This window comes from Plantactinospora sp. B5E13 (assembly GCF_039871775.1).
Taxonomy (GTDB): domain Bacteria; phylum Actinomycetota; class Actinomycetes; order Mycobacteriales; family Micromonosporaceae; genus Plantactinospora.
Genome location: NZ_JBDPLT010000030.1, coordinates 1 through 87,821, shown reverse-complemented (window position 1 = coordinate 87,821; position 87,821 = coordinate 1). Strand labels below are relative to the sequence as shown.

The following is an 87,821-nucleotide window of genomic DNA, read 5'->3' as shown; positions in this document are numbered from 1 at the left end:
GGTCGGTCCGCTCACCCTCGATTCGCAGCAATTCGACGTCAGCGGCAAGTCCGACCAGCACCTCGTGGTGTTCACCGCCGAACCAGACAGCTCATCCCACGAGGCACTGAAGTTGCTCGCCCAGTGGGCGAACACGCCGGTGGCTTGAAATCCCCGTTCCGGAAGTGCCCTTCCTCCGATTCAGCATCGTGGTTGTAGCTGTCGCCGCTGATGACCAACGACGTCACGGACGAGGGTGAGCGGATTCTGGTGCCGGCCCGGGCTCCTGGAGAAATGGTGGCCTGTCCGGGCTGCGAGGGGTGACGGGTCGGGTGCACGGTTGTCACCGGCGGACCGTCGCGGACGTGTCGGTCGATGCTCGGCCGGTGGTGGTGCGGGTACGCGTACGCCGTCTGGTGTGCCCGACGCGGGGCTGCCGTCGCACGTTCCGGGAACAGCTTCCGGGCGTTCTGGAGCGTTACCAGCGCGTACGTCGCGGTTGGTCTCCCAGGTCGCTGCGGTGGTACGCCATCTGGCTGGCCGGGGCGGCGCACGGTTGTTGTCGGTCCCAACAGGTCCGCGTGCAGGTCGAGGGCCGTCACCGGCAGCCGACCGCCGCGCTGGTCGACTCCCAGTCGGTACGCGCCGCGGAGACCGTCGGCCGGGCCAGCCGCGGCTATGACGCGGGTAAGAAGACCAACGGCCGCAAGCGTCACATCGCCGTGGACACCTGCGGCCTGCTCCTCGCTGTCCTGGTCACCGGCGCCCACGTGCAGGACCGCGACGCCGCCCGACCCCTGCTCTGGGCGCTACACGCCTGCTTCCTCGGCGTCCGCTTGGTCTGGGCCGACAGCGCCTACGCCGGCAGAGTCGTCGACTGGGCCGCTGCCCACCTCGCCCTGGCCGTGCGGATCGTCGCGAAGCTCGCGGGGCAGACCACCTTCGTCGTCCTGCACCGGCGCTGGTGCGTCGAACGCACCTTCTCCTGGATCAACCGGTGCCGACGCACCGTCCGCGACTACGAACGGCTACCCGGGCGCCACGCCGCGATGGTCCAATTGGCCATGATCATTATCATGACCCGCCGCCTCGCCCGCCACCAAAACCCCTGATCCCCTTACTTACCAGGGTCTGAACGATCCGGGTTCTCTGCGAAGACCTGGGCCGCGACCTGGTAGCCGTCGAACGCGCGTGCTACGCCAGCGTAGGCCGCGACCTGAAGAAAGACTTCGGCGATCTCTTCCTTGGTGGCGCCGGCGTTGAGCGCGATGCGGAGCTGACCACGGAGGGGCTCCAGGACGCCGAGTGTCGTCGCGATGGTGACGGACACCAGTGCCCGCGTCCGTGTATCTAGGTGCTCGGTGCGCGGCCAGACGTCGCCGAAGGCGTGCATCGTCGCGATCCGTTTGAAGTCTGCGCCGTTAGCTGGCTCACCAGGGGTGGCGCCAAGAAAGCGCTCCAAGCGGAAGCCCAGCAGGCGCTCAGCCGTGTCGAGCGCGGCGGCGTACCCCGGGTCTGTCGCCGCAGATGCCGGATCGTTCATCGTCACGATGCTCACTCTTCCATGTGCAAGGACGAAGCAGGCGAGATCCGGCATTTCGAACGTGACTGAGGGTCGCACCTAGTCAAGCTGATCAAGGACGAGCGAGCCTGGCTCATCGGCCCCGACGTAGCTGGACTCGAACTCAGCCGTCAGCGGACCACCCATGTCGACAGCAGCACTTGCCCAGATGGTGGAACCAGCGCGGATCAGAATCCCGCTACCACGGGCGCCGCTGCCCTTTTGCCACGTCAACCCCGGCAATCGGCCCAGGTCGAGGTGGGGCTGTGGGTGCTCGGTGGGTGCTCGGACGTCGGGGACCTGACACGGACGCTTCGGGACGGGGCCGGACTTCTGGCCGCTCACGAGGCGGGTCAAACTATCGACCAACCTCCATGCGTGACGCTTCCGGGCCTTGGACCTGCACGGACGCGGTGGGATGCGGCCGGACTGAGGTGGTTGCCGTCGGACAGATCTTGCGACAGAGTCGAGCGTGGGAAAGTGGGCGCGTTCACTTCGGACTACGGAACCGGAGGGCCAAGCCCCGGAACCGGAGGGCCACCCGTCCGGCAGGCAGGGGCGGGCCTGATCGTGCCCCGGCCCGCCGCCGCAGCGCGCTCCGACGTCCGGTGGAACCAGCATGCCGTGCGCGGCCCGGGCTCAGCGGTGGGTGGGGCGGATCTGGAAGCGGGGCGGGGCGGTCCGGAGCAGGCCGGGGTCCCGGCGCAGGATCGCGGCGTGCAGCCGTTCGAGCTCGTGGTCCGGGTCGAGCCCGAGCGAGCTGCGCATCTCCTCGCGCCCGGCCCGGTACACGGCGAGGGCGCCCGCCACGTCGCCAAGCCGGTAGAGCGCGAGCATCAGTTGCCGGCGCGGGCGCTCCCGTAGCGGGAACTCCGCGATGTGCTGGCGCAGGTCGGCGATGAGTTCCGGACCTCCACCGTGTCCGGCGCCGAGCAGGTCGAGTCGTACCTCGAAGTGGTCCTCCGCCACGCCGGTCCGGCGCTCCGCGAGCACCATCGCGGCGGCCGCCAGGACCGGACCGGTGTGTAGGCCGGCCAGCGGCGGTCCACGCCACAGCCGCAACGCCGTCGTGTACGCGGACTCCGCCGCGACCAGATCGCAGTCGAGGTGTCGGTGGCGCGCTTCGGTGCACAGCCGGTCGAACTCGACCAGGTCGACCAGTTCGGCGCCGAGACGCAGCCGGTATCCGCCGGGCTCGGTCGCGAGCTGCCCGCTGTTGTGGAACACCGCCCGGCGCAGTTCGGTGATGTACGTGCGCAGGTTGGGGATCGCCGACCGGGGTGGCTGGCTGTGCCACAGCTCGTCAACCAGCCGGTGCCAGGGCGTGAGCTGGCCGGCGTGCAGCAGCAGCAGGGCCAGCAGCGTCCGGGGCTTGTGTGCGGTGAGCGGGACCGGCTGTTCCCCGTCGTGGAGCTCGAACGATCCCAGAAGCCGAAACTCCAGCACCACGTCAGTCCTCCCCCGAGCAGACGTCGATAGTCAAGTTACGGAAAGGTTCCGGAACTATCAATCGACCATGGTGCTCGGTTTCGGCGGTGGCGACGACGGTGGTGGTCGATCAGTCGAACTCCTCGACGTACTCTTCCGGCGGGCCCAGTTCGGGGCGGTCCCGCAGTTCCAGCAGACCGCCGGACCGGTCCAGTTCGAGGACCGTGACGGTGCTCCCACCGGTACGCAGCAGTGGCGCCGGGCAGTAGAGGGTGACCTGCGGCCCGATCTCCCAGTACCGGCCGAGCAGGAAGCCGTTGACCCAGACCAGGCCCCGACCCGACCCCGGCAGGGCGAGGAAGGTGTCGGCGGGCGACTCGACCGGCACCGTCGCGGTGGCGAACCCCGGGCCGTCCGGTGTCGACGGCCCACCGGCGCCCGACGCCGCGGTATCGCCACCGGCGCCCGACGACGCTACGTCGCTGCCGGCGGCGACGGCCAGGCCGAGTTCCTCGACCGACCAGTCCTGCAGGGCGATCGGGGTACTCGCCCAGCCGTGCACGATCCGCCGGTCGACCAGGACCGGACCGGGCAGCCCCTTGTGTCCGCCGACGCCCGGGCCGTAGTTCACCCGGCCGAGGTTCTCGACCAGGATCTCCAGGCGTACGACCGCGCCGGTGCCGCGTACCGGGAGCTCCGGTGTCGCGGGGGCGGCGACGCCGAGCGGTACGCCGTCGACGAAGACCAGGGCCCGGTCGCGTACGTCGGTCAGCACGATCCGGTGCTCGCCGACCGGGATGCGCGGGTGGGCCGGTTGCGGGTGGCGCTGACCGAGCAGTACAGCCCGACCCTGACCGAGATCGCGGTGTACCACACCGGATCGTAGGAACGTCGTTCCGCCCGCCCGACCCAACCGGACGCGGACGACGCCCAGGCGGCGGGTGGATGCCACGAGCATCCACCCGCCGTTCGTTGTCCGGGAACGTCGGCCGGCCGTCGTAGGCTGCGTGTCGCAGGCGACGGACGGGAGGCTGAGGTGGCCGAGACGACGCTGGCCGAGACGGCGCTGGCTGGGACGACGGGCGCCGGGGCGACGCTGGTCGAGGTGATGGCCGAGCTGCGCGCGCTCGAGGACCCGAAGGCCCGCGCCGTGAACGAGAGGCACGGTGACGACCACGGGGTGAACCTCGGCAAGCTGCGTGCGGTCGCGAAGCGGCTCAAGACGCAGCAGGACCTCGCCCGCCGGCTCTGGGCGACCGGTGACACCGCGGCACGACTGCTGGCGCTGCTGATCTGCCGCCCGAGGGCGTTCGACCGCGCCGAGCTGGATGCCATGTTGCGTGCGGCGCGTGCCCCCAAGGTGCACGACTGGCTGGTGAACTACGTGGTGAAGAAGAACCCGTACGCCGAGGAGCTGCGGGTGGCCTGGTTCGCCGACCCGGATCCGGTGGTCGCCAGCGCCGGCTGGGCGCTGACCACCGAACGGGTGGCGAAAAAGCCGGAGGGCCTCGACCTGCCCGGACTGCTCGACGTCATCGAGGCGGAGATGAAGGACGCCCCGGAGCGCCTGCAGTGGGCGATGAACCACTGCCTGGCCCAGATCGGGATCGAGCACGCCGAGCACCGCGCCCGCGCCCTCGACATCGGTGAGCGCCTGGCGGTGCTCAGGGACTATCCGACCTCGCCGGGCTGCACGTCGCCGTACGCGCCGACCTGGATCACCGAGATGGTGCGTCGACAGCACGGCGGCTGATACCGCAACGGCATCGAGCGTGTCGCGTGGCTGCCTGTCCTGTCCACATCGTCCGGGTGCCGGCAGTACGTTCCATCGTGATTGAATGACACTGCTGACGCGCGGCGGAGGGCACATCCGCGTCACGGAGAGCGGGGGGCTACATGGTGCGCCGAGGCTGGTGGTTCAAGGCCCTGGTGGGCCTGGTTGTCGGCGCTGCCGTGGGCGTGGCGGTCTACTACGCGAGTCTGCTCAAGGGGCAGAACCTGTTCATTCTCGCCGGAGCCACCGCGGGCGCCGTGGCAGCGGTGGTCGTGCACGCGTACAGCGTCAGCGGGATCCGGCTGACCGACGTCAAGGTGACCGTGCCTCAGCTCAGTGAGCTGAACTTCGTGCTCACCCGTGACACGCAGCAGGTCGCCTGGCGGCTGTTCAAGGAGATGACCAGCCGGGTGGCCGTACGACCGCTGGCTCCCGGTACCGGTCGGCTCCGGGAGGCGCTGTCCTCGCTGCACGCGCTTGTACTGCTGACGCGGCAGATTCTCGACGAGGTGAGGCCGAGCAAGATCGTCGGCGCGGCACCGTCGGTCGAGCACCTCGCGCTCGCCATGCTGAACAGGGAGCTCGCGCCGTTCCTCTCCCGCTGGCACCCCGAGCTGCACGCCTGGGAGCAGGAGTCGCCCGGTCGGCCCGACCAGGAGTGGCCGGGGAACGCCGAGTGCCGAACCGAGCTCGCGGCCATGCAGATGCGGCTCAGGGCCTACGTGCTGGGCTTCGGGAAGCTCGCCGGCATGAGTGACGACACGGTCCGGGCGCTGCTGGATGGAGAGCCCGGCTTCGACAACACAGCTGCGAAGGGCACCGGCTCGCTGCCGTACCAGCGCAACACCGCCTGACCGCATTGGACCCGGGGCACACATGTCGATCGGGTCACGGCTCGGCGGGCTGACGTCGTCCGTCGCCAGTCAGCACAATCTTCGGTTTTCCCACCACTGGGCACGGTGACGTGGAGGTGCGCTCATCAGGCGGGACGCGTTCATCTCGTACAGCCACCAGCGAGACAAGCAGTTGGCGAAGGCCCTCGAGCACGGGCTGAAAAACCTGGCCCGACCCTGGGCCCGCCGACCGGTCATCCGGGTGTTCCGGGACACCACAAGCCTGTCGGCCAACCACGACCTGTGGTCGTCGATTCTCGGTGAGCTCCAGGAAAGTCGATACTTCATCTACCTTGCCTCGCCGGAGGCGGCCGCCTCACGGTGGGTTCGCAGGGAAATCGACTTCTGGATCGCCAACCGACCCATGGAGCGCTTCCTGATCGCCGTCAGCGCCGGGACTCTCGTCTGGGCTCCCGAGGCCAACGACTTCGACTGGTCGCGTACGGATGCCCTGCCGCCCACGCTGCGCGGGAAGTTCCCGGCCGAACCGCTCTGGGTCGACCTGGCACCGGCTCGCCTCGGTGAGAAGTATTCGCTGCGGCAGGGCGAGTTCCGGGATGCGGTCGCCACGCTCGCCGCGCCGCTGCACGGTCGCACCAAGGATGACCTCGACAGCGACGACATCCGCCAACACCGCCAGTTCACGCTGGTGCGCCGCCTCGCCTTCGCCATTCTCGCGAGCCTCCTGGTCGTTGCCGTGGGCGCGTTCGTTGTCGCATGGCAGCAACGGAACGAGGCGTTGAACCGGGCACACGTCGCCGCCTCGCAGGCGATGGCGGCACGGTCGATCGAGGTAGCCGACCAGGACCCACGCACCGCCGCCCAACTGGCGCTGTACTCCCGCAGCGCCCAACAGACGAGCGAGTCCACGCGGGCCCTCGCCGCCGCGATGGAGGCCAACCGGTACGTCGCCCGGCACCTGCGGGGCGGCTCCAACACCGTCGCCGGCTACACGGGATCAGCGGGCGGTTACGACACCCAGGTGGCGATCAGCCGCGACGGTGGGACGCTGGCCTACTACTCGCACTACGACCCGGCCCAGACCGTCCACGTCCACGACATCCGGACCGGCACCGAGCGCCAGCTGGAGACCGGCGGATTTCCGATGGGTACCGGATTTCTCCAGCTCAGCGCCGACGGAGGGCTGCTGGCGCTCGAGGTCTGGCCCAACCAGATCGAACTCTGGGATGTCCGCCAGGCGACCCGGCTGCGCACCCTGGAGGCCGGGGATCCCTCGCAACTCGCCAACGCCGTCGACGGGATCTGGGCCGCCGCGTTCTCCCCGAGCGGACGGTGGTTGGCCGCCACGTACCACACCTCCGGCGTCGACGAGCGCCAACTGGCCGTCTGGGACGCGCGGACCGGCGCGGTGCTGAGTCAGGGCGCGAGCCGCGTCGAGGAACTCGCCTTCGACGAGGGCGAACGCCTGCTCGCCTGGGAGCCGGGTCGACTCCGGCGGTTCGCCACCGGGACCCGGGCGTGGACGGGCGTCGGCAAGCCCCGGGCGACCGGGGCGGAAGAGGAGGTGCAGGCACTCTTCCCCGACGGCCGTGCACTGATCAGTACAAACTCCGGCAGCACGACGGAGCTGTGGGACCTGCGCGCGGGGCGGCGGCAGGGAATCACCCGCGGTGGTGGCCTGCTGGCGACGCTACCCGCCGGCGACGCTTCGGCGGTGGTGGGAGCGCTCGGTGGTGAGATCGCGATCTACGACACGGCGCTCCGGTCGCAGGTCACCCTCGGTTCGTTTGCCTGGCCCGCCCGTAGTATCGCCGTCTCTGGCGACGGGCGTTGGATCGCCGCCGGGTCGACCGACGGTGCGGTGACGCTCTTCGACGCCGATCGGGCGCGCACCGGAGAGGCCCTGGCGAGCGATGTGCCGAAGGGAGGAGACCTCGTCTCGCACGGACGCCTGGCCCTGCGGGTGGTCGGATCGACCACCGAGGTGTGGGCCGGGACGGATGACGGCGGTGGCCCGCGTCGGCTGGGGATTCTGCCGGTGGAGTTCGAGCCGGGGGACGACGCTCTCACGGTCAGCCGCGACGGAAGCCGGGCGGTCTTCGTTGACGAGGGCGATCGGCAGTTCACCGCACAGATGTCGTTGTGGGACCTGCGTACCGGCGAGCAGATCGGAACGAGAGAAACCTATTACGGCCATGACGTGTCGTTCGAAACCGAGGACGGCGTCCATTTCCTGGCCGATGCAGTTCACGTCGTCGTGCTCGGGCGGGACGGCCCGCTGCTCATCGACACCCGGAGCTGGGCGCGCCGGCAGATCGGAGACGAGGGCAGCGGCATCGGCGCGGTGGCGGCCAGCGACGACGGCGGGACGTTGGTCCTCCTGAACATCACGACCAACACCATCGCGGTCTGGAGGTGGACCGGCGGCGAACTCGAGAAGGTCCGAGAGGTCCCGTACGAGTCACACGGCGCCGAGTTCGGCGCGGATCTGACGGTGAGCCCACACGGGGACAAGGTCGCCCTGATCGACGATGACGGCCGTCTGTTCATCGTCGACGTCGACAGCGGCGAAGTGGTCAACGGGCTGGCGGGGAACGGGGGCGATCACGCCGTCTTCAGCCGGGATGCCCGCCTGCTCGTGCAGCCCGGCCGGGTCGGGCCGGTCGTCGTACTCCGATTCTGGGACACCAGCAACGCGGAGGCCGCAGGGAGTTGGACGGTCCGGCAGAGCAGTGACGCGCGGATGACTCTGCCGGCCGGAGACCACCTCGTTGTCGTCGCCTCCGACGGATCGCTCACCGTGTCGGAGGTGGACATCGACGCATGGCGGCACTCGCTCTGCGGGCTCCTCGACAGTTCGAGACCAGCGGCGCCGTACGACCGCTACCTCAGCGGGCTGGACATCGACAATCCGTGTCGCAGCTGAGTCCACCGCTCCGGCGGCCGGCCAGATCCGAACTGATCCGCGCTCCCACCAGGACGGGGTCCGGGGTGCTGGACAGACCAGCACCGAGCGCCGGGTCGTCGGCGAGTACGGCCCGGCGCAACCCCCGCAGCTCCGCACCGGGACCGACGCCGAGTTGCGACACCAGCACCTCCCGCACCGACTGGTACGCCTGCAACGCCTCGGCCTGCCGGCCGGCCCGGTACAGCGCCACCATCAACCGGCACCACAGGGACTCCCGCAACGGCTGCCGGGCGGTCAGGTCCCGCAGCTGCGGCAGCAGGTCACCGTGCCGGCCGGCGTCGAGCAGCAGGTCGAGCCGGCGTTCGGTGGCCGCGTACCACTCCTCGGCCAGCCCCGGCGCGTACTCGGCGACGAGCCACTCGGAGCTGACGTCCTGCAGCGGCTCGCCACGCCAGCAGCCGAGCGCGCGGTCCAGAAGGTCCAGTTCGGCGCCGGCGTCGGTGCCGGCGGTCCGGGCCGCGCCGACCAGGGCCCGGAACCGGTACACGTCGACCGTCTGCGGTGGCGCGATCAACCGGTAACCGCCGGTCATCCCGGCGACCACGTCCGTGCCGAGGTCGTGGCGCAGCCGGGTGACGATGGTGGAGATCGCCCGACGGGCCAGCGCCGGGACCTCCTCACCCCAGAGGTAGCGGGCCAACGCCCCGGTGCTCACCGTCCGTCCGGGAGTGAGTGCGAGCGCGCTGAGCGCCACCTGTCGGCGGGGCGCGGCGATCGGCACCGGCCGGCCGTCCACGACCACCTGCGTCGGCCCGAGCAGATTGATTTCCAGGACACCGTGCACGATTCCCTCGGTTTCGTTCGGCTCCCGGACCCGGTCACCAGCAGGTGCCGCAGACCGGGCTCGGCATCGAGTCGCCGTGGCGGACCACCCGGACACAGCGGTCGACCAGCGGATCGTCGGTGGGCAGGTGTTCGACGGTGACCCCGGCCTCCGGGTCCCAGCCCACCCCGACACACCCGATCCGTACCGTGCGATCGGTGATCACGCAGATTCCGATCGCCCCCGGGGCGAGGGCGTTGGTCTCCTGGAACGGGGTCGGCGCGGTGGTGGCGTACGGGCGCAGCCGGATGTCGTACAGCACCCCCTGCGGCTCGTACTCGTGGTAGGTGGCGTACCCAAAGGTCGCGGTCTGCTTCGGATCCGCGCAGTCGAGGTGGCCGGCGAGGGTGAGGTAGTTGATTCCCTTCACCTCGTCCGTCTCGACATCCAGCAGGTCGATCGCACCCGACCCGCACGGGATCCGGTGCCACACCGGCTCACCGGCCAGCGCCGGTCCGGCGCCGCTGAGTGCGGTGAGTACGCTGACCGCCCCGGCGGCCAGCATCGCCAGCAGTCGTCTCATCGTTCGTCCCCCTCGGTTGGTTCACACTCGGATGTCCTCGACGGGGTCGTCGCCTTGGACGGGGTCGCCGCGTTCAGTGCGCCGAGGGCGAGTCCGAGCTGGAAGCGGTTCTCCACCCCGAGCCGGTCCATCAGCGCCCGCAGCGTGTACGTGACCGACCGCGTCGAGATGCCGAGCTGCTTCGCGGCACTGCTGTCGGTGTGCCCCTCGGCGAGCAGTCCGACCACCGCTCTCTCTCGTGGTGTGAGCACGACCTCGGGTACTCCGTTCCGGCGTGGGTCGGTCGCGTCCGTCCAGTGCCGGGCGAACAGCGAGAGGAGGGACTCGACCGCGGCGGGCTCGACGACCTCCCAGGTCCCGCGGTCCAGCCCGCCCGGGTCGACGGCGACCAGCGCGACGCGCCGGTCGAAGATCATCAGCTTGTGTGGCAGCCGCACCGCTTCCCGGTACTCCCCACCCAGCCGGGCGAACTCGGTCGCGTGCCGCGACGACCGGTCGCCGTCCGCCGGTGCCCGGCCGAGCGACCGCAGTCGGATCCGGCGCCGGAGCAGTGCGAGGTCCATCGGTGCGGCGATCGCCAACGCCTCGGTACTGAAGATCTCCTCCGGGTTCATCGCCAGGTGCTCGGCACGTTCGACCGCGACCAGTTCGGCTATGCGGCGTCGGGTGGCGGCCCGGTCCGGCAGGTGCCGGGCCGGAAACGCCTGACCGGACGGGGCCACGAACGGGGGACCGGACGAGGGCGCGAACGCGACGTGGGCCGGCATCGGCACCGACCCGGCACCGCCCGGCGCGGCGGCGCGCCGGAACGCGCGCCGCCGCAGGGTCGGCACCGCCGCGTCGACGGGCACCGCCCGCCAGCTCACCGCCCCCGCCCCGTAGGCGGTCGCCGGCCCGTTCACCCCCACCAGGTCGGCGTCGTCGAGCTCCTCCAGCGCGGCACGGACCCGCCGTACGGGGAGCCCGAGGCTCGCCGCCACGGCGCCGGCGTTCCGGGGGCCGAAGCTGACCAGGCAGCGGTACACCAGGTCGGCGTCGGCCGACAGCCCCCACCGGACCAGCAGCGGCACCGCGGTCCCGACGGCCAGCACCCCCGTGCTCCTGCCCGTCATGGGCAACCCCCCTCCCCCCGGAGTTCGGTACGCCGCGATACAAGCACAGGCCGGCGCCGATGTCTCGGGTCGACGAGATCACCTCGCTGATTTGTTGCGTGATCGCGCAACCCGCCCCGTCCGGGCCGGTCGGGCGTCGTGAACCGCTGCGCGGCGAACCGGGGCGCGGACCGGTGAAACCGGACTGGTGACGCGGTGAAGCCGCCCTGAAGACGGAGGCGTCCACCCTGGCGTCCGCTCGATCCGAGGGGAAGGGACGTGACGTGCGGGGGATCATGGGGGGACGGGCCGGACTCCGGTGGCGGGCCGGGGCGGCCGTCGTGGTGACGGTCCTGGCGGCGGTACCGCCGGCCGTGGCGGTGGTCGAACGGCAGGAACCGCGCGGCGCCGCCGACCGGGTACGGCTGTCCGAGGCGCCGGAGGCGACCACGGCGCTGGCGGCAGCCCGGAGACAGGGCAGCCGGGTGGAGGCGGTCGAGCTGCGGAGCGCGACCCGGACGGTGTACGCCGAGCCGGACGGGACGATGACCGCGGAGCTGGACAGCCGTCCGGTACGCGCCCAGCGGCCGGACGGCACGTGGACGTCGGTCGACCCGACGCTGGTACGCCGGCCGGACGGCACCGTCGGCCCGGCGGCGGCGACCGTGGAACTGTCCTTCTCCGGCGGCGGCGTCGACACCCCGTTGGTCCGGTACGGCAACCGGGGCGGCTGGCTCGAACTCTCCTGGCCCGGCCGGCTGCCCGCGCCGACACTCGACGGCGACACCGCCACCTACCCGGAGGTGCTGCCCGGCGTCGACCTGCGGCTGCGGGCCGACGTCGACGGCTACGCCCAGTACCTGGTGGTCAAGAACCGGGCCGCGGCGGCCAACCCGAAGGTCCGGCAGACCCGGCTCGGGCTGCGTACCTCCGGACTGACCGTCCGGGCCACCGGGTCGGGTGCGCTGGAGGCCCGGGACCGTACCGGCACCGTCCTGTTCGGCTCTCCGGCGTCCCGGATGTGGGACTCCGGCACGCCCCGACGGAACGCCGAGGTGGCCGTCACGGTCGGCAGGACAACGCTGACCCTGCGTCCGGACCCAACGCTGCTGGCCGACCCGGCCACCCGGTATCCGGTCACCGTGGACCCGCTGTGGCACACCGCCGACAAGCAGTCCTGGGCGTCGGTGCTCTCCGGCAACGCCGGCACGTCGTACTGGAACAGCAGCGGGGCGCCGCCGTGGGCGCAGGTCGGCCAGTGTTACGTCCCGTCCGGCGAGTGCAACGGGATCGGTGAGGCGTGGACGTACTGGCTCTTCGACACCAGCTTCCTTACCGGCCGGCTGATCATCTCGGCGGACCTGAACGCGACCGTGGTGGCCAGCCCGAACTGCACCAGCGGGACACACCAGCTCTACCGGGCGAACGCGGCGCTGACCCAGGCCAGGAGCAGCTGGAACACCCGGGCGGGCGGAACGCTGATCAGCGAGTTCTCCGCCCCGGGCGTGCACACCAACTGCGCCGGCTACAAGGAGGTCGGACTCTCCGTCGCCGGCCACGTCAACCTGGGCGGCAGTACCACCTTCTTCGTCAGGGCGAAGGATCCGGCCGACCAGTTGGCGTGGCGCCGGTACCAGAACAACGCCCAACTGCGGGTCAACTTCAACCGGGTGCCGGGTGTCCCGACCGACCTGCGGACCGACCCGCCGTTGCCGGAGCCGTGCCGCTGGTGCGCCGGGGTCCGGTACGTCGGCGACGCCGCCGTGCGGCTGACCGCGACGCTGGCCGACCCGGACGGCGACCAGGTGCAGTCGCTGTGGCGGGTGAACGTCGGCGGCACCTGGTACGAGTCCCGCAGCAGGTACGTCGACTCCGGCCTGGTGCACTCGTACACGGTCGACACCGACGGCCGGCACGGTCAGGCGGTGGAGTGGGCGGTGAAGGCCGAGGACACCGCCCGGCACGGCGGCGACTTCGCGTACGGCACCCGGTTTGTCGTCGACCGCCAGCCGCCCGCCGCGAAACCCGGGGTCCGGGGCACGTTGTACCAGGAGGACAACCGTTGGCACGGCGGGGTCGGCGTACCGGACCGGTTCGTCTTCGACTCCGGCGGAGTCGGCGACGTCGACCACTACCGGTGGGGGTGGACCCAGGACCCGACAAACGTGGTCCCCGCCGACGCGCTCGGTGGCGGCGCCACGGTGGAGCTGACCCCACCCGGCGACGGGCCACGTGACCTGTTCGTGCAGAGCGTGGACCGGGCCGGGCACCGCGGCCCGGTACGCCAGTACCACTTCTACGTCCGGGCCGGCAGCGGGCCGCTGGCCCAGTGGTCGCTCGACGGCGGTACGACCGACGACGCGTGGCTCGGCGACCGGGACGCGACCGCGGTCGGCGCCGTCACGTACGGCCCCGGCGCGGTCGGCCAGGCGGCCCGGCTCGACGGCACCGCGGCGTACCTGACCGCGCCGCCCGCGGTCCGGACCGACACCAGTTTTGCCGTCTCCGCCTGGGTCCGGCTCGACAGCGCCGGGTACGCCCGGGCCGTGCTGAGCCAGAGTGGCACCAACTTCGCCGGCTACGTGCTCTGGTACCGACCGGAGGACGGAGGCCGGTGGGCGTTCGGGATGCCCCGGTCGGACGCCGGCTACCAGGGCACCGACCTGGCCACCTCGGCCCAGCCGGCCCAGGTCGGGGTCTGGACCCAGCTGACCGGGGTGTACGACGCCCGCGCCCGGACCCTGCGGCTGTACGTCGACGGTGTGCTCGCCGGCAGCGCCGAGCGGACCGTCCCGGACTGGAACGCCACCGGCTGGACCCAGATCGGCCGGACGATGTGGAACGGCAGTGCCGGCGTCGACCACTGGCCGGGCCTGGTCGACGAGGTGCGGGTCTACGACCGGGCGCTCACCGCCGACGAGGTACGCGCCTCGGTCGGCACCGACAACGTGCAGGTCGGCCACTGGCGGTTCGACGAGCTGACCGGCGGCACCGGGCGGAACGCGGTGTCCGGCGGCGAGATGCTGACCCTGCACGGCGACGCCGCGTTCACCGGTGACGGCGACGGCGACGGGTTGGCCGACGGTGGCGCGGTCGGCGGCGCGGTACGCCTCGACGGCGACGACCACGCCGCGACCGCCGGCCCGGTGCTGCACACCGACCGGAGCTTCACCGTCGCCGGCTGGGTCCAGCTCGACGTGTCGCCGCCGGCCGGGCAGTCGGCCACCGCGCTGTCCCAGGACGGGGCCGCGACCAGCGGGTTCTTCCTCGGCTACCGGGACCGGCCGACCGGCGACGTGTGGGAGTTCGCCACCCCGGGCGCGGACGCCACGAACGCCCCGGGCGGCGCCGGGATCCAGTCGTCGACTCCGGCGCAGCCCGGGGTGCCGACGCACCTGGCCGCCGTACACGACGCCGACGGGCGGCAGATCCGGCTCTACGTCAACGGCGTGCTGGCCGGCAGCGCCGGGCGTACCGACGGGTTCGACGCCACCGGCCCGCTGGTGGTCGGGCGCGGCCTCGACGGCGGGCCGGCCGCGTACTGGACGGGCTGGGTGGACGAGGTACGGGCGTACAGCCGGGCGCTGTCCGAGGCGGAGATCCAGGCGGTGGTCAGCCGGGACGACGTCGCGCTCGGCGAGTGGCGGCTGGACGGTACCGCCGGGGGCGGCAGCGGCCACGGCGGCGACGGCACCTTGCACGGCACTCCGGCCTGGGGTGCGGGGCAGGGCGACGTACCGGACCCGACCGACCTGGCGGTGCTGCTCAGTGGTGACGACCATGTGACGGTGCCGCTGACGGTCGACGTCCGGCAGAGCTTCTCGGTCGCCGCCTGGGCCAGACTCGACGAGGCCGGCGGCACCGCGACCGTGGTGTCGCAGGACGGCAGCCGGGTCAGCGCCTTCCAGCTGATGTCCGGCTCGGACGGCCGGTGGGCGTTCCTGATGCCCGGCAGCGACGCGGACAACGGGGGTGTGCTGACCCGGGTGTCCGGTCCGACCGCCCAGGTCGGCGTCTGGACCCACCTGGTCGGCGGCTACGACGCCGGCGCCGGCAAGCTGTTCCTGTACGTCAACGGGGTACCGGCCGGCACCGCGCCGCACACCCAGAGCTGGCACCACCCGGCCGGCGGCCTGCAGGTCGGGGGCGGCTGGTGGAACGGCAACCGGCAGAACCGGCTGCGGGGCGCGATCGACGACGTGACCGTGTACGGCCGGGTGCTGTTCGCCGGGGAGATCCGCGAACTGGCCGGCCGGGACCTGACCCTGGCCCACAACTGGCGGCTGGACGAGGGCAGCGGCGGGCAGGCCGCGGACGCGGTCGGGCGGCGGGCCGCCACCGTGGCCGGCGGGGTCACCCGGACACCGGGGCGACTGGGCAACGCGGTCGCGCTGAACGGCACCGACGGCCGGCTCGGCACCGCCGGGGTCGACGTCCGGACCGACGCCGACTTCACCGTCGCCACCTGGGTGCAGCTGGACCGTACCTGCGTGCCGGCCGCCGACCAGTTCGAGTGCAAGCTGGTCGCGGTCAGCCTGGACGACCCGGCCGGCCCGGCCAGCAAGTTCCGGCTCGGCCACTGGCGGGACCGGGGACAGCACGCCGACGGCGTCTGGGTGTTCGAGATGCCGGAGCCGGACGGCACGATCACCAAGGCCGCCGTGCCGGTCCTGCCGTCCGACTTCGGTCGCTGGGTGCACCTGGCCGGCGTCTACGACCGGGCCACCGGCAAACTGTGGCTCTACGTCAACGGCACCCGCAAGGGCGACGGCACTCTCAACCAGCCCTGGCAGGCCACCGGCGGCCTGCAGATCGGCCGAGGCCGGGACGCGGCCGGCGACCCGGGCCAGTGGTTCCCGGGCCGGGTCGACGACGTACGGCTCTACACCGGTGCGTTGGACGACGGCCGGATCGGCGGCCTCTACCACTCGTACCCGGTGCAGTGCGGCACGATCGGTGCGCCGACGCCGTGCACCCTGCCGAGCGCCGGGGCCGGCCGGTGGCGCTTCGACGAGAACACCGGCAGCACCGCCGCCGACGCCTCCGGCCGGGGACTGGACGCCACCCTGGGCGGCGGCGCGGACTGGACGCCCGGGCGGATCGGCCACGCCGGACGGTTCAACGGGGTCGACGGGTACGCGCAGACCGCCGGCCCGGTGCTGGACACCGCACGCGGCTTCTCGGTCTCGGTCTGGGCGTACCCCGGCACCGAGACGTCCGCCGCCGACCAGGTGATCGTCGCCCAGAACGGCACCCAGTCCAGTGCGTTCTCCCTCTACCAGGACGCCGGCGGCCGGTGGGCGGCGGCGACCACCACCGGCGACACCGCCGCGCCGACCGTGCTCCCGGTCGTCTCCACCGAACGGGTCCGGGCCGGCCACTGGACCCATCTCGGCCTGGTCTACGACGCCACCCTGCGACAGCTCCGGCTGTACGTGAACGGCCGGCTCTCCGCCGCCCGGACCGGGGTCGTCACCTGGTCCGCCACCGGTCCGTTGACGATCGGCCGGGGCCGGTCCGGTGGCACCGACGGCCGGTACCTCACCGGGGCGGTCGACGACGTGCGGGCGTACCCGACCGCGCTGCGCGACGGCGAGCTGGCCGAGGTGTACGACGACACCAGCCCGGCCGCGTACGGGAACTGGACGTTCGACGACAACACCGTCACCGACTCGTCCTGGCGGGCGAACCCGACCAGCACCACCGGCGCGGTGAGCTACGTCGACGGGGTCCGGGGCCGGGCGCTGTCGCTGGACGGCGAGAGCGCCGCCACCACCGGGCAGCTGGGGGTGCCGACCCAGGCCAGTTTCACCGTCTCGGCCTGGGCGAGGCTGACCCACGAGCCGGCGGTGCAGACCGTGCTGGGCCAGGACGGCACCCGGACGGGCGGGTTCGCGTTGCGCTACGACCCGAGCCTGGACCGGTGGGTGTTCGGTGCCTGGACCCAGGACGCCGACGCCGCCGAGTTCCGGTACGCCCGGTCGGACGTGGCGGCGGTGGTCGGGGAGTGGACCCACCTGACCGGGGTCTACGACCACGCCGGCGGCCAACTGCGGCTGTACGTCAACGGGCAGCTCGCCGGCAGCGTCGACCGCGTCACGCTGTGGCCGGCGACCGGCGGACTCACCATCGGGCGCGGCTGGCGGCACGGCGCACCGGCCCACCACTTCACCGGCCAGATCGACGAGGTACGGACCGATCTCGGCGTGGTGCCGGACAGCGAGATCAACCAGCGGGCCGGTCGAGACTGAGCAGGAGGAGAAAGTCGTGACACACAGTCCCTTCCACCCGTACCTCCGTCGGCGGCTCGTCTGGCTGGCCACCGTCGTGGTGGCGGCCACGCTGCTGGTGGCCGTACCGGCCCCGGCGGCCGCGGCCGGCCCGTCGGTGGGGCTGCCGCAGATCCCGTCGGTGCCGGTGAGCGCCGAGACGATGGCGGGCCGGCCGGTCGACCCGGCGACCGGGGACGCGCTCGGCGGCGACCAGTCGGCCGGCGGGCAACTGGCCGGCGGAGGCGACCCCACCGCCAGCCCGCTCTCGCCGTCGGCGACCTGGTCCGTCTCGACCCAGTCCGGCGACTTCGAGTGGTCGTATCCGCTGCGGGTGCCGCCGGTCCCCGGTGACCTGGTGCCGGAACTCGCGCTGTCGTACCGGTCGTCGACGGTGGACGGCCGGACCAGCGCGTCCAACAACCAGCCGTCCTGGATCGGCGACGGCTGGGACCTCAACCCCGGGTTCGTGGAGCGGGCGTACGGCGCCTGCGCCTCGGACAGGGAGGGCGGCACCGTCCCGCCGACCACCGGTGACCTCTGCTGGCGCAGCGACAACGCCACCGCCGGCTATCCGGGCGGCGGCGGTCAGCTGGTCCGGGACGACACCAGCGGGCAGTGGCGGGAGCGCGCCGACAGCGGGGCCCGGGTCGAGCGGCTCGGCGGCGCCGGCAACGGGGACGACAACGGCGAGTACTGGAAGATCACCACGGTCGACGGGACCCAGTACTTCTTCGGCTCCCGGCCGGCGGCCCGGTCGACCTGGACGGTGCCGGTCTTCGGTGACGACACCGGCGAGCCGTGTCACGGCGCCAGCTTCACCGCGTCCCGCTGTGACCAGGCGTGGCGGTGGAACCTGGACAAGGTGGTGGACCCGAACGGCAACACGATGCTGCTCACCTACCAGACCGAAACCAACTCGTACGGGGTCAACCTGACCAACACCGCCGTCCCGTACGTCCGGGGCGGCTGGCTGGAGCGGATCGAGTACGGGCTGCACGACACGGCGGCGCAGACCCCGGCGGCCCGGGTGCTGTTCGGGGTCACCGACCGCTGCGTACCCGGCGCCACGTGTGCGCTGGACCGGCCGGAGAACTGGCCGGACACCCCGCTGGACCGGCGCTGCGTCACCGCGACCTGTGCCGACCAGTGGTCGCCGACGTTCTGGACGACCAAACGGCTGGCCACCGTCACCACCCAGGTACGCCGGGACGGCGGCTTCACCGACGTGGACCGTTGGACCCTGGAGCAGCAGTACCCGAGGCCGGGGGACGGGGAGGACTCGGCGGCGCTCTGGCTGCGGTCGATCACCCACACCGGGCTGGTCGGCGGCACGGAGGCACTGCCGCCGGTGACGTTCGAGGGCACCCCGCTGCCGAACCGGGTCTACCAGGAGGATCATCTGTCGCCGCTGTTGCGGTACCGGCTCACCGGCATCGTCGCCGAGTCCGGCGGGGTGATCTCGGTGCACTACGCCGAGCCGGACTGCGTACCGGGCCGGTCGATGCCGACGGACCCGCACAGCAACACCCAGCGCTGCTTCCCGGTGACCTGGAGCCGGCCCGGGCACGACGACCGCACCGACTGGTTCCACAAGTACGTGGTGTCGACGGTGACCCTCTCCGACCGGATCAGCAGCAGCACCGAGCAGGTGTACGCGTACGAGTACCTCGGCGGCGCGGCGTGGCACCACGACACCTCCGAGTTCACCCCGGCCGACAAACGGACCTGGAACGAGTTCCGGGGCTTCGCCCAGGTCCGGGTCCGGCAGGGTGTGCCGGACGACCCGGCGGGCCCGGTCAGCCGGGTCGAGCAGCGGTTCCACCGGGGCATGCACGGCGACCGACTGCCCGGCGGCGGCACCCGGTCGGTGACGGTGACCGACTCGGAGGGGGTGGGCTACCCGGACCACGACTGGCTGCAGGGCTTCGAGCGGGAGGCGGTCAGCCACCTCGGCGACAGTGCGACGGTGGTGGCGAAGACGCTGACCGAGCCGGTGTGGCGGGGGCCGACCGCCTCCCGGGGCGGCCTGCACGCCTACCAGGTGCTGGCCGGCACCGAACGGCAGATCACCACCCTGGAGCAGGGGCGGCGGGAGACCCGGGTGGTCACCGGGTACGACGACCGGGGGCTGCCCACCATCGTCGACGACCTGGGTGACGTCGGCACCGCCGACGACGACCTCTGTGTCCGGACCACGTACCTGCGGAACGCCTCGGCGTGGCTGCTGGACACCCCGTCGCGGGTGCAGACCGTCTCGGTCCGGTGCGCGGTCACCGCGCCCCTGCCCGAGCACGCGGTTTCCGACGAGCGGTACTCGTACGACGGCCGGGCCTGGGGTGAGGCCCCGACGACAGGCAACCGGACCCGGGTCGAGGTGCTGGACCGGTACGACGGCACCGAACCCCGGTACGCGCCGCGCTCCACCGCCCGGCACGACGTGCACGGGCGGCCGGTCGAGGTCGGTGACGGGCTGGGCCGGACGACCAGGACCGCGTACACGCCGGCGGTGGGCGGGCCGACGACCGGCACGACGGTGACCGACCCGTTGGGTTTCACCACGACCAGCGTGCTCGAACCGGCGCTCGGGCAGCCGGTGACGGTGACCGACGTCAACGGGAACAGCACCGACACGGCCTACGACCCGTTGGGTCGGGTCAGCGCGGTCTGGTCGCCGGACCGGCCACGGAAGTGGAACCATCCGCCGGTGCACCGGTTCTCGTACCTGGTTCGCCGGGACGCGCCGACCGTGGTGACCACCACCCGGATCGGGCCGAACGGCAACCCGGTCAGCCGCAACGAGTTGTACGACGGGCAGCTACGGCTGCGCCAGGTGCAGGTGCCGGCGGTCGGCGGCGGTCGGCTGATCACCGACACCCGGTACGACTCGCAGGGGCGGGCGTACAAGACGACCAGCCCGTACTTCAACGACCGGCCGGTGGACACCACCCTGTGGCGGGCTTCCGACGTGGAGGTGCCCGGGTTGACCGAGACGGTCTTCGACGGCGCCGGCCGACCGGTCGAGTCGGTGTTCAAGGCCGGCGCGGTGGTGCGGTGGCGCACCCTGACCCGGCACGGCGGGGACCGGACCCATGTCACCCCGCCGGCCGGCGGCACCCCGACCACCACCGTGCAGGACGGGCGCGGCCGGACCGTCGAACTGCACCAGTACCGGGGCGCCACGGCGGCCGGTCCGGCCGACGTGACCCGGTACGCCTACACCCCGTCCGGGCAGCTCGCCGCGGTCACCGACCCGGCCGGCAACCTCTGGAGCTACCGCTACGACCTGCGGGGCCGCCAGGTCCGGGCCGACCATCCGGACAAGGGCGAGACGCGGATGGGCTACGACGCCGCCGACCAGCTGACGACGGCCACCGACGCCCGTGGTCAGACGCTGGCCTACGACTACGACCGGCTGGGGCGGCTGCTCAGCCTCCGCTCCGGCGACCACGAGGGACGGCTGCTCGCGGAGTGGACGTACGACACCGTGCCGGACGGCTTCGACGGGGTGGTGAAGGGCCAGCCGGCGACCGCGACCAGTTACGACGCCGACGGCAACCCGTACACCCGGGCGGTGCTCGGCTACACCGCGCGCTACCAGCAGCGGCAGACCTCGGTCACGGTCCCGGCCGTCGAGGGTGTGCTGGCCGGCACCTACGTCTCGCACCTGCGGTACAACCCGGACGGCAGCCTGGCCGGGGAGGGCCACCCGGCGGTCGGCGGCCTGCCCGCCGAGGAGGTCTTCCACACCTACGACGACGCCGGCCGGCCGCTGACCACCCACGGCGGCCCGGAGGGCACGACCGTCCACTACGTGGCGGGCAGCGACTACACCCGGTACGGCGAGCTGCAGCGGTTGCAGCTCGGCACCGGGAGCCGACGGGTCTGGCTGTCCCGGTACTACGATCCGGCGACCCGCCGGCTGGACCGGGCCATCATCGACGCCGAACTGCCCCGACCGATGCAGTCCGACCTGCACTACCGGTACGACGAGATCGGCAACCTGACCGGGATCGCCGACACTCCGCTGGAGCAGCCGGCGGACCGGCAGTGTTTCCGGTACGACAGCCTGCGCCGGCTCACCGAGGCGTGGACACCGGCTGGCGACTGCGCCGCCGAACCGTCGACGGCCGGGTTGGCCGGCCCGGCGCCGTACTGGCACTCGTTCCGGTACGACCCGACCGGCAACCGGACCAGCCGGGTCGAGCACACCGCGACTGGGGACGTCAGCACCGGCTACCGGTATCCGGAGGCTGGCGCGGACCGCCCGCACACGGTCCTCGCCACGACCGGCCCGGAGGTCCGGACGTACGGGTACGACGCCGCCGGCAACACCGTCGCCCGGGGTGACCAGCGGCTGGACTGGGACGAGCAGGGCCGGCTGGCCGCGGTGACCGGAGACGGGTCCACCACCAGCTTTGTCCACGATGCGGCCGGGCAGCGGCTGGTCCGGCGTGAACCGGGTGCGGTCACCCTGTACCTGGGCAACCAGGAGGTCCGGTTGGACCGCTCGACTGGCGCGGTGACCGCCACCCGCTACTACCGGCACGGCGGCGAGACTGTGGCGGTGCGGACCGGAGCCGGGCTGACCTGGCTGGCCGCCGACCACCACGGGACCGCACAGGTGGCGGTCGACTCGGTCAGCCTGACGGTCACCCGGCGTCGGTTCGACCCGTTCGGCAACCCTCGCGGCGGCCCGCCGGCTGCCTGGCCGGACGACCGGGGCTTCGTCGGCGGGATCGTCGACGCCGGCACCGGCCTGACCCAGCTCGGCGCCCGCGCCTACGACCCGGGGCTCGGCCGGTTCGTCTCCGTCGACCCGGTGCTCGACCCGGGTGATCCGCAGCAGATGAACGGGTACGGGTACGCCAACAACAACCCGGTGTCGATGTCCGACCCGGCCGGTACGTACCACATCGTCGACCACGAGGGGCGGATCCGGGCCCCGGCCGCCCCGGGCTGGACGGAGAAGGCGAAGCAGCGGGTACGGGCCCAGGAACGCCGTTGGGCCTCGTACTACCGGTCGCAGCGGCTCCGGGAGCGGACGCAGCGGTCCTGCCCGCCCGACCGGGACTGCCGGTCGCCGCACGAGAAGGCCCGGGCCGCCGCCGAGGCGGCCCGGCGCCGGCAGGCCGCCCAGGCGTTCGCCACCCTGATGTCCCAGCTCGACGATCTCGATCCGACAAAACTGCTGGAGGATCCGAAACGGATCCGGAACCTCTACAACCTGGCGATGAAGGCGGCCGGGGGCCTGGAGTTGCCGATCGACCTGCAGTCGGTCTCGTTCTGTGGCCAGGTCGAGGGCGGGGCCGGGCTCGGGGTCGGTGAGGAGTTCTGCGTCAACGCCGACAGCAGGGGCGTGACCGCCAGCGTGTCGGTCGGTGCCGGCCTGGAGTTCGGCGCGGACATCGACGCCTCGATCGCGCTGAAGTTCAACAACCATCCCGCGGACCAGGTGCACGGCGAGGGGGTGACCCTGGACCTCGGGGTGGACGCCGGTGGTCTGCTGCACGGTGGGGCACGGGCCCAGTGGGCCGACCCCGGTTTCAGCAAGGAGGGGGCGACACCGGACTCGATCCTGGTCAAGTTCGGCGTCGGCGTCGGGTTCAGCGTCGGCAGCCTGCGGCGCTCGGCGTACGCGGAGAACACCGGCTATCTCGGCCACCTCTGCCGGGGGTACGGCTGCTGACCGTTTCCCCTGATCCGCCGGCGGCGGCCGTACCCTCCGACGGCCGCCGCCGGCCCGTCCGGTCACGGGTTAACTCGACCCGATCTCCACCACCTTCGCCCACTCCGGCGGCGAGTCCGGTACGTAGTCGGGGTCGTCCTCCGACCACGACTCCCGCTGCCTCGGGAACAGCCCGACCACGGTCCGGCACGCCGGCCGCTCCTGCGGCCAGCGCGTCTGCCCGTCGGTCAGCACCACCACCACGTCCGGTCGCGGTCGGGTCCGCAGCGCCCGGGCGAAGCCGGTACGCAGGTCCGTCCCGCCGCCGCCGACCAGTGGCACACCCTCGGCGCGGCACAGCCGGTGCACGGTGTGGGCGGCGGCGTCGCAGGGCAGCACACTGACCAGGTCGCGTCGACCGCCGACCGCGCGGGCGATCGCGGCGACCTCCAGCAGCGCGCTGCCCAGTTCGGCGTCGCTGACCGACCCGGAGGTGTCGACGACCACGCAGACCCGGGGCGGCCGGCGCCGCAGGCTCGGCAACACCACCCCGGGCAGGCTGCTGGAGCGTCGCGCCGGCCGGCCGTACGTGTAGTCCTCGCCCGCCCCCTGACCGGTGGCCGCCGAGCGGATCGCCGCCCCGAGCAGGTCCCGCCACGGCTGGGGCGGATGGAACGCCTCCTCGGCCCAGCGTTGCCACCCCTTCGGCACGTCGCCGGGTCGGGCGGAGATGCCCTGCGCGACCCGGAACCGCACCGCGTCCCGCTCCTGCGGGCTGAGCCCGTACGCGCCGTCCGGCCCGAGGTCCCACTCCCGGTCCAGTCCGTCGGCGCCGCTGCCGCAGTCCAGCCAGACCAACCCCTGGGTACGTGGCCCGAGCGTGAACTCGCGCAGGTACTCCTCCATCAGCAGGCCCTCGGCCAGGCCCAACAGCCCCGGTACGGCGGCGTCGCCGGGGCGGGGCAGGCCGTCCCCGTACACGTCGTCGTTGATCTCGAAGTCGGCGGCGATGTTCATCCGCAGCCGTTCCCCGGGGCCGTGCAGGTCGCGTTCGGCGGCGACCCGGTCACCACGGCCGTGGTGGTCGCGGAGCAGGTGCGAGACCTCGTGCACCCAGACCCCGGCCAGCTTCTCCACGCTGCTCCGGGCCACGAACGTCGGCGAGACGTAGCACCGCCAGTGCCGGTCCACCGCCATCGTCGGTACCCGTCGGGACTCCACCGGCCGCAGGGCGAACAGCGCGGCCGCCAGGTACGGCCGGACCCGGGCGGCATACAGTCGGGCGGCGAAGAGCTTCGGGAGATCCAACGCCGTCGGCGGTCCGACCGGTACTGTGTCAGCGGTCACCGGCCGCTTCCGACGACGGTCCTGACCCGGCCCGCGACCTGGTCCACCCGTGCCGTCAGCGACACCACGTCGGTGAGGCGTTCGATCGACGCCGGCACGTCCCAGTCGGCCCGGCGCAGGGTGGCGAGGGTGGTGGCGGGAACGACCACCAGATCCGGGGCCCCGGTCTCCAGGACCCGGGCCAGCAGGGTCCACGCCGCGTCCCAGCGGGACCGTTCCGGACGTTTCCGGACCGCCTCCACCACCCCGTCGAGTACGGCCTGCCGCAGGTCGCCGCGTTCCGGCAGTTCGACACCGGTCGGGTCGGCAAGGACCGTCTCCGGGTCCGGCAGGTCCAACCGGTCCAGGCTGGCCAGCAGCTCCAGTCCGGGACCGTCCCCGACGGTGCCCCGGACCAGCAGGGAGAGCACCTCCCGGGAGGTGCCGGCGGCGGTGGCGAAGGCGATCAGCCGCAGCGTCATCTCCCAGCTGCGCGGTGACGGCCAGGCGCCGCCCTTCTGCGTCTCGGTGCGGGGCAGCCGGTGGACGAAGGTGGGACGGGCGGTGAGGAAGGCACAGACCGCCCGCCGGGCGAAGGCGACGGCCTCGGCCAGCCGGTCCGGGTCGAGCCGGGGCAGCGTCGCCGCCGGCCAGGTGCCGCCGAGTCCGCGTACCACCACCTCGTGTTCGTACGTCCAGTGCAGGTGGACAAAACGGTTCGCCAGCGGGGCGCTCAGCTCCCAGCCGTCCGCCGCCGACGAGCGTGGGTTGGCGGCGGCGACGATCCGGACGCCGGGCGGCAGCCGCAGCGCGCCGACCCGTCGTTCGAGCACCAGGCGGAGCAGGGCGGCCTGCACGGCCGGCGGTGCGGTGGAGAGTTCGTCGAGGAAGAGCAGCCCCCGGCCGGCCCGGACCAGGCGTACGGCCCAGTCCGGCGGCGCCATCGGCACACCCTGTACGGCGGGGTCGTCGCCGACCACCGGCAGGCCGGCGAAGTCGGACGGTTCGTGCACGCTGGCGATCACCGTGGTCAGCGGCAGGTCGAGGGAGGCGGCGAGCTGGTTCAGGGCGGCGGTCTTGCCGATCCCCGGCTCGCCCCAGAGCAGGACCGGCAGGTCGGCGGCGACGGCCAGGGTCAGTGCCGTCAACTGGGTGTCCGGGCGTGGCTCGGTGGTGGTGTCGCCGAGCAGGGTGAGCAGCTCGGTGGCGATCCCGAGCTGGTCGGTCGGGTGGGGTGTGGCGGTCGCGGAAGCAAACAGAGTGGACATATGTGATCACCGTTGTGGGGTCGGGCCGGCCCGACCGGAGGCCGTGCCGGCTGCCGGGTGAGGAGACGCGCGGAGGTGGAGATGGCTACGGGTGCAGACGGAGCGGACGCTGGTCCGGGTCAGCCGGCCCGCGGGTGACCGAATGGCGTGCGTTGCGCGGGTGTCCCCGATGGTCGCGGGGACGGTGGGCGGGCCGGGTGTGGATGGAACGTGTGGTGTCGGCCAGACCGGCCCGGAACAGTCCGTACGAGACCTGCCGGAGTGCCGCCGTCGCCAGTTCGTCCCGCAGTACGCCGTCGGGCAGCGTCGCCTCGGGGCCGAGCAGGTTCTCGACGACGGTCAGCGCGCCGACCGTGTCGCCGTGGTCGAGCCGGGCCCGGATGTCGGCGAGCTGCTCCGGTTGCCGGTGCACCTCGTCGATCGCCCGCAGACAGGCCAGCGGGGTGCCGGTCAACGCGGCCAGCAGCTCCTCACGGCGGATCTCGGCCGGGTCGTGGTCGAGTGGTACGAGGACGCCGTCGACCAGGCCGATCCGGTGCTGGGCGCCGCGACACTCGACCAGGCGGGGGCCGGTCGGTGCCTCCACCGGCCCGGCCGTCGGGTGGTCCGGTGCCAGCGCCGCCGCGACCAGGGGATGCAGCCGGTCGGCTCCGATCAGCCCTTCCCGCAACAGGAGCACGTCGGGTGGCACCCAGGTCGCGGCGTCCGGCAGCAGCGGCAGCCCGGTGGTGTGGCGGGCGGCCGGGCCGGAGACGAGACGTACCCCGTCCGGCCCGCCGGTCAGCTCCAGCAGCAGCCGGCGCCGGCCGCCCAGTCGTACGGCGACAGCGCCGGCGTCGACCCGGTTCTCCGCCCGGAGCAGGAGGGCCGCCTCGTCCGCCCACCGGTCGACGGCGTAGCCGAGCTCACGCAGCCCGGCAAGCTCCGGGTCGAGTGTGCTCTCGCCGGCCGGAACGTCCAGGCCGGCCCGGGTCCGTAGTTCGGCGCTGCGCCGCGCGTCCCAGAGGTGACGGTGCAGGTCGAGCCGGAACCGGGGATTCGGGCGGCGGTGCGGGTGGGCGGCGGCGTGGTTTCCGGGAGCCGCCTCGTCCCACAGGGCGAGGCTGAACCGCTGGCCGCCGTCGGCCCAGCCCGGCGGGGTCCGGGCGACGAGGTGCACCGTGCCGCCGCCGTCCCGTTGGTACCGGGCCAGTGGCAGGGTCAGGCCGGGGCGGACAAGCCCGTCCGGTGTGACCCTCGGCAGGTGCCACCGCAGCAGGTCAGGGGCCAGATGTCGAAGGTCTGTCCGGAGTCGGGCGGCGAGTTCCCGCCCGTGGCTGCGAGCCACCGCGCGCAGGTCCAGGTCGACGTCGACCCGGGCGGCGGCACACGCGCCCGCCCAGTCGCCGACAGCACGGCGGGCGGTCGCTGATCTGATCATGGACTGCGGCACGGCGTACTCGCGTACGTGCCGCCAGAGGGAGAGACGGGGCTGTCCGTTCACAGTGGAGTGCATCAGCACTCACCTTCGGTGAACGAGACCCCCAATCCGTACGAAGAGGTGTTCATCGCCGGGGAGCATACCGTCCAACGGGCCGGCCAGCCAGAGCACGACCGACGGTGGACGGCCACCGCCGGCCCGGGCACCCGGGCCGGCGGCCTCCCACGGTCGGCTCAGAAGCCGGTCAGCCGCAGCTCAGAAGCTGGTCATCCCGGCGCCGTGCGGATAGAGCGGGTTGCCGTAATTCGTCGCCGGCGGCTGCCCGGCGTTGATGCTGGCCCGGATCTGTTCCCGTTGCGCCGTGGTGGCGCCCAGGTCGTACGGCAGGTCCCAGGCCTCGTTCGCGTCGGCCAGCACGTCCGCGCCACCCGGCCGGAGCACCTGGTCCAGACTGCGCGGCAGCTGCCAGGGCAGTTTGCCGCGCGGGCTGTAGTCGCCGAAGAGCAGGCTGGCCAGCGCCGGGCCCATCTCCTCGCCGCCCCGGTAGGTGACCACGATGGCGCTGGCCAGGTCGTGCCACTCCGTGATCACGTACGGCCGGGGGAGCACCAGCGCCACCACCACCGGGATGCCCCGGGCCCGGAAGTTCTGGATCACGGCGAGCTGGTCCGGCGGCAGGTACGGCTGCTCCTTCACCCAGCTGGTGGCGTGCGTGTAACTGGTCTCGCCGACCGCCACCACCGCCAGTTTCGGCGCTGGCCCGTCGTTGGTGTACACGTTGACCCCGGCCTGGGCGGCCCGGGCCTGGACCGCCTGCAGGATCGTCTTCGAGCCGTACTCGGCGTGGAAGAAGCTGGTCCAGACGCAGCAGGCGGCGGTGTCGTTCGCGCGCGGCCCGGCGACCACGATGTTGTCGCCCGGGTTCAGCCGGATCGGCAGTACGCCGCCGGTGTTCTTGAGCAGGGTCATCGCCTCCCGTGACGCCTGGTTTGCCAGCGCCGTGTAGGCCGGGGTGTGGAAGCGGTACGGACCGTTGACCGGGTCACCGTACGGGGCCTCGAAGATGCCGAGCTGGAACTTGATCCGCAGTACCCGCCGGACCGCGTCGTCGATCCGGGCGGCGGGCACGTTCGCGAGGAACGTACCGACGGAGAAGCCGGCCGCGCCCGGGTCGGCGCCGCCCATCACGTCGGAGCCGGCGTTCGCCGCGCCGACCCAGGAGCCGGACGGCAGCCAGTCGGTGGTGATCAGGCCCTGGAAGTCGAGGTTCTGCCGCAGGTAGGCGAGGATCGGCGCGCTGTCACCGGCACCCGGGCCGCCCGGGTCGAGGTACGAGCTGCCGGCGTATCCGGGCATGATGTTGACCGCGCCGGCCTCCATCGCGGCCCGGAACGGGATCATGTGGTACTTGATGGTGACCCCGTCGAAGACGATCAGCGCCTCGCCGCCGGCCCCCTCACCCGGCCAGTGCTTGACGGTGGCGAGCACCGACTGCGGGTTCAGTTCCGGACCGCCCTGCAGCCCGGCGACCAGGGCCCGGACCTGGGCGGCGGCGACCTGCGCGTCCTCGCCGTTGCCCTCCTGGATACGCGGGTAGAGGACCTTGGTGCCGACCTCGGCGAGCGGCCCGAGCACACCCCGGGTGCCGACCTCCAGCTGTTCCCGGCGCTGCAGGTCGCCGAGCCGGTAGTCCAGCGGGTAGTTCTTCGCGGCGGCCAGCGCGCTCTGCATCGGATAGCTGGTCTGGTAGCCGTGGATGGTGTCGCCGGCCGAGACCGGCGGGATGCCGAGCCGGGTACCGGCGGCGGTGAGCAGGATGTTGTGCATGTCCTGTGCCTGTGCCGGGCCGAAGTGCCAGCCCGAGCGCGGGAACGCCTGGGCGTTGTAGAACATCTGGTACGCCTTCTCCTCGGCCGTCATCCGGCCCAGCAGGTCGGTGACCCGGGTCTCGACCGGCAGCCGCCAGTTCTCGTACGGCTCGATCGTGCCGTTGCGGTTCAGGTCCCGGGCGCCGTCGACGATGTTGACGCCGTCGGCGACCGTCTCCAGCGTCGGCAGGTACACGCTGAACCGGCGGATGTTCGAGGTCAGCGGGGTTCCGCCGGCTGTGGTGACGTACCACTTGTACGTCCACCGGTCCGGCAGGTCCCAGCCCGGCGTGTACGACGTACCGGTGGTCTCGGCGACCCGGGTGTAGAGGTCGATCAGGTTGCCGGCGGCGGTGAAGTCGTAGTCGGTCCGGCTGACGTTGATCCACACCTGGTAGCGGTTGGCGCCGGCGACCGCGGCCCAGGAGAGGGTGGGCCGGCGGGTGGTGGTGACCATGGCGGCGTCGGCCGGGGCGGTCAGCGCGAACTGGTTGACCGTGTCGGGCGCCCGGGTCGGGCCGGAGAGCAGCGGCGGGGTCGTGGCGGCGGTGTCGACGGTGCCGTGGACCTGGAACTCCCAGAGTGAGTAGCCGTAGCCGGTTGCCCGGGCGGTGCCGTGGAACCGCAGGTAGCGGCCGGTGCCGGTGACGGTGAGCTGTTCGACGCCGCCCTGCCCGGTGGTGGTGGAGTAGATGGTGGTCCAGGTGGTCCCGTCGTTCGAGGTCTCCAACCGGTAGCCGGTCGCGTACGCGCCCTCCCAGTTGAGCACCACCCGGTCGACCGTGGCCACCCCGCCGAAGTCGACGCGCAGCCACTGCGGGTCACTGAACTCGCTCGACCAGCGGGTGGTGGTCCGGCCGTCGAGCGCGGCGGCGGGGGCGTTGCCGCCCTCCCAGGAGGAGGCGGAGACCTGCTTGAACTCGGAGATCGGCTGGCCGGTCGGCGGGTCCGGGTTGCCGCCGGTGGTGCCGTACACCCGGAACTCCCAGAGTGAGTAGCCCCAGCCGGTGGCCCGGGCGGTGCCGTTCATCCGGACGTAGCGGCCGGTGCCGCTGACGGTCAGTGTCTGGGTGCCGCCGGTCCCGGTGGCAGTGCTGTGGATGGTCTGCCAGGGGCCGTCGGGGCCGGCGGCGACCTGGATCTGGAAGGACCGGGCGTACGCGCCCTCCCAGACGAGTTCGACCTGGTCGACGGTGGCGGTGCTGCCGAGGTCGACTCGAATCCACTGCGGATCGCTGAACTGGCTGGACCAGCGGGTGCCGGGGTCGCCGTCGGTGGCGGCGGTGGCCGGGGTGCCGTCGTTCTCGACGGAGGAGGCGACGGTCGGCCGGCCCTGGGAGATCAGCGGTCCGGCGGCGGCCGCCTGCGGCGCGGGGCCGGCGAGGTGGCCGGCGAGCAGGGCGAGCAGCGCGATGACGGCGTACCCGAGGTGGCGGCGGTGACGGGCGGGGGACCGGGGTGGGGGTGTCGGGGTTGACGGCGGTACGGGTGTCGGCATGGACGGCTCCCGGGTGCGCGGTGGCGGGGGTGAGCGCGCCTGCGGTGGGGGACGGGGCAGAGAGCGCTCTCTTACAGAGTCATCGCACGCCGTCGATTGGTCAAGAGCCGTGTGAAGATGTGAGCCGAGCGCATCCCGCCCTCTGGGGCCGTACGGTGCCGGAAGTGCTGGCAGCCCGACGGACCCGGGTTCCGAGAGCGCTCTCTCGCTCGTGAACGGGCTCCCGAGGAGTGAAACTCAGCTGGACCGATCGCGCTTGAGAAGACGATCTGTACTGGCAGACCCAGGACCGCAAGACCCTCAAGCGCATCAACGCCCTGATCGCGGACATCAAGCGGGACCCTGACGGGCCGGGCATTGGTAAACCGGAGATCCTCCGGAACAACCTCGCCGGGCTTCGGTCACGTCGTATCGACGACGAGCATCGGCTCGTGTACGCCGTCGAACCGAATGAGACTACGATCATCTTGTGCCGCTACCACTGCGAATGAGGCTGGTCGCTGGCGTTCAGATCGGGTCGGGCAGGAGCAGCAGATGATCAGCGATGCAACGCTCGTCCGGATCAACGAGGGTGTGCAGCTGCACCACCAGCAGGGCCGGCGTGAGGCCGCTCGCGACCTGTTCGCGCAGGTCTGGGACGAGATCGGCGGGGAGCAGGGCGATCCGTTGCACATCTGCGTCCTCGCCCACTCGATGGCCGACGTGCAGGACGACGTACGCCAGGAACTGATCTGGGACCAGCGGGCGCTGGCGGCGGTCGACCGGCTCACCGACGAGCGGATCGCCGAGGCCGGGGTGCCGATGTCGGTGGCCGGCCTGTATCCGTCGTTGCACCTCAACCTGGGTGAGTGCTACCGCAGACTCGGCGACCTCGACCGTGCCCGGGAGCACCTCCGGCACGCGCAAGCGGGGATCGGCGCGCTCGGCGACGACGAGTACGGAACGTTGATCAGGGGCGGCCTGGAGCGGCTGGCCGGGCTGCTGGCCGCCGAGTAGGCGCGCCCTGCCGGTTATGCTTCCCGAATGCGGGTGCTCTTCGGATCGGCGCCGTTGCTCGGACACGTACTGCCGATGGTGCCGCTCGCCGAGGCGCTCCGCGACGCCGGGCACGAGGTGCTGATCGCCACCGGTGCCGAAGCGCTCGCCGTACGCCGGACCGGGCTGCCGGTCGAGGACGTCGCGCCCGGGTTCCGGTTCGAGCGGATCGCCCAGCGGACCATCCTGCGCCATCCGGGACTCGCGGTGGCCGAGCTGACCGGTCGGGCCGGCACCCGGGTGGTCGGACTGCTGTTCGGCGCGGTCAACGACCAGCTCACCGACGGGCTGGTCGCGCTGGCCGACCGCTGGCAGCCGGACCTCGTCGTCCACGAGCCGCTGGCCGTGGCCGGAGCGTTCGCTGCCGTACGCCGGGGTGTGCCGGCGGTGTTGCACGAGAACTCGCTCTACGACGGCCCCGCACTGGTCCGGGCGACGATGACCCGGCTGGACCGGGCCCGACGACGGGCCGGAATCGGTGACCTGCCGCCGAGCGCCCTGACCCTCACCATCGCGCCGCCGAGTGTGGTCGGCGCCCGGGACGGCGAACCGATGCGGGGTGTGCCGGCGCGGGGCTTCGGCGAGCTGCCGGACTGGTTGGCCGCACCGGGCGAGCGCCCCCGGATCCTGGTGAGCCGCAGCACGGTGGCGGGGCCGGGCGGCGGCAATCTGATGACCGCCGTGGTCCGGGCGGCGGCCACGATAGACGTCGAGGTCGTGCTGGTTCGCCCGGACCGCCGGGTGCTGCGCCGGGGCCGGCTGCCGGAGAACGTACGGACCGTCGACTGGATCCCGATCAACGCGGCGCTGCCGTACTGCGCCGGGGTGGTGCACCACGGCGGGGCTGGTTCGGTGCTCGGCGCGCTGGCCGCCGGCGTACCCCAGCTCGTGGTGCCCGGGCCGGGCGACCGTCGGCACAACGCCGACCTGGTCGCGGCCCGGGGTGCCGGGCTCGCCCCGCCCGAACGGGCGATCACGGCGGCGGCGCTGGACCGACTGGTCAGCGATCGGGCCCTGGCGACCGCCGCCCACGAGGTACGCCGGGAGATGGCCGCGATGCCGACCCCCGCCGACCTGGTACCCCGCCTCGAAACGTTGACCGGCTGATCGTCGGTTCGGGTGCCGGGCAGGTCCCGGCGGGCGAGCCCGAGCTGCTCGGGCGAGCTGCGAGCCAGGGCAGGGTTCAGGCGTCGGGCATGTCCGACGGGTCGACCGGGCGACGGGATCGGGCGGCTGCCTGACTCAGGCCCGGGTGGACGCCGGCCAGGTTGCCGCTGTGCTCGGCGAGCCGCTGCAGGACGGCGACGAGCTGTTCGCGTTCGGCGGCGTCGAGCGGGGCGAGGATTTCGTCCTCGTGCTGGTCGGCGACCCTGCTGGCCCGAGGTAGCAGCTCACGGGCCGCGTCGGTGAGGTGGACGGCGTGAGCGCGGCGGTCGTGCGGATGCCGCCGGCGTTCGACCAGACCGCGCTCCTCGAGATCGTCGAGCAGGCCGACCATGACCTTGCGGTGGATGCCCAGTACGTCCGCGAGCTGTTGCTGGGTGCTTCCCTCGCCGTGCCCGAGATGCATGAGCAGCCCGAAGTGGTTCGGTGCGATGCCCAGCGGCGCCAGCCGCGCGGCGAACGTCTGCGCGATGTGGAACCCGAGCTGGGAGAGCAGAAAGTTGGCCCGGCCGACCAACGGCCGGTGCGCGCCTGATGTGGAGTCGTCGGACACCCGAACATTGTACGGCCAAGTAATTGTCCTGTACGGTAACAATCACTGAGGTTCCGTATCTGGGGAGATGATGATGAGACTGACTGTCTTCGGCGCGACCGGTGGCGTCGGACGCCAGATCGTGCGCCAGGCGCTCGACCAGGGGCACGCGGTGACCGCGGTCGTCCGCGACCCGGCCCGTCTCGACGTGCGGCATCCCGAGCTGACGGTGGCCGTGGTGCCGGCCCTCGACAACGCCGACACGTTGGCTCCGACGCTGGGCGGTAGCGACGCCGTCCTGTCCGGAGTCGGCCCGCGCAAACGCAACGACGGGCCCGTCGCCTCCACCGCCACCCGGACGATCCTGAGCGCCATGCACACCGCAGGCGTCCGCCGCCTCGTCGCGGTCAGCGCCACGCCGGTCGGCCCGGTCCCCGACGGGGAGAGCTTCCTCAACCGCCGCGTTCTCCTGCCCGCCATCAGTGCCCTGCTCAGGGACGTCTACGCGGACCTGCGTGTCATGGAGCAGTTGATGGCGGACAGCCCGGCGGACTGGACGGTCGTCCGGCCGCCGAGGCTGGTGGACAAACCGCTGACCGCGCGGTACCGCACCGCGATCGACGGCAACGTCGCGCGGGGTTACACGATCTCGCGGGCCGACGTGGCCCACGCCATGCTCGCCGCCACGGGCGACCCCGCGACGATCCACCGGGCGATCGGCATCGCGTACTGACCGATCGCACCGGCGGTTGATGCCCCGCCCCGACCGGGGAGAGCCGACCTGTCCGCCGCACCCGTCGGCAGGTCGCCAAAACCATGATCACGTTGTCATGCGGCGGGTGCCGGCTCGGTGGGCTGCGGTGTGAAGAAGCGGACGATGTCGTCTGCCGCGGTGGGGGAGAGCATCATCGCCTGGACCCGGGCGGACATCTCGGCGATCGGGTGGATCCGGGCGAACATCGCCTCCTCGTACGCCCGGATCGCCGAGTCGGGGTCGGCGGGGTTGGTGGCCAGTGCGGTGGCGAGTTCGGCGCCGTCGAGCATGGCCTGGTTGGCGCCCTCGCCGACCGGCGGCATCAGGTGGGCGGCGTCACCGATGAGGGTGATGCCCGGCTGGTGCGTCCAGCGCGTACCGGTGGGCATCGCCTCGATCCTGCGCGGGGTCGGCGGGCTGTCCGCGGCTTCGATGAGTGCGGTGAGTCGGGGGTCCCAGCCGTCGAAGATTTCCCGCAGGGTGCGGGTGCTGCGGTAGGTGTCCAGGTGGCGGTCGTCGGCGGGTAGCGAGATCCCGACCCGGATGCCGCCGTCGCCGAGGCGTTGTGCCGCCAGGATCCGGCTCACGCCGACGCACCAGAGGTTTCCGGGGCCAACCAGCTCGGCGAGATCCGGATGGTGTCGGTCGGCGTCGCCGATGGTCAGCTCCACCAGGGTGGCGACGGGGGAGAGCGGCGCGTCGGTCAACAGCGACCGGACGACCGAGCGTGCGCCGTCCGCGCCGACGAGGAGGTCGCAGTCGGCGCGGTGGCCGCCCTCGAACGTCAGCCCGAAGCCTCCGTCGCTTCGTGGTGTCGCCGCGACGAGCCGGTGCTGCCAGGCCACCGTGTCGGCGGGGAGTGAATCGAGCAGCAGATCACGCAGTGCGGCGCGGTCGATCTCGGGGCGTCCGGAGAACGAGCCGGGTTCTGGTCTGTGGTGCACGAGGGTGCGTCCGGCCGGGTCGAGGATGCGGTGCTCCTCGCCCTCCGGCCGTGCCTCGGACCGGAACCGGTTGGCGAGGCCTGCCGCCGCCAAGGCCCGTTGCCCGGACTCCGGGTGCAGGTCGAGCGATCCGCCCTGTGGTCGCGTGGACCGGCTCGCCTCGTGCTCGTACACCACCGGGTTGATGCCGTGGAGGTGCAGGATTCGGGCCAGCGTCAGGCCGCCGAGGCCACCGCCGACGATCGCGATTCGTGTCATCATCTCCCTTACCGTACGCTGTACCTCATGGATACACCGTACGGTAGCGCACCGCTGCCCGTCTGGGAACGGCCCGAGCCCCGGCCCCGGGCGGCGCCGGTGCCGCTGAGCCGAGCGAAGATCGCTGCCACGGCGATCCGGATCGCCGACGCCGACGGCCTCGACGGGCTGTCGGTACGCAAGATCGCCAAAGAGCTGGGTGTCGGTCCGATGCGGCTCTACGACTACGTGCGCAACAGATCCGAACTGCTCGACCTGATGGTCGACGCCGTGTACGCCCAGATCGCCGAGGCCGGTCAGCACGCCGAGTGGCGGGCCACCGTGCTCGCCATCGCCCAGGCGACCCGCGAAGCCGCTCTTGAGCACGAGTGGTTCGCCGACCTGCTCGGGGCAAGGCCACACCTGGGACCACACGCGCTCGCCGTGGGTGAATCGACGGCGGCGGCGCTCAGCCAGGCCCCGGGCGTACGTAGCATCGACGACCTCCAGCGGGCGGTGGGCGCCCTCAACGCGTTCGTCGTCGGCGCGCTCCGCAGGGAGATCACCGAGCGACGTACCGCCCGGTCCACCGGCACCGACCTGTCCGCCTGGCAGGCCGCCCTCGGGCCCTACCTGTCACGCATGCTCGAAACAGGCCGCTACCCGACCGTCGCCCGGCTCGTCGTCGATGGCGCCCACCTCGACGCCGAGGAAACCTTCCACCACAACCTGAGCACCATCCTGGACGGTTTCACCGGCCCGCCCCGGAGGTGACCTACCGCTTGTTGACCTCAACCAGGCTTCAGATGCTTCGCTGTCGGCCATGAACCTCGACGGCCTGCGCGTCGCTGTCACCGGCGCCGCACGTGACACTGGGCGCCTACTGGCCGAAGCCTTCGCCGAGCGCGGTGCACAGATCTTCCTCTCGGCCCGCGACCTGGCTGCGGCCGAGCAGGTCGCGGACGCGATCAGCCGGCGGGGGCCAGGACGGGCTGATGCCTTCCACTGCGACCTCGCCGTACCGGAGTCGGCACGCGCGTTCAGCACAGCCGTGGCCGAGCGGACGAACCACCTGGATGTGCTGATCAACAATGGTGCCCCGTACCTCGACGGTGACGATCTGGGGGACGTCCCGGACGACAGGATCGAATCGGTCATGGCCGCGGGCGGGACCGGCACCGTGTTGCTGACCAAACATCTGCTGCCGCTGCTCCGGGCATCGGCGCGGCCCGACATCGTCAACATGATCTCCGCGTGTGGCGAGGTGGGGCACCGTCGTTCGGGCGCGCATCCCGCCTTCTACGCCGCCAAGCACGCCCACGCCGGACTCGCCGAGATCCTGTCGCACCGACTCAGGCCGGAAGGGATTCGGGTGATCTCACTCTTCCCGCCGGATTTTGTCCAGGAGGGGCCCCGACAGGCGGACCGCGACCTCACCGCGCGGTCGGTTGTCGACTGCGTGCTGTTCGCGGTCAGCCAACCACGGGACTGTTTCATCCGCGAGTTCCACTTCGAGCAGGTTCGGCAGGCGCCCACACGAACTCCCCCCGAGTAGTCCTAACCGCTCGACGGCGGACGGCGCGCCAGCTCGATGGCGAAGGTGTCGGTCGCGTCATGTCGGCAATCGCCCGCATAGCGGCCGCGTGCCCCTCCGCGGTCGCGAAGCAGACGCGCCAGAAGGTGCTGGGCGTACTTGTCACCGCCCTGGGCACGCTCACGTAGCTCACCGTCGCGGCCGTCCTCGTTCAGGAATCGGTCCAACCGGCGCCGCGCGTGCACGTCGGTCTCGGCTCGATCAACCAACTCGCGCAGCAGCCCGGCCTTGACCAGCAGATCCATGTGCCACAGGTGTGCGTTGTGCCGGTAATAGTCGTCGCTGTAACACTCGGCGAACCCGCCCACAACGGCGATCGCGGAAGCCCAGTCGCCGCGCGCTTCGGCCGCTTCCGCCGATGCCTGGTCGAACCACGCTGTCACCACACCAGTATGGCCTCCGGTCGCGGTCCACTCTCTGCCGCAGACCGGGCGACGTGACGATTTGGTACGACTCCGCGGGGATCCGGAACTCGTGGGAGGTGCGGGTCCGACGCACATCCCGAATCCGCCAGGTGACACGTCGTCGATCCGCCACAGGGGCGAGGCGGTGATCGGCCCTCGATCGTCGTCGTGTTCACTCTGACGGTGGATCGTCAACGGCTCAGCAGCATCGCGCACACGCACCACCCGATCGCGGCCCCGATCTTCGGTGTCAACGTCAATCGGCTGCTGCGCCGCGCGGACCGGCAACCGTCGGCACGTATCCTCGACCTCGGCTGTGGGGAGGGAGCCTGGGCACTGCAGGCCCTCGCCCACTACCCCGACGGCCACGCCGACGGCGTCGACGTCAGCCCGTACGCCCTCGAACGCGCCGAGGCCGCCGCTGTCGAACGTGGCCTCGCCGACCGGCTGACGCTGCACGAACGTGACGCCCGGACGTACGTGCCGGACGGTGACTACGACCTCGTACTGTGCGTCGGATCGACGCACGCGTTCGGCGGGTTTGCCCAGACGTTGGAACTGGCCGGTCGGCACGTGAATTCCGACGGCATCCTGATAGTGGGTGAGGGCTTCTGGCAGGCTCCGCCGACGCCGGAGGCTCTCGTCGCGCTGGATGCGACGCCGGAGGATTTCACCGATCTTGCCGGCCTGGTCGACGTCGCCGAACAGGCCGGGTGGACCCCGGTGTACGCCCACGTCAGTGACGGCGCCGAATGGGACGACTACGAATGGTCGTGGACCGGCTCCCTCACCGAGTGGGCGCTCGACAATCCCGGCCATCCTGGAGCTGCCGAGGCGCTCACCGTCGCCCGGGAACACCGTGACGGATGGCTGCGCGGGTACCGCAACGTGTTGGGTTTCGTGACGCTCGTACTGCGGCGTACCGGGTCCTCGACGGTTTCCTGAGCCGCACGTACCGAGCGGCTCGCCGCACACCCGACCGCGGGTTGGGCGCCAGCGCTGGCACGCCCTCTCGTCGGTGCGTCGTGGCATCGGGCTGGGCCATGGATCATCAGGGGACGTTCCGTGCTCTGGCTGTGAGGGCGCGCCTCCGCTCTCCAACACGCTGTCCAGGTGGCGTGCCACATGGAGGCTGGGCGTCTTGCGGCCGGTCTCCAGCTCATGGAGGTGGCCCTTCGATCGGTGGCTGATCCGCGCCAGGTCGCGCAACGAGAGTCCGCGCTGCCGCCGCAGGTCACGCAGGATCTCGGCAAACTGGGGGTCGACAAAACGCGGCATGGCGTACCTCCCAGGGACGGGCTGGGGGTGGTGGCAGGCCCAGGGCTGTCACCCTGGACCGCCATCTCGGACGGTACACCGCAGCGCCGACGTGCAGAGCAGCACCACTCGACAGAACGTGATCTTCCGGGTACGGGATTGCCAGGTGCGGGTCCCCCGATCGGGGGACGTACCGGTGCGCCGGACGCGGGTGCGGACCGGAGTAACGGCCGGTAGCCGGCCATCGGCGAACCTGGATACCGTGACGGTACGTCGATGTCGAGGAGCCGTCATGGGATACGAGGTCGGGCAGGCGGTCGTCTGTGGCGAGGACGGTGCCACCATCGTCCGGGCGATCACCACCAAGGAGGTCGCGGGGAAGACGTGGACGAGTCTTGTCCTCGGCTATCCGTTCGACAGTGACGAGCCGGAGATGATCGCGACACCCCTGATCGACAACGACAGCCTGGCGCCGTTGTCGGAGGTGCTCGGCCGCGGTGGCGTACCGGCGGTGCTGGAGGTGCTGGCCGCCCCGGTGCCGGACAAGGAGCCGACGACCTGGGGGTCGGTGTTCGACACGTACCTGACGATGATCGGCGGGATCACCGCGGACGCGGGCCGCGACGGCATGCCGGCGGTGCTGGAGGCCCGCCAGGTCGCGCAGGTGCTCCGGAACCTGACCGTGCGCAGCCAGCGTGAGCCGCTCGACCCCGGTATGAGCCAGCTGTTCGCGCGGGCCCGGGCGATCCTGGTGTCCGAGGTCGCGCTCGGCGCCGGCCTGAGCCGGCAGGAGGCGGAGGCGGCGATCGACGAGGCCCTGGCGATTCACCGACCGTAGTCGGAATCTGTCGGCGGGTTGCCGTCGATCGTCACCTTTGGAATGCTGCTGCAGACCCTCGTCGATGCCGTGGGTGTCGCGGACGAGGGGCCGCCCGGAGAGGCGGACGGGTACGAGTCTGCGGACGAGTAGGGGCGACGGGTGACCGATCCGGCGGAGCCGATGATCAACTTTTCGGTCCACCAGGCCCGGGCCGGCGCCGCCGGGGCGCCCGAGGACTTCGAGCAGATGCTCGCCCTGCTGGTCCAGGCCACCTCCGGCGAGGCGAACCTCGTCTTCGCCAACCCGGGCGACTGGGGCATCGACGTTCTGGTCGGCGACCTGCACGGCCAGGTGTCGATCTGGCAGGCGAAGTACTTCATCCGTGGGGTCGGCGAGAGCCAGCGGCGACAGATCGAACACTCGCTCAGGTCGGCGCTGAACGCAGCCTCCGCCAACGGGCACCGGATCGCCCGCTGGGTGCTCTGCATCCCGTCCAGCATGGACGCCCCCACCACCCGGTGGTGGCACCGGTGGCGGACCGAGCGCCAGCGAGACGTGCCGCGCATCGAACTGTGGGACGAGACCGAGCTGCGCCGGTTGCTGCTGCAGCCGGCAGCCGCTCACGTCCGGCGGCACTACTACAACCCGTACCGGCAGGACCGGGCGTCGGAGGAGAGTACCCCCGGGGTACGGCCACTTCCAGCTCCGGAGGAGGAGAGCGCCTGGCGGCCCGGGGCGGAACACCGGCTGGGCGGGGCTGTCCACCTGCTGCACGAGGGTACGACCGAACAAAGCGCCCCCGACCGGTCCTGGACCTGGCGGGAGACGACCGCGGACCGGATCGAACCGGACATCGGCCGGGTCCGGCTCCGGCAACTCCACGTCCACCGGCCGATGCCCGCTGCCGAGCAGCGGCGCGCCGCGTTGCGTGCCCAGGCCGCCCTGCTGGCCCGACTCGGTGGGCGGTGCGGCCTGCCGAGGCTGCTCGACGTCGTCGAGCGGGCGGAGAGCATCACCCTCGTTACCTCCCTGCCGCCCGGCCGGCCGTGGACCGAGGTCTTCGGCCCGGGTCCGATCCCCGTCGACCGGCTCACCACAGCCGATGTGCTCACCGCCGCCGTCGACCTCTGCACCGGCCTACGGGCACTGCACGAGCGTGGCCACAGTCATCGGGCGATCAGCCCGGAGGGCATCATGGTCGACCGTCAGCGCTGCTACCTGCGGGACGTCGGGTTGGCGGCCGTACCGGCCGGACCGGGGGAGGGCGACGGCCGGTACCGCGCACCGGAGCAGCACCGGCGACCGTACGCCGTCGACGGGCGTACCGACGTCTACCAACTCGCCGCGGTCGTCTACCACACTGTCACCGGCCACCCGCCGGCCGGGAACCTGACCCCGCCGGTACGCGCCACGCTGGCCGACTTCCCGGAGCCGCTCGACCAGGCGCTGCGCCGCGCACTCGACGAGGACCCCGAACGGCGTCCGGCCACCATCCAGGCCCTCGCGGACGCGCTGCGGTCCGGCCGCCGCGAACTGTCGCAGCCCCGACCGGACCAGCCCTGGCCGGACCTCCATCCGGGGCGGGCGGGATGACCGCCCGAACCGTGCCGCTGCCCGGCCCGGTGGCGGTGATCCCATCACCGAAGGCCGCGCAGAAACTGGCCGTCCAGCAGCGCCGGTCCGGTAACCGGGGCGGCGGGCCCGGCGACGTCGCCGGCCTCACCGACGTGGTGGCGGAGATCGACCGGCTGTCCCGGGCCGGTACCCTGCCCGCCCGGGTCGAGGGCGACGATCCGCAGCGACTGGTCGTCTACACGTCCCGGCACATGGTGTCGTTGTATCTGACCCGCCGGGGGGACGCGTACTCGCTCGGGCATCTGACGCCACTGAACTTCCGCGACCAGGAGCGGCTGCTCCGGGGCGCGCTGCTGTTGCACTGCCCGGCCGGCTGGTGGGCGTACCACCAGGTGCGGGACGTACCGCCGGGGTGGTCCGGGCACTGGCCGGCCATCGCCGGGGCGTGGCGGGCCGCGGCCGTGACGTCCCCGCCGCCGACCCTGGCGCCGCATCACCTGGCCTGGCTCGACCTGTTGACCGAGGTGGTCGGGGCGACCCGCGACATCGAGATCGAGCGGCAGCGCACCGGGCGACCGGTGCCCTACCGGCGGGTCACGACAGCCCGGGAGGAGCGGCACTCGGCGCGCGGCGTCTACGCCTTCCACCTCCCGCGTCCCGCGTCGGCGCTGGCGGTCGGTGCCGCCGTTTACCTGGTCGACGAACCGGAGTTACGCGGCCGGGTGCGGGACGTCCGGGACCGCCAAATTGTCGTACGGTTCGACACCGCCGTCGACTACCGGCGTATTCCGCCGCAGGGCGCGCTCCAGACCCAGCCCAGTGACCGCGTGTACCGGGCGCAGCTCGATGCCCTCGACGCGCTGCGCCGGCGCGAGATGGTGAACCCGTACCTGCTGGCGAACCTGGTGGACCGGTGGCTCCAGCCCTACCAGCCCGACCACACCGCGACGCCCCGGGAGCCGCTCGACGCGGGACAGTTGGCCGCTCTCCGGCGGGCCCTGACCGTGCCGGACCAACTGCTGGTGCTCGGACCACCGGGCACCGGCAAGACCCGGACCATCACGGAGATTGCCGCCGCCTGCGTCGCCCGCGGGCAGCGGGTGCTGGTCACCTCGCATACCAATCGGGCGGTTGACAACGTACTGGAACGGTTGCCGGCCGAGGTGCGGGCGGTGCGGGTCGGCAACGAGGACGCCATGACCAGCGAGGCCCGGGGCTTCATGGTGGAGAAACAGGTCGACGCGCTGCGCGCGGAGATTCTCGCGGCGACCGACGGCGCCGCGTCCCGGCTGGCCGCCTTCCGCGGCACCGACGCGCCGCTGGCTCGCTGGCAGGAGTTCCTGACGTCGCAGGTCGCGGCGGCGAACCAGCGAGACGCCGAGGTACGTGCGCACACGGCGTCGATCGACGCCCTGGTCGAGCGGCTGATGGCGCCGCTCGCGGCGGCGATGGCGGGGGCCGTGGCCACGGTGACCCGGACCGGGGCGGAGATCCACGCGATCACCGGACTGTTGGAGACCGCCCGCCGTCGGCACGCGGCGGCGGACGCGCGGTCCCGTACCGGATGGTTCGCCTTCTTCTTCAGCTGGCTGGCCCAGCGGCGGTGGCGGCGGGTACAGGAACTGGAGGAGGGGCGGTCGCGGCTGCGCGTGGCGCTCGCGGAGGCGGAGTCGACCCGGGCAGCCCTGCGGGCCCGGATCGACGACGCGGTCAACCGGGATCCGGAGGCGGCACGCCTGCTCGCCGCCCGCGACGGCGCCGCCGCGGCGGGCCAGCAGGCGATCCGCGAGGCGGAGCGGGCCGCCACCATGATCGGGAACGCCCTGCGGGCGGTCGTACCGCTGCCCGACGGACCACCCGCCGAGCCGGCCGGCTGGCAGCGCCACGCCGAGGCGCTCGGCCAGGCGGTGGATCTGGCCCGACGCCGGGCGGCCCTGCTCGACGAATGGCGGGCTCGGGTACGCGAACCCGGTGAGGATCTGCACCGGGAGACGGTCCGGTACGCCGACGTGGTCGCCGCTACCTGCATCGGCACCGCCACCACCCCGCTGCTCGCCGGCCTCGACTTCGACCTGGCGATCGTCGACGAGGCCGGGCAGATCTCCACCCCGAACCTGCTCGTGCCGCTGGTCCGGGCCCGGCGCAGCGTCCTCGTCGGCGACCACCACCAGCTGCCGCCGTTCCTGGACGACGAGGTCAAGGGATGGGCGGAGAATCTCGCCAGGTCGCCGGACGCAGCCGCCGGCAGGGCGGGGGAGATCGGTGACCTGTTGCGGCGCAGCGCCTTCGAGCGGCTGTACCTGGACGCCGGTGACGGGCACCGGGTGATGCTCACGACGCAGCGGCGGATGCCGGAGCCGGTGGCCCGCTTCGTGTCGGAGGCGTTCTACTCCAACGTGCTGGAGACCGAGCACGCCGGTGACCACCACGACCCGATCTTCGCCCAGCCGTTCGCGATGGTGGACACAAGTGACCAGGCCGCTGCCGTACGGGCCGAGCGGGCCGGCGGCAGCGAGGAGTGGGGCCGGCGGGGGTACGTCAACGACCTGGAGGCCAGAATCATCACCGACCTGGTCACCGGCTACGTCCACCACTACCCGGACTGGGCGGTGATCGTGCCGTACCGGGCCCAGGTCGACCTGGTCTCCGAACTGCTCGCCAAGTCGCTCGGCGACGCCGCCGCGGTCGCGGACCGGGTCGGCACCGTCGACTCCTTCCAGGGCGGCGAACGGGACCTCGTCGTCTACGGCTTCACCCGCAGCAACAGCAGGGGAGAGGTGGGCTTCCTGCGGGAGCTGCGCCGGATCAACGTCGCGCTCACCCGGGCCCGTCGGCAGCTTGTCGTGATCGGCGACGCCAGCACACTCCGGGCCGCCCGCGACGAACCGTTCGCCGAGCTGTTCCGGTTGCTGGCCGCCCACCTGGCGCACTCCGGCGACCTGCGGCGCTCGCGGGAGTTCACGGGTCGGCTGGCCGAACTCGCCCGGGAGCGCGGATGAGCCCGGCGGTCGCCCGGGGGCGGCAGGTCTATCCGGCGCGTCGCGCGGTGGAGCACGCCGTCGCCCTCGACGGCGTACGGCCGCTGCGGCTTTTTCCCGTGTTGTGGCCACTGTGGCAGGTCGAGACGACCGCGAACGTCTACGACGAGCAGGCGTACGAGGTGATCGACTGGTTTGTCGTCCGTGCGGTCCGGGAGGCCGGTTTCCACCGGGTCGACGACCTCGCCCGGTTCTTCGGCACACCGGTTCCGCTGGTTCGGCGCTGTCTGGCGTTCCTGGAGGTGATCGGGCACCTGCGGGTCGAGGCGGACGCCGTACGGTTGACCGACCTCGGCCACCGTGCCGCCGCCGCCGGCATCCGCTATGTGCCGAAGGAAAGCCGCCAGGACCTGTACGTCGAGCAGTACAGCGCCCAGCCGCTGCCCCGCCGTTACTACCAGGGCTCGGTGCCGATCTTCGCCACGCCGGAGGTGCCGGAGGACCGGCTCGGCGACCGGAGCCGGTTCCAACCACTGTTCGCCCCGACCGCGTTCCAGCCGTCGATCGTCGAGGAACTCGCCCGGCGTCCGGACCGGACCGAGTTCAACCTGCCCCGGCTGCTGCGCGAGCTGAGCGTGCTGCGCCACCACGACGCCTTCCTGCCGGCGTACGTGGTTGAGACCGCGGACCGGGGACTCCTCGTCTACACGGCGGTGGCGGCCGAGCGGGACAGCCTGTTCGAGGAGGTCTGCCGGCAGGTGCCGACCATCCGGAACATGATCAGCGCGGAGGAGCGCGGCGACCCCCGGGAGATCTGGACCGCCTGGCTCGCGGAGGGCCGGGCGGGCCGGGGCACGTTGCGTCAACTACCGAACGGCCCGAACCGCCGACATCGAGACCGGGGCGGAGTTCCGCCGGAGGATCGCGGGGCTGGCCCGGCAGTTGGAGGTTCCCGCGCCGACCCTGGACGAGCTGCGGCGGTACGGCCGGGAACACAAGCGGTACGCCCAGTTGGCCCGCCTGGACGTACTCGAATGATCGGAGCGGACGACGTGACCGATCGCGGCGGACGGGGAGGCCTGGCGGACGAGCAACGCCGCTGGGACGAGGAGGACGAGCAGCGCTGCTGTGCCGAAGATGCCTTCGGGGTCTACGACTGACCGACGTGGCGACGTACCGCCGGGGACGGACCGTGGTGGCGGGGTACCCCGCCGGTGGGAACCGAGGTTCCGCACCGGCGGCGGCACGGGGTAGCGGTGGTCAGCGGCGGGGCCTCGGCGCTGCGTCGGCGCGTCCTGCGTCCTGCCGGCGGGTTCAGCTACGGGAGCGCGGCAGGCAGCACTTCTTGTACTTGAGGCCCGAGCCGCACCAGCACGCCTCGTTCCGCTCCGGCGGCCAGGGGATCAGCGCGGCGGGTCGGGGCGCCACCTCCCGGGCGTAGCCGGCCCGGACCTCGGGGTCGGTCAGCTCGGCGCCGGTACGGCCGGCGTACCCGGTCAACCCGTCGACGGTGCCGGCCGGTACGGTCAGCCCGCCGCGCCCGGTGTTGGCCTGTCGAACGAGTTCCCGTTCCAGCCGGGCCCGGTGCTCGTCCCAGTCCGCCCCGTACGCCCCGGTCAGGTCCGGGTGGTCGGCGACCAGCCGGTCGAACTCGCCCTGGGGGAAGAAGAGCAGGTCGGTCCCGCCGGTCTGCTGCTGCTGTTCGGCCCGGCGGACGAGCTGGGTCTCCAGCCGGTCCGCGAGGTCGTCGTTGCGGTCGTGCGGCAGGTTGAGGTTGCGGCGTACCCGGTGCCGCTGCTGCAGCAGGAAGAAGAGGATGCCGGGCGCCTCCGGCGTGCCGGCCTCCACCGCCACGTCCTCGGCGGCGGTGGTGCCGGTGGCCGAGGCGCGTTCGCCGAGCAGCGTGTCGACCGCGTCGCTCAGCCACTCCTCGGCAGTGCCGCTACGCCCGCCCGCGTCCAGCGACGCGCTGAGGTACGCGGCGGCGTCGGGCTCGCGGGTGAGCAGCGGACGCAGCGCGGTCAGCTCCGCCATCGCCTCGTCGACCCGGTCGGGGGTGCGGAACAGGAGCCGGGCCCGCAGTGCCCGGGCGAAGCCGGCCCGGGGATCGTCCGGGTCCGGGTACGCCGAGACAGCCCGCTCCGCGTACCGGAGTGCGGCGTCCAGCTTCGCCCGGACCTCGGCGATCTCGGCGGCCAGGGTCAGCGCGTCCCCGGCGTCGTCCGGGTCGGCCAGCCGGCCCTGCTCGGCGGCCTCGGCCAGCTCGGCGGCGATCCCGAGCGGGTTCGCGGCGCCGAGCGCCGAGCGGCGGAATTCCTCGAGGTCAGCGCTGGTGATCACGTCTTTCGTCGGCACGGTCTCACGGTACGTCGGAGAACGGCCCGAACACCGGCTGATCACCTGTTACGCCCATCTCAAGGACCCAGGCGAGGGCCCGGCTCAGCCGGCGGTGTGGTGGCCGGCCTTGATGACGTCGTCGTACTCGCTGCGCCGGGCGTGGTAGGCGGCCCCCAGGTACGCCTCGGTGTCCGCGCCGACCGGCAGCCGCATCGGCGGCGACTCCAGCCGGCTGAGCCGCCACACCACCTCGGCGAAGAGCTTCGGCGAGTTGATCTCGGGGTTGGTGTTCATCCCACGCAGTGCGCCGAGCGTGCCGTCGCTGACACGGGTGTAGTCGTCGATCCGGGTCTCCGGCAGCACCATCTTGCTGCTGTACGCGGTGGCGAAGCCGCCCGGCTGCAGGATGGTCACCTTCACCCCGAGATGGCCGGCCTCGGCGGCCAGCGACTCCGCGGCCCCCTCCAGCGCGCACTTGCTCGCGTTGTACGCGGCGAGTCCCGGAAACGGCACCATGCCGGCCACCGAGCTGACGAAGAGCACGTGCCCGGACCGTTGGGCCCGCCACAGCGGCAGCACCGCCCGGGTCAGCCGCCACGGCCCGAAGACGTTGGTGGCGAACTGGTCGGCGAGTTCGGTGTCGGAGATCTCCTCCAGGGTGCCGAACTGGCCGTAGGCGGCGTTGTTGACCAGGATGTCGACGCCGCCGAAGGCGTCCACCGCCAGGTCGACGGCGGCCTGGCACTGCGCCGGGTCGCGTACGTCCAGCCCGGCCGCCCGGACCGTGCCCGGGTGGCGGGCGACCAGGTCCGCCAGGGTCTCTGGTCGGCGGGCCGTGGCCACCACCTGGTCTCCCTCGGCGGCGAGCCGCTCCACCAGCGTCCGACCGAGCCCACTCGAACACCCCGTGACCAACCAACGCCGTGTGTTCACCCTGACCGCCCCATCCAGAAAGTGAAATCTCGTCGCAGCGTGTCAGGGTGACGGGTGCGGGGGAAGTGACTCCGCTGTCGTCTATTGGATACGTCGGATCTCCTCGGTGCCGTGGTACGGGGGCGGCGGATCAGCTGTCCGATCCGCCGTGGCGTGGAACGGGGCGGCGTCAGCTGTCGGTGCCCAGGCCGGACTGGGCGGCGAGCAGCGCCAGCCGGATCCGGTTGCCGGCCCCCGTCTTCGCCAGCAGGCTCGTCACGTGGGTCTTGACCGTGGTCACCCCGACGTGCAGACGCTCGGCGATTTCCCGGTTGGACAGTCCCGCCCCGACCAGCGCGAGCACGTCCCGCTCCCGACCGGTCAGGCAGTCCGGCAGCGACCCCGCCGGTACCTCGCCGAGCCGGGCCCGGACCGCCTGGTCGACCAGTCGACGCAGCACGGTCGGGCTGAACGGCGTCTCGCCGGCTGCCGCCGTACGGACCGCGGTCAGCAGCTCCTCCGGGGTGGCGTCCTTGACCAGGAAACCGCAGGCGCCGGCGGCCAACGCCGGAAAGAGGTGCTCGTCGTCGTCGAAGGTGGTCAGCACCACCACCCGGACCGCCGGTCGGCTGGCGTGGATCCGGGCCGTCGCCGTCGTACCGTCGACCACCGGCATCCGCAGGTCCATCAGCACCACGTCCGGCGCCACCTGCTCGGTGAGCCGGATCGCCTGCTGGCCGTTCTCCGCCTCGCCGACCACGGTCATGTCCGGCGCGGAGTCGCAGAGCATCCGCAGCCCGGCCCGGACCAGCCGCTGGTCGTCGACGAGCAGGACCCGGATCACGGCCGGGCCCCCGCCGGCAGCACGGTCCGCAGCCGCCATCCGTCGCCGGCCGGCCCGGCGCTGAGGACGCCGCCGAGCAGTTCGACCCGTTCCCGCATGCCGGTCAGCCCGTGGCCCGTGCCGGTCAGGCTGTGACCGGGTTCGGCGGGTGGTCCGGGCGGCTCCGAGCGGCGCGCACTCCGCCCCGGACCGGCGCCGTCGTCGCTGATCTCCCAGTGCACGTCGCCGTCGACCATCCGTACGCTGACCCGGGCCCGGGCGCTCGGGCCGGCGTGTCTGGTCACGTTGGCCAGGCCCTCCTGGGTGAGCCGCAGCACGGCCAGCCCGCGTACGGTGTCCAGCGTCGACACCGCCGGGTCGATCGTGACGTCCACGGTCAGTCCGGTCTTCACCGCCCGGTCCACCGTCTCGGCCAGCGCCTGCGGCAAGGCGCCCGGCTCGATCGGGACGTATCCGGTCCCGCCGGGCGCCGTCGCGGGGTTCCGCAGCACCGTCACCAGCCGACGCAGGTCCGCCAGGGCGCTGCTGCCGCTGTGGTGCAGGTCGTCGAAGACCTCGGTGACCCGGGGGTCGGCGTCGCGCAGCACGTGCCGGGCGACGCCGACCCGGAGCACCATCGACGCGACGTGGTGGGCGACCAGGTCGTGCAGTTCCCGGGCGATGGCGGCGCGTTCGCTGGTCCGGGCCGCGGTCGCCTCCACCGCCACCCGCTCCTCGGCCTGTCGGGCGAGTTGCCGCCCGGAGCGGAGGTTCATCCCGATCAGCAGCGGCACCCCCACCGTGAGGGCGATGCCGTAGAGCCAGGTCGGCAACTCGCCGGGCAGGTTGTCGAGCGAGTCGACCAGATAGCCGGCGAGTACCGCCGCCGTTCCGACGGCCAGTTGTCGGCCCGGCACCCGCAGCGACAGCTCGAGGACCGCCCAGCTGGCGCCGACCTGGGGCACGACCGGTTCGGCCTGACCGAACCAGCCGGCGAGACCGAACACCAGCGCCGCGTAGAGCGCGCTGACCAGCGGCCACCGTACGCCGACCGGGCTGCAGGCGAGGGCGGCGGCGGCGAACGCCCAGTCGAGCGGGGTGTACGGCTCGGTGTCGTGTGGGCGCAGCAGCAGGTATCCGACGCCGCTCAGCCCGAGCAGGGTCAGCCGCAGCCAGGCGTACCGGTCGTCGAAGAGCCGCGACACCAGACGGGGGACCACGGTGTCAGCCTAGGTCGGCGGGCCGCGCCGAGGACAGCCCGCCGATCGGCGAACCCGGCCCGGCGGTGGCCGGGCGCGCCGTCCGACCGTCGGCCGGGCCCGCCGTCCGACCGTCGGCCGGAGCGGGCCGCAGGTGCCGGACGAGCAGGTAGCCGAGTACGCCGAGTGGCGCGAGCAGGATGGTCAGCACCAGCAGCGGCGCCGTCACCAGTGACGGGAGACCGCGTTCCCGGCTGTCGAGGTACATCCACCGGCCGAGGAAGAGGTCGAAGGCGATGAAGTGCGCCCAGCCGGCCGCCGCGACGGCCGGTACCGCCAGCGCGCCGGCCACTCCGTCCAGTGTGGGCCGGGTGACGACCGGCCACAGCACGTCCAGGTGCGGTACGGCGAGGACCGCGTAGACCACGATCGGTGGTGCGACGATCCACGGCGAGCTGACGATCCGGCGGGTCCACGACCAGCCCGGGGCCAGGACCATCAGCGCCCAGAACGGCGCGGCCAGCGCGAACACCAGGGTGAAGAGGAGTTCGGTCACGCGGGCACCTCGGTCCGGTCGTCCGGGGCCGCCGGCACCGCTGCCGGCGGCCGACGCAGCGCGAAGAGTACGCCGACGGCGGTGAGCGCCGCGAGCAGACCGGCTGCGGTCAGGGTGGCGCCGTCCGGGTGGATCAGCGGCTGGCCGCGCAGCGCCTGCCAGGTCACCAGCGCGACCAGACCGGCGTACGCGGTCGCGGCCACCAGGATCAGGCGTAGCCGTACCCGGTCGTCACGCAGCCGGCGGACACGTCGGCCGAGCAGCCCGAGTGTGATGGCGATCAGCGGTAGCAGTTGCAGGGCGTGCATTCCGATGAAGTGCGGAATCCGCAGGTCGCCGCCGGTGGTGCTCCAGCCGGTGAGCCACATGCCGGGGCCGCCGTCGGCCACGCCGACGCTGTGCGCACCCACCAGCGTGACCGGGTCGGCGGCCTCCTGCTCGGGGGTCGGCAGCACCATCAGGTACCCGAGTCCCATCCCGACCAGCGCGATGAGCAGGCCCAGCCGCAGCGTCCAGGCGATCGTCCGATCGGGCATCCGTTGGATCATAAGCAGTACGGCGAGCACCAGCGTGGCCGTGTAGACCACGATGATCATCAAGGCCATTGCCGCGAAGATCGTGATGTCCAGGGTGGTGGCGGCGTTGAAGTGGCTCTGTCGGCCCCGGGCGGCCTGTAGGAAGATCAGTAAGGTCTCCACCAGGCCGAGCGCGGCGACCATGGTGCCGGCCCACCAGGCGACCCGCCGGCCGCGCTGCATCAGCGAGATCATCCAGGCCAGCGTCACGGTGTAGATGACAAACGAGACGGCGAACTTGAACGGCTTGAGCCAGATCGGCGCGCCGACCAGGATCCGGTCGTCGACGACCAGCCCGACCAGGGCGAAGAACCCGAGTGCCGTCATCGTGGCGGCGACGTACATGAGTGGCGGATGCCAGCGGACGGCCTGTCGCAGGGAGGCGGTGGGAGAAGTCATGTCCTCACGATCGCGGGGGCGGCGCCCCGGCACACCCGTCCCGTGGTCCCGGACACCGGCCCTCGGAACGAACCCGCCTCCTCCTTCGGTAGGAGGCGCCGGCTCCGCCCTCGGGTTTTCGGGTGATTGGCGGCGCATTCCCCGTTCCGGTATTGATTCGCCTGTCGGTCGAGCCGTCGACTAGGTGGAATTTCCATCGCCTCGTCGGACGGGTGGAGCCGGTTCGCGCTGCTCCACAAGGGACACGATGTATCGACGGAGGATAGTTGATCAGATAGGCTCGTCGCGTTATCCGGAACAATTCCGGAAGGCGCGCGGCGGGCGTCGCGTTTCCCGGAACCGGCCCACTCTTCGGTGCACCGTCCCCGGTGCAGGAGGTGATGTGCCCGTGGTCGAGGGTCCCACCATCGGCGTGCTCACCATGTCCGTCGGCTGCGACTACTTCGGCAGCATCCTCGGTGGGATCGCCCGTACGGCGGCGGCGGTGGGCGGCCGGATGATCGCGATCCAGACGCTCGGCGCGGGCACCTTCGACTTCGATCCGCCGGAGCCGCCGGATTTCGGTTATCCGGTGGCCTGGGAGCACGTCTCCGCGTTTGTCGTCATCCTCAACTCCGCGTCGTTGTCATACCTCGAGGCGATCCGGCGTTCCGGCAGACCGGTTGTCATGATCAGTGAGGAGATGCCGGGTTTCCCCTGTCCGGTGGTCCTTCCCGACAACCGTACGGGTGTCCGGGAGGCCGTCCACCATCTTGTCGCGCACGGCCACCGGGACATCGCGTTTGCCGGATTCCTGGAACCGCCCGATCTGCGGGAGCGGTACGCCGCGTACCGGGACGCGCTCGTCGAATGCGGCATCACGCCCCGAGCCGATCTCCACTTCGACACCGGGGACAACCGGGAGAGCGGCGGGGAACACGCCGCCCGGGCGATGCTCGCCGCCGGCCTCCCGGCGACGGCGGTGGTGACCGGAAACGACCTCAACGCCATCGGTCTGCTCCGTACCCTGCACGAGGCCGGGGTCGACGTGCCACGCGAGCAGGCGGTGGTCGGTTTCGACGACATGGACGGGGTCGTGTATCTCACCCCGAGCCTCTCCACCGTCCGGCAGAGCTTCGACTCGCTGGGGCGGGTCGCGGCGGAACTGGCGCTGCGCGCGCTGGCCGGCGAGGAGGTCGAGTCCCGCGTCTACCGCGTCCCCACGTCCTTCCAACCGCGCGAGTCCTGCGGCTGCCCGGACACGTTGACGCCGGCCACCCTCCCGGCGGTTGTCACGTCCGAGGTCTCCGCCGCCTCCTGCGCTGCGGAGTTGGTGCTGGCGGTGCCACCCAGCCAGGATCCGGCGGACCGGGCCAGCCGGGCCACGATCGCCCGGGCAGGTGCCCTGATCGCTGCCGCGCTGACCGCCACGGCCGACGGCACGCCCGGTCCGGACCTGGTCGAACTCCGCCAGGCGCTGGTCGACCTGCAGACCCGGTACCGGCGTCACCCGGAGGACGTGGTGCAGCTGATGCGGCACATCCGGCGGTTCGGCGGGGAACTGGCCGCCCGGGTCGGGCGCGACGATCGGGACGCCGCCGGACGGGTTCGGGCCGGTACCGAGAACCTGCTGCTGACGCTGGCACAGAGTCGACCCCGGGCGCGTCGGATCGAAGAGAACGAGTTCCTGACCACGCTCAAGATGCTCTATACGGTCAGTAAGAGCCTGCTGCTCAGCCACGAGCGGGATCCCCGGGGACTGGCCTGGATCCAGGACACCGACGCCCGGGCCGGCTGCCTCGGGCTCTGGTCCGATCGGGACGACGACGCTGGCGCCGACCAGGGTGTCGAGCGGTCCCTGGACGTGGTCGCGATGTTCGAGCGGGACCGCGGGCCGGTGCCGACACCGGCGGAGCCGGTGTCGCCGCACGCCTTTCCGCCGGCCGAGCTGGTCGCACTGGCGGACCTGGACGCCGATCAGATGGTGTACGTGGCGCCGCTGAACATCGGCACGCGGGACTGGGGCATGCTCGCCATCGTCGGGCCCATCGAGGCCGACCGGGAGACCGGCCGGGAGATGATGAACCAGTGGGCGGCACTGCTGGCCATCGCGCTCGACCACGACGACGTGCTGAAGTCCCTGCGTAGGCAGGAGGAGCTGATGCGCCGGGCGGCGCTCTACGATCCGCTCACCGGGCTGGCCAACCGGACCCTCTTCCTCGACCGCCTGGAGCAGGCCATCGCCGGGCACATCCGGCAGCCGGACCGGCACTACTCGGTGCTGCTGCTGGACCTCGACGGCTTCAAGTGGGTCAACGACAGTCTCGGGCACCTCGCCGGTGACCGACTGCTCGTCCAGGTCGCGGACCGGATCCGGGCGAGCACCGGGGAGGCCGACGTGGCGGCCCGGTTCGGCGGGGACGAGTTCGCCATCCTGCTGCCCGATCCGCCCGGCGACCCCGGGCCGGTGGTGATGGCGGAACGGATCCGGGCCGCGCTGGACGTACCGTTCCGGCTGGGCGAGGAGGAGTTCGTCGTCTCGGCGAGCATCGGCATCTCCCGCAGCACCGGCGGCTACCGGTGCGCCGAGGACGTGATCCGGGACGCCGACACCGCGATGTACTCGGCGAAGTCGCAGCGTAAGGGCTCACACGCGGTCTTCGACGTCGCGATGCACGAGCGGGTCGTCGGGCGGCTGCGTACCGAGGCGGAACTGCACCGGGCCCTGGAGACCGGGGCCTTCGAACTGCACTACCAGCCGATCGTACGGCTGGACGACGGCCGTACCCACGCCTTCGAGGCGCTGGTGCGCTGGCGGCACCCGGTCCGGGGGCTGGTCGGGCCGGACGACTTCCTGCCGATCGCCGAGGAGAGCGGCCTGATGCCGTCGCTCGGACGGTGGACGCTGGCCGAGGCGTGCCGGCAGATCGCCGCCTGGCGGGCCTGCGGTCTCGCCCCGGACGGGCTGCGGATGAGCGTCAACGTCTCGAACCGGCAGTTCTGGCACACCCGGCTGCTGGCCGACGTCGAGGAGAGCCTGCGGGCGGTGAGCCTCGACCCGTCGGCGTTGATCATCGAGATCACCGAGGGGGTCATCGTGCACGATGTGCCGGCGGCCCGGACGAAGCTCGCCGCCCTGCACGAGATGGGTGTGCAGCTGCACATCGACGACTTCGGCACCGGCTACTCGTCGCTGCAGGCCCTGCACCACCTGACCATCGACGCCTTCAAGATCGACCGGTCGTTCGTGGCGCCGCTCGCCACCGACGGCCGGAGCCGGGAGCTGGTCCGCTCGATCGTCTCGATGGGGCTCAACCTCGGCCTGGAGCTGGTGGCGGAGGGGATCGAGACCCCGGCGCAGCGGGACCAGTTGCGGCGCCACGGCTGCCACCACGGCCAGGGCTACCTCTTCGCCGGGCCGCTCGTCGGGGCGGAGGCCGAGGCGCTCCTGCGGGACGGCGCGCCGGTCGGTACGACGCCACGACTGGCGGTACCCGCCGCCGGTTGACCCACCATCAGAGCCCGGCGGGGAACGCGTAGCTCGACGGCGGGTTCGCCTGCTGGTCGGGGGTGCCGTAGACCAGGGCGATCTCGTCGTGGGCGTGCAGCACGATCCCGGCCGGGTCACCGGTGTACGGCTTGCCGTTGACGTACGCCCGGAGGGTCTTGCCGTCGGCGGCGGTGAGTCCGCCGAGCTGGTTCTGCGAGAGCGCCACCTGCCACTCGGTGAAGAACTGTCCGAGGCTGAAGTCGGCCTTCACCGGCGACTCGACGTGCAGCACACCGGTGGTGTCGTGGGTGTGCAACGGGCTGATCCCGCCGCCGGCCTCGTCGATGCCGATCTCGGCCGGTACGGTGACCGGCTTCCCGTCGACGATCACGTCGAGGTGGGCGTGGATGTGCTCGACCGTTCCCTCGGTGCCGAGCATCGGCAGCCCGGCGGCCTGTACCCGGGCGGTCGGGTCGGCCGGTAGCGACCACGGCGGCTGGTCGGTACGTCCCTGGGCGGTACTGGGCGCAGTGGTGGGAATCGCCGGTTCGGCGGCGTTGTCCGCCGCGTGGCCCGGCCGGTTGAGGACCACCACCAGGGCGACGGCGACCAGGAGTACCGCGACCAGACCGCCGCCGACGCCCCAGAAGAGCCGGTGCGCCCGGCGTTCCCGGCGCCGGGCGTGCTCCATCGCCTTCCGTGCCGCCTCGGCACGGGCCTTCCGGCTCTGGTTCTGACTCGGCATGCTGGCTGCTCTCCTCGGCTGCGGATGCCCCGGGCTGCGGATGCCCCGACCTGCGGGTGCCCCGGATCGGGCGGTCGTCCCACGATGCGTCGCGCGGTTGGGAGTTCCCGGAGAGGCGGCTGAACGTTCGGTGGGACCCCCGCCGCAGGTGACGTAGGTCGCACCAGCAAGCCTGGCGAGCCGGCCGGGTCGGGGATCCAGCGGGTCGCGTGGTCTCCGTGCCTCACCCGGGTCGGCGGGTGAGGCGGCGGACGGCGGTGCGCAACCCGGCGGTGTCGAGGTCGGTGCCGGTGACCAGCGCCTGCAGCATCGCGCCGTCGAGCAGCGCGACGACCGCAGGGGCGTCGGCACCGTCGACGTACGCCTCCAGCAGGCCGCGGAGTCCGTGCAGCCAGGTTTCGGCGAGGGGTCGGAGGGTGAGGTCGCGGGCGGCGGCGAGGTAGAGCTCGTACTCGATGGTGGCCCGTTGTCGGTCGGCCAGATAGGCCGCGACGAGCTGGACCAGCGCGGCGGTCGGGTCCGGTGCGGTGGCGAGCCGGTCGGACCAGGAACGCAGCTCGGCGTCGAGTAGTTCGGTGGCGTGCCGCAGCCCGGCGGCGATCAGGTCGTCGAGGGTGGGGAAGTAGTAGGTGGTGGCGCCGAGCGGCAGGCCCGCCCGGGCGGCGACGGCGCGGTGGGTGGTCCGGCCGATGCCGACCTCGGCGACGACCTCCAGGACCGCGGTCGCGAGCGCCCGGCGGCGGGCCTGCGGGTCACGGGGGCGCTGCGGGCGTCCGGCGGCCACCGTGTCCGCCGGGCGTGGTTCGGACGGCCGGCGGTCCGGGGTCAATGGGAGGCTCCGCCCAGGTTGAGGGTGACCACGCCGGCGACGATCAGGCCGATCCCGGCGATCTTGACCGGGGTGATCGGTTCGTGGAGGAAGGCGGCGCCGATGGCGACGATGGCGGCGGTGCCGAGACCGGACCAGATGGCGTAGGCGACGCCGACCGGTACGGCCCTCACCGCCTGGGAGAGCGCGGCGAAGGAGACCGCGTAGCCGGTGAGGCAGACGACGGTCGGCCAGAGCCGACTGAACCCGTCGGTGCTCTTGATCATGCTGGTGGCGAAGACCTCGGCCCCGATCGCCACTGCCAGGAACAGATACGCCATGCCCGTCCCTCCGCTCTTGTACATCCGCACAGACACGAATCTTGTACAGATGTACAAGAGCGAGCGTACAAGAGACGGGTCGGCTCAGGTCTCGCCGTTCGCCGCCGCCAGCCAGCCGCGTATCCCGGCGAAGACGTCGACCTCGTAGTCGGCGCGCACGTCGTGGGCGAGGTCGGCGATGGTCACCGCGCGCAGCGCGGCGCGCCAGGCGGCGTCGGCGGCATGCATGGCGCGGGAGATCGCGCAGGGTACGAGGCAGGCCTCGGCCGGAGCGGCGAGTGGCCCCCGCTGCCGGATCTCGGTGCAGACGAAGGCGGGACGGGGGCCGTCGACGGCCTCCACGACGTCGAGCACGGTGATCTCGTCCGGGGGGCGGGTGAGCAGGTAACCGCCGGCCTGGCCCTGGACGGATTGGATCAGGCCGGCGCGGGAAAGCCCCTGTAGCTGCTTGGCGAGGTAGCTGGCGGAGACATCGTGCAGCGCGGCGAGCCGGGCGGCCGGCACCGGTCCCGGGGCCGCGGTCAGTACGACGCAGCAGTGCAACGCCCACTCGACCCCGCCTGACATCTTCATCACGCCACCCTACCTTGACTCGGACATCTCCTGTCCGAGTAGCATTCCGGACAAGAGGTATCCGAGTTGGGGCGATGGGCGGCTGACCGACAGCGGCCGGCGCCGCGACAACAGGACGAGAGGAACAGCCATGAAGATCGTGGTGATCGGCGGCAGCGGGCTGATCGGCGGCAAACTCGTGACCACACTGCGCGACCGGGGGCACGACGTACTGCCCGCCTCACCCTCCACCGGCGTGAACACCCTCACCGGCGAGGGACTCGCCGACGCCCTGGCCGGCGCCGACGTGGTCGTCGACGTGGCGAACTCGCCCTCCTTCGAGGACGCCGCCGTGCTCGACTTCTTCCGTACCTCCGGGGAGCACCTGCTGCCCGCCGAGGCCGCCGCCGGGGTGAAACACCACGTCGCCCTCTCCATCGTCGGCGTCGACCGGAACCCGGACAGCGGCTACATGCGGGCCAAGGTCGCGCAGGAGGAGCTGATCAGGAACGGCTCGGTCCCGTACACGATCGTCCGGGCGACACAGTTCATGGAGTTCATCAGGGCCATCGCCGAGGGCAGCGCCGACGGTGACAGCATCCGACTCACCTCGGCGCTGATGCAGCCGATCGCCGCCGACGACGTCGTCACGGCGGTCGCCGACGTCGCGCTCGCCGCCCCGGTGAACGGCGTCGTCGAGATCGCCGGTCCCGAGCCGCTGCCGCTCGACGACCTCGGCCGACGGGTGCTCGCCGCCAACGGCGACAGCCGGCCGGTGGTCACCGACCCCGAGGCCCGCTACTTCGGTTCCCGGCTCGACGACCGGTCCCTCGTTCCGGACGACGGCGCCCGCCTCGGCACCATCCACTTCGCCGACTGGCTGGCCCGCGCGGGTGCCGTGAAGTAGGCCGCCGTCAGCGGTGGCACGCACCGGTCACCGGCCGACCCGCCGGAACGTGACCACCAGACCCGCGTGGTCGGAGGGCCACAGGCCGGTCGGGGTGCGGTCCCGTACCGCCTCCCCGACCAGGTCGGCGTTGACCGCCCACAGCCGCCCCGGCTGGTGGAAGACGTGGTCGACCCGTTCGTCCAATTGGGACGGAAGATTCCGCAGATCGGGATCCTGGGTGGCGGTGAAACCCCCGCCTACGCCGTTCACCACCCGCCAGGCGTCCCGGTAGCCACCGGTGGCGAACGTCCCGTACGGGCCGGTCGGGTCGGTGGGCGGCGAGTTCAGGTCACCGGCGACGATCACCGGGTACGGTGAGCCGGCCAGTGCGGCGTACAGTTCCCGGCCCTGGGCGTCGCGGACGGCCGGCACCGAGGGTTCCAGGTGTGTGGTGGCCACCCGTACCCGGTCGTGTCGGGTGGCGCCGACGTCCACGGCGATCCAGCCGCTGGGGAGGTCGAAGGTGATCCCGGCCGGGGTGTCGACCACCACCGTCGCCTCGTACAGGTGTGACCGCGGGTTGCTCGCCTGGAGTCCGTCCCGGATCAGCAGCGCGTTCCGGTCGGAGAAACTCGCCTGCTCGGTGGCACTGATCGGCAGCGTTCCGGTGAACATCGTGACGGTCGCGGCGGTGCGGTAGTGGAGTCCGACACCGCGCAGCTCCCGGAGCAGGATGTCCAGGAAGTCGTAGCTGACCTGGAGCGGGCCGCCGAGCGGGCCCTTCTTCCACAGTGCGACCTCCTGCAGGCCGAGCACGTCCGGGCGGGTCTTCGCGAGCAGCCGCGCGATGGCCCGGGCCCGGGTCGGGAAGTCGGTGTCGACCATCCGCTGGTAGGTGAGCCCGGCCCGTTCGACGAGTTCCGGCAGTGTCGGGGCGGTGAGCAGGCCGGTCAGGTCCGCGCCCTGATAGAGGTTGTACGTCGCGACCGTGAGGCGCTGCGGACCGTGTGCCCGGACCGGGGTGGCCGGACCGAACAGGGTGGCGACCACCACCACGGCGGCGAGCAGGGTACGGAAACGTCGGATCATGGCTTCTCCTCGCGGCGGCTCCCGGGCGGTGTCGCCGCATCGCGATCACCGGCACAAGGCTGGCGGAACGTTGACCTGCGCAAACACTCCGGCAGAGCGCTGAGCAACGACGACCGTAACGTGGATCCCGGAGTTGGTTAGCCAGAAAGGCGACACCCGACGGTGCATTGTCCGGACCGGTCGCCCGGCCGTGTCGTTTGTCCGACGACCGTCACCCGACGGCATGTCGATCTGTCTATTCGGGCAGGTGTGAGTGCTGTTCCACGGTGGACGGCCGGTCGTACGATGGCGGAGTGGACGAGCCGCAGATCGACCGTACGACACTGCGCGTGCTCGACGTTCTGCTGGACGGCTTCGAGCGGAACATCGACGTCCACGGCTGGCTGATCATGAAGGCCCTGGGTCGCTCCGGCCCCGCCGTCTACCGCTCGCTGGACCGGCTCGAGGAGTGGGGCTGGATCGAGTCCCGCTGGGAAACCCTGGCCCCGGGCGAGGATCGGCCCCGGAAACGCTACTACCGGATCGTCGCGGACCGGGTGGAGGCGGCCCGTTCCCGGGTACGGGCACAGTCCCGTCCGGTGCCGTCCCGACTGCGGCCCCGGTTCGGCTTCATGAGCCGGCGGCTGGCGGCGCGCTGATGAGCGGCATCGAGATCGTTCTCGGGATTGTCCTCGGTCTTGTCGTCAACGAGACCACCGAACTGTCCCCCTGGCTGGCGCGCGCCTTCGTGGGCTGGTCGGCCCGGATCCAGTACAGCGGGACGGAGCAGGCGGAGATCCGCGCGGAGGAGCTCAAGGCGCTGATCAACGTCCGCCCGGGCAAGCTCTCGAAGCTCTTCACCGGGCTCGGTTTCGTCTCCTCGGCGGTGCTGTTCCGGATCCGGCGGTTCCTCCGCCCGGAGACGGCCGCCACCGGGGACCCGGTGCCCGAGATGCCGGTCGGCCCGTCCCGGAGCCTGGTGTTGGAGGACGAGCCGACGGCGCTGGTGGCGCGGTACCTCTTCCCCAGCGAACGCTACCGGGGCGAGTGGCGGCGGCACTGGATCAGTCTCGTCAAGTCCGGCGGAATCGTATTGATCTACGGCGTACTCGGCGTTTGGGCGGTGCAGGTCCGGATCAAGCCCCGGTACGTCGACGACCTGACGATCTGGATCGTCGTGATCACCGTTCTGCTGCTCCTGTGGCAGTTTCCCCGTTGGTACTTCAACCGCCTGATGCTGACCAACAAGCGCCTGATGACCACCCGTGGCGTGCTGCGTCGCCGGGTCGAGATGCTGCCGCTCATCCGGGTCACCGACCTCCAGTACGTCCAGTCGCCGCTCGGCCGGCTGCTGAACTACGGGACCTTCGAGAACCAGACGGAGCGCTGGCGCAAACCGCTGCGCCGGCTCCACGACCTGCCCAACCCGAACGAGCTCTACCTGCGGATCGTCGAGGAGATGTACGAGCCGGCGGCGGTCGAGGCCCGGCTCGGCTATGACAGCGGCGACCCCTCCGACGCTGACCACGATCTTTTGGCCCTCGACAACCTGTTCGAGACGTGGCCGCCAGCGGAGCACGACGGGGTCGCGCCGTCAGCGCCCGACGACAACCTGACGTCCGAGACACGGATCCCGGCACCCCGCCGGCCGGCGGGGCAGGGCAGCCCGATCGACGATCAACTGGTCCGGCACCTCGGCGCGCTCACCGAGAACGTACAGATCCTGGTCACCGCCGTGCAGGCGCTCACCACCGCGTTGCCGTCGCAGGCCGGGCCGCCACCGACCGCGCCCCCGGACGGCGGGGGCGACGGAGCACGCCCGTCGCGTCGACGGGTGCCGGTCGGGCGTCGACGGGACGCGGCGGCCCGGGAGGCGGCCCGGTGGCGGCGTACGCTCCGGCGGTCCCAGCCCTCTCTGCGGCAGGCGACCGCCGAATCCGCCAACGGCGCCGTGCCACCGGCCAGCTGACCGCGCCGGCGCGGCCGGCAGCAGGGGAAGGCTGCGGCGGGAGACGATAGCGTACGGTCGGTGGAAGCAGCCGACCGGAGCCCCGGAGGCGGTGCACTTCACCGTACGGGCGATCGAGGCGCACAGGTCGACGCTGCCGGCCGACGACCCGCTGGTCGCCCGATCCACCGCCGCCCTGGAACGGGTGACCCGTGCTCTGCCGCCGATCGGGTTGGCGCTGCGCGGCCTGACCCTCACCCCGTCCGGGGTGATGGCCTGCGCGTACCCGGTCGACTCGGCGGCGGACCGGTTCGCGGCCCGGCTCGGCGTCGAACTGGGCGACGACGCCTGGTTCGAGGCTGACTTCCACCGCAACATCTGGTACGCCACGCTTGTGCACTTCGCCGGACCGATCGCCGACCCGGCGGCGGTGGTCGAGTGGGTGGCGGCCCGGCGCCACCGGTCCCTGGGCACAGCCGAGGTGACCGCCGCCGAACTTGTCCGTTTCCGGTTCAACGACCGCCAGCCGGTACGGGTGCCGCTGGCCACCCGCCAGCTCGGCGCGCCGGCCCGGGGCGCCTGACGCCCTGACCGGTCGGCGACCGCCCGACCGCTGCCGGCCGGATCAGTCGAGTCGGGCGGCGATGGTCCGCGCACAGGCCATGGCCTCGCTGTTCGTGGTGTCCACCGTCAGGTCGTAGACGACGCCCTGGTGGACCGTTTCCGCCTCGGTCGCGGCCATCCCGTGGTACCGGTCGCCACGGGCGATCTCGCGGCCCACGGCGACCTCCAGATCGCACCGGACCCCGACCCACAGCACGTCGAGGCCGGCGAGGGCCTGCCGCCACCGCTGCTGGTCCGCCGCCCCGGCCAGGAAGAGGCCGTCGGTGATGATCCGGGCGCCGGCCCGGGCCATCGCAGCGATGCCCGCCATCCACGCCGTCTCGGCGGCCAGGAACTCCGGCCCGACCTGCACCCCAGCCTCCGGGTCCATCGTCACCCCCTCGGGGCGTGTCCGCATCGACGCCGGGATCACCTCGAGGACCAGGGTGTCGGTGCCGACCACGAGCCAGGGGTCGGGCAGGATCGCCTGCAGGCAGCGGGCGATTCCCGACTTACCCGCGCTCGAGCCGCCGTTCAACATAACCACCTGGACCGCCACCAGCCCAGGGTAAAGCCGCCGGACCTGCGGAAACGCGGGTTGTTGGCAGAAGGGCGCGGCGCTGTGCCGGGACGCGTCGCGGGCCCTGGTCCAGACGCCTGCCCAGGGATAGGCCGGCGTCGGTGAAGCCGTGCCGACGGTAGAAGCGCACCGCGTCGTCGTTGCGGTGGTGGATGCCGGCCGACAGGTACGTGATGCCCTGGTCGGTCGCCCACTGTTGGGCCGCCGCCAGCAACGCCGATCCGACCCCGAGTCCCCGGGCCTCGGGCAGCACCACCGTGTGCACCTGCGCCGAGGGCTCGGGACGCAGGATCTGGTGGTCCGGCGGGTCGGAGTGCCGTAACACCTCGACCATCCCGACCACGTGGCCGTCGGCAGCCTCGGCGACCAGAACGGCGTCCCGCCCCGCTGCGTCGGCCAGCACGGAGGTGAAGTGGCGCAGCACCGCCGCCTGCTGCGGAACGCGGTAGATCTCCGGGTCGAGGGCGAGGTGCGCCTCGGCGTTGGCGAGGCGCAACCGCACCAACGAGGGCACGTCCGCCACGGTCGCCGGGCGAATCGTCAGCCCCATCTTCCGCATCGTCCCGATCCTAGGGGTCGGCGCGGCAGCCCGGGGTCCTGGAACGGTCGGCAGGCTCAGCCCGTGGCCGTTACTGGCAGGAACGGGCTCGGCGTACCGCTCCAGGACAGGTGCAGCGCCTCCCGGGCCCGGGTGCAGGCGACGAAGAGCACGCAGCGCTCCCGGAGCAGGTCGCTGCCGTGCTGGATCGGGTCCACGTCGGCCGGGGTGACCTCCTTGCCGAACGGTACGGCGCTGGCGGTCACCCCGAGCACGGCGACGCAGCGGAACTCCAGCCCCTTCATCGCGTGCATGGTCGCCAGGCGTACCCCGTCGACGTCGGCGGCCGGTTGGTCGCGTACCCGGACGGCGGGGATGTCGGCGTCGGCGAGCGCCTCCCGGACCTTCTCCAGCAGCAGGTTGAACCGGGTGCAGACGGCGATCTCGCTGGGGCGTACCCCCTGGTCCAGCCATTGGCGGACCTGGGTGACCAGGGCCGCGACCTCGGCCTGCTCGCTGGGTTGGCCGCCGACGTGCGGCTGCCGGCCGCGCAGCAGGGACCGGTAGCCGGCCAGGCTGTCGGTGCCGTCGCCGCCGAGTTCCTCGACCCGGGTGTGGTCGAGCAACCGCGTGGACCAGGTGAGGATCTCCTCCGTACTCCGGTAGTTGATCCGGAGCCGGAAGCTGCGGCCGGCGGTGGGGACGCCGAGCGCGGCGAGGGAGACCCGGGAGTCGTAGATCCGCTGGTGCGGGTCGCCGGTGACGAAGAGGTCGTCGGGGCCGGCGGGTACGGCGGCGCGCAGCACCCGCCACTGCGCCGGGTGCAGGTCCTGTGCCTCGTCGACGACGACGTGGTCGAACCGGTGCGCCGTCGCCGGGGCGGCGTCGGCGAGCAGCCGGGCCGCGTCGGCGCAGAGCTGCAGGTGGGTGCTGGCGCCGGTGGCCCGCAGTTCGGACCGGAACGTCTCGACCGCCTGCCAGAGCCGTTCCCGCTGACGGGCGCCGAGGGTGTTGCCCCGGCCGCGTCGGACCACCTTCTGGTACGCGGCCAGGTCCTCGACCTGCTGGGCGAGGATGACGTGCCGGTATTCCTGGGCCAGGAACTGTTCGGTCCAGGGCAGGTCGAGCCGGTTTCGGACCCGACGCCAGAGTTGCCGTTCGTCGACGTCGCCGAGCAGTGCCGGCACCCGCCCGGCCAGGTCCCGGACGGCCCGCACCGCGTACGCGTTGACGGTGGTCACCTCGACCCGGTCGAGCCGTTTCGGGTCGTTGTCGAGCAGCAGCGCCAGGTTCTCCCGCAGGGTGTGGGCGAGCGCGTTGGTGTAGGTGGTGAGCAGCACCCGACGGTCGGGGGAGCGGGCGAGCAGGTGTTTGACCCGGTGCAGCGCCACCACCGTCTTGCCGGTGCCGGGCCCGCCGGTCACCTGCACCGGCCCGGTGTACGTCGCCCGGTAGGCGACCCGGCGCTGGGACGGGTGCAGGAAGACCCGCCAGGCGGCGAACGGCTTCTCCAGGATGTCGGCGAGGTCGTCGGCGCTGCTGACCAGGGTGATCCGGTTGCTGGTGTTGGCGATCGCGATCGCCAGGCTGTCGCTGCTCGGATCGCGTTCGTCGGCGTCGGCGGGACGGCGTTCGGCGACGATGTCCCGGTACACCTCGTCCGGGGTGTTGCCTTCGGCGAGGTACTGCAGGACCTCGAACTGGTCCTCGGGCAGCAGGGTGCCGAACGCTTCCAGTTGCGGCTTGTCGATGATCGTCCGGACCGCGCGGAGCACCTGGTCGTCGATGCCGAGCTGGCGCAGCGTCTTGTCGGAGTGGGTGGCGAAGAGCAGGCTCGGTGCCGTCTTCGCGGCCTTCTCCAGCGCCGGGGTGAGCTGTTCGAGGGCGACGACGTTGCGGACCTCCAGCGCCCGGGTGGCGCTGTTGACGGTGTAGAGGCGTTTCGCCGCCCAGCCGTACGCCTCGTCGTGCGGGACGACGTTGAGCAGCAGGAACGTGTCGCTGCCGTCGTCGGGGGCGAGGACCACGCCGCGCCAGAAGTCGCTGACCCGGATGGTCCGCATCCGGGGGTCGCGGGCGTTGTTCACCGACTCCAGGTGCAGGCCCTTGTCGGCGTGCAGTTCGGCGATGCTGAGCTGCTGGAACTTCGCCATCGCCTTGCGTACGCCGGCCCGGACCGGTTTTTCGAGCAGCTCCCAGCTCTCCCAGAAACTGTTGGCGAGGGCGAGGTGCGGCACGGCGGACCTCCAGAGTGGTCAGTCGATCGCGGCCTGCCACACCCTACCCGCCGCATCCGCGGAATGACGCTCCGGCGGCCGAGGGAGGTGCTCGGCGGCGATCTGGGCGATCTGCGCCGGGGTGCCGGCCATGATGGTGCGGGCGTGCTCGGTGACGAGGTCGACGGGCCAGTCCCACCAGGCGGCGCGGAGCAGCAGCTCGACGTCGTGGTCGTCGAACCGTTGCCGGATCGGGCGGGCGGGGTTGCCGCCGACGATGGTGTACGGCGGTACGTCGGTGGTGACCACCGCACCGGCGGCGATGATGGCGCCGTCGCCGATCTGTACGCCCGGCATGATGGTGGCCTGGTAGCCGCACCACACGTCGTTGCCGAGCACGGTGTCGCCCCGGCTCGGCAGGCCGGTGACGATGTCCAGCGTCCGGTCGGTCCAGACGCCGCCGAACATGGTGAACGGGAACGTGGAGACGCCGATCGTGGGGTGCTCGGCGCCGGCCATCAGGAACCGGGTGCCGGCGGCGATCGCGCAGTACCTGCCGATGACCAGCCGCTCCGGCCCGTAACCGTAGAGCACGTTGCGGTGCTCGAACGCTGTCGGGTCGTCCGGGTCGTCGTAGTAGGTGTACTCGCCCACCACGATCTTCGGCGAGGTGACCAACGGTTTGAGGAACACCACGCGGTCGTGGGCGGGCAGCGGGTGCAGGATCGTGGGGTCGGGGGTCACGGTATCTCCTCGCGGTGAGATGGTCGGTGCTTTTGAATGGGGGTGGCGGGTTACGCCAGGTCCGCCAGTACCCGGGCGCGGGTGGGGTGGCGCAATTTCCGCATCGCCGCGCTCTCGATCTGGCGGATGCGTTCCCGGGTCAGCCCGTGTCTCCGGCCGATCTCGTCCAGGGTGCGGGGATGGTCGTCGTCCAGGCCGTACCGCTGGCGGATCACGGCGGCCTCCCGCTCGGTGAGGGTGCCCAGCACATTGTCGAGGTACCGACGCCGCCAGCGGGTCGCGACCGTGATGGCCGGGTCGGGTGCGTCGTCCGGGATGAGGTCGCGCAACTCGGCCTCGCCGTCGGTGCCGACCGGAGTGTGCAGCGAGACCGGTTCGCGGTTGTGTCGCAGCAGCTGTTCCACCTTCTCCGGCGGTAGGTCGAGGTGGGCCGCGATCTCGGCGGGAGTGGGCTCCCGGTCGAGCTGTTGTGCCAGCGTACGGCGGGTGCGGATGACCCGGTTGAGTACCTCCACCAGGTGGACGGGGAGTCGGATGGTGCGGCTCTGGTCAGCCAGGGCGCGGCCGATCGCCTGCTTGATCCACCAGGTGGCGTAGGTGGAGAACTTCAGCCCGCGCCGGTGGTCGAACTTCTCCACGGCGCGCATCATCCCGATGGTGCCCTCCTGGATCAGGTCGAGCAGGGGTAGTCCGCCGGCGACGGCGTACCGCTTGGCGATCGAGACGACCAACCGGAGGTTGGCCTCGACCATCTGTTGTCTGGCGCGTCGGCCGTCCGCCGCGCGCCGCCGCAGTTCGGCGCGCTCGGCGGGGTCGAGCTGGTCGCCGTCCTCGTCCAGCCGCCGCTGGGCCAGGGCGCCGGCCTCGATGCGGGCGCCCAGGCGCACCTCCTGCTCGGCGGCGAGCAGCGGGGTGCGGCCGATCGCCCTGAGATAGTCGGCCACCGCGTCGGTGGTGGGACCGGCGGGCGTGGTGCGGGTGGTGACGGGCAAGCGCGGTGTCCTTCCGGGTTGACGCTGGGCGGTGCGGTGGTCGCGGCGGGCGGTCAGGGACGTCGGGCCTGTCCCATGCCGCGTTGGCGGGCGGCGGTGCGATTGCCTGGGTTGATCGCCATGCGGGGCTGCTCCTTCCGTGCCGGCCGCTCACCAGCACGGGTACAAACTTAGGTCGAGCCTAGAAGCATGTCAAGAAAAAACTTAGGCCCGACCCATGTATAGTGGCGGAATGACCGTGCAGAGCACCGGCCTCAGAGCCCTGAAGAAGCAGCTGACCAGGGAGAACATCTCCAACCAGGCCACCCGGCTGTTCCTCGAACGGGGCTTCGACAACGTGACGATCGCCGACGTGGCCGCCGCCGCCCAGGTCGCCAAGATGACCGTCACCAACTACTTCCCGCGCAAGGAAGACCTGGCCCTGGACATGCGCGAGGTGTTCGTGCAGCAGTTGGCCGCCGCCGTCCGCGAACGTGAACCGGGCGAGTCGGCGCTCGCCGCCCTGCGCCGGGCGTACCTCGCCGCCGTGGCCGGGCACGATCCGGTCGTCGGGTTCTCCGGCCCCGAGTTCGCCCGCATGATCATCGACAGTCCGGCGCTGGTGGCCCGCCTACGGGAGTTCCACGACGAGCGGGAGAGAGTCCTCGCCGCGACCCTGGCCGAGGAGACCGGCGCCCCGGACGGCGACCTCATGCCCCGGGTCGCCGCCACCCTGCTGGCCGGCGTTCACCGGCTGCTCTTCGAGGAGACGATGCGCCGTACCCTCGCCGGCGACGACAACAACTCGATCGCCGAGGCCATCACCCGCGAGGCCCGGGTCGCCTTCGAGGTCCTCGGGGCGTCACTCGCGGATTACGCGACCCGGCCGGCCGGATAGCCGGGTCGCGGCCGTCAACTCCCGAAGCGGTCGACCAGCCAGAGATGTGCCGGCGTTCGGCGGTTTCGGAACGGCGAGGCCGCCCGGCAAGCTCTGGGAGTTGCCGACAGACGACAACGGGGTGGTGTGGTCATGCGGGCGACGGGCGATCGTCGGTGGCGCCAACTGCCGGCGGACGTGCGGGCCGAGGTCCGGCGGCGGGCGGGACGCGGCGAAGGGTACCCGGATCCGGCGGTGGCAGGCGCGGCGGTGGCCTGGGCGGGGCGTGCGCGTCTGACGCGTGTGGCCCTGCTCCACGGTTGCTTCATCGCGTTGGTGGTCGCCGCTGGCGCGGCCGGCGGGTCCGGTCCGGTTGCCGCAGCCGGCGGCGCGGTCGAGTGGATGGTGCCGGTCGTTGTCCTGCTGTTATCTCTGGCACTGCTGTTCGTGGCCGCCCGCCGGCTGAGCCGGTCACCGGCCAGGGTGGAAGCCGCCAACCTCGGGTGGTTGGCCGATGAGGAACGCGTCACCCCTCCGCCGACGCCGGTGGCGATCCACCTTCGTAGGCCGCTGCTCTCGTGGGTCTGGCGGCCGTTCGTCTCCGCAGCGTGTTTCTGGAACTTCGCGCGCGGCCAGGATTTTCCGTTGCCCGGGTTCGGACCCTGGGTCTTTCTCTTGCTCGGGATCGTGATGGCCGTTGCCGCGGTGGCGGGGTACGTGCGGTCCCGGGAGCCGTTGGCGCTGCTCGGGCCGGACGGCGTACATCTGACCCGTTCCGAATCGTCGGCACCGGTCCCGTGGGCGGGGATCGGTCGTATCCGACCGCTGGCGGAAGCGGTCTGGAACCCGCCGCACACGTTCAAGGCGGCGTACCGCAGCTATCTGGCCTGGGAGTTGCTCTCGGGCGGAGACCTCGAACGTCGGCTTGGACTCGTTGGCGACAGCGAGTATCCGACACTGGCCCGGCAGCTACCGGGCTTTCTGTTCGACATCGCCCGGATCCGGCCCGACGCTTTGACGATCATCCGCGCGTCGCGTGCCTTCGCCGCCGCGGCAGGCGAGCCCCAGGAGACCGAGGCCAGCGGCGGAGACGGCACCCCGTCCGCCTCCGCCACCGCCTGACGCGCCGCATCCGAAAGCCGGAGCGGATCACGCCCACCTGGGCGGGGTGTCAGTCAGTTTCCTTGGGGTGACCAACGCCCGCGTAGGTGATCCAGACGGTCCGGGCGTTGTCGTCGACCAGATACCAGATCCGTTCGCCGGCGGTGACCTCGTACTGCCAGCGTTCAAGGTGCTGGCCCTTCCACGCGCCGCTGGCGAGCGAGCCCTTGAGGCGGTGGTGGCGCTCCGGCGCTGCTTTCGCCCTCGGATTGGCCCGGATGGCGTCGTACGCCCGCCGGAGGTTGCCGGCGGCCTGACGGGCCAGTTCCTCCCAGCCGACGGCTGCCGAGGAGTTGGCGAACCTGAGGTCGTATTCCGCGCCGATCGGCGGCGGTGCCGCCCGGTCGCCACGCTTCGGACTCATCGCTCCTCATCCGCGGGCGGCGGCACGGCACCGAAGTCGCCCTCGGGCTCACGGCTGAGGATCTCCAGCAGGGTGGGGTCGCTGTACACCTCGGCGGTGTGCCGCCACTGGGCCAGCAGCACCGCGATCGGGGTCAGGTTGTCCAACGAGGCGGCCCCCTGGGTTACCGCCACAAGTTCGGAGAGGAGCTGGTCGACGTCCGTTTCCGGGAGAAAGGTGACCCAGGGCAGCGCGTCGACCAGAACTCGGCGTACCACGTCCAGGGAGCCGGTGCGGACCAGGCCGGCCAGCAGGCGGGCGGTGAAGTCGACGACAACAGCTTCGCGTTCCATCTGGTCGGCCCGGATCAGGGCCAGATCGTCGGCGTCGCGGCGGCGGAGCCGCAGCGCGCGTACCACGTTCAGGCGCTCTGCGGCCGCACCGGGACGGTGCAGGAACTCGCTGAACGGCACCTCGTCATGGACCGCAACCATGACATCCACACTACCGTGGATATCCGTCTCTGCCAGCACCGTTCCTTGATCAGGATTGACGAGGCCGGCCGGCAGCGCCCGGTGATCAGTCCGCGAACGGGGGTCGTGGCAGCGGCGGCAGCGGAGGCGGCTGCCTCGTCTCGTCCAGGATGGTGCTCTGCCACCGGCAGACGACGGGGGCGGCGAGTTGACCAGCCAGCCAACCGAGCACGCCGGCCGCGACGACGATCGACACCAGCGCCGCTGCCAGCAAGCTGGGGCGCAGCGGTTTCCCGGGTACGGGGTTCCTGCTCCGATCGTGCGGGATCGGCGGGAGTGGTGGCGGCAGCATCATAGTTTCGCCAGCACCTCCTGCCCGACGGCGACCGCGGCCTCGACGATGGCCGCATCCCCGATGCCCGTCGCCGCGTACTCGACGGCCACCCGGTAGGTACCGGAGCAGGCGGTGAGGCGGAGCACACGGCCGGTGTCCGGGGACCCCTCGAGCCAGTAGACCGCGGCGTCGCCGAGCGCGACCGGATGGTTCTGGCGGTTGAGGGCCGGCCTGAGCCCGTCGCGGGCGAGACAGCTCGGTCCTCGCCCCCCGCTACGGCCGTAGCGGGTGACCCCGACAGCGAGTTCGCCACGTCGGCCGTCGGCCCCGGTCTCGCCCTCGGCGATGCAGTAGTTCCACCGCTCTCCGGGCGCCTGACCCTGTTCCGTGCGCAGCGGACCGTGGCCGGGTGCCAGGAGGGTGAATATCTCGGGCCGGACGAGCGGACACACCGGAGGCGGCGCGGGTGGCGCCACGGTGGCTGTCCGCCACCCCTGCCAGCCACCGAACACGCCGGCTGCCAGGACACAGACGGCCAGCACCGCCACCCGGGCGACGTCCACCGGTTTCATGGCTGTCACTGTGGAGGCGGCCGTCAAGGGGCCGCCCTGTTCACCCCGGCCCTCTAGGGCACCCCGAAATGGAGGCCCACTCGACCCCTGTGCTGGCGGCAGTACAGCCGGACGGGCGCACCCGTGACACCATCTGTCGATGCGACCGGAATCCCGCCACCTCAGCGTGTACATCGACCGGCCGGTGGCGGAGGTGTACTCGTTCGCCTCCGACCCGGCGAACCTGCCCCGGTGGGCGCCAGGGCTGGGCAGCTTGGTGGTGAAAGTCGACGACAAGTGGTTCGTCGAGACGCCCGAGGGGCGGGCCCGCGTGATGTTCGCCCCGGACAACCGGTACGGCGTGCTCGACTATGAGGTGCTGACGCCCTCCGGTGCGAAGGTGTACGTGCCACTACGCGCCATCGCCGACGGCGACGGCTGCGAGGTGGTCTTCACGCTGCGCCGTACGCCCGGGATGACCGACGCCGAGTTCGAGCGGGACACCGCGTTGGTCAGCGGCGATCTCGCCCTGTTGAAGAAGGTCCTGGAGAGCACCGGCACCTGAGAGCATGACCTGCTGGCCGCCCCGGTGCACCATTCCCGGCAGTCTCAGGCTGATTCCCGTTGACGATCCGGGTCGGCGGCTGACGGCGTCGGCAGCATACGTTGCTCGTGCACCCGGACCTCGGCACGGTACCGGTGGGCCGCCGGATGCCAGATCTCCTCGAACGGTCCCATGACGTCGCCGCCCGCGCCCCGGCGTCGTACCCGCAGGCCCAACCAGCTGAGCCCGGCCAGGATCGCGGCCAGCGTGACGGCGAGCACCAGGACCGGCAGGACGGCATCCATGAGCCGAGACTACGCCCGGCACGCCGGTCCTCCAGTCCGGCCAGCGTGCGGTGGGCGGGCAGCCCGAACGTGTACGGACCAGCCGGGCCGAGGCGCCACCCACAGTTCGCGATGTGCCTGAGAGTCACCACGGTGACTCTCAGGCACGTTGTCCAAACGACGAACCGCTGCCGCCGGGGCAGGCCGCTGCCGAACAGAGCTTGCCGAGCGGCCGGCGCAACCTTTCCGCGCATCCGACTCGTACGTCCTGCAGACACGAACGAAAGGTGGCCAATGCCGGAACCGGAAAGTTTTGACGACTTCGTCCGCGCCTGCTCCCATCGACTGTACCGGGTCGGATACCTGCTGACCGGCGGCAACCGGGCCCAGGCGGAGGATCTGGTCGCCGAGGTGCTCGCCCGGGTCTACCTGGCCTGGCACCGAATACGACCCGGAGACGGCTTCGGGTACGCCCGCCGAACCATGGTCAACCTGCACACCGACTGGTGGCGTGGGCTGCGACGCCAACGCGAGACGCTCAGCGCCGTCGTGCCGGACGTGACCGACGGTGTGGACCACGGCGGCCGGTTCGCGCAGCAGGACAGCGTGATGCGTGCGCTGCGCCAGCTCACCCGCCGGGAACGGGCCGTGGTGGTGCTGCGCTACTTCCTCGACCTCACCGAGCAGGACACCGCCGTCGAGCTGGGCGTCACGCGCGGCACGGTGAAGAGCACCAATGCCCGCGCGCTCGCCAAGCTGCGCGTCTCTCCTGACCTCGTCGAGCCTGACCTCGTCGAGCCGTCGAGGTCAACCGATCTGCCGTCGCGGGTGGGAGCCCCGACCCGACCCAGGGAGTCCTGATGCGAGACATCCACGATTTGCGTCACGCCCTCAACGCCGAAACCACGGACGTGGCCGTACACATCTCACCGGACCTGGTCCGGCGCCGCGCCCACCGGATCCGGACCTGGCGTCGGACCGTGGCCGCCGCCGCCGTGATCGCCGTCGCGGCCGGTACCGTCTCCACGGTCAGGCTGGTCAACGCCGCGACCCCGGGCTTCGACGTCGCCGGGCCGCCGTCGTCGGGGACGTCATCCTGCCCGAGCCCACCGGACGGTCCGACCAGCGGAACGAACGCCCTCGGGACGTTGGTCGACACCGGTGCCGTTCTCGACGTACCGAGCAGGAACCTCCGATACGACGTCCTCATCGGCCTCACCTGGACCATCGACGAGCCCGGCTTCGCAGTGGCCTTCCGCGATCAGCAGGCCGGCACGGTCGAGGTGTGGGACACGACGCTGGAGGTGCGCGACCCTAGCGGGGACCTGGCAGGGAAGCGGGCCGACGATCCGCCCCGTCAGTTCCTCAGCAGCCAACTCGAACTCGGGCCGAACACCGTCCTCGACGTCGGGCTCTACACCAGGACGGCGCACCGCATCACGGTCGCCTCCGAGGGAGCCGCGACAGACGCCGAGACCTCCCGGAACGCCGCCACCGGCTGGACCCTCTTCTGGGCCCAGCGCCGGGCCACTCCGCTGCCGCCGGAGCGGCACACGGTCTCGGGGTTCTACGAGGGCCCGGAACAGGTGACACTCACCGCGTACGACGCCGTCGGGCAGCCACAGCACACCGTCACCGGCGGCCTGGGCGTCGGCGGCAGCGTGCAGAACCCGAGAGACGGGTCCGCCAGGCCGGCCGATCCGACCAGCTCACCCACCACCCCGACGGCGACCTGCCCGTCCCCGGACGACGCCCCGAGATAGCAGCGGGCAGCCGTTCCGAGAGGCGGAGCCCCGGGCCAGCCGCAGAGGCGGCTCCCGGGGCTCCGACGCATCCTGTCGCTCACGCGCCGACCCATGCCCCAAGCCAGACGAGTGGTCGTGGCGGCGTCGCGAGGAGCAGGCGTCAGGAAACCGACGGCGGCCAGCGGTGGGTACGCCATTCGTCCCAGGTCGCGAATCCCGCCGGCGGGTCGTCGATCGGCTCGCTGCCGTCGAGTTCGCCTGGCGTGGGGATGTCGATGGTGGCCGCCCACTCAGCCAGTTCCTCGTCGGACATCGGCCACGTCGTGTGTGGCGCCTCGGCTTGGCGCTGGTCCAGGCGTCTACGCTGCTCGGCCCGGGTCACCTCGAAATAGCGTATCTGCACCGCTGCGCCGACGTCTGCTGCTGCCTGCCGTAGGGCGGAGCGTTCGTCTCGACTCCACAGTCCGTAGTCGATCACGACGTTGTTGCCGAGTTCGAGGGCGCGTAGCCCGATCTCGATGAGTCGTCCTTCGATCACGTCCTGAGCCGACGGCGGATTCTCGTGCCGGTAGAGAGCCTTCACCCACTCGTCCTTCGTGAGACGAAGCGCTTTCTGCTCGACCTCGATGCGCCGGGCGGCGGTGGTCTTCCCGGTACACGGAAGTCCCACGGTCAGGAACAGTGTCGGTTGCCGCATCATCCCTGGCTACCGCAGATGCCGGGCCAGGTCGAGCACCTCGGACAGCTGTTCGTGGTCAACCGCCGGGCCTCCCAGGCCGACCGGCCAGTCCCCGGGCACCCCGAGATAGCAGCAGGCAGCGTTCCGTAGCACGCAGCTCCGGGCGCCGGAGAGTCCCGAAGGTGACTCTCCGGCACAGCCGGTGATCAGAGGTCGGAATCGTCCGCCTGGGCCTGCTCGTAGAACCACCGGAGCTGCTCGATGAGCGCCTTGCGGGCCTCGGGGTCGACGAGCACCGTGAGCGGGAAGCCGGGCCGGAGCGCGAGCTTCGCGGCGGCGATCTCCACCCCCGGCACCGTGTTCAGCCGCTGCCGGAACTCCTCCCGCAGCCTGATGTCGTCGAACGGCGTACGGATGCTGAGGTGCTGGAACACGATCTCGAACTTGCCGCTGGGATAGATCGTCGCTGGCCAGATGTTGCCGAGCGGGTGGCCCTTGTCCCGGGCCAGCAGGAAGCAGGAGGTTTCCCCGCCGGTGCCGAAGCCGAAGACGCCGCCGAGGTCCGTCCAGGCCTCCAACACCTGCGCGGTGGCGTCGGCGACCTCCGGGCTCAGCAGCTCTGTCAGCTGCTCGGCGAACCGGACGTCCCGGTCGACGCGGGGACGGGGCAGGTCCTCCGGCGTCATCCCGATCAGCTGGGCCAGTTCCTCGGTGACGATCCGCTGCGCCGGGTTGGCCCGGTCGTACCTGTCGAACTGCACCCCTTCCGCCTTCAGCAGCTCGCGCGGGTCGTCGGTACGGCCCGGCTCCGGCCAGCGGAAGCTGGGCGAGATGGTGCCCTCGACCTGGAGCACCCGGTGCGCGTTCGGGGTGGGGTGACTGGCGATCCGTGCCCCGACCGGGACCGGATGGCTGCCGATGAGGGCGGCGACGTCGCCGTACGTCGTCCAGGAGCCGGCGGGCAGCTCGGCGAGCGCCCGGTTCATGATGTCCCAGGGCACCTCCGACCGGGTGTCCGCCGCTGCGGAGGTGGGTCCGGGCCAGTTGGTGATGATGCGTTCGGCGAGCGCGTCGGCCCGGTGTTGGATCTCCGGGCGTCCCCAACGCTCCCGGTCGGCGATCTCCCGGTTGAGGGCGAGTCCACTCTTCGCCAGCATTGCCCGCTTCACAGTGAACGAGCTGTTGCTCAACTCGGAGTTGTAGCCGGTGAGGGTGAGGTTTCCGAGCGTGTGGAGCAACCCTTCGTGCGCTTCGGCGAAGTTCTCGTCGGGATCGAGATCCTCGCTCAGCAGCTGCCGCCACTCCGGGGTGGGCGTCTGCGGCAGCACGTGCTCGATGGTCAGCCTGTCGGGCCTCACCGGCTCCTTGCCGCCGTACGACTCCTCCAGCCACTGCAGGACAAGTTTGCGCTGGTGGGGGCGGCCGTTGAGGTAGTACGGCATGGTCCGGACCGCGGCGCGGACACTGGCGTCGGTGGCGTAGTACTTGCGACCGGTCGACAGGTACGCCCGGACCGCCTCGTCGACCGGCAGGTCACGGCTCATCTCGGTGACGATCGAGAGCAGGATCCGGTTGATGTTCGCGGTGGCCCGGCCGATGACCAGCCGCCGGACGAAAAAGCTCTCGACGTGGAGCATCGCCGAGGCGATCTGCGCGGAGGTGGCGCTCTGCTGGTCCCGGCGGTCGAGCAGGTGCAGCAGGAGCGGGTAGACGGTGGTGGTTCCCCAGGCGCTGAGCCGGGCGAGACGATGCCGCACCTCCGGGTCGGCCTCGTCCTCGGGGTGCAGGATGACCCGGAGCAGCAGGCCGAGCCGGCCGAACCGGCGTACCTCGGCCTCGATCTCCTCCTCCGTGCGCATGCGGTGCAGCCGCACCTGCTGGGCCGAGTAGATGTCCGACTGCTTGACCCGGGGGTTGGCCTGCACCAGGTCGAGCCAGAAGAGCAGCTCCAACTCCTCGCGGCTGAGCCGGCTCTGCAGCGGCAGCCACAGCGACTCGTAGACGGCCTCACCCCGGGTCGGCAGCCGCATGAAGAGGTAGTTGCGCAGCAGGTCCGCCTGCTTGAGCTGCAACCCGGTGTTGTTCAGCGACTCGAAAATCCGATAGACGTTGTCGCCGGCCTGGGCGGTGACCGAGACCAGCGCCAGCCCGGAGATGACCGCGTCCTCGATACGCTCGATGTCCAGCGGATCGTCGGGGGCGTCGTACGCGGCGAGCTGGTCACCGAAGAACCGGTACGCCGCACCGACCGGATCGCTCCCGCCGGCCTGCGGAGTCGAGTCCAGACAGGCCAGGTACGCCGCCCGGTCGGCTTGGGTGGGTAGCAGTTTCGGCCGCTGCCGCTCCGACCGCCACTTGTTGATCAGGAACTGTTCGGTGATCCGTTCGCGGTGCTCGGGACCCTCGTGCTGGGCGCGGTGGTCGCGGATGGTGCAAAGCAGGATGGAGAGGGTGGTCAGCCGCTGCTGGCCGTCCACCACCAGAAACTCCGAGACACCGGCCGGGCCGATCGACGGGCTCGGCGCCAGCACGACCGAGCCGATGAAGTGCGTGGCGCTCCGGTCCTCGACCCGGTCCTCCGCCAGCTTGACGATGTCCTCCCACAGCCGCCTGAGCTGGTCAGACCCCCACGAGTAGGTCCGTTGGTACAACGGCACCTGGTACTGCTTCGCGCCCTCCAACAACTCCCGCAGTGTTGTCTCCTGCGCCGCGACCATGCCTGCTCCCGTCTCCACCCGTACCGCGCAACGGGGGCAAGACAATCAATCCGACGTACGACGGGACAACCTACGTCGGGCCGGAAACGTCGCCGAACGGTCGATGTCCGGTCGACGCCACGGACGCAGGATCGGCGGTACGGCAACGTGGAGCACCGCGACGCGGGGAGCGTCGCGGCGGCTGGTCACACCTCGAAGCGGTCGGTGAGGGAGTCGGTCAGCTCGGTGACCTGGGAGGCGTCGGGACGCTCGACGTCGAACGTGTCCATCCTGCTGTAGGTGTACCTGATCTCGTCGTACCCTGGCAGCACGCTCGGCAGCTCGACGGTGAATTCGTGCAGGCTACCGTCGCGGCTCGTGCGCGCCCGGAACGGAACCGCCTTGGCCTTCGGGCCGAGTTCGGTGAGCAGCTTCTGGGGGACGTTGCGCGAACGGGTGAGGTCCAGCAGGCCGGTGAAGTCGTGCCCGCCCTTCCGGTCCGCGCTGACGACGCAGTTGGCGAGGTCGGCGGCGCGACTGTGGTCGCTCTCGCGCAGCGCGCGAAGAGGGCTGTCCGGTGGAAAGTCTGCGGCACCGCCGTGCATCCAGCTGGTCTGACCGGGTACGTCGGGCAGCCGCAGGTACAGATCAGCGCCGATCTGGATCACTTCGACCTCGAAGAGGTCGCCCGCCACATCCTCCAAGAAGATGTTCGTCCGGGCTTTCCTGCCATCGGGATCCATTCTGGCTTCGGTCCTGATCCCGGGGACCCGCATGACGACGGTGATGAGTCCCTGGTTCGTTTTCGCAGCCGCGTCCACCAACTTCTCCACCGGGCTGAACTGGCTGGCGTCCGGCGTGGAGGTCGCACTGGGCGGGGCTGCTCTGCCGAGAGGCGTCCCGCTGATGCCGCAGCCAGCGACCGAGAGGCTCATCGCGGTGACGAGGACGAGGCCCGACGCCGCTGACCTACGAACACCTGTCTGCACGGTCTTCCTTCCCGCAGAGAATCACGCGGATGCTATCCGAACAGGGCTCGAATCCGACGGAGATTTTCGGCTCTCACCGTTGCCCGCGAACCACAGCACCGGGCGGGTCGCCGGCGCCGCGGGCGATGTCGGTGCACGCACCCGATCATGGCGCTTCGAGCAGGCATGTGCGCTGGCAAGATGAGCGGGGTGACGGTGCTGCTGCGCAGAAACCTCCTGGTCGCGGTCCTGGTGGTCGCCGTGCTGTGGGTGCCGTCCACCATCACGGCCGGTGGCTGGGCCCGGATCTGTGCCGGGATCGTGCTGGCCGCCCTGACCGGTGCCGCGCTTGTGCTCAACCGCCGGGCGCCCGTCGCGACGACCGCGGCGGTCGCGGCGACGACCCTGGTGGGTGCGGCCCTCGACGTCTGTCAGGATCCGATGTTGGCCACCGCCTGGTGTCTGTACCTGGTGGCGGTGGAACGCGGTCCGTACGTCCGGACGCTGGTGACCACGCTGGTCGGCATGCTCGCCGGATTCGTCCTGGTCATCGGAGTCTCGCCCGGCCTCGGCGCGCGGGTGGCCGTGGCCACGGCCGCGTTGTGCCTGGCGTGGCTGGTCGGCACCGCCGTGGGCCGGCGGATGCTCTCCGAGCGGGCGGCGGAGAGGGCGCGGCTACAGGTGGACCTGGCCCGTGAGGTGCACGACGTCGTGGGGCACACACTCGGGGTGATCGCCGCCGAGGCCGGTGTGGTCCGGGCACTGCCGGACGCGGGCGAGGCCGAACTGCGCGAGACGCTCGCCGACATCGAGTCGCAGGCCCGAGGCGCTCTTGAGGAAACGCAACGCCTGGTGCGTACCCTGCGGGATCCCGGACCGACACTGGACGGGCTGCCGGCGATCATCGCCACCACCCGTGCTGCCGGAGTCTCCGTGGACGCCCGACTGGAACCGCACGGCCCGGTCGACGCCGACATCGGCGTGGCGGTGGTGCGGATCGCGCAGGAGGCGCTGACCAACGTGGTGCGGCACGCTCCGCGGGCCCGCTGCACCGTCGAGCTGTGGGAAACCGGAAAGGAGATCGCCGTACGGGTACGAGACAGCGGCGCACCCGGGCCGGCGCCGGCCTCCGGCGGTACCGGGTACGGCCTGCGCGGCATGCGGGAACGCGTCGCGGCCCTCGGCGGTACGGTGGCGTGGGGCGGCACCCCGGAGGGCGGCTTCGAGGTCGAGGCGCGGTTACCGATGCGGAAGGTCTGACGGTGGGAATCTCGGTCCTGCTCGCCGACGACGACGCGCGCTTCCGCGGGGTCTACCGGAAGCTGTTCGACCGTACCGAGGGGTTCCGCACCGCCGGGGAGGCCGCCGACGGTGCGGAGGCCGCCCGGCTGTGCCTCGCGCTGAAGCCGGACGTGGCGCTGCTGGACGTGCAGATGCCGGGCGCGGACGGGCTGGAGGCGGCGCGGCGGATCCTGCCGGCCACCGACACCCGGGTGATCATGCTGACCACGTTTCACCTGGACGACTACGTGCACGAGGCGCTGGTGCTGGGCGCCTCGGGATTCCTGCTCAAGAACGCCTCCCCGCAGGAGGTGCTGCGAGCGGTCCGGGCCGTACACGACGGGCACGCCATGCTCGCGCCGGAGGTCACCGCGCGGATGCTGCACACGTTCGCGCAGCGCCGGCCCCAGCGCCGGCACCACTTCGCCGGGCAGTTGCTCTCCGAGCGGGAGGTGCAGGTCATCCGGTACGTCGCGCGCGGCTACTCGAACCAGCAGATCGCCGACGAGTTGTTCCTGAGCCTGGAGACGGTCCGTACCTATCTGCGCCGCACCTTCGCGAAGTTGGACGTGCGCGACCGCACCCACCTGGCCGTGCTGGCCTACGAGGCGGGCCTGCTGCACGATCAGCGCTGAACCACGCTGTCTACTTCCGGGGGACGCGAGGTGCCGGCCGGGGCCGCGATTCTGGGCGGGTGATCGAAGTAGCCCAGCTCAGCAAACGTTACGGCTCCAGGGTCGCGGTGGACGACGTCAGTTTCACCGTCCGGCCCGGCCGGGTGACCGGGTTCCTGGGCCCGAACGGCGCCGGCAAGTCCACCACCCTGCGCATCCTGCTGGGACTGGACCGGGCCGACGCCGGGACCGCGCTCGTCGACGGCAGGCCGTACCGGAGGTTGCGTCACCCGCTGCACACGGTGGGGGCGATGCTGGACGGCGCCGGGCCGGTGCCCGAGCGGCGGGCCGTCGACCATCTGACCTGGATCGCCCAGTCCAACCGGATTCCCCGGCGGCGGGTGACCGAGGTGCTCGACCTGGTCGGGCTCGCCGGGGTCGCCAGGCAACGGGTGAAGAAGTACTCGCTGGGTATGGGCCAGCGTCTCGGGCTGGCCGCGGCGCTGCTCGGTGATCCGGAGATCCTCGTGCTCGACGAGCCGGTCAACGGCCTGGACCCCGACGGGATCCGCTGGGTGCGGACGTTCCTGCGCGACCAGGCGGCCCAAGGTCGTACGGTGCTGCTGTCCAGCCACCTGATGACCGAGATGGCCGACACCGCCGACGAGGTGGTCGTGATCGCCCGGGGGCGCATCGCCGCGCGCGGCCCACTCGACGAGATCACCGCCGGGCACGGGTCGCTGGAGAGGGCCTTCTTCGCGCTCACCGCCGACCAGGGTCCGGGACGGTGACTGCCGTGGCCGCCGCCGTCCGCGCGGAACTCACCAAAATCCTCACGCTGCGCGTCACCTGGATCGTCACCGGCGGCATCCTCGCCCTGCACCTGCTGATCGTCGTGGCGAACCTGGGGCGGACCGGTACGGCGGTCGCCGACATCACCCCGGACGGCCTGATCGAGCTGTTCGTCGGCCAGCCACGCCCGGCGCACCGGGCGATCGTCGACTTCCTGGTCTCGTCGTCGTTCCAGATGGGCCTGTTCCTGCCCGGTCTGGCGGCGGTGCTGGCGGGCCAGGAGTTCCGGGCCCGTCAGCTCGGGTGGTCGGTGTTGGCGGTTCCCCGCCGGGGCGTACTGGTCTTCGCGAAGACCGTCGCGGTCGCCGCGTACCTGCTGTTCGTGTCGCTGGTGATCGCGGGTGTCAGCGCCGCCTTCATGTGGGCCGCCGTCAGGGGCTGGGATCCGGGAGTCGTGGTCAGCGGCGACGCGCTGCTGGGGCAGGCACGGTTCCTGACCTTCGCCGTGCTGTGGGCCCTGGTGGGGTACGCCCTCACGCTCGTCGCGCGCAGCACGCTGATCGGCATCATCGCCTCGGTGGCGCTCATCGCGGTGACGATGACCCAGGTGCTCGCCCTGCACCTGCCCGCGCTGGATGCGCTGTTTCCGCTCAGTGCCGGGCGTAACCTGCTGCTCAACCCCGATGACTCCCGGCTCAGCGCCGGCCCGGTGCACGCCCTGGTGGTGTTGCTGCTGTGGCCGCTGCTCACCGTCACGGCCGCCGGACTGCTGCTGCACCGCAGGGACGCGCGGTGAGGGCCCCGCTGACCGCGGAACTGACCAAGATCCGTACGTTGCCGGCCAGTTGGATCGCACTGGGGCTCACGGCGGTCGCGAACACGGTGCTCGGCATCGTCGCCGGCACCGACTCCGTCCGGATCGCCTCCCCGGACGGCGAGGTGGCCGTGGGCCAGGTCGGCACGCTGATGCTCGCCCCGGTCTACGTGTTCGTCGCGATCGCGGCGGTCGCGGCCGGCACCGAGTACCACGGCGGTCAGCTCCGGGTCAGCCTGGCCGCCGTGCCGGACCGTACCCGATGGTTCGGCGCGAAGCTGGCCGCGACGGCCGTGGTCGCCCTCGTCGCCGCGATCCCCGCCGTGCTTCCCGGGCTGCTCGTCCAGCACGTCGTCGCGGGCGGGTCCGCCCCGGGCCGTACCGCGACGGGCCGCCCCGTCACGGACCTGCTCGCGCTGCTGACCGCCTACCTGCTGTTGAGCCTGGTCGGTTTCGGTTCCGCGTTCCTCGCCCGGGGCTTCGTCACACCGCTGGCCGTCCTGTTCACCCTGCCGGTGCTGTCGACAACGCTTGCCGGACGGTTCCCGCAGGTCGTCAGGTTTCTCCCGCACGAGGCGACGCTCAGCTTCCTCGGCCGGGCCGCCGACCCGGCCACCGCCCTGGGACGGGGTGCCGGGCTGCTTGTGCTCACCGGCTGGGCGCTGCTGTTCGTCGGCGTCGCCTGGGCCCTGACCGTGCGCCGCGACACCTGACTCAGTCCTGGACGAGTGTGGCGAAGGGCTCGCCGCGGTTGAGCCGGTCGACGAGGTCGAGCACGGCCGGTGGGCCACCGTGTGCGTCGACCCACCGGTACACCCGGCAGGCGGCTCTGGCGTACACCTGCTCGTCCGCGCTGGCAGCGGAGAGCCATGCGGTCAACGTCCGGGGCAGTGGCTCCGGTGAGGCGTCGCGGCAGCGGTCCGGGGCGGTCGGCGGCAACAGGTAGCGCTCGTCGTTCGAGACCAGGACGGCAAGTCCCTCGTCGAACCACTGGGGAATCTGGTCACGCGGGGCGTCGAGGCGCACATGGAACTCGACGTGCGAGAGCTCGTGCGCGGCGATCACCGGGTCGACGCCCCGGGGCGAGAGCATCACCGCCTGGTTGCGTACCGCGACCCCCCGCTCGCCGCCACCACCGATCCGTCGGTAACAGTCGCGGGTGAGGCAGGCGAGCACCGTCGGCTGGCTCCGGCGCCCCTGGTAGAAGGCGTCGACCCGCGCGACGGCGTCGCGGTGCATCTCGACGAGTCGCTGCCGGTCGGCGTCCGACAGGTCGGGTTCTGCATAGAGTCCGTCCCGCACCGGCACGAGCCCGTAGCACCGGGGGCAGGTCGTGGCGGCAACCGACGGGTACGCCAGTACCAGCGTCGTACCCACCGCCAGCACCAGGACGCCCAGGCCGGCCGCCAGCCATGCCCAGCGTCGCCGTCGACGTGGTCGTGTACTCACTCGAAGTTCCTCCCGGCGCTGCGGATCGGCCAGCGCTCATCGGGGCCACGCTGGAGTCGACGGTTCGCGACGGCACCAGCCTGGGGTGGGCGCGGGGTCGCGCGCGTCACCCGAAAGTAGACGTCTGCCCGCGATCGGCAACGCCCTCACCACCGACCGCGAGTCCTCGAACCCGTGGCCGTCGGTCGACTTCCTGAGCTGCCGTGCGGTCAGGGTGTCCGGAACTCCCAGACCGGTAGCTGGGGCTCGTCGTTGTGCACGACGATGTCGGCGTACCGGGTCGGGTGGACCGTGGCGAAGTAGAGCTGTTGGGCGGGGATGTAACGCTCGCGCCAGCGCCGCTCGATGTTGGCCTGAGAGGACACCCGGCGCTCCCGGATCATGGCACGGTCCACGGTCTTCTCGAGCGACGTCGACACGAAGACGCGCAGGTCCCACCGGTCGATCAGTTCCGGGCGCAGGAGGAAGACGCCGTCGAAGACCAGCACGGCGTCGGCCGGGGCGGTCGTGGGCGGCGGGGACAGCGCGGTATCGGTGCTGTGGTCGTACACCGTGGGTTGGAAGCGTCGATCTCCGCCCGGGCCGAGCGGATCGAGCAGCACCCCGTTCAGCGCCTGGTGGTCGTGCGCGTCGAAGTAGCAGCCTTCGGCCGAGTACTCGCCGCGCGGATAGCGCTGTGCCCGGGGGAAGAGGAAGTCGTCGATCGTCGCGCGGATGACGTCGCGGCCCTGCGCACGTAGGACGACGGCCAGCTCGTCGGCGAGGGTGGTCTTGCCGGCGGCGGGCGGTCCGTCGACGGCAACCCGGGTCGGGTGTGCGACCGTGACGGATCCGACCGCCTCCGCCAGGCGGGCGAGCATCTCGCCGCGAGTGCCTCGGTCCATGTCTCGCCCGTCCTGGTCTCACGAAGGTCACCGTGCCGGGCCGACCCTATGCCGTGCCGAGCCTTTCGCGCCTCCCCAGGCCCGAGCCCGCGGAATCGCCGCACCCGCAAGTGGCTGCCCCGGGCGACACAGACGCACTGTGACGCCGGCGCTGGCCGCCCGGTTGGGAGTGCGGACCGAGGACCGACGCCGAATTGAGGATGCGAGGGCGTGGCCGATTCGGTACGAATGCCGGTGTGTCAGAGCTGAGTCCGCCCGTCGTACGGGTGCATCGATCGTTCGTCGCCGCCATGGCCGAGTTCCGCGCCGAGGGGCGCGGTAGTTCCGGCGATAACACGATGATCGGGGCCGAGCTGCGTGAGTTCGGGGACCGCTGGGCGGCACCTGAGGAATTCGCCGCGTACGTCGACTGGTTGCGGTCCCAGGCCCTGGAGGATTCGCCCCGACCTGACGGCCACGTGCCGTCGACCACGCTCTGGTGGGTCCAGGACGACGACTACCTCGGCCGCCTCGCGATCCGGCACCGCCTGACCCCGCGGCTGCGGGAGATCGGCGGCCATATCGGCTACGACGTGCGGCCGTCGGCGCGACGTCGCGGCCATGCCACCGCGATGCTGCGCGCCGCGTTGCCGGTGGCCTACGGCTTGGGCATCGAGTCCGCGTTGCTTACCTGCGACGTGGACAACGTGGCATCCCGCAGGGTGATCGAGGCCAACGGCGGCATGTTCGAGGATCAACGCGGCGGGAAGTTGCGATTCTGGGTACCGACCGTTGACCGCCCGCCAGTCGCCCTGGGTGAGCACCGGCCGTGACCAGGATCGGTATCAGCGGGAGCTGACGCGTGGCCGGCGGCGGGGCCGGAAAAGGCCGGCTGCCGTCGTCACCGCCACTGTCGCCGGCCGGCCGGCGGCTCAGCGACGTCCGGGGGTGTGGTGGAGGAAAGTGGTCCAGGCGGTGGGGGAGAAGCGGAGGATCGGGCCGGTCGGGTCCTTGCTGTCCCGGACTCCGACACTCGCCCGGACTCCGACACCGCCCGGGATCTCGGCCTGGCCGGGCGGTGTGGGCAGGCTGTCGGCGACCTCGACGCAGTTGCCGCCGTTGTCGCCGCTGCGGCTGCTCTTGCGCCACCGGACGCCGGTTGTTGTCGGTTCAGCCATGGTGGACCTCCCTGCGGATCGTGTCGATGAGGTGTCGGGACTGGTGTTCGTCGAGGGCGAGGGTGTCGAGGCTGGTCCAGATCCGCTGGTACGCGTCGACCTCGGTGACGTCGTCGAGATAGAGCGCCCCGGTCAGGAACTCGCGGTAGACGAGCGACGACGGGCCGGCGTTGCTCCCCTCGTCGGCTGGCCGCACGGCGGTCGGCCCGTCGTCGACTGACGGAACGGCGGACGGGTTGGGTGGCTCGTTGTCGGGTGACGGGACGCCGGACGGGTCGGGTGGCTCGTTGTCGGGTGGGAAGTCGAGCAGGGTGAACGCTCCGGCGACGGCGCCGTGGTGGGCGCCGGCGGCGAGTGGGACGACTCGGATCGTGACGTACGGCAGTTCGGACGCCTCGCACAGTCGCCGGAGCTGACCGGCCATCGTGGCACGGCCGCCGACGACCCGGAGCAGTACCGCTTCGGAGAGGATCACGTCGAGGCGGGGTGGTGGGGGTAGGTGTCGGCGGAGCAGACGCTGGCGGTGTAGGCGTACCTCGGTCAGGCGGTCGCGGTCGTCGTCGCTTGTGGCGAGGCGGGTCTGGAAGACGGCGTACGCGTACTCCGGGGTTTGGAGGAGGCCGGGGACGAGCAGGTCGGCGTGTTCGCGGAGCCGATGCGCGACGGCCTCCAGCCGTAGATATGGGGTGAACCAGTCGGGGATGGCGTCGCGGTAGGCGTACCACCAACCGGGCGGTCGGGGCGCCGCCGGCCCGGGGCACGGCGTGTCCGAGGCCGGGTCGGCGGCGCCCGTGATCACGTAATCGTCGGCCTGCCCCAGCAGGCCGGCGTTTACCGGATCATGGCCGGGGTGGGGCCGGGCAGGGCTGGTCACCAGGGGCCGCGATTCGGGGTACTGGTCGCGGCGGTGCGCCGCTGCTGTTCGTTGAGGTAGCACCGGGTGTGCCGGGTCTGCCACTGGCGCAGCCCCTGGCGGATGCGCTCGGCATCGGCGCGGGCGATCGATTCGGAGCGGAGTACCTGGTCGAGTTCGTCGGCGACCTGGCGTAGGTAGGCGTACACCTCGTCGGGGTCGAGGCCGCGCCACCGGCGGCCGAACGTCTTGGCGCGGACCTGGTAGGACCGGATCCGCTGCCCGACGCGGTAGAGCATCGGGGCACTGTTGTTGCTGGTCACGCTCATCATCGGTTCCTCTCGCGATCAGGCGGCGCCGAGGCGGGCGGGGTCGTCCGCCGCCGTTTCCGGATGCGGCGGCGGCCGGTGGCCCGGCACCCGCCCCGGGCCAGTTCGGGCCCCCGACCACCGGCAGGGGGTCCGGCGGTCGGGGGAGTCTGGGTCAGGTGGTGGTTGCGCCGGTGATCCGATCGGCGTACGTGGCGAGCGCGGCGACCGCCTCGGTCAGGTTGTCGGTGAGCAGGCCGAGGTGGTCGGCCGCCTGCGACCAGTCCTCGGTGACGCCGACGATCCGCAGCCTCGGGTCCTCGTCGTCCCGGAGTTGCCGTTCGGCGGCGCGGAGCCGGCCGGGGAGCCCGGCGAGGCGTTCGGCGGCCTCGGCGAACTGGGTACGTGACTCGTCCAGCGAGGCGACGACCCGGCCGATGCTGGTCACGTCACCGCCGCCGATCTGGTCCCGTAGCCGGGCCAGCCCGCTGCCGAGCAACTGTTCGACGTGGCTGGCCAGGTCGAGGGCCTCCTCACCGCAGCGGCGGGCCAGGCGCAGTTCCGGGTGCATCGACCCGTCACCGGCCCGGCCGAGCAGCACGGCCGCCGCCGCGACCGTCAGGTACGCCTCACGCAACTCGCCACAGACCCGCTCTGCGGCCCACGCCGCACCCTCCACACCCGTGGCCAGGTCACCTTCCACATCCGTCGGTACGTCTGTCGTCGCCGCTTCCGACACTGTCACGCCGAACTCCTTCGTAGGGGGTGTGCTGCTGGTGCTGGTGGTGCCGGGGCGGACAACCCGAGAGCCGATCTGCCAGCCCAACTTGCTGCTCAAACGTATGCGAGGTACCTTGACGTATGACAACAGTACTCGTCAAGAGCACACCGCATGTTGACGTACGACAAGTTGACTCGTGCCTCTTGACGTGCGCCTACCGTCGCGTTCATGCGGCTCATGGGTGCTCACGAGATCCGGATGCGGCTGGGCGGAATCAGCCGGCAGCGCGTCTACGCGATCACGTCGCACCGGTCGTTCCCGGCCCCGATTGCCGATCTGCAACAGGGCAAGGTGTGGCGCGCCTCGGACGTCGAGAAGTGGATCGCGAAGTACCGACCGGAGCTTGCCGGCCAGGGCGACGACGAGGAGTAACTAGCGCTCGACGACTCACGTGTGAGGGATCAGCAGACCATGCCGTACGTCGTGCCGTTGTGGAGATCGATCCGGGACGACCTCCGTGCCCAGGTCAAGGCCGGCCTGCTCCAACCACGGCAGAAGCTCCCGACGACACGCGAGCTGATGGCCCAGTACTCGACCACCTCAGCGACCGTCCGGCGAGCCATCGACTCGATGATCGAGGCTGGCGAACTTATCGGCCGGCAAGGTCTCGGCGTCTTCGTGGCTGAGATCGACCAGGAGCCCTCGTAGGGACCTCGGTGGCGGTCGGCCGGCGATGCTCCGGTCTCTCGTGCGGGCGCCTACCGTCGCGATCATGCGGCTCATGGGTGCCCACAAGATTCTGGTGCGACTGGGTGGGATTAGCCGGCAGCGCGTCTACGCGATCACATCGCACCGGTCGTTCCTGGCGCCGATCGCCGAGGTGCAACAGGGCAAGGTGTGGCGTCGGATGTCGAGAAGTGGATCGTGAAGTACCGACCGCAGCTTGCCGGCCAAGGCGAGGACGAGGAGTAACCAGCGCTCCAACGGTCCGGCGGCGAAATTAGGTCAAGATCGATGCCGGAGCATCTAGGCGCTCTTTTCGAGGGTTCAAGGCGCTACGTAACGTCGGCCTGGACCTGTGGCGGACGGGGAGGCCGTCGCGGAAGAACTTGTGATCCTCCACGTCGACCATTCCCGTACCACATGACAACCTTCCGGGTGTCAACCGCTCGCCTGTAGTGGCTCCTCTGGACGGCCCCCAAGAAGGATCGAGGTTAATACTCCAGGTCGCCTGGCTTCGTTGGATGTTCAGACATCAAAGGGAGCGGCGTACTGCTCAAAGCTTTTTGTGGTTCCCGTCGCCCATGAAAGCTCTTACTGCGTCGCGAATTGCGTCAGCATGAAGATAGATGTCGTCAATAGAGCTGATTAGATGACGAGTCTCCGTCTTGTCGGCATCAAACGTGCCAACGTACTTCCGCGCCTTCCCGTTGAAATGCAGCCGAGCGATGGGTTTGCGGTTGTTGTCGTCGAGAATCACTGCGAAGTATGACTTGGCGTCGCGGCCAACAATACGTTGGGGCTTGACTTCACTGCACGCGATCGCCTTGATGATTTGGTAGCCGGTCAATTCCTCTAGTGTGGTTTCCACCTCTGTGTCTCGGGCGACATCGCTCAGTGCGACCTCTTCGCTTTCGAGCACCTCGGCGGGAGATTCGGTGGCCTGCGTGGGGAGACTTGTGTAGAGTGCGCCCTTCAGTCGTTCGTTCACTTGATCTCTGATGAACTGCGACGCGGCCTTGGCGACGAGTGACCTGAATTGTTCGCGCCGCTTTTGGGTAAATGAGCCGTCGTATACTCTCGTGGCGAAGAACTTGACCCACTCATCCTCAGGCTCCTTAAACTGCGCAGCCATCGAACGCTTGATCTGGCCGAGATACTTCAACTCTTCGGCCGCGCTGATGATCGACTCTAGATCGAATACCTCTTTCGTAAGCTTGCGCAGTTCCGGCAGTAGGGCGTCGTCAATATCCTCCAAGTCCAGTACGAGGAAGGGCTTGGCGTCCATCTTGTTGGGGGCATCGAGGTCGGTGTAGAAGTGGTAGGTCTGCCCATTGGTGAGGATGGCGATACGCGCATTCGTGACGGAGAAGTATCGATAGAGCTGAGACGCGTGTTCAATTTTTAGGGAATCGCGTGGCTGCTTGCATTCGATGAGGATTTGTACCTCGCCGCCCCGCACGATCGCGTAGTCGACCTTCTCGCCTCTCTTGACGCCGACGTCGGCCGTGAATTCCGGTATGACCTCCAGTGGATCGAAGACGTCGTAGCCGAGGATCATTGAGGTGATCTCAGCAAGGATCCGGGGGCGGTTCGGGATGACACGGGCGTACCGTCCATAGCGGACAGCTTTTGATAAGGACGTGGAGCCATCGGTAGACAGGTTCTTGCGACGGAATCGGTCTCCG

Annotated in this window: 79 protein-coding genes and 3 pseudogenes; 36 read left to right on the top strand and 46 right to left on the bottom strand. The window is 71.5% G+C overall.

Translation table 11 applies throughout. The annotated features are described in order from the left end of the window. Nucleotides 1–210: 210 nt before the first annotated feature. Both ABGB05_RS24325 and ABGB05_RS24320 read left to right on the top strand, forming a co-directional pair. Nucleotides 211–544 (top strand): annotated as a pseudogene (locus tag ABGB05_RS24325) (transposase family protein); the annotation flags it as partial. A 16-nt stretch (nt 545–560) separates the two neighbouring features. After that, complete coding sequence (locus tag ABGB05_RS24320; protein WP_347655789.1) at nt 561–1,091, top strand: IS5 family transposase; 531 nt, start codon at nt 561–563, stop codon at nt 1,089–1,091. Nucleotides 1,092–1,096: 5 nt separating this feature from the next. On the opposite strand, the gene ABGB05_RS24315 is transcribed toward ABGB05_RS24320, so the two are convergent. From ABGB05_RS24315 to ABGB05_RS24305, 3 genes are all read right to left on the bottom strand, one after another. Further along, nucleotides 1,097–1,537, bottom strand: coding sequence for a carboxymuconolactone decarboxylase family protein (locus tag ABGB05_RS24315; protein WP_347655788.1), 441 nt, complete (start codon nt 1,535–1,537; stop codon nt 1,097–1,099). A 642-nt stretch (nt 1,538–2,179) separates the two neighbouring features. Beyond that, nucleotides 2,180–2,989 (bottom strand): AfsR/SARP family transcriptional regulator, encoded by an 810-nt coding sequence (locus ABGB05_RS24310; RefSeq protein WP_347655786.1) that lies wholly within the window; start codon nt 2,987–2,989, stop codon nt 2,180–2,182. A 109-nt stretch (nt 2,990–3,098) separates the two neighbouring features. Beyond that, complete coding sequence (locus ABGB05_RS24305) at nt 3,099–3,743, bottom strand: hypothetical protein (protein ID WP_347655785.1); 645 nt, start codon at nt 3,741–3,743, stop codon at nt 3,099–3,101. Nucleotides 3,744–4,076: 333 nt separating this feature from the next. Here ABGB05_RS24305 and ABGB05_RS24300 point away from each other — a divergent pair, with 333 nt between their 5' ends. The 3 genes from ABGB05_RS24300 to ABGB05_RS24290 all read left to right on the top strand — a co-directional run bounded on the left by ABGB05_RS24300 (nt 4,077) and on the right by ABGB05_RS24290 (nt 8,522). Continuing rightward, a complete protein-coding gene (locus tag ABGB05_RS24300; protein WP_347655795.1) occupies nt 4,077–4,721 on the top strand; it encodes a DNA alkylation repair protein in 645 nt (214 codons plus the stop codon). Between the two features lie 143 nt (nt 4,722–4,864). Continuing rightward, complete coding sequence (locus tag ABGB05_RS24295; protein ID WP_347655784.1) at nt 4,865–5,596, top strand: hypothetical protein; 732 nt, start codon at nt 4,865–4,867, stop codon at nt 5,594–5,596. A gap of 124 nt (nt 5,597–5,720) precedes the next feature. Continuing rightward, nucleotides 5,721–8,522, top strand: coding sequence for a TIR domain-containing protein (locus ABGB05_RS24290; protein ID WP_347655794.1), 2,802 nt, complete (start codon nt 5,721–5,723; stop codon nt 8,520–8,522). Here ABGB05_RS24290 and ABGB05_RS24285 read toward each other — a convergent pair. The 3 genes from ABGB05_RS24285 to ABGB05_RS24275 are packed head-to-tail and all read right to left on the bottom strand — an operon-like array spanning nt 8,485 to nt 11,022. Then, nucleotides 8,485–9,348, bottom strand: a complete 864-nt coding sequence (locus tag ABGB05_RS24285; RefSeq protein ID WP_347655782.1) for an AfsR/SARP family transcriptional regulator — start codon at nt 9,346–9,348, stop codon at nt 8,485–8,487. The two genes, ABGB05_RS24290 and ABGB05_RS24285, sit on opposite strands and share 38 nt — an antisense overlap. Nucleotides 9,349–9,382: 34 nt before the next feature. Continuing rightward, nucleotides 9,383–9,910, bottom strand: coding sequence for a hypothetical protein (locus tag ABGB05_RS24280; protein ID WP_347655781.1), 528 nt, complete (start codon nt 9,908–9,910; stop codon nt 9,383–9,385). Next, nucleotides 9,907–11,022 carry a helix-turn-helix transcriptional regulator gene (locus ABGB05_RS24275; RefSeq protein WP_347655780.1) on the bottom strand — a complete coding sequence of 372 codons (1,116 nt, stop codon included), beginning with the start codon at nt 11,020–11,022 and terminating at the stop codon, nt 9,907–9,909. Before ABGB05_RS24275 ends, ABGB05_RS24280 begins: the two co-directional genes overlap by 4 nt. Nucleotides 11,023–11,285: 263 nt before the next feature. Between ABGB05_RS24275 and ABGB05_RS24270 the strand changes: the two genes are divergently transcribed. Together ABGB05_RS24270 and ABGB05_RS24265 are read left to right on the top strand one after the other, a co-directional pair. Next, complete coding sequence (locus ABGB05_RS24270) at nt 11,286–17,252, top strand: LamG domain-containing protein (protein ID WP_347655779.1); 5,967 nt, start codon at nt 11,286–11,288, stop codon at nt 17,250–17,252. A gap of 16 nt (nt 17,253–17,268) precedes the next feature. Beyond that, nucleotides 17,269–22,959, top strand: coding sequence for an RHS repeat-associated core domain-containing protein (locus ABGB05_RS24265; RefSeq protein ID WP_347655777.1), 5,691 nt, complete (start codon nt 17,269–17,271; stop codon nt 22,957–22,959). Between the two features lie 69 nt (nt 22,960–23,028). Here ABGB05_RS24265 and ABGB05_RS24260 read toward each other — a convergent pair whose 3' ends face one another. The 4 genes from ABGB05_RS24260 to ABGB05_RS24245 form a co-directional block, all read right to left on the bottom strand. Continuing rightward, nucleotides 23,029–24,285 (bottom strand): VWA-like domain-containing protein, encoded by a 1,257-nt coding sequence (locus tag ABGB05_RS24260; protein WP_347655775.1) that lies wholly within the window; start codon nt 24,283–24,285, stop codon nt 23,029–23,031. Then, nucleotides 24,282–25,532, bottom strand: a complete 1,251-nt coding sequence (locus ABGB05_RS24255; RefSeq protein WP_347655774.1) for a MoxR family ATPase — start codon at nt 25,530–25,532, stop codon at nt 24,282–24,284. The genes ABGB05_RS24260 and ABGB05_RS24255 overlap by 4 nt, the downstream gene beginning before the upstream one ends. Nucleotides 25,533–25,617: 85 nt before the next feature. Continuing rightward, nucleotides 25,618–27,027 (bottom strand): hypothetical protein, encoded by a 1,410-nt coding sequence (locus ABGB05_RS24250; RefSeq protein ID WP_347655773.1) that lies wholly within the window; start codon nt 27,025–27,027, stop codon nt 25,618–25,620. 180 nt (nt 27,028–27,207) lie between these two features. After that, nucleotides 27,208–30,318, bottom strand: a complete 3,111-nt coding sequence (locus ABGB05_RS24245) for a discoidin domain-containing protein (protein WP_347655772.1) — start codon at nt 30,316–30,318, stop codon at nt 27,208–27,210. 269 nt (nt 30,319–30,587) lie between these two features. On the opposite strand from ABGB05_RS24245, the gene ABGB05_RS24240 reads away from it, so the two are divergent. Genes ABGB05_RS24240 through ABGB05_RS24230 form a run of 3 tightly spaced genes read left to right on the top strand, consistent with a single transcriptional unit; the run spans nt 30,588 to nt 32,460 of the window. Next, entirely contained in the window at nt 30,588–30,809 is a 222-nt protein-coding gene (locus ABGB05_RS24240) for a Txe/YoeB family addiction module toxin (protein WP_347655792.1), read from the top strand. 43 nt (nt 30,810–30,852) lie between these two features. Continuing rightward, the gene (locus ABGB05_RS24235) at nt 30,853–31,314 is read left to right on the top strand and encodes a tetratricopeptide repeat protein (protein ID WP_347655770.1); all 462 of its coding nucleotides are present in this window, start codon (nt 30,853–30,855) and stop codon (nt 31,312–31,314) included. Between the two features lie 27 nt (nt 31,315–31,341). Next, complete coding sequence (locus ABGB05_RS24230; protein WP_347655769.1) at nt 31,342–32,460, top strand: nucleotide disphospho-sugar-binding domain-containing protein; 1,119 nt, start codon at nt 31,342–31,344, stop codon at nt 32,458–32,460. Nucleotides 32,461–32,536: 76 nt separating this feature from the next. Here the strand turns inward: ABGB05_RS24230 and ABGB05_RS24225 are convergent, their stop codons facing one another. Further along, a complete protein-coding gene (locus ABGB05_RS24225; protein ID WP_347655768.1) occupies nt 32,537–33,070 on the bottom strand; it encodes a MarR family winged helix-turn-helix transcriptional regulator in 534 nt (177 codons plus the stop codon). A gap of 73 nt (nt 33,071–33,143) precedes the next feature. Here ABGB05_RS24225 and ABGB05_RS24220 point away from each other — a divergent pair, with 73 nt between their 5' ends. Next, entirely contained in the window at nt 33,144–33,782 is a 639-nt protein-coding gene (locus tag ABGB05_RS24220) for an NAD(P)H-binding protein (RefSeq protein WP_347655767.1), read from the top strand. Nucleotides 33,783–33,877: 95 nt separating this feature from the next. Here ABGB05_RS24220 and ABGB05_RS24215 read toward each other — a convergent pair whose 3' ends face one another. Further along, nucleotides 33,878–35,008 carry an NAD(P)/FAD-dependent oxidoreductase gene (locus tag ABGB05_RS24215; protein WP_347655766.1) on the bottom strand — a complete coding sequence of 377 codons (1,131 nt, stop codon included), beginning with the start codon at nt 35,006–35,008 and terminating at the stop codon, nt 33,878–33,880. A gap of 24 nt (nt 35,009–35,032) precedes the next feature. On the opposite strand from ABGB05_RS24215, the gene ABGB05_RS24210 reads away from it, so the two are divergent. Together ABGB05_RS24210 and ABGB05_RS24205 are read left to right on the top strand one after the other, a co-directional pair. Then, complete coding sequence (locus ABGB05_RS24210; protein ID WP_347655765.1) at nt 35,033–35,758, top strand: TetR/AcrR family transcriptional regulator; 726 nt, start codon at nt 35,033–35,035, stop codon at nt 35,756–35,758. Nucleotides 35,759–35,807: 49 nt separating this feature from the next. After that, nucleotides 35,808–36,539, top strand: coding sequence for an SDR family oxidoreductase (locus tag ABGB05_RS24205; RefSeq protein ID WP_347655764.1), 732 nt, complete (start codon nt 35,808–35,810; stop codon nt 36,537–36,539). A gap of 2 nt (nt 36,540–36,541) precedes the next feature. Here ABGB05_RS24205 and ABGB05_RS24200 read toward each other — a convergent pair whose 3' ends face one another. Then, on the bottom strand, nt 36,542–36,961 hold the full coding sequence (locus ABGB05_RS24200) for a hypothetical protein (RefSeq protein WP_347655797.1): 420 nt from the start codon (nt 36,959–36,961) through the stop codon (nt 36,542–36,544). Nucleotides 36,962–37,165: 204 nt separating this feature from the next. Here ABGB05_RS24200 and ABGB05_RS24195 point away from each other — a divergent pair, with 204 nt between their 5' ends. Further along, nucleotides 37,166–37,927 (top strand): class I SAM-dependent methyltransferase, encoded by a 762-nt coding sequence (locus ABGB05_RS24195; RefSeq protein ID WP_347655763.1) that lies wholly within the window; start codon nt 37,166–37,168, stop codon nt 37,925–37,927. 153 nt (nt 37,928–38,080) lie between these two features. Here ABGB05_RS24195 and ABGB05_RS24190 read toward each other — a convergent pair. Next, nucleotides 38,081–38,260, bottom strand: a pseudogene (locus ABGB05_RS24190) (helix-turn-helix transcriptional regulator); the annotation flags it as partial. 271 nt (nt 38,261–38,531) lie between these two features. Between ABGB05_RS24190 and ABGB05_RS24185 the strand changes: the two are divergent. The 4 genes from ABGB05_RS24185 (at nt 38,532) to ABGB05_RS24170 (ending at nt 44,772) form a co-directional block, all read left to right on the top strand. After that, nucleotides 38,532–39,077 (top strand): hypothetical protein, encoded by a 546-nt coding sequence (locus tag ABGB05_RS24185; protein WP_347655762.1) that lies wholly within the window; start codon nt 38,532–38,534, stop codon nt 39,075–39,077. Between the two features lie 141 nt (nt 39,078–39,218). Further along, entirely contained in the window at nt 39,219–40,652 is a 1,434-nt protein-coding gene (locus ABGB05_RS24180) for a serine/threonine protein kinase (protein ID WP_347655761.1), read from the top strand. Further along, on the top strand, nt 40,649–43,633 hold the full coding sequence (locus tag ABGB05_RS24175; RefSeq protein ID WP_347655760.1) for a DEAD/DEAH box helicase family protein: 2,985 nt from the start codon (nt 40,649–40,651) through the stop codon (nt 43,631–43,633). Before ABGB05_RS24180 ends, ABGB05_RS24175 begins: the two co-directional genes overlap by 4 nt. Beyond that, complete coding sequence (locus ABGB05_RS24170) at nt 43,630–44,772, top strand: hypothetical protein (protein ID WP_347655759.1); 1,143 nt, start codon at nt 43,630–43,632, stop codon at nt 44,770–44,772. Before ABGB05_RS24175 ends, ABGB05_RS24170 begins: the two co-directional genes overlap by 4 nt. A gap of 154 nt (nt 44,773–44,926) precedes the next feature. On the opposite strand, the gene ABGB05_RS24165 is transcribed toward ABGB05_RS24170, so the two are convergent. The 6 genes from ABGB05_RS24165 to ABGB05_RS24140 form a co-directional block, all read right to left on the bottom strand. Beyond that, nucleotides 44,927–45,967: an SEC-C domain-containing protein gene (locus ABGB05_RS24165; RefSeq protein ID WP_347655758.1), complete on the bottom strand. Its 1,041-nt coding sequence runs from the start codon at nt 45,965–45,967 to the stop codon at nt 44,927–44,929. A gap of 84 nt (nt 45,968–46,051) precedes the next feature. After that, nucleotides 46,052–46,882: an SDR family oxidoreductase gene (locus tag ABGB05_RS24160; RefSeq protein ID WP_347655757.1), complete on the bottom strand. Its 831-nt coding sequence runs from the start codon at nt 46,880–46,882 to the stop codon at nt 46,052–46,054. A gap of 169 nt (nt 46,883–47,051) precedes the next feature. After that, nucleotides 47,052–47,705 (bottom strand): response regulator transcription factor, encoded by a 654-nt coding sequence (locus ABGB05_RS24155; RefSeq protein WP_347655756.1) that lies wholly within the window; start codon nt 47,703–47,705, stop codon nt 47,052–47,054. Continuing rightward, a complete protein-coding gene (locus tag ABGB05_RS24150) occupies nt 47,702–48,904 on the bottom strand; it encodes a histidine kinase (protein ID WP_347655755.1) in 1,203 nt (400 codons plus the stop codon). Before ABGB05_RS24150 ends, ABGB05_RS24155 begins: the two co-directional genes overlap by 4 nt. A 4-nt stretch (nt 48,905–48,908) precedes the next feature. Continuing rightward, complete coding sequence (locus ABGB05_RS24145) at nt 48,909–49,439, bottom strand: ABA4-like family protein (protein ID WP_347655754.1); 531 nt, start codon at nt 49,437–49,439, stop codon at nt 48,909–48,911. Continuing rightward, nucleotides 49,436–50,413: a hypothetical protein gene (locus ABGB05_RS24140; protein ID WP_347655753.1), complete on the bottom strand. Its 978-nt coding sequence runs from the start codon at nt 50,411–50,413 to the stop codon at nt 49,436–49,438. Before ABGB05_RS24140 ends, ABGB05_RS24145 begins: the two co-directional genes overlap by 4 nt. A 388-nt stretch (nt 50,414–50,801) precedes the next feature. Here ABGB05_RS24140 and ABGB05_RS24135 point away from each other — a divergent pair, with 388 nt between their 5' ends. Next, entirely contained in the window at nt 50,802–53,900 is a 3,099-nt protein-coding gene (locus tag ABGB05_RS24135; protein WP_347655752.1) for an EAL domain-containing protein, read from the top strand. 7 nt (nt 53,901–53,907) lie between these two features. Here ABGB05_RS24135 and ABGB05_RS24130 read toward each other — a convergent pair whose 3' ends face one another. The 4 genes from ABGB05_RS24130 to ABGB05_RS24115 form a co-directional block, all read right to left on the bottom strand. Then, complete coding sequence (locus ABGB05_RS24130) at nt 53,908–54,627, bottom strand: hypothetical protein (RefSeq protein WP_347655751.1); 720 nt, start codon at nt 54,625–54,627, stop codon at nt 53,908–53,910. 223 nt (nt 54,628–54,850) lie between these two features. Beyond that, on the bottom strand, nt 54,851–55,411 hold the full coding sequence (locus ABGB05_RS24125; RefSeq protein WP_347655750.1) for a TetR family transcriptional regulator: 561 nt from the start codon (nt 55,409–55,411) through the stop codon (nt 54,851–54,853). Between the two features lie 41 nt (nt 55,412–55,452). Further along, on the bottom strand, nt 55,453–55,776 hold the full coding sequence (locus ABGB05_RS24120; protein ID WP_347655749.1) for a multidrug efflux SMR transporter: 324 nt from the start codon (nt 55,774–55,776) through the stop codon (nt 55,453–55,455). An 84-nt stretch (nt 55,777–55,860) separates the two neighbouring features. Then, nucleotides 55,861–56,349 carry an Rrf2 family transcriptional regulator gene (locus ABGB05_RS24115; RefSeq protein ID WP_347655748.1) on the bottom strand — a complete coding sequence of 163 codons (489 nt, stop codon included), beginning with the start codon at nt 56,347–56,349 and terminating at the stop codon, nt 55,861–55,863. A gap of 130 nt (nt 56,350–56,479) precedes the next feature. Between ABGB05_RS24115 and ABGB05_RS24110 the strand changes: the two genes are divergently transcribed. Further along, nucleotides 56,480–57,235 carry an SDR family oxidoreductase gene (locus ABGB05_RS24110; RefSeq protein WP_347655747.1) on the top strand — a complete coding sequence of 252 codons (756 nt, stop codon included), beginning with the start codon at nt 56,480–56,482 and terminating at the stop codon, nt 57,233–57,235. A gap of 27 nt (nt 57,236–57,262) precedes the next feature. On the opposite strand, the gene ABGB05_RS24105 is transcribed toward ABGB05_RS24110, so the two are convergent. Beyond that, the gene (locus ABGB05_RS24105; protein WP_347655746.1) at nt 57,263–58,306 is read right to left on the bottom strand and encodes an endonuclease/exonuclease/phosphatase family protein; all 1,044 of its coding nucleotides are present in this window, start codon (nt 58,304–58,306) and stop codon (nt 57,263–57,265) included. A gap of 293 nt (nt 58,307–58,599) precedes the next feature. Here ABGB05_RS24105 and ABGB05_RS24100 point away from each other — a divergent pair, with 293 nt between their 5' ends. The 3 genes from ABGB05_RS24100 to ABGB05_RS24090 all read left to right on the top strand — a co-directional run bounded on the left by ABGB05_RS24100 (nt 58,600) and on the right by ABGB05_RS24090 (nt 60,816). Continuing rightward, nucleotides 58,600–58,944 carry a winged helix-turn-helix domain-containing protein gene (locus tag ABGB05_RS24100; protein ID WP_347655745.1) on the top strand — a complete coding sequence of 115 codons (345 nt, stop codon included), beginning with the start codon at nt 58,600–58,602 and terminating at the stop codon, nt 58,942–58,944. After that, nucleotides 58,944–60,254, top strand: a complete 1,311-nt coding sequence (locus ABGB05_RS24095) for a PH domain-containing protein (RefSeq protein WP_347655744.1) — start codon at nt 58,944–58,946, stop codon at nt 60,252–60,254. Before ABGB05_RS24100 ends, ABGB05_RS24095 begins: the two co-directional genes overlap by 1 nt. A gap of 91 nt (nt 60,255–60,345) precedes the next feature. Next, the gene (locus ABGB05_RS24090; RefSeq protein WP_347655743.1) at nt 60,346–60,816 is read left to right on the top strand and encodes a hypothetical protein; all 471 of its coding nucleotides are present in this window, start codon (nt 60,346–60,348) and stop codon (nt 60,814–60,816) included. Nucleotides 60,817–60,858: 42 nt separating this feature from the next. On the opposite strand, the gene cpt is transcribed toward ABGB05_RS24090, so the two are convergent. The 5 genes from cpt to ABGB05_RS24065 are packed head-to-tail and all read right to left on the bottom strand — an operon-like array spanning nt 60,859 to nt 65,906. Beyond that, a complete protein-coding gene (gene cpt / locus ABGB05_RS24085) occupies nt 60,859–61,377 on the bottom strand; it encodes a chloramphenicol phosphotransferase CPT (protein ID WP_347655791.1) in 519 nt (172 codons plus the stop codon). Next, the gene (locus tag ABGB05_RS24080; protein WP_347655742.1) at nt 61,349–61,975 is read right to left on the bottom strand and encodes a GNAT family N-acetyltransferase; all 627 of its coding nucleotides are present in this window, start codon (nt 61,973–61,975) and stop codon (nt 61,349–61,351) included. The genes cpt and ABGB05_RS24080 overlap by 29 nt, the downstream gene beginning before the upstream one ends. A gap of 56 nt (nt 61,976–62,031) precedes the next feature. After that, nucleotides 62,032–64,191, bottom strand: a complete 2,160-nt coding sequence (locus ABGB05_RS24075) for a UvrD-helicase domain-containing protein (RefSeq protein WP_347655741.1) — start codon at nt 64,189–64,191, stop codon at nt 62,032–62,034. An 18-nt stretch (nt 64,192–64,209) separates the two neighbouring features. Continuing rightward, nucleotides 64,210–64,914 carry a CatB-related O-acetyltransferase gene (locus ABGB05_RS24070; RefSeq protein ID WP_347655740.1) on the bottom strand — a complete coding sequence of 235 codons (705 nt, stop codon included), beginning with the start codon at nt 64,912–64,914 and terminating at the stop codon, nt 64,210–64,212. Between the two features lie 50 nt (nt 64,915–64,964). Further along, nucleotides 64,965–65,906, bottom strand: a complete 942-nt coding sequence (locus tag ABGB05_RS24065; RefSeq protein WP_347655739.1) for a sigma-70 family RNA polymerase sigma factor — start codon at nt 65,904–65,906, stop codon at nt 64,965–64,967. A gap of 232 nt (nt 65,907–66,138) precedes the next feature. Between ABGB05_RS24065 and ABGB05_RS24060 the strand changes: the two genes are divergently transcribed. Both ABGB05_RS24060 and ABGB05_RS24055 read left to right on the top strand, forming a co-directional pair. After that, entirely contained in the window at nt 66,139–66,783 is a 645-nt protein-coding gene (locus ABGB05_RS24060) for a TetR family transcriptional regulator (protein WP_347655738.1), read from the top strand. Nucleotides 66,784–67,017: 234 nt separating this feature from the next. Beyond that, entirely contained in the window at nt 67,018–67,884 is an 867-nt protein-coding gene (locus ABGB05_RS24055) for a hypothetical protein (RefSeq protein ID WP_347655737.1), read from the top strand. A 49-nt stretch (nt 67,885–67,933) separates the two neighbouring features. On the opposite strand, the gene ABGB05_RS24050 is transcribed toward ABGB05_RS24055, so the two are convergent. The 4 genes from ABGB05_RS24050 to ABGB05_RS24035 form a co-directional block, all read right to left on the bottom strand. Next, complete coding sequence (locus ABGB05_RS24050) at nt 67,934–68,287, bottom strand: hypothetical protein (protein WP_347655736.1); 354 nt, start codon at nt 68,285–68,287, stop codon at nt 67,934–67,936. Continuing rightward, a complete protein-coding gene (locus tag ABGB05_RS24045) occupies nt 68,284–68,760 on the bottom strand; it encodes a hypothetical protein (RefSeq protein WP_347655735.1) in 477 nt (158 codons plus the stop codon). Before ABGB05_RS24045 ends, ABGB05_RS24050 begins: the two co-directional genes overlap by 4 nt. Before the next feature lie 85 nt (nt 68,761–68,845). Beyond that, nucleotides 68,846–69,094 carry a hypothetical protein gene (locus ABGB05_RS24040; RefSeq protein WP_347655734.1) on the bottom strand — a complete coding sequence of 83 codons (249 nt, stop codon included), beginning with the start codon at nt 69,092–69,094 and terminating at the stop codon, nt 68,846–68,848. After that, complete coding sequence (locus ABGB05_RS24035; protein ID WP_347655733.1) at nt 69,091–69,645, bottom strand: hypothetical protein; 555 nt, start codon at nt 69,643–69,645, stop codon at nt 69,091–69,093. The genes ABGB05_RS24040 and ABGB05_RS24035 overlap by 4 nt, the downstream gene beginning before the upstream one ends. A 139-nt stretch (nt 69,646–69,784) precedes the next feature. Here ABGB05_RS24035 and ABGB05_RS24030 point away from each other — a divergent pair, with 139 nt between their 5' ends. Continuing rightward, nucleotides 69,785–70,189: an SRPBCC family protein gene (locus ABGB05_RS24030; RefSeq protein ID WP_347655732.1), complete on the top strand. Its 405-nt coding sequence runs from the start codon at nt 69,785–69,787 to the stop codon at nt 70,187–70,189. Nucleotides 70,190–70,233: 44 nt separating this feature from the next. On the opposite strand, the gene ABGB05_RS24025 is transcribed toward ABGB05_RS24030, so the two are convergent. Further along, complete coding sequence (locus ABGB05_RS24025) at nt 70,234–70,473, bottom strand: hypothetical protein (RefSeq protein WP_347655731.1); 240 nt, start codon at nt 70,471–70,473, stop codon at nt 70,234–70,236. Between the two features lie 273 nt (nt 70,474–70,746). Between ABGB05_RS24025 and ABGB05_RS24020 the strand changes: the two genes are divergently transcribed. Beyond that, nucleotides 70,747–71,313 (top strand): SigE family RNA polymerase sigma factor, encoded by a 567-nt coding sequence (locus ABGB05_RS24020; RefSeq protein ID WP_347655730.1) that lies wholly within the window; start codon nt 70,747–70,749, stop codon nt 71,311–71,313. Then, nucleotides 71,313–72,215: a hypothetical protein gene (locus tag ABGB05_RS24015; protein ID WP_347655729.1), complete on the top strand. Its 903-nt coding sequence runs from the start codon at nt 71,313–71,315 to the stop codon at nt 72,213–72,215. The genes ABGB05_RS24020 and ABGB05_RS24015 overlap by 1 nt, the downstream gene beginning before the upstream one ends. A gap of 142 nt (nt 72,216–72,357) precedes the next feature. Here ABGB05_RS24015 and ABGB05_RS24010 read toward each other — a convergent pair whose 3' ends face one another. From ABGB05_RS24010 to ABGB05_RS23995, 4 genes are all read right to left on the bottom strand, one after another. After that, nucleotides 72,358–72,894 (bottom strand): ATP-binding protein, encoded by a 537-nt coding sequence (locus tag ABGB05_RS24010; protein ID WP_347655728.1) that lies wholly within the window; start codon nt 72,892–72,894, stop codon nt 72,358–72,360. A 9-nt stretch (nt 72,895–72,903) separates the two neighbouring features. Next, entirely contained in the window at nt 72,904–73,029 is a 126-nt protein-coding gene (locus tag ABGB05_RS24005) for a hypothetical protein (protein WP_347655727.1), read from the bottom strand. Between the two features lie 53 nt (nt 73,030–73,082). Beyond that, the gene (locus ABGB05_RS24000) at nt 73,083–75,593 is read right to left on the bottom strand and encodes a DUF262 domain-containing protein (protein WP_347655726.1); all 2,511 of its coding nucleotides are present in this window, start codon (nt 75,591–75,593) and stop codon (nt 73,083–73,085) included. Nucleotides 75,594–75,778: 185 nt separating this feature from the next. Further along, nucleotides 75,779–76,507, bottom strand: coding sequence for a hypothetical protein (locus tag ABGB05_RS23995; protein ID WP_347655725.1), 729 nt, complete (start codon nt 76,505–76,507; stop codon nt 75,779–75,781). A 234-nt stretch (nt 76,508–76,741) separates the two neighbouring features. On the opposite strand from ABGB05_RS23995, the gene ABGB05_RS23990 reads away from it, so the two are divergent. From ABGB05_RS23990 to ABGB05_RS23970, 5 genes and pseudogenes are all read left to right on the top strand, one after another. Continuing rightward, nucleotides 76,742–77,800 carry a sensor histidine kinase gene (locus ABGB05_RS23990; RefSeq protein WP_347655724.1) on the top strand — a complete coding sequence of 353 codons (1,059 nt, stop codon included), beginning with the start codon at nt 76,742–76,744 and terminating at the stop codon, nt 77,798–77,800. Between the two features lie 2 nt (nt 77,801–77,802). Beyond that, nucleotides 77,803–78,456 carry a response regulator transcription factor gene (locus ABGB05_RS23985; protein ID WP_347655723.1) on the top strand — a complete coding sequence of 218 codons (654 nt, stop codon included), beginning with the start codon at nt 77,803–77,805 and terminating at the stop codon, nt 78,454–78,456. 59 nt (nt 78,457–78,515) lie between these two features. After that, nucleotides 78,516–79,136 (top strand): annotated as a pseudogene (locus tag ABGB05_RS23980) (ATP-binding cassette domain-containing protein); the annotation flags it as partial. An 86-nt stretch (nt 79,137–79,222) separates the two neighbouring features. Further along, nucleotides 79,223–80,023 (top strand): hypothetical protein, encoded by an 801-nt coding sequence (locus tag ABGB05_RS23975; protein WP_347655722.1) that lies wholly within the window; start codon nt 79,223–79,225, stop codon nt 80,021–80,023. Then, complete coding sequence (locus ABGB05_RS23970; protein ID WP_347655721.1) at nt 80,020–80,754, top strand: hypothetical protein; 735 nt, start codon at nt 80,020–80,022, stop codon at nt 80,752–80,754. The genes ABGB05_RS23975 and ABGB05_RS23970 overlap by 4 nt, the downstream gene beginning before the upstream one ends. Before the next feature lies 1 nt (nt 80,755). Here ABGB05_RS23970 and ABGB05_RS23965 read toward each other — a convergent pair whose 3' ends face one another. Together ABGB05_RS23965 and ABGB05_RS23960 are read right to left on the bottom strand one after the other, a co-directional pair. Further along, on the bottom strand, nt 80,756–81,490 hold the full coding sequence (locus ABGB05_RS23965; protein ID WP_347655720.1) for a hypothetical protein: 735 nt from the start codon (nt 81,488–81,490) through the stop codon (nt 80,756–80,758). Between the two features lie 209 nt (nt 81,491–81,699). Then, nucleotides 81,700–82,374 carry a cytidylate kinase family protein gene (locus tag ABGB05_RS23960; protein WP_347655719.1) on the bottom strand — a complete coding sequence of 225 codons (675 nt, stop codon included), beginning with the start codon at nt 82,372–82,374 and terminating at the stop codon, nt 81,700–81,702. A 236-nt stretch (nt 82,375–82,610) separates the two neighbouring features. Between ABGB05_RS23960 and ABGB05_RS23955 the strand changes: the two genes are divergently transcribed. Further along, nucleotides 82,611–83,186, top strand: a complete 576-nt coding sequence (locus ABGB05_RS23955) for a GNAT family N-acetyltransferase (RefSeq protein ID WP_347655718.1) — start codon at nt 82,611–82,613, stop codon at nt 83,184–83,186. 99 nt (nt 83,187–83,285) lie between these two features. Here ABGB05_RS23955 and ABGB05_RS23950 read toward each other — a convergent pair whose 3' ends face one another. The 4 genes from ABGB05_RS23950 to ABGB05_RS23935 form a co-directional block, all read right to left on the bottom strand. Continuing rightward, nucleotides 83,286–83,531 carry a DUF397 domain-containing protein gene (locus tag ABGB05_RS23950; RefSeq protein ID WP_347655717.1) on the bottom strand — a complete coding sequence of 82 codons (246 nt, stop codon included), beginning with the start codon at nt 83,529–83,531 and terminating at the stop codon, nt 83,286–83,288. Next, nucleotides 83,524–84,330, bottom strand: coding sequence for a Scr1 family TA system antitoxin-like transcriptional regulator (locus ABGB05_RS23945; protein ID WP_347655716.1), 807 nt, complete (start codon nt 84,328–84,330; stop codon nt 83,524–83,526). Before ABGB05_RS23945 ends, ABGB05_RS23950 begins: the two co-directional genes overlap by 8 nt. A gap of 71 nt (nt 84,331–84,401) precedes the next feature. Further along, nucleotides 84,402–84,713, bottom strand: a complete 312-nt coding sequence (locus ABGB05_RS23940) for a DivIVA domain-containing protein (RefSeq protein ID WP_347655715.1) — start codon at nt 84,711–84,713, stop codon at nt 84,402–84,404. Nucleotides 84,714–84,867: 154 nt separating this feature from the next. Then, nucleotides 84,868–85,437 (bottom strand): hypothetical protein, encoded by a 570-nt coding sequence (locus tag ABGB05_RS23935; protein ID WP_347655714.1) that lies wholly within the window; start codon nt 85,435–85,437, stop codon nt 84,868–84,870. A gap of 204 nt (nt 85,438–85,641) precedes the next feature. Between ABGB05_RS23935 and ABGB05_RS23930 the strand changes: the two genes are divergently transcribed. Together ABGB05_RS23930 and ABGB05_RS23925 are read left to right on the top strand one after the other, a co-directional pair. Next, nucleotides 85,642–85,845: a hypothetical protein gene (locus ABGB05_RS23930; protein ID WP_347655713.1), complete on the top strand. Its 204-nt coding sequence runs from the start codon at nt 85,642–85,644 to the stop codon at nt 85,843–85,845. A gap of 39 nt (nt 85,846–85,884) precedes the next feature. Continuing rightward, nucleotides 85,885–86,121, top strand: a complete 237-nt coding sequence (locus ABGB05_RS23925) for a GntR family transcriptional regulator (RefSeq protein WP_347655712.1) — start codon at nt 85,885–85,887, stop codon at nt 86,119–86,121. A gap of 568 nt (nt 86,122–86,689) precedes the next feature. Here the strand turns inward: ABGB05_RS23925 and ABGB05_RS23920 are convergent. After that, nucleotides 86,690–87,821 (bottom strand): type I restriction endonuclease (locus ABGB05_RS23920; protein WP_347655711.1); only part of this gene is annotated, 1,132 nt, incomplete at its 5' end.

Bases quoted from the DNA above. Each gene is read 5' to 3' on its own strand.
- ABGB05_RS24245 (WP_347655772.1), bottom strand. From the start codon at position 30,318: ATGCCGACACCCGTACCGCCGTCAACCCCGACACCCCCACCCCGGTCC.
- ABGB05_RS24015 (WP_347655729.1), top strand. From the start codon at position 71,313: ATGCGAGACATCCACGATTTGCGTCACGCCCTCAACGCCGAAACCACG.
- ABGB05_RS24035 (WP_347655733.1), bottom strand. From the start codon at position 69,645: ATGAAACCGGTGGACGTCGCCCGGGTGGCGGTGCTGGCCGTCTGTGTC.
- ABGB05_RS24235 (WP_347655770.1), top strand. From the start codon at position 30,853: ATGATCAGCGATGCAACGCTCGTCCGGATCAACGAGGGTGTGCAGCTG.
- ABGB05_RS24255 (WP_347655774.1), bottom strand. From the start codon at position 25,532: ATGTCCACTCTGTTTGCTTCCGCGACCGCCACACCCCACCCGACCGAC.
- cpt (WP_347655791.1), bottom strand. From the start codon at position 61,377: ATGTTGAACGGCGGCTCGAGCGCGGGTAAGTCGGGAATCGCCCGCTGC.
- ABGB05_RS24030 (WP_347655732.1), top strand. From the start codon at position 69,785: ATGCGACCGGAATCCCGCCACCTCAGCGTGTACATCGACCGGCCGGTG.
- ABGB05_RS23950 (WP_347655717.1), bottom strand. From the start codon at position 83,531: ATGGCTGAACCGACAACAACCGGCGTCCGGTGGCGCAAGAGCAGCCGC.
- ABGB05_RS23925 (WP_347655712.1), top strand. From the start codon at position 85,885: ATGCCGTACGTCGTGCCGTTGTGGAGATCGATCCGGGACGACCTCCGT.
- ABGB05_RS24115 (WP_347655748.1), bottom strand. From the start codon at position 56,349: ATGAAGATGTCAGGCGGGGTCGAGTGGGCGTTGCACTGCTGCGTCGTA.
- ABGB05_RS24060 (WP_347655738.1), top strand. From the start codon at position 66,139: ATGACCGTGCAGAGCACCGGCCTCAGAGCCCTGAAGAAGCAGCTGACC.
- ABGB05_RS24175 (WP_347655760.1), top strand. From the start codon at position 40,649: ATGACCGCCCGAACCGTGCCGCTGCCCGGCCCGGTGGCGGTGATCCCA.
- ABGB05_RS23995 (WP_347655725.1), bottom strand. From the start codon at position 76,507: ATGAGCCTCTCGGTCGCTGGCTGCGGCATCAGCGGGACGCCTCTCGGC.
- ABGB05_RS24120 (WP_347655749.1), bottom strand. From the start codon at position 55,776: ATGGCGTATCTGTTCCTGGCAGTGGCGATCGGGGCCGAGGTCTTCGCC.
- ABGB05_RS24185 (WP_347655762.1), top strand. From the start codon at position 38,532: ATGGGATACGAGGTCGGGCAGGCGGTCGTCTGTGGCGAGGACGGTGCC.
- ABGB05_RS24250 (WP_347655773.1), bottom strand. From the start codon at position 27,027: ATGCACTCCACTGTGAACGGACAGCCCCGTCTCTCCCTCTGGCGGCAC.
- ABGB05_RS24205 (WP_347655764.1), top strand. From the start codon at position 35,808: ATGAACCTCGACGGCCTGCGCGTCGCTGTCACCGGCGCCGCACGTGAC.
- ABGB05_RS24215 (WP_347655766.1), bottom strand. From the start codon at position 35,008: ATGATGACACGAATCGCGATCGTCGGCGGTGGCCTCGGCGGCCTGACG.
- ABGB05_RS24000 (WP_347655726.1), bottom strand. From the start codon at position 75,593: ATGGTCGCGGCGCAGGAGACAACACTGCGGGAGTTGTTGGAGGGCGCG.
- ABGB05_RS24110 (WP_347655747.1), top strand. From the start codon at position 56,480: ATGAAGATCGTGGTGATCGGCGGCAGCGGGCTGATCGGCGGCAAACTC.
- ABGB05_RS24280 (WP_347655781.1), bottom strand. From the start codon at position 9,910: ATGAGACGACTGCTGGCGATGCTGGCCGCCGGGGCGGTCAGCGTACTC.
- ABGB05_RS24275 (WP_347655780.1), bottom strand. From the start codon at position 11,022: ATGACGGGCAGGAGCACGGGGGTGCTGGCCGTCGGGACCGCGGTGCCG.
- ABGB05_RS24300 (WP_347655795.1), top strand. From the start codon at position 4,077: ATGGCCGAGCTGCGCGCGCTCGAGGACCCGAAGGCCCGCGCCGTGAAC.
- ABGB05_RS23940 (WP_347655715.1), bottom strand. From the start codon at position 84,713: ATGAGCGTGACCAGCAACAACAGTGCCCCGATGCTCTACCGCGTCGGG.
- ABGB05_RS24040 (WP_347655734.1), bottom strand. From the start codon at position 69,094: ATGATGCTGCCGCCACCACTCCCGCCGATCCCGCACGATCGGAGCAGG.
- ABGB05_RS24105 (WP_347655746.1), bottom strand. From the start codon at position 58,306: ATGATCCGACGTTTCCGTACCCTGCTCGCCGCCGTGGTGGTGGTCGCC.
- ABGB05_RS24010 (WP_347655728.1), bottom strand. From the start codon at position 72,894: ATGCGGCAACCGACACTGTTCCTGACCGTGGGACTTCCGTGTACCGGG.
- ABGB05_RS24095 (WP_347655744.1), top strand. From the start codon at position 58,944: ATGAGCGGCATCGAGATCGTTCTCGGGATTGTCCTCGGTCTTGTCGTC.
- ABGB05_RS24080 (WP_347655742.1), bottom strand. From the start codon at position 61,975: ATGCGGAAGATGGGGCTGACGATTCGCCCGGCGACCGTGGCGGACGTG.
- ABGB05_RS23960 (WP_347655719.1), bottom strand. From the start codon at position 82,374: ATGGACCGAGGCACTCGCGGCGAGATGCTCGCCCGCCTGGCGGAGGCG.
- ABGB05_RS23930 (WP_347655713.1), top strand. From the start codon at position 85,642: ATGCGGCTCATGGGTGCTCACGAGATCCGGATGCGGCTGGGCGGAATC.
- ABGB05_RS24020 (WP_347655730.1), top strand. From the start codon at position 70,747: ATGCCGGAACCGGAAAGTTTTGACGACTTCGTCCGCGCCTGCTCCCAT.
- ABGB05_RS24140 (WP_347655753.1), bottom strand. From the start codon at position 50,413: ATGACTTCTCCCACCGCCTCCCTGCGACAGGCCGTCCGCTGGCATCCG.
- ABGB05_RS24210 (WP_347655765.1), top strand. From the start codon at position 35,033: ATGGATACACCGTACGGTAGCGCACCGCTGCCCGTCTGGGAACGGCCC.
- ABGB05_RS23990 (WP_347655724.1), top strand. From the start codon at position 76,742: ATGAGCGGGGTGACGGTGCTGCTGCGCAGAAACCTCCTGGTCGCGGTC.
- ABGB05_RS24220 (WP_347655767.1), top strand. From the start codon at position 33,144: ATGAGACTGACTGTCTTCGGCGCGACCGGTGGCGTCGGACGCCAGATC.
- ABGB05_RS24045 (WP_347655735.1), bottom strand. From the start codon at position 68,760: ATGGTTGCGGTCCATGACGAGGTGCCGTTCAGCGAGTTCCTGCACCGT.
- ABGB05_RS24230 (WP_347655769.1), top strand. From the start codon at position 31,342: ATGCGGGTGCTCTTCGGATCGGCGCCGTTGCTCGGACACGTACTGCCG.
- ABGB05_RS24050 (WP_347655736.1), bottom strand. From the start codon at position 68,287: ATGAGTCCGAAGCGTGGCGACCGGGCGGCACCGCCGCCGATCGGCGCG.
- ABGB05_RS24130 (WP_347655751.1), bottom strand. From the start codon at position 54,627: ATGCCGAGTCAGAACCAGAGCCGGAAGGCCCGTGCCGAGGCGGCACGG.
- ABGB05_RS24025 (WP_347655731.1), bottom strand. From the start codon at position 70,473: ATGGATGCCGTCCTGCCGGTCCTGGTGCTCGCCGTCACGCTGGCCGCG.
- ABGB05_RS24170 (WP_347655759.1), top strand. From the start codon at position 43,630: ATGAGCCCGGCGGTCGCCCGGGGGCGGCAGGTCTATCCGGCGCGTCGC.
- ABGB05_RS24295 (WP_347655784.1), top strand. From the start codon at position 4,865: ATGGTGCGCCGAGGCTGGTGGTTCAAGGCCCTGGTGGGCCTGGTTGTC.